Below are 115,343 nucleotides of genomic sequence, written 5' to 3' on the forward strand. Positions count from 1 at the left end.
CATGCAAGACAACCTGTTAATAGGCGCATGGTTCACCCTTATTAGCCTAGTGCGTAGCTTTATCATACGGCGCCTCTTTAATGCACGTTTAGCTAAACCAGCCACCGCAGGGGGACACCATGCGAAAAACTAACGTAATAATAACCGCCAACATGACCCAAGAGCAGGCCCTAGCCTTGGCACTCTTATTAAAGCGCCTAGGCCACAGTGATTTTGAACGGCATGCAGAGCCATGCCACCCAACCCAACTAGAAGACATGAAAAATGCCACCGCCGAAATTAGCTATGGCTTATCGATGATTGGGTTTAACCCACGTTAATAGTAATTAAATATATTGGAGAAAGTTAGATGCATGAAAAAATAGATTTATTGCTTGGAGTAATAGTTATCTCGGCTATAGCTGTAGGAGGTTTTACGCTGATACTAATTACACGGATGTGGTTTTGGGTAGCTGTTATCGCCATCACATTAATAACTAACACGTAATTAGACCAGATTGGAGAAAGTTAAAATGAACAATAAAGAGCACGCAAAAGAGTATCTAACCAAGCGCAATTATGAAATGGAAATACTCCATGATGATGGCGTTAATCGCACTCTAAAATTCATGCACGAAAAGAGTCACAACGGTTACTTTATGATTACTACATGGCCCGGTCATTTGGCTATCAGTGGCGATATGGGTACATACGTTTTTTCACGCATTAACGACATGATTGATTTCTTCAGCGGCGATGGTGTTAATCCCGGTTACTGGGCAGAAAAAGTAATGGCGGAGTCAAAATTCGGTGATGGTGTTTCTGCTTTTGAGGCTGATTATTTTATTACTGAAACTAAAAAATACCTAACTGAATACTTCACGGATGCAGGAACTTTAGATGAAGAGAGCGAGGAGTATTTCGATCAGCTCGATATGATTGGTGACGAATACGAGGCCATTGCTTGGGTTCGTGGCATTGATCTTGACGGGCTAGAGCCTTCGGATATATGGGTACGTGACCAATACACGTTCCACTATCTATTTGCTTGTTACGCCATCAACTTCGCTTGCAATGCCTATCTAAGCGGCAAAGAAGAAAAGGCGGCGTAAGTCGCAGTTAGACCAGATACCGGAGTTTTAAAAATGTCACAAACTGAATACACAAAAGCCAATGCAAAAAACGGCATCTCGGGGCAAAAGATACTGGATGCTGGGTTGAATGTTTTTGGCTTGCAACTAGTGCTGGAGTCATTTACTGAAATAGCAGGCAAGGACACCACGCCCCTAGAGTTCACTTATCTGGGCGTAAAGGTGAAGCTTCAGATTGATGAGTAACGCGTAATTAGACCACTAAAACAACATAGGTGATAAAAATGGATAACCTAATTGAAGCTTTGCAAATATTTATGAAGTACAAGAATGTTAAGTGGCCAACAAACTGTAGCCACGATGTACTTGCGATAATGGACGTTGAACAATCAGAAGTTTCAAAAGCGGACACTAAGCGGCTAGATGAGCTTGATTTCTTTTGGAGCGAAGAGTACGACTGCTTTATTTCATTTCATTACGGCAGCGCTTAACTTTTCAACTAGACCATAAAGCCGTGTTAGCGGCAGGGAATTTAAATGTTCAGTGGCGATGAGATTACCACCATAAGAAAATCAATTATTGACGGCGTTAATGCCGCAAAAAATAGCGGAATTGATGTTGATTATCCAGAATCATTTACAGCTGAGAGTGAAAATAATGGAAAGAAAATAACCGTAAAGTACCCACTTTTTGATAGTTCTCGACCGCTTGAGGTGGACGCACCACCATTGCGCAATGGGTGAAGCTCTAACAACGACCATATGACGCTGAAACCCTGCACCGCTCAGCAGCGCATAGCGCAAATGTCAATCAAAAACAAACAACTCAAACACCTCACACCGCAGCTCAGCAGCGAGCTGCTCAATCAAATCAAATCGGGGGCCTTGTAGCCCCCTTTCTATATTGCTTATCGTTTCCACGGTGCAATGTACACGCTCGGCTAACTCATCCTGTGTTATCGACCGTTGCGCCCTGTAAAACGCAACATTCTTACCAAACTTATGTTTTAAATTCATGGTGGCAATAATTAATGTGTTGGTGTATGGCATTGCATTTTAATAACTTGCGGCTATATTCAACACGGAGTAAAACTTCGGGATTGGTGTTTTTTTATCCACACACATTAACCGGCAAATAATAAGCCAAATATGCGGTACGGGAGAAGGAGTCGATTGGCCGTTTTCGTTGTAATGGAGGCCAAGCAGGCTATGTACGAAATGGAAATATCAGAAGAACAATTAAACGCTATCAAACTAGCAAAGCTTACCATAGTAAAATCACCAAGTGGCAAGGCGCTATTAATGCCCTGTAATAGCTTGGCTAAAACGCTACTGATTGATGAGCTATCCACGATTAAAGACTCGTTGCGATTGCTGCAACTGAGTTTATGCGGTCACTCAGGCGACCCCATAACATTAGAGGCCGAGCCCCAGCAAGGCATTGCAAACCTAATAGATGATTTAATTATGAAGCTAGAAAAAAGCCGCAAATTAATAGCGGCTTAGTTGGCAGGCACCGACAGGAAGCGATTGAATAATTGCATCCTGTCTTTTTCACACATATTTTGCAGCAACTCAAAAACAGCACCATCGCTGGCTTGTTTGGCAGGGTTAATAGAGTGCGAAAACGATTGCGTAATCACAAACGTATGCCCGCAAAAAACATCACTACAGGCACAGTATAGGTTAGTCACCTGCTCACTCAGCAGCTTAGTTGACCTTACCCGCGCTTTCGCCCCACACAAACACTTAACCGCCATAGCTACCCCCGTTGCCAAGGTGTAATTTTAGCACTTATAAGTGCGCTTTTAAACTTTGCCGGGCCTTACGGGCTAATAAAGCCGGGCTCTTTAAACTGTATGGGGTTACCGGTAAACAACTTATTTAAGCACTTAAAGGGCAACTGCCTGGGCACCACCTCGTTTTCGTAGTCCACCCGCATAATTTTTTCTATATCACCAAAACCCACCGTATTTTCGGGCATAATACCCGCCAAGGCTGGCTGTATACGGTGCATACTAATAACATCGTTACGGCTAATATTTTTAATGCGCTCAAATTCATCTTTGGTGGCTATATCGCCTACCGGCAAAATTTGCACATCGTCTTTTTTGCCGCCGGGTAAGTTCACAAACAGGTTTTTAAAGTTACCCACCCCTTTGCTTTCTTGTATTTTGTGTTGCAGGGTTTTGGCGTCTTCATCTTCTAGCGCCGCACCACAATAAAACACAAAGCCACTATGGCTGCCGTTTTCATAATAGCGCCGCCTAAACAGGGTGGCGCTCTCGTTTAGCAATGCCGACTGTATGCCACCCATATAATCGGGCACCCCGTAAATTTGTTGCCTAACGCAATAGCGCTTGCAGTGCACCACCTCGCCTTTTTTAAATGCTGTGTAGGTTCGGTCGGGCTTAATCATGCAATACGTATTGGGGGCTATCATGCGCCGCATATTTAAGCCTGGCAGCGTGGTTAACCGCAGCAGCTTGCCCAGCCTATTGGTGTAGGCCTGCAAATAAAACTGCCCAAACATGCCATATTCTATGGCGGCTTTTTCCATTTCTTCTAAGGGAAAAATATCGTTATCCTCATAAAAACGGATAATAGAGTTTTTCTTAATGGCCAATGCCGAGCCATGGTGGGCATTAACTGATTCAAGCTTAGCCAAGCCAACCAACGACACCGGCGGCGTGTAATACACATCGTTATTATCTTTAAACACCCCTAAATAATCCGTAATATTCGTTGCCAGCACCGATTCTGGGTCACCAAAGCTAAAGGCCATGCTCTTTTTTTTGCTAGTGCTAGTGCTTGGCGCCTTGAAATTTTGCATATTACGGTGCAGGTTATCTTTGCGGCTCATTGGGCATCCTTAAACGTGGTGTTAGCCAACCCTACTTTTACGTTGCGGGCCAGATAAAGGTTCATTGTGTATTGCGTGCATAATCGACCAGGCCACATCGGCATGGCCTAAATCGGCGGTTCTATCGGCGGCATAGGTTATTTGGTCACTGTTAGTCACAATTTGCCGTATTTGCATAAATGATTGTGGTATCGATTGTTCGCCAGCATCCCATGCAATGCGGCCACCCTCTATAACGTCTTGCGCTTTTAGCACCAATTGCGTTTTAGTGTTCATGCCATAATGTATGGGCGTGGCGCGTGGGTAGTAACGTTTAACCATTTCAAACACACCACCACCGGGGCCGGTAACATCTATGCCCATGTATTGAATATTGTAGCGCTGGGTGATTTCTTTAATGCGGCTAGCTTGGCTGGCATAGCTGCCCATTAAATTAAACCATTCCAACACCCTAAATTTGCCACCGGCATCAAGGGGTGGTGCCACCACACAAAATATTGATTTATCGCCTTTTCTTGCAGGGTCATAGCCCGCCCACACCGGGGTATTATCAAACGGCCTAGCCAGTGCTTTATTAAAGTCCTTCCACTTTTCGTAACTATCAACACCACAGGCCAACAGCTTATCAAGGGTAAATACGCCATCGCCTTCGCGCCTAAATTCGCACATAAACAAATTGCGAAACACCGCATCGGGGCGCTCATTGCGCAGCTGCGCTATATCGAATAAATCACAGCCTTTGGCCTCAGCATCTACCACCGTTACCATGTTACGCCAGATACCATCAGCGCATAGCAGGCCATCTTTTAAGGTTTCGTGATCTAGCGGTATTTCTATTTTCTTTTTGCGTTTGCGGGCTTTGTTAAACCACTCACCCGTCCATAAGGGGTAAGCGCTGTGGCTTTCCATTGATGGCGTACTAAAATACGTGGTGCGCCATTTCTTTTGTGATGCTATGCCGCTAGCCACTTCGTTAACCTTGGCAAAGCTTTGCATCCAAAACACTTCATCTACATACAAGTGGCCGTGGTAGCCCTGGGCAGTGCGCGCATTGGTGCTCAAAAAGCGCAGCTCAGCGCCATTACTCAGCACAATCACATCGCCTTTTAGCTCTATATCAAAATAGTCTTTAGCAAAACCAATAATATAAGCCTTAAATATATTGGCTTGATCTTTAGAGGCCGATAAAAATATTTGGTTATCGCCCGTTAGCACCGCATCTTCGAAGGCTTCCCACGCAAAATAAAACGTAGCGCCTATTTGCCGGCTTTTTAAAATAAACCGCATACGGTATGACTTAGCGTCATGCCAGGTGTTCTGGTATTCATAAAACAGCTCTTTGCGTATAGTCGCTAGCTGCTCTGCCGTAATCCCCGACACATCGTTTTTAACTTTCTTGCTACGCTCTTTTTTATTCTTGCCGCCACCGCCGCCATCATTACCAGCCGCCATGCCTTTTTTTAGCTGTATGGCCTTGGCTTTCTTTTGCTCTATGCCCGCCAGCTTATCGAGCTGGTTTATTAGCCTATCCATTTCAGCTAGCTGGTCGGGCTTTTTATTGTCGCGCTCAGCCAACAAGCAAATGCGGCGGCTAATAGCCTGCTCTACCGTTTCATGGGTTAGCAGCAAATCCCACTGATGCTTAACAATCCAATAACGCACGATGCGTTCATTGTTTAGTTCTAGGGTTTCTCTAATTTCTTTAACGGAATGCTTTTTTAAATAAAGCATTTTAGCCGTTTCTATCGTTTCTTTGGGGTATCTCGATGCCATGCCGCGCAGTTTATAGCGTTTTGTTAGCCCATTATTGCTAAGTCAGTTTTGCAAAGTTTGTTATACAGCAATGCAAAATAACGCAAACCGTAACACTTTGAATGCGGCATTTTTTGCGCTTAAAGTGGGGCCTCTTGAAAGCACAGCGATTAACAGCAACCACCACCACTAAGGCAATTTAATGGCACGCGAATTAAAAACAGGTTGGTTAAAAATAGCCACTAGCGGTTCGGTAGTTTATGGCAAGTCTGATGGCCGTGTAATTCAAAAAGATTGGCTATTGCAAATGGCCGAAAACTACAACACCAACGTGCATACCGCACAGTTATGGTTTGAACACACGCGCTTTTATGGCTCAGCCGGTAAAGTGTTAGCGTTAAAAATTGAAGATGCTGTAGAGGATCAGCTAGCCGGTGAAATCCACCTGTTTGCCATACTCGCCCCCAACGATGCATTAATTCAAAATAACAAACAGGGTTATTACACCTTTTGCTCTATAGAGGTAGGCGAAGATTACCTGGGTAAAGGCAGTTATTTTTTACAAGGCGTAGGCGTAACCGATGAGCCAGCCAGCGCGGGCGTTTCAGAGTTAAAATTCAGCAAGCAAGACACCCCACCCAGCTACACCGCCCAATCCATAGAGTTTAACGCCAGCCAAATCGAAGACGAACGCAATTTTTTAAATCGTCTATTGCCCAACAAAAAACACCCAACATCTTTTAACGAAACCAGCGAGAGCGAACCCGCCATGAACGAAAAGCAATTTCAAGCGTTTAACCAATCGATAGAAAACCAAACAGCGGCAATAACAGCACTCGCCGAGTCATTCAAAGCCAAGCCTGCATCCGAAGGCGAAACACCCGCAGCAGCAGCAGAGCCCAGCAGCGAGTTTACCGCCCTGCAAGAAACCATTACCGCGCAATCAGCGGCACTTGAAAAGCTAACAGCCCAATTTTCTAAATTGCTTGAAGAACAGCCAGGCACAGAATTAGAAGAAACAGCCGGCGGTGATGCTGCCGGCCGTACATTCAAAAAAACCCTGTAGTTACGCTAAAGCCACAGTAAATTTTAACAAAATCCGATTAGCAACAGAGAGAGCAAAACCATGCTACGCAAAACCGCTTTAGCCTTTTCTATTATGGCTGCCAACATTGCCGAAACCTACGAAGTCGATGACGTAAGCAAAAAGTTTTCGGCAACACCCTCTATCGCCCAAGAGCTAGTAGATGCTATTACCCTAGAAGATGGCTTCTTAAAATTAATCAACGTAGTGCCTGTTGATGAATTGCAAGGCGAAAAAGTCATGGGCAGCGCCAACGGCATAGTGCCCAAGCGCACCAATACCGCAGTAGGTGACCGCCTAACAACCGACATTTTAAACCTAGGCAGCAAAACCTTTCAGTTATACAAAAGCGAATTCGATGTGCACATTAAATACAGCACAATCGATAGCTGGGCAAAGTTCCCCAACCTAGATGAAAAATACGGCAAGTATGTGCGCAAGCAAATTGCCCTAGGCCGCATCATGGTGGGCTGGCACGGCACTAGCGCAGCAACCGTTACCGACCCTAGTACCTACACCATGGGTGAAGATGTTAACAAAGGCTGGTTTCAAATATTGCGCGACTATAACAGCGGCGCACAAATTCTGGACGAAGGTGCAACAACAAGCCAAATTCGCATAGGCACCGGCGGCGACTACGTTAATCTTGATGCAGCCGTACACGACTGCAAACAAATGCTAAACATCATTCACCGCGATGCTAGCGACCTAGTAGCCATCATCGGCACCGACTTACTCGCCGAAGATAAAACCCAGCTTTACATAAGCCAAGGCCAAACACCTACCGAAAAAGAGCGCATAGAAAACACAGCGGTAACACGCACCTATGCAGGCTTGCCAGCCATCAAACCGCCTTCGCACTTCCCTGCACGCGGCATCATGGTTACCTCGTTAGATAACCTATCAATCTATTACCAAAGCAGCTCAGTGCGCCGCAAAATTGAAGATAATTCAAAACGCGATCGCATAGAAGACTTTAACTCGCTTAACGAAGGTTACGTTATCGAAGACGAAGAGAAAGCAGCAGCCTTTGAGTTTGAAAACGTTAAGTTATACAACGGCACCGCCTGGGTATAAAACACCATTGCCCCGCTACGGCGGGGATTTTTTAGACCTATTCAAATAAATCGCTGTCTTAATCCCCAGCCAGTGGTTTATCTAAATAAGTTTGGCCAACAAAACGAGCATAAAACCATGAGCATTGCACAGCGCAGGCAACAACAAAAATTAGCAACGGCTAAAAAATCAGCCGAAAAAGTAACAGCCGATAATGCCCAGCAAAAACAAGAGCGGGTAGCCAAGCGTGGCCCCTTGCCCGGTAGCACCAGCATGGCCGTGCAACGCCAACAAAAAAAGCTAGCCGCACTCGCCAAGCAACAACAAAGCGAAGCCACCACCGCCGATCAAAACGCCTTAGCAGAAGCCCTAAAGGCCGGTAACTTCACCACCGATGCGCCCGCAAACTACGACACCGCACTAGCCCAGCTAGAAAAGCACCGCAGCCAACTAGAAGGCCTAGTAAGCGTAAAAGATAAAGAAGCTTTTAAAGCCCAAATTATCGGCCACTATATGCCGTTTTTAGAAGGCTACATAGAAAGCGAAGCCCACTACCACAACGAGGTACTAACCACCTTAGCAATATGGGCCATAGACGTAGACGACCTAGCCGTAGGCATGCGCCTAGCCAACTATGCCGTAGAGCAACAGCAACCCAGCCCACGCTTTATTCGAAGTGAGTTTGCCCAATTTATTACCGAGCAAGTCACCGACTGGGCACAACGCCAATTTAAAGCCGGTGCCAGTGCGGCCCCCTACTTTGATGCGCTAATAGAAAACATCGAAACAAACACATGGCTGGTTGAATTCCCCATAGCCCTTAGCAAAATGTATAAGCAAGCCGCCTTGTTTGCCGAGCAAGAGGGCGACCTAGCCACCGCCGTTGCCTTTTTTGAAAAGTGCATAGCCGCAAACCCCGAAAAGCACGGTGTAAAAACAAAATACCAAGTCGCGTTAACCGAATTAGCCAAGCTAAACCAGTCCAACCCCCAACAGCCTGAACAGGGCGAAGTGCAGTAATTTTTTTTACCGCAACTCAAACTGTTTCAGTGCTGTTTTTAACAAGGGCTTTACATGTACACAGGCAAAAGCGATGACTACCTAGCCACCCAAATAGAAAACGATGGGTTTTACCCCTCGTTTACCCTGGGCGACTTTCAACGCGACTACAAAATGCCTAGCGAGTTTGCCCAAGAAACCGTAACCCAACACCTAATACTCGCCATGGTAGAGGTAAACAACAGCCTAAGCGCACAAAAAGCCGAGTGGCAAGGCCAAGGCAGCGCCACCTTAGAGGCAGTGGTATCGCCCACTATAAATAACGAACGCGTAAACGTGTTTTATTACCGCCGCGCCGTATTTGCCAAAGCCAAATACTTACTATTTGGCCAGCTTATTAGCTATAGCCAGCGCGATACGGCCGAGCACTACGGCAAACAAAGCGAAGAAGTGCGCGACGAATTTTTAGCCGAAAGTAACAGCGCCATTAAAGCCCTACAAGGCCGCCGTGGCCGCATTTACGTGGCGGCCCTGTAATGGCTGGCGAAAAACTTATGGCATTGCAAACCTACTTGCTTGAAAGCGGTTTATTTGCCGACCATGAAATAGAAAGCCACATGGAAAACAGCCGGCTTTACGCAGGTAAAAAAAACCTAGGGCTAGGCTACGAAATAGGCCGCGTGGAATACACCGCCATTTTTAACATAGAGCCATGCACCCAACCGCCTAGCGTGTTACTGGCCCTAATCGCCAGCTGGTTAATAGAGTTTGATAACGAGCGGTTTAAACAAGGCTTAGCAGAACCCAGCTTCGATATAGACGCGCTTAGCCACACCACCGCCGACATAGAAATAGAAGTGCAGTTTAGCGAAACCATACAAATGGTAGAGCAAAACAACGGGCCTATAAGCCACCTAGGTAAAACCTATGCCTGCGAAACCGTGCCCATAGAAGTATTTAGCCAAGTAGCGGTAGGCCACGACACCGGCCAAGCCGTTGATTTACCGGTAACCACATGAGCATAACGCTAACCGGCACCAAGCAACTAACCAGGCAAATACGCGCCTTGCGCACCACGCCTAGTGAGCGCAAAAAAGCCAACCGGCAAATGGCAAAAAAAGGCGCGGCGTATTCAAAAAAACGCATACGCAGCCAGCGTGATTTAAGCGGCTCGCCATGGGCCAGCCGCAAAGCCAAAAGCCGCCGCAAAATGCTGCGGGGTTTAAGCCGAACCATGGTGGCCTTTGGTGACGAAAAGAAAGGCACCATCGGTTACAAAAATGCATTAACCGGGCAAATAGCCAGGGCGCACCAAGAGGGCATAAACGAAACCCTAACCGCCGAAAAAGCACAACGCATTAACGGCACGCCCAATTACGATGGCCCCGCCACCACCAAACAGGCAAAAGCACTCAGGGCCGAGGGTTACAAAATACGGCGCACCGGTAGCAAGGGCTACAAAAAGGCCACCATAAAATGGATAAAGCAAAATATAAAGCTGGGGCAAGCGGGTTTGATCTTGCGCATCATGCGCGATGAAAAATCAAAAAGCAGTTGGGCAATACCCCTGCCCGAACGTAGCTTTCTTGGGGTAACCCCCAGCGAGCGCGAACAAATGATGGATTTTATTTTTAACAACACATTGCACAACGTAAAAGGGTAACCACCATGCTAGGTCAAGTCTCTGTTTCAAACGGTAATTTAAACCAAGGCGATGCACCGGGCATTGAAAAAAAGGTGCTTTTTATTGGTGTTGGCGATATTAGCCTTAACAGCACTATTTCAGTGAATGCCCAAACCGATCTTGATGTGGTGTTAGGTGGCAACGATTCAGCCATCAAAACCCAAGTGCTAGCCGCCCAACAAAACGGTGGCGACTTATGGCAAGCATGGGCGCGGCCCATTGATGGCGCCGACGATTGGCAAGACGAAGCCGACCTAGCCATGCAAACCATTTCACCCGAAATGATAGCCGTGTGCACACCCATTACCGCTAGCACCGACCTAGAAGCCGCCCACACCTATGCCGAAGGCTTACGCACCAGCCTAGGCCGCCGTGTGGCGGTAGTGATGGCAACCGCCGGTATCGACTTTGTAAACCAAGCGTGGCCCGATTACGAAACCACACAAGCCGCACTCACCAACGGTGTAGCGGCCAACCGCGTAGCCGCCGTGCCCTTAACCCATGGCAACAACCTAGGCGTATTAATGGGCCGCTTATGCCGTGCCGATGTTAGCGTTAGCGATTCCCCCATGCGCACCGCCACGGGTGCCAACATAGGCCTAGGCGCCACACCGGTAGATAAAAACGATGTGCCCTACAGCAACGCAACGGCAGCAACACTAGATGCTAACCGCCTAACCGTGGTGCAAACCTACCCCGACTTACCCGGCACCTACTGGGGCGACTGCAACCTGCTAGAAGTACCCGGCGGCGACTATTCCGTTATTGAATACCTACGCCCCGTTGATAAAGCCTGCCGCGCTGTGCGCCTTATCGAAATTGGCATGGTGGCAAACCGCGCTATTAATTCAACACCTATTAGCCAAGCCAGCACCAAAAACAAACTAATGAAGCCGCTACGCAGCATGGCTAAATCCAGCGTGTTTAATTCCGATGTATTACCCGGCGAAATAGAACCCCCTAGCGACAATGCCGTGCAACTGGTGTGGAAAAGCAAAACCGAATTAGAAACCTACATCAGCATTAAACCCTACGATGCACCTAAAACCATTACCACCGTAGTGTATTTAGATTTAAGCAACCCGTCATAACAGCACAACCGTTACCTTTTTAGGAGCACAGCAACATGGCTTTATCTGGACAACAAGTAGACGTACAACTAGGCGACTTACGGGTGCGCTTTGAAAACATATCACTCACCATTGACGATGGCCGCAGCGGCGCAAAATCAAACGGTGTGCCTAATGGTGTATTGGGTGGTGCGTATTCCGCTAGTGGCGAAATAGAAGTAGACACCGCTAATTTCAGCCTAATTATTGAAGCGGCACGTTCGTCGGGCTCTTTCGTAGCCATGCCGCCCTTTGATGCAGTCTTTAATGCCGAAGGTGGCGACAACGAAAAGCTAAACATAGAAGCCTTTGGCTGCCTACTAAAAGCCAGCGACATATTAAACGCCGCTAGCGAAGGTGGCGAAAAGCTAAAGCATAAATTCCCCTTTGAAGTAACCGACCCCGATTTTGTACGCATTAACGGTGTGCCTTACCTCAACAGCGAATTAACCGACGGCCTTATTTAAGCATGGCCGACGAAGCCGACAAAGCCGCCGATTTGCATGCCGCGCTTAACGACTCAGCCGTGCAAAACATTTTGGCGCAAACGTCATTTAACCAACCTAGCCACAGCCTGTGTATAGATTGCGACGATGACATACCCGATCAGCGCCGCGCCTATGGTGGCATTACGCGCTGCGTCGATTGCCAAAGCATATTTGACGAAATAGGCAGCCCATGAACCTGCAGTTTGCCAACATTAAACAAGCCGTTATCAACAAGGGTTATGCGTTTTTTGAGAATGGCGATTACAACCTAAATATTATTGGGGTGCGCGCCAGCGATGTGCAATCTAATTTATTTAACGATGTGATCTGTGTGCTGTTTTACGTTAACGGCCTGCCCCATCGCTATGCATTCCAAGCCACCACCGACCCCGGCGTTTACTGGCGCCAAAACCCGCTTAACGTACGCGGCACCGCCATAGTAATGCCCAACCAATACCGTGGCCTATGGCAGCTGGGCTTGCACCAGGGTAAATACCAAGCCCTAGTGCAACGCAAGCCTATTACCGTTTACCGCGATGCCAACACCAACACCAGCTTAGAAATGGCGGGGCAAGTAGAAACCGGCTTCTTTGGCATCAATGCCCACATGGCTAGCGCCACCACCACTAGCCAACAGGTAAACAAATGGAGTGCAGGGTGCCAAGTGCTGGCCAACCCCGACGACTTTAGCCTGCTAATGGCCCTATGCAACAAAGCCGAGAGTTTATACGGCAACAACTTTACCTACACACTCATAGAAGAAGGCGACCTTTAACATGCTAAAAAAACTGGCCAGCATTGCCACCGGCGGTTTGGGTAGCCTTTTTTTTGATGTGGCTAAAACCTACTTCCCGCCCGACATGAGCGAGCAACAACAGCAAACCCTAAAGCTGGCTTTTGAAAAAGCCGAAGCCGAAAAAGCCCGTGCCATGGATAGCGCCATAGTAGAGGCCGAACAAGCCTTAACCGAACGCATAACCCAGCTAGAGGGCAGCGCCAGCGATCTTTTGCGCATACCCCTACTAGGCACCCTAATTATATTTTTGCGTGGCTGCCAGCGCCCGTTATGGGGTTTTGCCACCTTGTATTTAGACTTTAAATGGTTTTCGCAATGGGATTTAGACGAGCAACAACAAACAGCACTTATTGTTATTAACGTGCTAGTGCTGGGCTTTTTGTTTGGCGAGCGGGCCATTAAAAATGTAATGCCCCTAATCAATGATTTCATTAAAAAACGCGATGCCTAAGGGAAAGCACAACATGGAGCAATCTAATTCAATTTTGCATTACATTAGCTTGTTTTTTGCAGTTTTATTTAGCATCAGCATTAGCGAACTGGCCATGCTGGTTAGCATATTTGTGGGCTTAGTCACCGCAGGCGTTAACTGGTACTACAAACACAAAAACACCAAACTCGCAGAAGCGCGTTTAGAACTAGAGAGAATAAACCATGAGCAAAAATAACAATCAAAACGGCACCGAAACCATCACCCTAGAGCTTAGCAACGGAAAAGAGTTAGCGTTTCACCTAACGCCCGAAAAATACACCAAATACATTGATGCGATGCAGCCGCACAACAAAGTAAACCCCGCCATTAATTTTTTAATGAGCGTGGTAGACGAAGACCACAAAGAGTATTTGCGCGACCTGGTTAAAAACCCCGCCACCGCCATAGCCATAACCGGTGAAGTAATCGAGGACTACGGCAACGATGTGGTGGTGTCAGCAAAAAAGAAATCGAGTGGATCACCCAGCGAGAAAAACAAATAGGCAGCAACGGCTTAACCGAGCTTGATTGCTTACTCGATAAATGGCTGCCCACAAAAGAGAGCAGCCCCGAAAACAAAGCCCGCGCCCTGTTTTTAGAAAACCGCTACTGGCGCAACATGGAAAACGCCGTAGCCAACGGCATAGGCAAAGCGTTTAAAAAGTAAACCCACTACAACAACAGGTGATATATGAAAGTTACAAAAGTAAAACTACAAGCCTGCCTAATGGCAGTGCTGTTATTAACGGCAGGGCTAATGGCACAAGCCAGCCTAGCCCTGCCCCAGCCTAGCGCCTTAACGCATGGCGTTTTTGTTAACCAAACCATTCAAGTGGTTAACGATGCAAAGCATACCCACGCAGCCAACGTTGCTACGTTCGAAGTAACCAGCCACCTAAGCGCTTTGCAAAAAGTAGATGCCGCACACGGCCTCGTTGCGGCGTTCATGGGCAGCGAGCCTATCAAGCCCTCCGGTAGTGTCACCGCACAGGGCAACAGCCACAGCGCGGCCACTATCGCCTTACAGCGTGTTGCCATCGCCGCTAATGGTAAGCCATTGGGTGATAGTAACGATAAAAACGGCTTTGTTTTTAGCGCTAATAAGGGGCTTAGTTATAGTGAAAGCCTCTTTAATGTTTCACGAAATTTGCCAGCGCATTTATTCAAATCAAAGGGGGATGCGCTGATGGTGTTCGCCTTACCAGCAGCAGCACCAGCCCACCACAAACGTGGCTATGGCTAATCGGCAGGCAGTTAAACACAACGGTTAATACTGGGTAAACATTTTATTTTTTAGCCCTAAAACAGGCTCTATTTATGTCCTCTAAGCTAGAAAAATTATTTTTTCACGTTGCGCTAATTGATGGCACTAGCAAAGGCGTGGATAAAATAACGGCCAAAATAGATGGGCTGCAACAGCGCGCCAAAAAAGGCATGCAAGGCATTGCCATAGGCGCGGCAGGTTTGGCGGCCACGGGCTATGGCCTTAGCCGCTTATTGCAGCCCAGTAAAGAAATGAACCAAGCCCTGGGCGAAACTGCCAGCCTTTTCGATGGCGATGCCAGCGCAGCCATGGCCAAACTTTCAAAAACAGCCGTGGCGCATTCTATGGAATATGGCACCAGCGCCACCGAGTTTGTAAAAGCCAGCTACGACATACAAAGCGCTATTGCCGGGTTAACCGGTGACGAGCTTAGCCAGTTCACCAAAAATAGTGCCGTGCTGGCCAAGGCTACCAAGGCCGATGCAGGCACCATTACTAATTATATGGGCACCATGTTTGGCATATTTAAAAACCAAGCCGTTGCCATGGGTAAAAACAATTGGGCCGAAGTGCTAACCGGGCAAACCGCCAGCGCCGTACAAATGTTTAAAACCACTGGTGGCGAAATGAGTGCCGCGTTTACCAGCGTGGGGGCCGAGGCCACCAGCAGCGGCATAGCTATGAATGAGCAAATGGCCATACTAGGCACCCTGCAGGCCACCATGAGTGGCAGCGAAGCCGGCACTAAATACAAAGCATTTTTGGGTGGTGTAGGTAAAGCCCAAAAAATGCTAGGGCTACAACTACAAGATAGCCAAGGCAAAATGCTGCCCATGGTAGAAATTTTAAGCCGCATTAAAGGCAAGTTTGGCGACATAGATACCGTAGCCAAAAGCGACCTACTCGCCAAAGCCTTTGGCACTAAAGAGGCCACCGGCGTTATTAAATTATTAATGGCCGATACCGATGGCTTAGCCAACAGCATACAAAAACTGGGCAACGTTACCGGCATGGATAAAGCCACCCAAATGGCCAAAGCCAACGTAAACGTGTGGGATCAGCTCAGCAGCACCGGCACCGGCATGGCTATAGTGTTAGGACAAGTGATGCAGCCTGCCCTAACCCCCTTATTAGCCATGGTTATTCGCATGGGTAAAGCCACCCTAGCATGGAGCCAAGAACACCCCACCCTAACCAAATACTTAGGCCTAGCCACCCTAGCCCTGTTTGGCCTAGTCGCCATAGCCTCTACCTTTGCGCTAGTGGGCGGCATTGCCACCATGGCTACCGTTGGTTGGGGCACGGCCACTTTAGCCACCAGCGTAATATTTGGCACCTTGGGCAAGGTGATGGCCTTTGCCAAAGCACAAACCATTGCCTTTGGTGTAGCCGCCTTAATTGCCGGTGCGCCTATTTGGCTAATTGTGGCGGCAGTAACCGCCGTAATCGCCGCCGTAGCCGCGTTAATTTATTACTGGGACGATTTAAAAACCAGCCTTATGGATAGCAAAGCCTTTAAAGCCGTGGCCGGTTTTTTTGGTTTTGCTAGCAGTGGTGATGCCCCCAACATGCCCACCCTTAACAGCGGCAGCAGCGACCCCAACGCCGGTGGCGGTAACAACACCCTGCACAATATTAGCAGCGCCGTTAGCAACAACCAGCGCAGCATTAACGTTGAAAAAATCGAAATGAATGGCAGCAGTAAAGGCGGCCAAGACATAGCCGACGAACTCGCCATGGTGGCTGGCTAATGAGCACCTACAGCGATTTATTAATTATTGACGACGACATAAGCCACGACGATGGCGGCTTAGCCGTGCTAGTGCTAGATGCCGATTGCATCGCCCAAGATATAAAACACATGATTCGCGAAAGCGGTTTGCTAGTGCAAATGGTTGGCCAACGCGATGCCCTAAACGTGCAAAGCCTAATGCGTGAAATAGAGCACCGCGCCGAAGGCGACACCCGCCTACAACCCGGCACCGCCACCATGCAAAGGCTAAGCAATAGCCACTTTATTTTTACCGCCGACACCGTAGCGTTTGGCACCATAGAGGTAAGCTTGTAATGGCCGATTTTGAAGCCCTAGTAAAAAGCGCTGGCATACCCACTAGCCACAGCGAGCTAAAAACAAAACTCGCTACCGAAGCCGCCAGCGCGCAATACGAAAGCCTAGGCATTAACAACAACAGCGAGCAATCCCCGTTTTGGCGTGTGGTAGAGGCATTAATTACCGTGCCCACCCTGTGGTTAATAAAAAGTTTAATCACCACCTTACTGCCCAACCTCTACGTTAAAACCGCCGTAGATGAAAGCCTAGACGATTTAGCCTGGGGCTACGACCTTACCCGCAAGCTGGCCACCAAAACCCAAGGCAGCCTGCAATTTAGCCGCGTGGATAGCAGCGGCACGCTAACCATAGAAGTGGGCAGCATTATAAAAACCAACCCCATTAACGGCACCGTTTACCAAGTAGAGCTAACCGAAAGTTGTGTATTTGCCGATGGCGAAAGCGTTAAAACCGCCACCGTAATAGCCACCCAAGCCGGTGCCGGCCACAACTTAGCCGCCGGTTATTTTAACGCCCTATTAGCGCCTATTAGCGGGGTAAGCGTTACCAACCTAAGCGAGTGGATAAGCAGCGCCGGTGCAGATACCGAAAGCAACGACCAATTGCGCCTACGCTGCCAAAACCAATTTAGCGCCCTTAACCAATACCACACCAATGCGGTGTACACATCGCTAATCACCAGCTTTGCAGGCATAGGCGTTAACAATGTGTTTTTTGATGCCAACGCCCCACGCGGCCCCGGCAGTGCCGATGCTTATTTGTTATTAGATAGCGGCGAGCCCGATGCCCCCCTATTAGCAGCGGTGCAGGCCCACATTATGGACGATGGCAACCACGGCCACGGAGACGACATGCAAGTAAAAGCCATGCCCGCCTTGCTGCAAACCTTAACCGCCACACTGTGGTTTAACAGCCACGTAAGCAGCGAAGAAACCACCCAAATAACCACCGATGCAGAGCAATTTATACGCTGTGCGTTTCGCGAAAACACCAACTACAACGCCAGCCAAACTATGCCGCATTCGCTGTTTAGTTTTTCAAAACTAGGTGCCGAATTGCACGCGCAATTTAGCGGCCTAGCATCCGTTGATTTTAGTTTAAGCGACATTAGCAGCGGCCTAGAAGTGCCGCGGCTAAGCACCTTAACCATGGTTACCCCATGATTAGCTTACGCCTACCCACATGGCTAAGCCGTGGTGAAATAGTAAAAATTAAACAACTGGCCCAGCGCTGGTGGCAGTTAGTGGAGGGCTGGCTTTTTTGGATAGCCAGCCAAAACGATGCCGACACCTGCAAGCTAGAAGTGCTGAATTTATTAGCCTACCAACGCGGCATTAGCCGCTTTGCCAGCGAGCCCGAATGGCTATACCGCAAGCGCGTAAAATTTGCCAAAGCCAACAGCGAAGACGCGGGCAGCGTAGTAGGCCTAAAGCGAATTTTTGTGCGCTTAGGCGTGGGCTATGTAGAAGTAAACGAACGCGACCCCAGCAAAGATTGGGACGTAATCACGCTAGTTATGACCGATGCACAACTGGCCAGCAACACCACGCTTTTACAATTAATGGTCGACATGTACGGGCGCACTTGCCGCCGTTATGAATTTGAAACCATCACAACCATTGCGCTGCAAATGCGCAGCATAGAACTACACGGCGATTACTATTACGACCGTGCCACACTGTAGAGGTTATTTTAATGGGTGCCATAGTAAACACAGGGCAAGCCTACATCGCAGCACAAGCCGCCAGCGCACAGCCCGTTGTTATTAGCGGTTTTGTGCTGGCCTACATTAGCGGGCTAAACCCCGCCGACCCCGTTAATTTAAACGAAGCCATGCCCGCTGCAGGCGACATAGTGTATGAGGCGGCGGTAACCCAGCAAGGCTATATCAACGGCAATAGCGTGGTGTATAGCCTGTTAATGGGCTCTAGTGTTGGCGACTTCGATTTTAACTGGATAGGCCTAAAAGCCGACGACGACAATTTATTTGCCGTTGCCTACGCGCCCACCATTGAAAAACGCAAAACCACCACCGGCCTAACCGGCAATAATATTAGCCGCAACTTTGCCATAGAATTTGCCGACGCCCAAAGCGCAACCAACATCACCATAGAGGCCAGCACCTGGCAAATAGATTTTACCGGCCGCCTTAACGACACCAACGAACTCACCCGCCAACACAGCGATAACATTTACGGCAACCAAGCCTTTTACGGCGATGGCTGGCAAGTGCATTACACCGGCGGTGTTCACAAAATAAAAGCGGGCGTAGGTTATGTGGGCGGCATACGCATTAGCAACGCCAGCGAGCAAACCATTACCGCCAGCCCTGCACCAACCAAAGTGTGGCTAGATGTGTACACCGATGGCGACCTAAGCGGCATAACTAACCATGCCGATATAGTGATTAATAACAGCACCCAAAGTAATTATGTGGATGGCCTAGGCAACCAACATTTTTTAGTAAAAATTGCCGAGGTGGCCAGCGGCGGGGCGGTAACCGATACCCGCGCCATTATTGATAGCAGCAATTTGTTAGCCTTTATCAACAAACGCTTAACCGATGTGGATTTGGACATAGGCACCCGTTTGTTATTCCCCCAGGCCACCGTGCCTACCGGCTGGGTAATTATTACCACCCATAACAATGTGGCACTAAAAGTGGTGAACACTGGCGGGGGTAGCGTGGCGGGCACCAATAGTTTTAGCAGCGTGTTTAATACCTCGTTTGAATCCAGCGAAAGCGGCGAACATAACCACAGCGCCACGGTTAACAACAGAACACTAGGCACATCACAAATACCCTCGCATTGGCATTACAGTTTTAGAAACGTGAACAGCTCCGCGGGGTTAACTAGCTCAAATTACCCCGCAACCGATAGAACCTACGGCAACGACTCTAACTACGACATGCAAGGTTCAAACAGCACACCCAACGTGGGCCGCACTGGCTCTACCGGTAGCGGTAGTGCGCATAACCATACCGCGTCCATAGGCAATGGTGGCAAGCACACACACGTTAATAATTTTAATCTAAAACACCTATGCACACTGCTAGGCGAGAGGGTAGGCGCATGAGCGATTCATTTTGTGATCGTTTAAGTTATCACGATAAAAAAGACCGTTTTATAGCCGTGGCCTGTAAAAAACATGCCTGCGACCGCTACCAAATGATTGAAGGCCGCAACCCACAAACCGGCGAAACAATCGCCCACTGGGATTGCGCGTACAACTGGACAAACATGTTACTGGTCGAAAACTCACAGCGGCAATTAGAAACCGCCGCCGCCGTAACCGAACTTAAAAACGAAACCGTGGGCGGGCAAGTAGAAATTGTAAAATTTTTAACTGGCCCCGCCAACATGCAGCTAGGGCATAAGTAAATGAAACTAACCATTGTGGTAAGCGACAGCCTTGTAGAAATAAACGGTGTAGCACACCAAATTGATTTAACCCCGTTTGATTTAAGCGGCGTTATTGCCGTGCAATACAATGGCAATAGCGGTGAAGTTGAATACGACGATAGAAACGAAAACATTAGCAGCTACGCCGCCTACCAGCCCATCATTAACGCCTTTAATGCCCACATTGCCAGCCTAGTAGAGCCCGAACCCAGCAACGAACAACGGCGCACAACTAAGCTACAACAATTAAATGCAGCCTACCAAACGGCCATGCAAATAATTAAAAGCGACTACACCCAAGTAGAAATAGATGGCTGGCCACGGCAAGTACTAGAGGCCGAAAAATACCGCAGCATGGCCGCACAAAACCCCAACGCCCTGCCCAGCAGCAACGACCTTGTAAACTTCCCCGTGCTGGGCGGCCTAGCAACAGCCAACGACGAACCCCTACTGGCCTTTGTAGTAGGCGTAGAAAATAAAGTAAAAGCCTACGACCTAATTTACGGCGCCATTACCGGCACCATGCAGGCGCTAAAAAAACAAATACTGGCTGTTGATATTAACGATATTAATTACGCCATAAAACTAGCGGCAATTGATGAGCAAGCGGTGAATAATTATGGGTAATGCTATTAGAACAACCCCCAAAACCATGGCAACACAGCACAGGGCTAAATCACAATGGCTATAATCTACCCCGGCCCACATCCGCAGGAAATACAGAGTGCTACAGCGCCGTTTAGAACTGTTGCTGGTGTTGTGCCCTCTGTGCCATTTTTTGAAATGTTAAGAAATTTTGACTCAGGCACAAGTGGTACAGACATACAAAACAATTATATAGGCGATGCGTTTACGTTTGTAAACTCGGCTGGGATTGCTGAGTATGACCAAACGCATGTACAGAGTGGAGTGAATGCAGTAAAACTAAACTCAATTACTTCAAACATAAACTTTGGCGGTAATTTCGATCATCCAGATGTAAGCACAGTAGGGCATAGGATTTGGGTAGATTTTTATATGTACGTCCCGGCGGGTTTTGATTTCACTACAAATACGGGCAGCTTAAAGTTTTTACGGTTTAGATCAAAAGATTTGGATGGCACACAAAGAGGCGCTTTAGATTTACAAATCAAGCCGCTAGGTAGTGCGACACAATTCAGAATGATGCGCGAGTGGCAAGAAGCCCTTGGCGGCCCTGTTCCCGTGGGAGGTTGGGAGTATTTCGGCGCGTCTGATGTTATTCAGACAGACGTATTTCAGCGTTATTCATGTGAAATTGTTCTTGACCACAATTTACAAGCTGATGGCGGTAGTAGCAGGGTTAAATTCTGGATTGATGGAAACTTAATTGTCGAGTCGTACTTGTGGAACACATTACTGAATCCTGATGCCAGTATTTTTGACTTCCTGTTATTTACATACTGGAATGGGGGCGCGCCCGCAAACCAAAGCTTGTGGGTTGATGATATGAAGATAGCGTCGGGTGAAGTTTCATCTGCGCCTGCATGGTTTGGCGGGAGCGTAGTATAATGGCTTTTACCGTTGGATATACAACAGGGACTTACTCGCTTGGCGTAGCATCGTTCACTACAGCCCAACGCCAATACATGACACACGGCGTATGGAAGCACACAGGCGTATCGGGTGATGTGGTAAACACCGCCAAGTTCTATGGGAGAGGCAGTACCGCGTCCGTGGGCGCACTTGAAATAGGCGTGATTGACTTAACGGATGGCAATGCGTTACTTGGCTCAGTTATCGTTTATCCAAACTCAGTTACTGAGGCGTGGTATTCAGAAGCCTTTTCATCGCCTGTGTCGCTTGTTGCGGGTAATGATTACGCAGTGGGCTGGCGAATTGTAGCAGCCTGCCGAATAGGCACTCAATACGATCCCGGGGAGTCAACAGTAGGTGCTCTTGACGGAACATCTGCACTACAAAATCCCTTTGTTGCCACAGGCGATTCGGCAGGCAATGTACATGGCGTGGTTTTAGAGGGTGATTCAGCCATCGCAGCCCCAACCCTAGACGGCCCACCAGCAGTAACATCTGGCAGCACCTTCCAGCACACAGGCACGCTACTAGATACCGCTAGCACAGCAGGTATACGTTTAGCCGGTGGCACCCCAAGCCTATCATTAGCACTAGGCACACAAACAGCAACAACGCTAGATCAGGTTGCAGATACAGGCACGCCTACCAGTGGTAGCCCTGTGCTGAGTTTGCCGTTTGTTGCCGACACTCTCGCAGCAGGTGCAACACCATGGGTAACTGAATCGTGGGTAAGCGATGGTACTAATACAGCTACAAATACTACAGCGTTAAGCGCGCCTGCTGGTTATCTAACTACGCAGTTTATGATAGCCACTGCTGATGTTTCTGACGGCTCAGTGTTAGCGCCCAGCATCGTGCCAACACTCGAAGACAACATGCAGATCACCTACCCGCAAACTGTTGGTACTACAACGATCAGCATAGACTCGACGGGTGTTATTGAGTTGAGCGAAAATAAGGCGGTAACGTTTGAGGCTACGTTCTACACGCCTTCTGATGGTATGCGCCATTTTGTAGCCTTTGACGTGACAGCGTACGCGACTGCGCCTGTTATGCCTGCCGACACCAGCGTAAACATAGCAGAGGATGCCACAGCAGTCGGAACATTCGCAGCAACCGCAGGAACCGAGCCAATCGTTTACACGTTAACCGGCACGGATGCAGACTATTTTAATATCGACGCTGAAACCGCCGAGGTAACGTTTAAGGTTGCACCCGATTACGAAACAAAAAACAGCTTCAACACAGGTGTAACCGCAACCAATGCAGCCGCCACACAGGCAACACAAAATATAACTATCGCTATAATTAGTGCAGCGCCCGTTATTGAAGGTGTGGCAAGTCACAGTGTTAATGAAGGCGCCGGCTGGGCTGCTGATTTTTCAGTTACTAAATTAAAAAGTGGCGGTTTAGTATTAACCGGCAACGATGCCAACCTATTCACGCTAGCATATCAAGGCAATGATGTATGGAGGGTAACTTTACCTGCACAAAACTTCACTAACCCGGCAGATGCAAACAGCGACAATGTATATGATTTCACTATTATTGCTGATAACAATATCAATCAACCCACGCAAGCCTACATCACCGTAACGGTAACGGAAATTCCTTTTTCTAGCTTAGCCCCCACCATTATTGGTGACTATATATTTACCATTACCGAGGGCGAAGTTTTTAGCAAAAACTTTACCATCTTTAATTTAGAGGGCGAGGCAGCAACGTTAACCGGTGCCGATGCTGCGCTATTCACCATCGCAAATACCATCGGTGAAGTTTGGCAGTTAAGCTTGTTAGCTAAAAGCTATACCGCCCCAATAGATGCCAACGGCGACAACATTTACGATGTAACCATAGTGGCCAATAACGGGGTAAACACCCCTGTTAACACCAACGTTTCAGTGCAGGTTAACGACAAAACCTTTATAAAACCCACCCTAACCTTAGTGGGTGATGAGGTCATTGTATTAGCACAAAACACCGCCTACGAAGATGCAGGCGCACTGGCCAACGATAGCCAAGAGGGCGACATTAGCGGCAGCATTACCACCAGCTCATCGGTAGACACTAGCGACCCCGGCGCTTACCTCGTTAAATACAATGTCACCAACTCGCGCAACATTGCCGCCCTGCAAGCCACCCGCGTAGTGGTGGTGTTAAGCAACGACCACATGCCCGATGGTGTATTGACACTGGGCAACGATAAGGTGTGGAATAAACGCATTTGGATTTACCAATAATGCTGCAACTTAATAATGTTAAATTCCCCACCCGCGACTTTGCCCTGCGCTGCAGTTTTTCGCTAGAAAGCGAAGACCTAGGCGGTTTTAGTAGTGCCACCGATTCATCGCACCAAGGGGTTAAGCCCGTTATGGTGCGGGTTTCTTTTTTGGTGCCATTTAGCGATGCCAAAGTGCTAAGCGACATCGTAAAAATGGCACAAGCCAAAGACGAAGATGGCGATTTAGTGGTGTATGACATCACCAACAAAACAGCCAATGCCTTTGGCATGCGCAAAGCTATTTTTGATGGTGAATTTGCCTGCCCAGAAGATAACCAACGCCAAGTGTGGCCAGTGTCGTTTTTATTAAAACAAAAAGTATCCTATGCCGAGCGCGTAGAGAGCCGGCAACAAACCGAAACCACCGAAGCCAGTGGCCAAGGTTTTGAGCAAGTAAGGGCGGCGGTTATGTCGCAACTGCCATGAAGCTACACAAAACCATCACCGTCGATGGCCAGCCCCTAAAGCTGGTAAACGACACCGTGCGCCTATCACTAAAAACCCCAGGCACCGCCAACTTTGTGGTGCAAGCCAGCACGCCACTGCAAGGCATTGTGCAATTTAACCAAGGCTACAGCCCTAAAAACCTAGCACCCTATTTCACCGGCTTTATCGAAACCAGCAACCGGGTAGACAAAAACCAACAGCGTATTTTTTGCCGAGAATTACCCGCCGTGCTGGCCTACCCAATTAAAATGGCCTTGCGCAATGTATCGCTAAGCGATGTGCTAGCCGTTATCACTAAAAAAACAGGGTTAAACTTTACCCTAAACCACAGCAGTAATAAGTTACTGCCTTTTTTTTACGCCATGGGCAGCGGCTACCACAACATGGAAAACCTAGGGCTGGCCTTTGGCATTGAGCAATACCTATGGCAGCAACAACCCGATGGCAATATTTATGTGGGCAGCCTAGCCAACGCACCCTTTAATAAAACCATCGCCATACCCGACAATTATTTTACCAACCACGGTGTGGCCAACCGCGCCAAAATGGCCTTAATAGAAAAAACCCGCCCAGGGCTAAACCTAGAAGGCCGTGGAATCATTACCACTGTTGAAAGTAGCGGCCAACACATGCTGCTAAGCTGGAATAAAAACCCATGGATGTAGCCGTTAAACGTATTATTAACCGCCAATACCCCGAACTGGCCGGCAACTATCACCACAGCCATTGGGGCAAAGTTATCGCCGTGGCCGAAAGCCGCAGCACCAGCCAATTTAGTGATGAAGCCCAGCCCGCATACACCGTTGATGTGCAGCTACTCGATATTAATTTAAAACCCGTAGCCGACATGCCCAACCTAACCCATGTGCCCGTTACCCTACCCGCCGCCGGTAATGAGCGCGGCTTTTTTGGTTTACCCACCGCAGGCGCCATAGTCGAAATAGCCTTTGCTTACGCATCACCACTGCACCCCTTTGTGCGCTCAGTATTACCCCACGGCCTAACCCTGCCCAGCGTAGAAACCAACGAGGTAAAATGGCAACAATCCGCACAAGTAACCCAACGCGCCGACACCGATGGCAACTGGGAGCGCATCACCAACCAAGCCGTGCGCGACATCGCCACAAAACACTACGCCGGTGACGACACCACCAACATCTACCAACTAATAGCAGACCTAATGGCCGTAGTTAGCGACCTAGCAAACCACGCCGCCACCCACGGCCACACCGGCGTACTAGCAGGCACAGCAAACAGCGGACCACCCGTAACCGCCGCCGACTTTGTTACCGATGCCCTAAGCGCCGACAATCTAAAAACCACCCTCGACCCACTGGTTGAATAAACAACACCCTTTCGGCTACTATGTATTTAACATAACGCCTAAAGGGATTTTTCAACATGTTCAAGCAGCTACTAGCCGCCCTGTTACTATTCGCAATTATCGCCCCCGCCCAAGCACTAAAGCCTAACGATATCCGAACCACCTTGGCATCGTTAGGCACTGAAACCATAGAGCTCACCAAAGAGCTAGTAACCCAGTACCAGCAATCCGAGCGCACCGGCAACCACTCAGCGTTTAATAAATGGCGCAATCAACACTGGGTGCCAAAATTAGAAAATACCGAGCAAAAGTACCAAAGCTATTACAATAACAACCGCCCCGAATTGTTTTCCTACTCTTCCGTGTTCAATTCACTGCGCAGCCTAGAGCTAGCCAGCCTCGACCTAGTATGGAAAGCCAACCCAGACACCCCAACTAACTACCCAAGCTTCCGCACCAAAGTACACGCAATCGCCCGGCAGCTGGGCGATGCACTAACCCAGCTAGAAAAAGAAACCGCCACAAAAAACACCACCGCCCCCCCTCAATAAAATTCCCCAGCCCCCAAAAAAAATTACCTGCCGCGCACTCCACTCCCCCCTTCGGGTTTTCGGCACTTTTTTGGACGCGGAAATCCACCGGCGACGATAATGCAGCCCACACGGCTTAAATGCTGGGCTTCTCAGCAATTAGCGCTTTTCGCGAATGGAAAGGAACGGACAAACGGAAAAATGAAAGAGGGGCGCTAATACTTGGCTCTACTAATACCCAGCCCTTTAAACATAAAGGCCTAGTAAATTTTCCTTAGCGAAAAAAATCAAAAGGTGGTTTTTTAAAAAAACCATAGCCGACGATTAAAAAAGCAAATCACAATGGATATTGCAGTTTTTTATAAAAGTGGTGGAAAGAAAGTGGAAAGTTACAAAAAAGGCCACCCGAAGGCAGCCTTTTAAGCAATGTAAGTAACTGATTTACTTACTAATAATGGTGGGCCGTGCTGGATTCGAACCAGCGACCAATTGGTTAAAAGCCAACTGCTCTACCAACTGAGCTAACGGCCCCAGAAAGTGGCGCTATAATAGTGTTTTGATGATAAAAAACAAGCCTTTTATAGAGTTTTTTTACTTTTCCTTCGTTTTCGTACTAGTTCTGCTTACTTTTAAATCAGTCTGTTTATTTTTCTATCAATTCATGTAGCGTGTGGGGTCCGTTACACCTAGGCGCTCAAAACCTTCTCTGCGCAAATGGCAGCTATCACAGTGACCGCAGGCCTCACCTAGGTCGTTAGACTGGTAGCAGGATACGGTCAGTCCGTAATCAACAGCCAGCGCCAAACCTTTGCTAATGATGTCTGATTTGCTGAGACTCATCAGTGGCGTGCGTATCGTCAGCCTTTGCCCTTCTACCCCTGCCTTAGTAGCCAAGTTGGCCAGAGTTTCAAAGGCAGCGATGTATTCTGGGCGGCAATCAGGGTAGCCAGAGTAATCTACCGCATTCACCCCTATAAAAATATCGTGGCACTGTAACACCTCGGCCCAACCCAAGGCTATGGATAAAAACACCGTGTTGCGGGCCGGTACATAGGTGACGGGTATACCTTCACCGCCACACTCGGGCATAGCGATAGAGGTATCGGTTAAGGCCGAGCCGCCTATGCTACTTAAATCCATCTTAATTACTTTATGCTCTACCGCACCCATTTGCTGCGATAGCTGCTCTGAGGCCACTAGCTCCGCCTGAGTGCGTTGGCCATAATCAAAGGCCAGGGTATAGCAGGCATAGTCTTCGGCCCTAGCCATGGCTAATACGGTGGCTGAGTCCAAGCCGCCGGAGACGAGTATTACTGCTCTTTTTCCTGCGCTGTCTTTTGTATCTAAACCTGTCATGCCTTAGTGCCCTGCTGCGTCATCCCATAAAAGTTTGTGTAGTTGCAGTTGAAACCGTACTGGTAAATTGTCTTCAACTATCCAGTTGGCCAGCGCTGTGGCCTCTATTTCGCCAAAACTGGGCGAGAATAAAACATCGTCCACCTTACTAAGCAACTGATATTCGTCGATTTTAAATCTAGCCCAGTCGTAATCTTCGCGATTACAAATAACAAATTTAACCTGATCGTGACGATTGAGGCGCTGTATGTTCTGGTAATCATTGCGCCCTACCTCTTGTGAGCCCGGTGTTTTTAAATCCACCACTTTCACCACTCTGTCGTCTACGCCCTCGGTGCTTATAGAGCCGCTGGTTTCCAGCGAGACTTCATAGCCCTGATCGCACAAGGCCTTGAGCAGCGGCCAACAGTTTTTTTGTGCTAGGGGCTCGCCGCCCGTTACGGTGACATAGCGCGGCTTGTAGCTGGCCACCTCGGCCAAGATACGCGCTTGTGTCCACTTCTCACCACCGTGAAAGGCATAGGCGGTATCACAGTAGCCACAACGCAGAGGGCAGCCGGTAAGGCGTACAAATACGGTAGCTAGGCCTGCGGTGCGGGTTTCACCCTGCAGTGAATAGAAGATTTCAGTAAGACGTAGGTCAGTCATGGGCTCGATTCTGTTGCTAAACACTGTGCAGCTAGCCCTATACGGCCGGACAATTAACACAGTAGAAATTTGAGGCCGTTACACGCGGCGGCTAAAAATGCGCGCATAATAACGAACAACCGCAGCTGTCGCCAGCTGCGGTTCAAAAAATAGTCTGCTTAGCTGCAACAATTAGAACCTGTCGCGAAGAAAATCTCTGGCTTTATCGGCTGCCGAGTTCACACCCTTGCCGTATTGGGCCACCACCTTTTCTAACCATAGCCGTGATTTCTCTTTGTTGTCTTTCAAGAAATACACAGTACCCAGCTTATACATGGCATCCGCTTCTTTAGGATGCCTGGGGTAAAGCTCTAGCAACTGGGTGAAAGATTGCCTAGAGGCTTCTAGATCAGCGGGTTTAACCACTAGATAAAGCTCACCCAGCCAGTAATAGGCATTGGGGGCATATTTACCATCGGGGAAATCCAGCAAAAAACTATGGAATGCGGTAATCGCCTGAGTATACTGGCGCTTAGGCACCAAGCTGTAGGCAACATCGTAAGCATCCTTCTCGCCTACACCGGCGGGCTTGTCATTTAACGCCGTTACCGTTGCTGTGCTATTAGCTTGTTCAGGCGCTGCGTTGTCATTAGCAATTAGGCTACCCAAACGCTTATCGACATCGATATAGCGCTCCGTGGACTGCTGCTTAAAACGCTCCAGCTGATGACCTTGCTCTTCCACCATGCCGCGCAGCATACGCATTTCTTCTTGCAGCAGTTGCAGCTGGTAAAACAACTCACCCTGCGATTGCGCATTGCCCATCTGTGGCTGCGCAGACGTAGCCGCAACAGGCACTGCTTGATGGCTGATAGAGGCATCGATCACTGGCACCTGCGCAAACGCAGATGACATAAACAGAAAAGCCGCGCTGCTAAGCAGCACGGCTTTGGAGGGGGCATGCTTTGGCATACTAACCTTCCCTATACTATTACTTAAGTTCTACGCGACGGTTTTTAGCATAAGAAGCAGCATCGCTACCACTCGCTAATGGACGCTCTTCACCGTAGCTAATTACTTCTATACGGTAACGCTCAACACCGTTAACAATCAGGTAGTTAGCAATGGCGTTAGCACGACGCTCACCTAATGCCATGTTGTAATCGCGAGTACCGCGCTCATCAGCGTGACCTTCTAGACGAAGCTTGCTGTTGCCACCTTTTAAGAAAGCAGCCTGTGCATCTAAATTAGCACGGGTATCAGCAGATAAGGTTGCTTGGTCAAACTCAAAGTAGAAAACGGTTTTTAGGTTCGCCATGGCGTCAGCTTTCGCTTTTGCTTCGGCAGCGGCTTTCGCTTTTGCAGCAGCATCAGCAGCTTGTTGTTCAGCGGCGGCTTTAGCGGCAGCAGCGGCAGCAGCAGCTTGGTCACTATCATCCGTCTGGTTAGACGCACAACCAACCATCAAAGCGCATGAGAAAAAGGCTATCAATAATTTTTTTGTATTCATTTTTCATCCTAGGTCGTGAGCAGTTATTAAATTTCTTGAGGTTTAGACAGTAACAAACCTTGTACAGCTAAGAGCCAACTGCCATAAATCCTTTATCGCAGGCTATACTGCCAGCCCCCTACAGATTACGCAACGTCAGCATGCATAGTTTATCGGTTAATATGTCGCTGAGCTATAAAAATAGCTGTAGTTTTGCGAGCTAACAAGCATTTTTAACTTATTCTGTTAAAAAGGGTGACCATGCTGGCTCTCTGACATCGCCAAAGCGTGAAGGCAAGTGGAACTTAACACCACCATCCACAGACACCGCTGATAATATACCTTTGCCGCGATGCTGTGTCGCATACAACAACATGGTGCCGTTAGGGGCAATACTGGGCGATTCGTCCAAAGCAGTCTCTGTTAGAATCTCTATATCACCACGTTCAATATCCATCAGCGCTATATGAAAATCCCCCTCGCCTTGATGCACCATAATAATGCCCCTACCGTCGGGTAGCACTCTGGCACGGGCGTTGTATTGCCCTTCAAAAGTCAGCCGCTCTTCATAACCACTAGCCAGAGTCACCTGATAAATTTGTGGCTTGCCTCCGCGATCAGAGGTATATAGCAAAGACCTACCATCGGGCAGCCAAGAGGGTTCAGTATCAATCGCATAGTGACGAGTAACCCGGGTTAATTGGCGACTAGCTATATCCATTACATAAATATCAGGGCTGCCATCTTTGGACAACACCATGGCCAGCTGACTACCATCGGGCGACCAGCTGGGGGAGCCGTTAATACCGGTAAAATTAGTCAGCTGGGTACGCTGTTTAGTGTCAAAGTCGTAGATATAAATTGCTGAGCGCGATGTTTCAAACGAGACATAAGCAATACGGCGGCCATCGGGCGCCCAAGTGGGGGTTAGCAGCGGTTGATCTTGCTCTACCAATACTTGTTCCCGCGCACCATCTATATCGGATAGTAACAACCTATAGGTAAACTCATCGGCGCTGCGCCGCTCGGAAGAGACATAAAGCAGCTTGGTGCTGAACGCCCCGCGTATACCCGTTAACTGCTGATAGACCTTATCGCTAATATGGTGCGCCAAACTCCGCAAGGCAGTTTTGGCCACGGTTTTTGACATCGTTAAAATGGACTTTTGGCCATAGACATCAAACAGCTCTATCTCCGCACGCACTAGCCCCAACTCCTCGCTAAGACGGCCCACCACGATATAATCGCTATTGGCCCGTCGCCAGTCGCTAAAATGCACTTCGCTAGCGCTATGGGGATGATCCAACATATCGCTGCGCGGCATAGGCGCAAACTGGCCACTGCGGTGTAAATCCGACTCAACAATAGTGGCCACATCCTCCGCTAAAGCACTGGCTCCCTGCCAACTAAACGGCACTACTGCTATAGGCGTAGGATTGTCGCGCCCCTGAGTAATTTCTATGGTTAACTCTGCTTGCACAGTTGCGCTAAGCGTTAATAGAACTGTTATTGCTAATAAAAATACACGCTTCACCGGCGTAAATCCTCTGGGTTAAATATCATACGAAAGCGACGGAATGTGTCTTGGAATACTCTGGGGGGCAATTGCTGCAATTCGGGAAATTGTTTGGCCCGTTTTACCGCAGCGACTGCCGAACGGTCGAAGGCCGCGTTGCCGCTGCCTTTAACCACACTGACATTAATCACTTCGCCAGTGGGCACTAAGTCTAAAACCAACTCTACCTTCATGCCATTACGAGCACTGGCGGGACGACTCCAGTTGCGCTCTATGGCCTGAGTAATCAAGGCGATATGACTATTGGCCAGCTCAGCATCACTGAGCTCTTGTTGATTTTCTCGCGCATCACTAATGGCATCGGTGATGTCGGCCACCACATTCTGTAAAAGCTTGTCTTTTTCGGCCTGCAAGCGACGCTGCTCAGCTAACTGCTGTTGCTCTTGGGCTAGCTTGTTGGGATCTACGATGTCTTTGTTCAGCACCTTGGGCGGCTCTTTCGGTTGCGCCTCTATAATAGGTTTGATCGCTTTTTTAGGCGGCGGCGCCTGTTTTACCTTGGGCTTAGGTTTGGCCTTGGGTTTTTCCAAGGTTACCAGTTTAGCCTCAACATATTTTGGGGTTTGTCGCTTGATAATGGTGCGCTCACCCGACCAATCTATTAATAGCGCGGCCACGATGAAACCGTGCATTAGCAGGGTTATGATTATGGGCAGGGTCAATGATTTCAACATGACAGGCTATGGACTCTCTGTCACTAGGCCTACCGACGGCGCGCCTGCCGCCTGCAATACCGTCATTAGCGTTACCACATCACCATAGGGTACAGCTTGGTCCCCCCACACCAACACCACGGTAGCGGGCTTGCGGCGCAAAATTTTGCTGACCTTATCCTGTATCACCCCTAGCGAAGCTGACTTTTCCTGATCACCACCCAAATTGATGTAATAGCTGCCATCGGCTTTTACCGACACAATAAGCGGCTCGTTATCTTGTTTACCCACTGGCAGCGCAGCCGCTTTCGGTAGCTCGACTTTAACCCCCTGCATCAACATGGGCGCGGTCACCATAAAGATAATCAGCAGCACCAACATCACGTCAATATAGGGCACTACATTGATCTCAGACATGGGCTTGCGGCGTTTATGTCGTCTAGACATGGAGGTTACCTTTTGGCCGCAGAGCTGTGAATTTGACGATGTAATATGCTAAAAAATTCGTCGGAAAAGGTTTCGTATTTATTCATTAGCGCATCGAAGCGGGCAGAAAAACGGTTATAACCGACCACTGCTGGTATGGCGGCAAATAGGCCCATGGCGGTAGCTACTAAGGCCTCAGATATACCCGGCGCTACCGTAGCCAGCGTGGCCTGATGCATCATCGCCAAGCCTTGGAAGGCACCCATAATACCCCATACCGTGCCAAACAAACCGACATAGGGGCTGGTGGAACCTACAGTGGCAAGAAAGGCCAAGTGCTTTTCCATTTGCTCTTCTTCTCGGGATAGCGCTACTCGCATAGCGCGTTGCGCGCCTTCCATAAGCGCCTCTGACTCTATGCTGCCCTGCTGACGCAGGCGGGTGAACTCTTTAAAACCGGCACGAAAGATATTTTCCATGCCCACGGTTGCATTGCCCTCTTCGGCGCTGGCCGAGCCTTTGCGAAACAACTGACTCAAATCGATACCCGACCAAAATTGCTGCTCAAATACCCGCATAGCCTTATCGGTGGCACGAAAATAAAACATGCGCTGCACTATCATAAACCAGGAAATTACCGAGGCTATAAATAGAATCAGCATCACCAGCTGCACGGTAATGCTGGCGTTAAGAATTAAATCGATGACAGAGAGTTCTTCAGCCACGGTCGCTCCATTTATTGTTAGCGTTGATGGGGTTGTGGCGGCTAGTTTAACCGCACTGAGGATAACTTATAAGCCCGACAGCGTCGCATTTATGGTTTTAATTTGTCAGCCTTTTCATCGCTATAAAGCTATCACTAAAAGGTTATCGATATAAAGTTATAGTTGCAAAGCCTCGCGCATAGCCTTGGGGATGCGCTTGGGTTTCATACCCTGCTGACTTACGCAGACGATTTTGACTGCGCCGCGACAGAGCAGTTCACTGCCTCGATAAATTAATTGCTCTAGGGTGAGCTGGCAGGCGCCAGCGGCTACCACGGTGGCAGTGACCGTTAACTCATCATCCAGTGCCGCGGGCCTAAGATACTCACTGTTAACACTTTGCACCACAAACATTAGCTCAGCATTAAAAATATAGTTTTTGCCAAAACCTAGGCTGCGCAAATACTCGGTGCGAGCGCGCTCCATAAACTTAAGGTAATTGACGTAGTAGACTATGCCGCCCGCATCGGTATCTTCTATATAAACGCGTAGGGGCCAGGAGAAGTTGTTATTCATAGGGGTAAAAACGCCTGCTGGTTTCAGTAAGCTGCTTCATTAATTAAGGTCAGCGTTATTAGTTATCAGTAACAGTTTTTGAGATTAACTTTCGGGAGCAGCCTTCTGGATCAACCTTCTGGATAATCATAGCCAAAATGACTATAAACTTTGCGGGTAGCCATACGGCCGCGATTACTGCGCACTAAATAGCCCTGCTGGATTAAATAGGGCTCTATTACATCCTCTATAGTGCCACGCTCTTCGCTAATTACAGCGGCGAGGTTATCTAGGCCTACAGGCCCACCCTCAAATTTTTCTATCAACGCCAAGAGTAGGCGTCGATCTAGCTGATCCAAGCCCTGCTCATCGACATTGAGCATATTCAGCGCCCTGTCGGCCATGGCCTCATCTACCTCACCACTGCCCTTAACTTCGGCATAATCACGCACCCGACGCAATAAGCGATTGGCGATACGGGGCGTGCCGCGCGAGCGCTTAGCCACCTCAAGAGCACCCGCCTCACTCATGGTTACCCCTAAATGCTGGGCCGAACGTTGCACAATATGGGTGAGGTCTTTGACGGAATAAAACTCTAGGCGCTGCACTATGCCAAAACGATCACGCAGCGGTGAGGTTAACAGGCCGGCGCGGGTGGTAGCGCCCACCAAGGTAAAAGGCGGCAACTCTAGCTTGATAGAGCGCGCTGCAGGGCCCTCACCTATCATAATATCCAGCTGGTAATCTTCCATAGCTGGGTATAACACTTCTTCTATATGCGGGCTGAGCCTGTGTATCTCATCTATAAACAACACATCGCCAGGCTCTAGGTTGGTCATTAATGCCGCTAAATCACCGGCTTTTTCTAATACCGGGCCAGAAGTGGTTTTTAAGGACACGCCCATTTCATTGGCTAAGATATGGGCCAGAGTGGTTTTGCCTAAACCCGGCGGGCCAAATATCAAGGTGTGATCCAAGGGTTCTTTACGCATAGTGGCGGCCCGCACAAAGATTTCCATTTGCTCGCGCACCACCGGCTGACCACAGTAATCGGCCAGTGTTTTAGGGCGTATCGCCCTATCGATAATTTCTTCGTTAGGTTCTTCGGTGGCGGCTATTAGCCTGTCGATTTCTATCATAAGGACTTATTCATAATTACTTATATAGTTACTTATATAGCGGCTTATTAAGAGCGGCTTATTTTTTTACCATATTCTTTAAGGCCGCACGTATTAGGCTTTCACTGCTTTGCGCCTCACCATCGTTAACGGCGGATATGGCCTTGCTAGCTTCTTGCGGTTTATAACCCAGTGAGATTAACGCACTCTCGGCTTCGCTGACAAAATCTGGCCCGGCTGCGGCCGCCATTAACGGCAAACCACTAGCGCTGGCAATATGCCAATCTTTAAGGCGGTCGCGCATTTCTACCAACAGGCGCTCGGCGGTTTTTTTGCCCACCCCCGGCAGCCTTACCAAGGACGCGATGTCATTATCGTGCACACAGCGTACAAAGTCGTCGGTTTCCATGCCCGATAATAAGGTAAGCGCCAGCTTGGGGCCAACACCACTGACTTTAATCAGGGTTTTAAACAGCGCTCGCTCGCGCAGCTCGACAAAGCCATACAATAGCTGCGCATCTTCACGCACCACCATATGTATATGTAAGGTCACCGCCTGACCTATAGCAGGTAATTGATAAATAGTGCTCATGGGGGCCTGTATCTCATAGCCTAGCCCCTGCACATCCACTAATAACAGCGGCGCTTGTTTCTCTAATAAGATTCCGTGTATACGGCCTATCATGCAACTACTCTCACTATCGTATACGGCCACGGCGCATGCGAGTGGCGCCAGCCATATTAATTAAACTCGCTTGGGTGTGGGCATGGCAGATAGCCGCAGCTAAAGCATCGGCGGCATCTTCTTGGGGTAGCCCTGGCAACTTGAGTAACATCTTTACCATATGCTGCACCTGTTCTTTTTTTGCCGCACCGGTGCCGACTACCGCCTGCTTAATTTGCAGGGCTGAATACTCACTAGCCTCTAGGCCCGCCGTCATGCAGGCCACTATGGCGGCACCCCGCGCCTGCCCTAGTTTAAGGGCAGCACCGGCATTTTTCGCCATAAACACCTGCTCTATCGCCGCTTGCTGCGGGCAATAGGTTACGATTAATTCGTTAATACTTTCAAAAATAACTTTTAAACGCTCGGGCAGCTCGGTATCGGGCAGGCGTATTACGCCACTGGTGATGTAATCATGTTGATTACCCACCACATTAATAATGCCAAAACCGGTTTTTCGTGAACCGGGGTCTATACCAAGTATGATTGCCATAAGCCTTTAGCTATTGTTATTAGCCCCTGATTTTGCTGGCTAGCTTAGCGAACATCTGTATGGATTAACAGTACTTACTTGTTTTTATTGTCACTACAACCCGTCGCATAAGTTGCCCTTTATCGGAAGCAGACGCTATGCTTCAATTTACTAGGGCTATGAAAGATAGTCCCGACTACCTTATTTACCGAGAACCTTACAGCCAACTATGAAATTATTTCTATTCAGCTTTAGCCTGTTTCTTGTCACCCTGCAGCAATGCTTGGCCGAACAGTCGCAAACTATCACCCTCTATGCCTATCACAATGCACCGCCCTTTGTAATCAATGCCGCCGCCGATAAAGGCCTGAATTATGATTTTTTAAAAGCGCTGCAAAGCCATGCGCCCAGTAATATACACTTTCAGTATCAATATATAGAGCGGCCCCAGCTAAACCAACGTTTGATCGCCGGCCTACCCACTATTGCACTATGGGCCAACCCCGTTTGGTTTAACGATAGCGAACAGAAAAAGTACCTGTGGTCTCGCCCCTTATTTAGCGATAAAGACGTAGTAGTCGCAAAAAAACAAAGTATCCTGCAATATTACAGCCCCAGCGATCTTAGCGGTTTAACAATAGGCGTTCGCAAAGGCTATTACTACGCAGGGGTTAGTGAATTAATGTCCAGCGAGGAGATAATCCGTAAGGATGCCGCTAGCGATAAGGGTAATATTGAACAGCTGATGCGCGGCGATGTTGATGCCATTATCATTTCAAAATCTAGTTTTTTTTATTATGCCAAATTGCTTAAGGTCATTAGCGCCACCGCCATAGTAGGCCAGCCCCATAGTAGCTATAAAAGACATCTGCTCATTAGCCACCACTATCAAGCACAGGAGCAGGCTATTAACGACGCATTGCTAAAGCTATCAAAAGATGAAAACTGGCGTTTTCGCCTAACCATTTATGGCCTGCAAGAATTATGGGGCTCTGGGGCACCAGCGCTAAGCCTGCCGCCCTCATTAACGCCCTAGTTTAATGAAACCTTGCTGCGGGCTTTAGTATCTGCCACGCCAAGCGCCGCTGCCAATCACCTTCGCACTGCTGCGTGCAGGCCTCTTCACTATCAAAAACAACTTGCTTGACCACCGCCGGCAACGTAACCCCTATTTTTAATAATGCCGCCTGAATCAAACTGCGCATGGCTGCACTATCGGCTTGCGCTTGCCTATGCGCCTCCGTATCGAAAACACAAGTCACCATTAAACTACCCGGAAAGCGCGCATAGTCGGCCTGATGAGTTAGCCACTGAAAACCCAACACCTGTTTTAGCAAAGATTCGCACACCTCGGTTAGCGCCAGGGTGATGGCGTGGTCCAGCTTCTTCTGGGTTTTACTCTTGGGATTGGCCATTAATTACTCTCTTAAACTACACACACAAAAGCCGCAGCACTTAAAAATGCAGCGGTTTACTTCCTCGCTTAAACCGTTTTCAAACTCTACTCCAGCTCAGCCAAAACCTCATCAGGGATATCGGCATTGGTGTAGACGTTTTGAACATCGTCTAAATCTTCCAGCATATCCACCAATGCCATAATTTTTTCGGCACCGTCTTTATCCAGCGGCACTGTAGTCGCAGGCAACATAGTAATTTCGGCATAACCAGGGTTTAAACCTGCAGCACTCATAGCCTCTTTAACCGCTATAAAATCTTCAAAAGCAGTACTCACATCGATAGAACCATCATCATTGGCCTGCACATCTTCAGCACCTGCCTCTAAGGCGATTTCCATAATTTGATCTTCATCGCCCTGCTCAAAACTAATTTGGCCGCAGCGCGTAAACAAGTAGGCTACTGAGCCGTCGGTACCTAAGTTACCGCCGCGCTTAGTAAAGGCATGTCTCACTTCTGCCACGGTGCGATTGCGATTATCGCTTAGGCACTCCACGTACACTGCCACACCACCAACGCCATAACCTTCATAGGTTATCGCTTCGTAGTTATCTTCATCATTGGTGCCAGCGCCACGGGCCACTGCTTTATCTACCGTGTCGCGCTTCATATTGGCGGCCAGGGCTTTATCAATCACCGCGCGCAGGCCGGGGTTGTCTTCAGGGTTGGGGCCGCCGGCTTTGGCAGCCACGACTATCTCACGAATAATTTTTGTAAATACCTTGCCGCGTTTGGCATCTTGCGCCGCTTTACGGTGTTTGATATTGGCCCATTTACTGTGACCTGCCATGAATATTTCTCCGGTTTTATTTGCTCTTTTCTAGACAAAAAAAGGGGGCAGAACCCAAGCTCTGCCCCCGCAAGCCCATAGCGTACTATTACGCCTTTGGCTTTTCGCGCAAACGTATATGCAATTCGCGCAATTGTTTTACATCCGCCGTGCTGGGCGCATCGGTCATCACACAGGCTGCACTTTGGGTTTTGGGGAAGGCGATAACATCGCGTATAGATTTGGCGCCAGTCATTAACATGACTAGGCGATCTAAACCGAAAGCCAAACCACCATGTGGTGGGCAACCGTATTTTAAGGCATCTAATAGGAAACCGAATTTCGCTTGCTGCTCGTCAGCCTCTATACCCAAGATGCGGAATACCGCTGTTTGCATAGTGGACTGGTGTATACGCACCGAACCACCGCCTAACTCGGTGCCGTTTAACACCATGTCGTAGGCTTTCGATAAAGCGGCACCGGGGTTAGCCTCTAACTCTTCAGGAGTGCAAGAAGGTGCCGTGAAAGGATGATGTAGTGACGTCCAGTTTTTACCATCGCTGGTTTTTTCAAACATGGGGAAATCAACCACCCATAGCGGTGCCCATTCGCCCTCTATAAGGCCTAAGTCTTCACCCACTTTAACCCGCAGAGCACCCAGCGCTTCGTTAACGACTTTCGTTTTGTCAGCACCGAAGAAAACGATATCACCATCCGCCACGGCTAACCTATCCATCATCTGCAAGACGATGTCGTCGGGCATGAACTTTAAGATAGGCGACTGCAAACCTTCTATGCCGGCAGCTTTATCATTCACTTTCACCCAGGCCAAACCTTTGGCGCCGTAAATGCTAACGAATTTAGTGTACTCGTCGATTTGCTTGCGGCTGATTTGTGCACCGCCCGTTACTTTAAGCGCAGCAACACGACCTTCGGGGTCGTTGGCCGGGCCATTGAATACTTTAAAATCGACCTGCTGCATTAAGTCGTTAACATCAACCAACTCTAAAGGAATACGCAGATCAGGCTTATCACTACCAAAACGCTCCATAGCTTCGGCATAGGCCATACGAGGGAACTCACCTAAATCAACACCTTTCACCTCTTTAAACAGCTCACGTATCATCTGCTCGGTGATGGCCATAATTTCTTGGTCATCCATAAACGAGGTTTCTAAATCGATTTGGGTAAATTCAGGCTGGCGATCGGCACGTAAATCTTCATCGCGGAAACACTTGGCGATTTGATAATAGCGATCCATGCCCGCCACCATCAACAACTGTTTAAACAGCTGTGGCGACTGCGGTAAGGCAAAAAATTGACCTTCGTGGGTACGGCTAGGCACCAAGTAATCGCGCGCACCCTCGGGGGTAGCCTTAGTTAAGATAGGCGTTTCTATATCTAAAAAGCCGTTGGCATCTAAGAAGCTGCGCAAGCTAGAGGTAATACGTGAACGCAGTTTTAGTTTCTCCAGCATTTCTGGTCTGCGCAAATCAATGTAGCGGTATTTTAAGCGTACATCTTCACCTACTGAAATATGTTCATCTAGCTGAAACGGTGGCGTGGCAGCGGCGTTAAAAATCTCTAGCTCTTTACCTAATACTTCGATAGCACCGGTGGCCATATTGGCGTTAACGGTGCTTTCGGCGCGGGCGCGTACACGGCCTTTCACTTGAATGACATATTCACCACGCACGCTATCAGCACGCTTGAAATGCTCTTCAGTATCGGGGTCAAAGACCACCTGCACGATGCCTTCGCGATCACGCAAATCTAAAAAGATTACACCACCATGGTCACGACGGCGATCTACCCATCCGTTTAGAGTTACTTCTTGATCAATATGGTCGGCGTTTAAAATGCCGCAATAATGGCTGCGCATGGTTTGATAATCCTGTAAGTGAAATTCTGTTCTATTGCGTTTGCTTATCTATTAACTAGCCGTACCAGAACTGGTAGCACTGGCACTAGTGGTACTGGTTTTGCTGCCAGCTTCAGAGCTGCCTGCAATGTTTTTCTTGCTACCGGTTTTAAAGTCGGTCTCATACCAGCCGCTGCCTTTTAGGCGAAAACCCGCTGCTGATATTTGCTTTTTCAAATCGGCTTTATTGCAGCTGGGGCAATCCACCAAAGGCTGGTCGCTGATTTTCTGCAAAGCCTCTAATGTGTGCTCGCACGATGTACACTGATACTCATAAATTGGCATATGAAAGGTCTCTACCACAACAATCTGTTCAGAAAGTAAACTAAAGCAATAAATTAAAGCGCGAGATTATACCCTAAAACTAAGCCCACAGTGAAAGGCTATCCCACCGCTAGGGGGCTGAAACGAGAAAAACTGCTGCTAGGAAGGCTTATTGCTCGGTCACTACCGCTACCACCACGCCTACCACACTATCACTACGGCTTTTTAAGACCTAACTGACATGCTACATTGCCTTGCAACTTATCACTAACCGTTAGCCAGGTAGCAATCCATGACCCAACAGTTTGCCAGCGATAATATCTCAGGCATTTGCCCCCAAGCCATGCAAACGATGGTCTCAGCCAATTCAGGCCATGTCAGCTCCTACGGCGAAGATCGCTATACCGCCGAAGCCTGTGAGCAATTTAGAACCTTGTTCGACACGGATTGTGATGTTTACTTTGTCTTTAATGGCACCGCAGCCAACGCTTTGGCGCTAGCCAGCTTGTGCCAAAGCTACCACAGTATTATTTGTCATCAATCCGCCCATGTGGAAACCGATGAATGCGGCGCACCGGAGTTTTTTACCCACGGCGCCAAGCTACTGCAGGCTCAAGGCGAGCTAGGTAAGCTCAATCCGCAGGGCATTGAAGCCCTAGTCCACAAACGCCAAGATATACATTACCCTAAGCCGAAGGTGGTTAGCCTCACCCAAACCACCGAATGCAGCACGATCTATAGCCCCGAGCAATTACACGCTATTCAACAAGTCGCCGCCAAACATCAGCTATACACCCATATGGATGGCGCCCGTTTTGCCAATGCCGTGGCCTCGTTGGACGTAGCGCCCGCCGACATCACTTGGCGCGCAGGTGTTGATGTGCTGTGTTTTGGCGGCTCGAAAAACGGCTTAGCTATAGGCGAGGCGGTGATATTTTTTAATAAGCAACTCTCTGAGGAGTTTGCCTACCGCTGCAAGCAGGCAGGGCAACTAGCCTCCAAAATGCGCTTTATGTCCTCGCAATGGCAGGGCCTATTGACTAACGATGTGTGGCTACACAATGCCAAGCACGCCAATGCTATGGCCGCCCGCTTGGCTCAAGGATTGGCCAACATAGAGCAGTTAGAAATATTGTTCCCAGTAGAAGCCAATGGCGTTTTTGTGCAAATGCCCAGCGCCGTTAAGCAAGCTATGCACAGCAAGGGCTGGCAGTTTTATGATTTTATAGGTGCGGGATCACGGTTGATGTGCTCTTGGGATACCCAGCCAGAAACCGTTGATGCCTTTTTGGCCGACCTACAGCAGCTCAGCCGCTAACCACACTTAGGCACGTATGCGGCTAAGTGATTGTTTGGCAAAAAAACTATGGTCGCCATGGCTATGATCCAGTGAGGACAATTCTGAGGCCCGCGCCGAAGCGCTAAAATGCTCAAGAAAATAACTGACCTCGGGTAAGTCATAGGCCGCCAATCGCGCCTGTAAATCCTGGTAGGTGTGCTGATACTCTTGATTGCCGTTATCCAGCTCGGCCTTAGCTTTTAGCAATGCCGACAGACTATCCGCCGCCTTCAGGTATTTGCGCTCCAACCAGTTGCTGGCCTGCTCCTGTATATAATCCGCCATGGCGTCCTGTATCTCTTCGGGCAACATGGCCAGTAACGCCTGCTCGGCATCCTGCTCTATCACCCGGTAGGCCTGCTGTATTTCCTTAGAGTAATACTTAACTGGGGTGGGCAAATCGCCGGTAATAGACTCGGCGCAATCGTGGTATATCGCCAAGGTCGCCAAGCGCTCAGGGTTAAGTTCGCCGTTAAAAACGCTGCGGTTAATCACCCCCAGCAAGTGGGCTATCACCCCCACCTCCCAGCTGTGTTCCATCACATTCTCAGGCAAGGTATTGCGCTTTAAACTCCAGCGCTGTATCCAACGTAAACGTCCGATGGTTGATAAAAATAAACTCATAGTGGCTATCCTCTTGTCATCAATTGACCTAGACTGCACCACTATATGTCGTCAACAGCGACCTGTAAATATACACAGCTTTTAATGTGTCGCCTTTTCAGGCATACCTATCAACAATCCGGGGAGTTAACACCGTGCCTACATCATGGCCCTGCCGCTGGGACTTATTATTACGCTACCGGCTAATAGAAATTATTGCACTGTGGGAGGGTCGGCTCACCACCAAGCATTTATGCAATAGCTTTGGCATAGGCCGCCAGCAAGCCTCTAAGGATATAAACCAATACCTGCGTGACATAGCCCCTGACAACTTACACTATGACAGCAGCCTGAAAGGCTACAAACCCTCGCCGCAGTTTCAGCCCAAGCTAACCAGCGGCAGTGCCGATGAATACCTGCATATATTGTCGCGCAACCAAGACATTAGCCACAGCTTTGAAGGCCTGGATTTACAGTTGGCCAACACCGAGCTTATGCCCACCCCCAAACGCAGTATCAAACCACAGCTACTACGTCCCATCGTGCAGGCCGCCCGCGACGGTAAACGCCTGGAAATAGGCTATATCTCGCTCAGCAACCCCATTGTGGAGGAACGTATTATTGAGCCACACACCTTGGTGTTTACCGGCCTGCGCTGGCATGTGCGCGCCTATTGCGAAAAAAATCGCGATTTTAGGGATTTTGTGCTCAGCCGCTTTCGTGGCCAACCGGAACTGTTAGATAAGGCCTTAGTCACCGCCCAGCAAGATCAGCATTGGCAGCAGCCGGTATCTATAGTGCTAAAGCCTGACCCCAGATTAAGCCCAGAGCAACGCAAAATTATTGCCGAGGATTACGGTATGAAACGCGGCGCCCTGCGCATTAATACCCGCGCGGCACTGGTGGAATACAGCTTACAAGCGCTCAATATAGATCCGCGTAAAATAGAACCCAAGCCAGAAGCCCAGCAAATTATTATCAGCAACCTCAAAGAGCTAGAGCCCTGGCTATTCTGAATAGCAGAAAAAACACTTTGTAATCAATAGATTAGGCATAAAAAAAGCGCAACCTTAATAGGCTGCGCTTTTTTTGAACGAGAACAAACTTAAGACGTGGCGAATTCTTTCAGTTTTTTCAGAGGACGAACCTTAACCGCAATGCTGGCAGGCTTGGCTTTGAACATTTGCTCTTCGCCAGTAAAAGGGTTGATACCTTTACGTGCTTTTTTGGCGGGCTTTTTCACAGTAGTCACTTTCATAAGACCGGGGATAGTGAACTCACCTAAGCCGCGTTTTTTGATGCTGCGTTCAACCAATAGCTCTAGCTCTTCAAAAACAGCAGCGACTTGCTTACGGCTTAGCTCGGCATTTTCAGCGATATCATTAAAAATTTGACTCTTGGTCATTTTTTCAGTGATGGCTGTAGTTTTACGTTTTGGTGCAACTACCTTTTTGGCAGGCGCTTTTTTCACAGCAGCTTTTTTTGCTACTGGTTTTTTAGCGGCGGCTTTCTTCTTAGGTGCAGCTTTCTTTTTAGCAATAGCCATGACAATCAACCCTTTTTATTTGTGTTCGGTTTATAAGCTTTAATTAATAGCCGCAATATACGGTTAAACAGTTAACACAGTGTGCATTTAAACCTATATACATAGCGTCTGGGGGTTTTATAGATCAGTTAAACCTACAATACAAGGGTTTTTTAGCGATAAGCCGGCAATAAGTAGCAAATACCCGTGGTTTTTTTACTCTGCGATAAATTCTACAGCTAATCCTGATAATTCAGCTGTTAAGCCAGTAATACGCGCAGCCAAGTCTTGTTCACCATAAGGCAGCGCACTAGTAAAACCCCAAACCGGGTTCGGCCAAGCAATATCCGCTTTAAAACGGGCAATATGATGTATATGTAACTGCGGTACCATATTGCCCAGCGCCGCCACATTCATTTTATCGGCATTAAAATAGCGCATTAAACAGGCGCTGAGTTCGCTGGATTCTTGTAACAATTGCTGCTGATCTTGGCCAGACAACTGAAATATTTCACTTATACCCTCACGCCTAGGCACCAAAATCAGCCAAGGGTAATGATTATCACGGTTTAATAACACGCGACACAAAGGAAAATCACCTAGCCATACACAATCTTTTGCCAATTGAGGATGCAATTCAAACATAGTTCTCTCTTTTATTGAGCGCAGGGGCTATACGCTGTTGGGCTACACCCGTAAAATAACGCTTTTTATCTTATAGCTTTCACAAGGCAGTATACACAATGCGCGCTAGCCAGTTCCTTATCGCCACCGTTAAAGAAACTCCATCCGATGCGGTGGTTATCAGCCACCAGCTTATGCTGCGTGCGGGCATGATACGCCGCTTATCCTCAGGCTTGTATACCTGGCTGCCCATGGGCCTGCGGGTATTACGCAAAGTTGAAGCGATAGTGCGCGAAGAGATGAACCGCGTTGGCGCGCAAGAAGTGTTAATGCCAGTGGTACAACCTGCCGAGCTGTGGCAGGAATCTGGCCGTTGGCAGGAATATGGCCCAGAACTGTGCCGCTTAAATGACCGCCACAACAATGCCTTTTGCCTAGGCCCTACTCACGAAGAAGTGATCACGGACTTAGTGCGCAATGAATTGAAAAGCTACAAGCAACTGCCCGCTAACTTTTATCAAATACAAACCAAGTTTCGCGATGAGATACGTCCTCGCTTTGGCGTCATGCGCTCGCGCGAATTCATTATGAAAGACGCCTACTCCTTTCACGATAGCCCCGAGTCTTTGCAGCAAACCTACGACGCCATGTACCAAGCCTACAACCGTATCTTTAGCCGTTTTGGCTTAAATTTTCGCCCAGTGATTGCCGATAACGGCTCTATAGGCGGCAGCGGCTCGCACGAGTTTCATGTGTTGGCCGACTCCGGTGAGGACGACATCGCCTTTAGTGATGGCAGCGATTTCGCCGCCAATATTGAGATGGCCGAAGCATTGGCCCCTACCGGTGAGCGCCCTGCCGCTAGCCAAAACCTTGAGAAAGTGGCCACACCGGGCCAGCACAGCATAGAAGACGTGAGCAAAGGTCTAAACATCGCGCCCGCGCAAATTGCCAAAACTTTAATTGTTATGGGTGAGGCCGAAGCAGGCGAAGAAGCACCTTTAGTTGCGCTAATAGTCCGCGGCGACCACGAGCTAAACGAGTTAAAAGCCGCCAAGCTGGCCGGCGTAGCCTCACCGATACTGTTTGCCAGCGACGAGCAAGTGAAACTAGCCACCGGTTCTGCCCCCGGCTCGGTAGGCCCCATAGGCTTAACCATAAACATGATTATCGATCGCTCTGCCGTGCACTTGGCAGACTTTGTGTGCGGTGCTAACGAAGAAGGCTACCACTACACGGGTGTCAACTGGGATATAGATTGCGCCATTAGCGGCAACGAAAAAGTCAGCATTGCCGATATACGCAACATCGTCAGCGGCGACCCCAGCCCCTGCGGTACTGGTAGCGTACAAATTAAACGCGGCATAGAAGTGGGCCACATCTTCCAATTAGGCGACAAATACTCCACCGCCCTTAATGCTACCGTGCTTAATAAAGAAGGCCGCGAGCAAGTGATGACTATGGGATGCTACGGCATAGGCATTACCCGCGTAGTAGCCGCCGCTATAGAGCAAAACTACGACGACAACGGTATTATTTGGCCCGAGGCCATTGCCCCCTTCCAAATAGCCATTATCGGCATGAACATGAAAAAGTCGGAGCAGGTGCGTGAGCAAGCTGAAACGCTATATCAGCAACTTAGCGATTTGGGCTATGAGGTAATATTGGATGACCGCGACGAACGACCTGGGGTGAAGTTTGCCGATATGGAGCTGATGGGCATACCCCATCGCTTAGTGATAGGGGATAGAGGTTTAAAAGAAGGCACTATAGAGTACAAAGGTCGCCGCGACAGCGATAACCAACATATTGCCATCGCCGATATTATAGCCTTTGTTAACAACACGCTTAACAAATCCTAAGCCGCTGATGCGTAATTTTATTATTGCCAGCATATTACTGTGGCCCTTGGCGTTAGCGCCTATGGCCACAGCCAATACGCCGCCAGGCAATAGCGCCGAGCAGGCAGAGTTGCGCGATTTTTTAAAAAAAACCATTAGCTCCGCTGACAGTTTTGACGACCGTTTTCATGCCGAAGTATGGCTGGTGGACATGTCGGGGCGCTTGGCGCGCTTTATTAAAAAACCCAAGCAGCGCTTAAAACTGCTGCGTGCTATACACCGCGAAGCTACCAAAGCCGAACTCAAGCCCGATTTAGTGCTGGCGCTGATAGAGGTAGAGAGTCGCTTTAACGAATTTGCTATCTCTAGCGCAGGCGCACAGGGCTTAATGCAAGTAATGCCTTTTTGGAAAAACGAAATTGGCCGCCCCGAAGATAACCTCACCAATATCGACACCAACCTCAGCTATGGTTGTCGTATTTTGCAGTTTTACCTTAAAAAAGAACAAGGCAATTGGATGAATGCCCTAGCCCGCTACAACGGCAGCTACGGCAAGTATTGGTATCCCGAGCGGGTAATGAACGCCTGGCGTAAGCGCTGGTTTGTTCGCGAGACTTAAGAACCCCGCTGTTAACGCCCTAATCTTAACTGCCTGCCAACATAAACTTAATCAGGCCAGCCACTAAACTTATCGCCACCAAGGCCACAATGATTTTTGATAATGCTTGCTGTTGCTCTGGCGCTAACACCTTGCCGTGCTTTTCGGTCAGTTTCACCACCACAAATAAAGCCACAAACAAACAGGCCAATATACTCAGTAAGGTACCCATAAACATTCCTTTTATTTAGCCGATGCGGCTCTTTGTGCCAATAATTCCCTAGCCTGCGCATACCAAACCGAGGGGTTGTCGATCTCTCCATCATCTCTCAAGGGCGGATAGTCCAATTGATTGGCCAAACAAAAATCCCGCACCTTGGGATGACCCCACTCAAAAAACAATCTGTCATAACTGGCCTGGTCAATTCTTTGCTGCTCGTATAAGCCAGCCTGCTGACGCTGGTGACGCGCCTCGGTTAAAATAATACCCGCAGCTACCGACACATTAAACGACTCCACCATACCCACCATAGGCACCGTAACATGGATATCGGCATAGGCTTCGCCCTGCTCACTAATCCCTACCCGCTCGGCCCCTAACATTAGGGCCGTGGGCTTGGTGTAATCCACTTCGTGAAAATCTAGCGCGGTAGCCGATAAATGCGCCGCTACAATTTGATAGCCCTGTGCTTTTAACAGCTCTACCGGCGGCGTCAACTCGCGATAGCGATGTACCTCTACCCAACTATGGCTGCCCATAGAGGTGCCTAGGAATTTTTTATAATCACTATCACCTATCACGCAGTGCACATCACTAATACCCACCGCATCGGCAGTACGAATAATGGCCGATAGGTTTCTGCCCTTGTGCACATCGTCGGTTATCAGGGTTAAATCAGGCTGGCGGCGCGCCAAAACCTGATGCAGGCGCTGGATTCTTGCTGGAGTCATAAAAGCTATCGTTGTTGTGGCTAAATAATGGTGTAATTGTGGTGTAGTTATGGCAAAAAAACCTATAATAGCAAAACTGCTATGGTTGCACTAAACATCCTGTACCATGTCCTATAACTCTGCCGGTTAGCGCTGGTTCATAGCGGCAGCACATAGCCCTTGCTTGACATTTTAGGCCAGCACAAGCGCTATCACTACTCGGTTATTGCACTAAACTCAACAGAACATACTCAGCGTCAAGCACGGATAACATGGCAATATGAGCAAAACAACATCCTTCGCAAAGCTGCTATCAGCGTCATCGCTATTCATGCTATGCCTGCTACCCATAGCCGCCCTAGGCAGTCGCTGGCAGCTATGGCCTTATACCTTAGGATTAGCTTTATTTGCCCTAGCCTTACTGGTCGGCTTAGCTATACAAGTAATCTGCGCGCTATGGCTAATACAAAAGCCAGCGCAGCCCGTTGTCAAACCGTTACGTTTAGCCGTTTTACTTGCACTACCCGCACTTATTATTAGCGCAGCATTAATGCGCGAAAACATCAGCGGAATTACCCTGCATGACATCAGCACCAATACCGCCCAAGCGCCTCAGTATCACAAAGCCCTGCAGCTGCGCGGCGAGCATGCGAATAGCGTAAAGTACACCGCCGACAAAGCACAAGCGCAGTCACAACTATATCCACACATCAAACCTATTATTACCCTGCTCAATCGCCAACAAAATTTTCAACTAGCGTTAGCTACGGCCCAATATTTAGGCTGGGATATACACCACCAAAATAGGCAAGCCGGGATTATTGAAGCGGTAGATACCAGCTTTTGGTTTGGTTTTAAAGATGACATTATTATTCAAGCGCAGGACCAACGAGTCGATATACGCTCTACTTCCAGAGTGGGCGAAAGCGACCTAGGCGCCAATGCCAAGCGCATCAGCCAGTTTATTGCGCATTTCCAAACATTGCTGAGTGTTTCACCTACAATAAAAGCTACGCCGCAGTAACTGACTCTCACTATCTATGAATTAAGTGGATGCACCCCATAATGCTGTTCAACAAGACGCTTATTTACCAACTATTATGCCTGTCCCTCAATTTCCTTATCATTGCATCCCCGCAACTTTATGCCCTAGAAGTTAACGACCGTAATAGCAGCTATAATTTAACTAAAGATACCTATTGGCTAGAAGATAAAAGCCAGTTAATGACCATTTCTGACATACTCAAACCTCAGGCGCTGGACCGTTTTCAACGCAACCAAAAAAAATCATTTAACCTCGGCTATAAAGATTCTCATATATGGCTACAGCTCAAACTCAAACGCGGGCCGCAACAAGCACTGAATAAAAATTGGTTTTTAAGCATAGATAACCCCTTACTCGATCACATCGATATTTATCATTACGAGAATCAGTCTCTGCTCAAAAAAACAACACTAGGCGACCAATACCCCTTTGCCAAACGCCTTATCAAGCAACGTACATTTATCTACCCTATACGCTTTAGCGATGCCCCTATAGAGCTATACATTAAGGTCGCGAGCAGCAGCGCCTTAGACATTCCCTTATATCTACACGATGACATCAATTTAACCGAGCAATACAGCGAGAAAAGCACGTACTACGGCATCTACTTCGGAATCATTTTATTCACGTTACTGTATTGCCTATTTAATTTTATTAGCACGCGTAAACCTTTTGTTTTTTATGCACTAATGTATATCGCTGCCGTTGGTTTTATGCAGGCCACTGTCAACGGCTATTCCTTTCAATATCTATGGCCAGCCTTACCGGCTTTAAACCAAGCCATTATTTTGACTTTATTTAATTTGTGCTGCCTCTTTGCATTATTATTGAGCAGACATTTCCTATCATTTACACAGAAAAGCTACGGCCTAGAAATTCTATTTAATGGCAGCATAGCGCTAGCTATAATTTTATCCTTACTCAGCCCTTTTATGGATTATCAGTCAGCCAACGAAGCTGGTTTAATATTGATTGTAATCAGTTGCCTGGTTATTTTCTTTTCTACAGTTAATAGCATTAATCGCGGTGATAAAACCAGCCGACTGTTTTTATTATCATGGCTATGTATCGCCCCTAGCATTATTAGCTATAGCTTAATCACGGCCCAATATGTCAACTTGGGGGCATTAACGGAAACAGCCATTTTGGCAGGGTCAGCGCTACAAGCTATATTATTGGCACTTGCTATCAACAATAGAATCAATGAGAAACTACAACGTAATTACAGTAATAAAGCGGCTGAACACAGCCAACTGCAGCAGCAATTTAATGAATTAGAGCAGGCGGCAGCCTACAGCAAAAGAGAAAGCCTACTCAAAGATAGTTTTTTAGCGACCATCAGCCACGAACTACGCAACCCAATTAATGGTATAGAAGGAGCCCTGTCCCTAATAGATAGGAAAACCTTAAACAAACAGCAATGCCACTATATTAATGCAGCCAATAACTCGGCACAAAACCTGACTACGCTAATCAATTCCATTGTTCATTTTTCTGAAATACAGGCGGGTACGGCAAGAGCTAAAAAAGAAAGCTTTGAATTAAGGCCTACCTTTAATCGCCTCGCCGAATCATTCCGACATCGCTGTAATATAAAAAACATCCGTTTTCATTGGCATATTGATAAAAATGTGCCCAATTATATTATCAGCGATTGCGATCAACTGAGTTTAGTACTGTCTCAGCTCGTCGATAACGCCATTAAATATACCGACCAAGGCGTAGTTACCGTCACTCTGTCTACAGCAAATCAGCAGCTCTATTTTTCAGTCAACGATAGCGGTAGCGGCATACACCCCAGCAAACTTACAGCCATGCAAAAAGAATTGCAGCGCAGTGATAGTGAGTATTTACGACACCATCATGACCTAGGTATAGGTCTATCCATATGCCACCGTGTTTGCTTGTTACTTAACGCTCAACTGCATATAGAATCTACTGTCGGCCAAGGATCGCTGTTTACCTTTGCTATATCCTTACAGGTACCCAGCATAGAGCTGCAGCAGGATTACAATTCTGACAACAACAATAAAGAAAAAATAGTCCTTATCGCCGAAGACAATCCCGTTAATCAAATGGTCTTAAAAGGCATGTTAGAAAAGTTAGACTGCATCGTGTTAAGTGCTAATAATGGCCAACAGGCATTGGACATACTACAACTGCAACCTGTCGACATTATTTTAATGGATTGCCAAATGCCGGTTATGGATGGTTTTGCAGCCACTCAAAAGATTCGGCTATCGAGTAGTGCTTATAGCAACATCCCTATCATCGCGGTCACCGCCAATGCCATGGCTGGCGACAATGAGCAGTGCATAGCCCAAGGTATGAACGATTATATTAAAAAACCTATTAACCGTGATTTATTAGCACAAAAAATTCACTACTGGTTGCGAGAAACAAACTAACCGGCAACTGGACGTAGTGATACTGGCCTTATAACAACGATAGTTGTAAAACAGTATCGCTAACGCTAACCTTAATCGGGACTGCTTTAACGGACGTAACCTCACCGAATGAATTCTCAGTATATAAATCCCCTACTGGCGGCCACAGTGAACGTGCTTACCACTATGGCCATGGTAGAAGTGACTATAGGTAAACCTTGCCTTAAAGATGGGCCCGATAGCCTAGGTGACATTACCAGCGTCATTGATTTAAAGGGCGACAATCATCACGGTTCACTGGCCATTAGCTTTACTAAAGAGGCCATACTCAACATCGCCGAAAATATGCTGGGCGAAAGTTTTAGCGAAGTCGACGAGACGATTGCCGATGTGGTTGGTGAGATCACCAATATGATTACCGGTAATGCCAAGCAGCTGTATTCTGAAACCGGTCTGGAATTTGACTTAGCCACGCCTACCACCAACATAGGTAAAAATATACCCGTGGCACATACTGTTACTGGCGCAACCCTTTTAATCCCCTTCGAAACCAAGGCCGGTGCTTTTTACATAGAGGTCTGTTTTAATTAGCGCCATCACCCCTAAGCTGCGGCCCAAACCTCTATTATGACCCTAGCCTCTCACCCCGTTCACTGGCATATTTTAGGCGCTGGCGCGATAGGCTCACTCTGGTCTGCCCGCTGGCATCAACAGGGAGTCAACACGACTGCTATTTGCCGGCAGCTCAATTCCGAAGCGCTGTCACTAGACTTTTTTGCTGCGGATGCACACTTTAGTTTTCAAACACCACGGCTCATCGCCACCGAGCTACAACCCCCCATACATCACCTGCTCATTACCACCAAGGCCCAGCAATGCCTAGCAGCCTTTGCTAGCGTGGCGCCACTGCTCAGCGAGCAGGCCGTGATCATCGTGTTGCAAAATGGCATGGCGGTAAAATCGCTTACGCCGCAAAGGCAGCAGCGACTCTATGCCGCCACCACTACCGATGGTGCTCACTTTAGCGACCCCCACACCCTGCGTCATGTCGGTCAGGGGGAGACCCACATAGGCCCTATAAATACCGCTGCAGAGCAGTACCCAGCAGCGCAGCTACTAACACTATTACCGCGTTCTCTGCGCATACATTTCAGCCTAGATATAGAACAACAGCTATGGCGCAAATTAGCCATTAACTGCGCGATTAATGCCTTGGGGGTTAAATATCAATGCCGCAATGGTGAGCTGATTAGCCGTGAACCCATACGGCAGGAATTAATCGACCTATGCCGTGAGATTACTACGGTCGCTAAGGCTCAAGGCCTGGGGCCATGGTTTGATACGCTGTATGAAGAGGTTGCTGCCGTAGCGGCTCTCACGGGTGATAATATTAACTCCACCTTACAAGATATTAAGCGAGGCAAAGCCACCGAAATTTCGGCTTTAAATGGTTATTTATGTGATGTGGCTAAAAAGCTAAACATAGCGACCCCACTAAACCAGGCGCTCGTCCAGTTGGTGCTGGCTAAAGCTGGCCAATCTTAGCGCCGGCCTTATAGCAAGCCGTAGGTATTTAACACTTCAGCCAGCTTGTCGCGATTTATCGGTTTATTGATAAAATCTAATGCCCCAGCCTTAATGGCCCTCGCTTTGGCCTCAGGTTGTATATCTGCCGAGATAACAATAATCATAGACTTCAGGCCCTCGGATTTAATGCCCGCTAACACCCCGTAGCCGTCCAGCTCAGGCATAGTGAGGTCGAGAAACAACATCTCCCCCTTACCCGCTCGTATGGCTTCTAGCCCCTCTATTCCATTGCAGGCAAAACTGACCTCCACATCCCAATCAGGTGGCAGTGACCTAGCCACCTGATTTCTGGCCATATTAGAGTCATCACAGATTAATACAGGAATACTCACTTATCACACCCCTTGGTAAGTGCTACTCCTTAGCGGTGACTACAGCAACAACGACATCTTGTATTTTACCGCCGTCGGTATTCCAGCGGTCCAAAATAGAAGCTAATTGTTGCGCTTGTTCAAATAACGACTGTAACTCTTCGGGCGTCTCTTTTTCACCGGCATGAAACTTTACCTGCCTAAGCTCTTGAGCCAGAAGGTGCTGCCCCTGCTCCATACGCTTTTGCTCCAAACGCCAGCGTATGCTGTGCACCATCGTGCGGTAAAAAATCAGCTTGGTATACAAAGACACGGTATCAAAGTTATGTATATCACCAAAGGGCTTAAAGTCAGTGGCGAACAGGGTGGCGGTTTTGCCATTATTGTCAGCAGCTACAGTTGCTTTGCGCTCATGATCACAGAGCAGAGCCAAATCGCCAAACAACTCGCCCGGCGTAATATGGTTTAAAGGCTGCTCTTGCTGGGGTGAATTTAAATACACCGACAGACCCCCTTTAATCAAAAAATACAGCCACGAGCCCCTGTCACCCCTGCGCATAATGGTTTCGCCCGAGTCCAGCTCCACTATGCAGGAAAAGTCCATCAACACAGCCAGCTGTTGCTCATCTTCGCGCTGTAGTTGGTTAAAGAAAGGGATTCTGCGTAGCAAAGAGGCAATATCTTCAGCTTTAAATTCACTTAAATCTTTAATTTTCATTCGTTAATTTTTATAAGTAAGGCGTTAAATTTCAAAATGTCTCCACAAGATAGACTGAATCAAGACATAAACAAAGCCAGCATACAGGCTATAGTAAGCGCTGGCCGTAAACTGGCCGACCATATTACCCAATATACGCAATAAACGAAGATAAAAACCGGAGAAAACGGCCCCCAGCCACGGTAAATAGCACAAAATACTGGCAACACCCCCTTTACATTAGCTACTACTGCGCTACATTAAGTCTGTAATCGAAATGGAATAAAAATCGCTTAGTGCTCAAAGATTCTATTATATGTGCGGTATAACAATCTAATTACACAAACAGCAACCAGCACTGGTTCTGTAGTAGAGAATGCCTTAGAATAAAATTTGACCGTATACGCTATACCAGTTTGACTTATTGAACTGAACTACAATAAAAACGGCTAAAAGCCAGAAAACACTTAAAACAATGAATAAACTATTTTCACTTTTAACAGTATGTTTAGCGCTCACGTTTACCGCCAGCAACAGCTATGCGCAAGACAGCGTTTTTGATGAGCTAACCTTGAATGGCCTAGCCGCCTTTCAAAAACTACGTAAAGAGTATTACATAGGGGCATTGTATCTAGAACGTAACAGCCAATCCCCTGAAGACATACTAGCCATGTCAGGTAATAAGCGTATGGATATACGCATAGTTGACGACAACTGGTCACCTAGGCGCTTTGCCAAAGAGTGGACGGGCGCCATATTGTTAAATAATGAATCGCCTAACTTAGAAAAACTAACCACCCAAATTCAGGCATTCACCCAAATTCCACGCAATGATCTTATTACCGGCGATCACCTAACCATCGATATGGCTGAAGGCCGCCACACCACTATTTACCTCAATGGTCACCGCGTATTTAGAACAGTTAACAACGATTTTTTCTACGCCCTGCTCAACACATGGATAGGCTCTAAGCCTCCCTCCACCGAATTTAGGCAAAATATAGTCAAACTACCTCGCGACGAAGACGGTGTTACGCTACTGACCCGCTATGAAAACCTCAACTACAGCGATAAGCGCAAGCGCCAAATTATGGGCTGGTCTAAATCCGAGCAAAACACCGGCTCGGCTAGCAGCTCAGGCGCCTTTGGCCCTCCCGGCATTAACGGTGCTGTCAGCGCCAGCGTCAGTGTTAACACCGAGCAAGCAGCTGCCCAAAAAGCTGCCGCCGCAAAAAAAGCCGCTGAAGAAAAAGTCGCCGCCGACGCGCTGGCCAAAGCCAGAGCCGCCAAAGAAGTTGCCGAAGCCAAAGCCGCCGCCTCTGCTGCCGCGCTAGCTAAAGCCCGAGCCGAACAAGCCCGCCAAGAAGCAATGAATGAATACCAGTCGGCAATGTATCAAATTATTTCAAAAAACGTGAAATACCCTAAACGTTCGCAGCAACGCGGCGAACGTGGCAGAGCGGTAGTCGCCGTGGAGTTAGATCGTGAAGGTAAAATACTCAAGCTCTCACTGAAAGAGCCCACCCAGTTCTCGCGCTTAAACAGTGCCGCCGAGAAAGCCTTTAAAGTATCCGAGCCCTTCCCCCCCATACCTCAAGACTTAACCGGTAATAGCTTCGAATTTCTGTTCCCTATTAACTTCTAGTCATAAAAAAAGCGGGGTTACCCGCTTTTTTTATGACTGTTTAATGATTACCGAAGCAATATTCCCTAGTTAGAGCTTACTAATGCGCTGACGCTGCTCATCACTTAACAGTTTCAACAAAGGCTCTAACTCATCCAGTAAGTAATCCATTTGCGTCATCACGTCTTTTTCACCACCCTGCAGGATTTCACTTAAGGCTTCATCGATAGATACCGCAGCAGCGTCCGACCGACGATTTTTCTTACGGTACTGAGCTAAATCTATATGATGTACTTGCCCCAAACCCCGCTTGGCCGCACGTCTTTGCGCATCGCTAGCACAACTAATAATAACACTAGGGTCAGCGTGTAAGCCCTCTGCCACTATGCAGGCCCCTACCGATACGGTAATAGGTAAGGCTTTACCCTGTAGTGTGGCTTTAAAATTATTCACCGCTAAACAGATACGATGCGCTATTAATAGTGAACCATCGGGGTCGGCCCCAGGTAACGACACATAAAAACTCGATAAGCCGGTACGAGCGACAGTATCTTCTTTCCGCACCGCACCCACGACAACTTTAGCTATGCGCTTAATAATCGTTTCGGCACCGCTACGGCCTATGCGCACAAATAGCGCTTTGAAGGCATCAACTTCTATATTGAGCACGGTCAGCTCATGGTTGTGGCGAGTGCTAAAAGATACGTCTTTATCGAGTTGTTTTTCAAAACCACGAAAGTTTAATAAGTCGGTTAATGGGTCGATAATAGAGGTTTCCACCAGCGACTGAGTGGTCTCTTGGTAGCGCACATGAGCCTGGGCCCTAGCATTAATATCCGCCGCATCAAAAGGTTTGGTTAAGAAGTCAGTAGCGCCTAATTCATAAGCTTTATTCTTGGCATCTTGACTGTTGTCGGCCCCAGTCACCACAATAAGCGGTAATTGTCGGATGCGCTCGTCGGCAGAGGTTCTCACTATATTCAGCAGTTCAAAACCATCTAGCTCAGGCATAACCAAGTCGGTAAACACCACCTGTATATGCTCATCGTGCTGTATCAGCTCCCAAGCTTCTTGACCATTTTCAGCCAGTTGCAAATCGAAACTTTCAGAGAACATTTTTAAGGCGGCAGCGCGAATCAACTTAGAGTCGTCTACAAACAAAATTTTAGGTTTGGCCATTTGGCTGCTAAGCGGCCTGGCTTCAAAAACTGTAGGCATAATTTACATCGTTATTATTTTAGATAGGCTAACTATAGCCAATATCCTCAGTTATTCACTATAAGTCACTGAAAATATTGCTTATTTTTTCTTTTTATTGCTGATAATCCACAAACTCTATGGTATTTCTGCCCTGATCTTTGGCTGTATAAACACCTTCATCGGCGCATTTCACTAAGCACTCACCGACCTGCGAGGCTGCTTCACCTGCTGCATCGGGCTGCCAGCAACTCACGCCTATAGACAGAGTCAGCGTTAATGCCTGGCCCTCATCATTACGTATAGCTAACTGGCTGACTTGCACGCGTATACGCTCGGCAATATCCATAGCGCGTTCAGGGCTGCAGTTAGGCAAGAGCAGGGCAAATTCCTCCCCCCCATAGCGGCAAACATGATCGGTTTTACGCAGCATCTGGTTGATATGTTGGGCAACAATTTTTAGTGCACGGTCTCCAGTTTGATGACCGTGACTATCGTTAATCCGCTTAAAGTGGTCCAAGTCTATGAACAGCAGGCTGAGTAACTCTTGGTTACGCGAGGCTCTAGAAACCTCTTCTGCTAGAGCCTGATTAAAAGCTCGTCGATTTTTCACCTGGGTCAACATGTCATACATGCTTAAGCGGCGTAAGCGCTCTCTATTAACCACATTCTCAAAACACACCGCCACCACGGAGGCTAGGTGATTAATAAAATCGGTGGATTTATCCAGTCCAAAACGCTTATGCCCTCTAGCCCCCATATGCAAACTACCCACCAACACGCCTTGGCGCACCAAGGGCAGCATAGCTGCCGAGCGGAGAGACAGGCCTTGAAAAATAGCAGGGCTACGTGATTGACTCAGAGGCACCAGCTGCACGCAAGGCCTAGCAGCATAGAGTTGCTTTAATGGCTCACTGCGCGCCACCAACTGTAAATTAGGATAGTCATCGGGATTATCGATATGCTCTGCCACCGTCTGTTCGGGGTCGTATAGCCATAGCTCTATCGCATCTAACTGAAAATAGGCCAGACTGTCGTCCAGTAACAGCGCCAGTAGTTCATTAAAGCCTACCGCATCCAGCAGCTTCAGCTCGAAGCGCTGGTAACGTTTGAGGATTTGTTCATTCTGGCTAGCTTTTTGTAGCAGTGTATTAACTGCAGAGTCCACAGTTGACGAACGGCTGCCGCGAGCGCTGTCAGCCAGTGTCGCACCCGCTCCCACCACCCTTTTCTTCACCCGTTCAAAAGTCACCCAGCCACCTCAATAAAATAAGCCCGCTCAACATTTTAGGCGGTATAGGCCTCTAATATAGTTAACAAGGGCATTGTATCGCTATGTTGTTTTTTTATGTCCAGTAATAGCTCATCTTGTGAACCAAAACGCTTTTTATCATAACCTGCCACGGCCAACTTGGGAGAACCGCTCGCGCGTACCTCAACAGGCTGTACCGTGTGCTGGCTAACCGCGGCTGCGAGTGGTTGCGTCACTAGCGTATGCTCAGCCATAGCTAAAGGTTGCGAGGCATCCTCTTTAGACTTCAACTCGCCCCAGGGCTTGAGTTTGGCGTATATCTCTCTAAGCTGACAATCCTCGCGGTTAGGGCTTAAAATCAACTGTTCTATATAGTCAGCACCATCTATGGGGCTGTCCTGATAGGCTTTAAAATAGGCCTGCACACTCGCGCGCAACATACGCGCTATGGCATCTTTATCGGCAGTGCCTTTTTCTATAGCTAACAATACCCGGCTCTGTAATTCGGCCACATAGTCGTTTTCTTGCTTGCGCTCTTTGCTAACAGGCTGTGTCGCTGGGTTGTTAGCCGCCATTTGCTGTTTGGCTTGCTCAGATTGCCTAAACTGGCGGTACCAATAGGCACTAAAAGACTTGCCTATTGGCAAGCTGTCGCTGTCTTTAGTTAAGGTTTGCGCTAAGCGTATAAAGCTTTGCGAAGACGGGTCGGTATCGGGGAACATCGCCACAGGGTTTTGCAAGGTGACCGCCGCTCGCACACTCTCATCACGAGGTAGATAGCCTAAATACTGTAGCTCTACGCCTATATACTTTTCTACCGCGGCAGCAAATCGACCAAATATACTTCGGCCCTCATTACTGCCTTCACACATATTCACTACCACCCGAAATAAAATACAGCCTTGGCGGCGTTTTAATAGTTTAATCAGTGAAAATGCATCGGTGAGCGAGGTAGGTTCAGGGGTAATAACCACCAACGAGTACTGAGCAGCGGCAATAAAATCCAAACTGGCGTCAGCTATACCGGCGGCGTTATCAATTAATAAATAATCAAAATCATGTTCTATGCGCGCCAGCTCGCGGGTTAAACGCAATTGCTGGCGTGGATGCAGAGTAGCGCACTCACTAATACCATTGGCACCGGGGATAATCTTTAGATTATGAGGCGCGGTAACCATCACATCTTCTATTGCTTTTGCACCGTATAATACGTGCTCCAAGCTGTACTGTGGCTGCACACCCAAGAGTATATTGACATTGGCCAAGCCGGTATCGGCATCCAACAGGCAAACCCGAAAACCTTGTTTAGCCAAGGTTATACCTAAATTGACCGCTATACTGGATTTACCCACGCCCCCCTTACCGCTGCAAATAGCAATAACGCGAGGTATCGTGGGCCGCGGCGAAGCTTGGTGAGTCACTGATTGCACGGAGCAGATCATTCCATTAGCGAGTTGTTATTAGCAAGTTTTTGACACTTTTTTATAAAACTGTGACGTAACGCATAGTATCAAACTGTAAGAAAAAAGCGATACCTGCAACTAATAGCGGTAATATTCACATTTTATAGCTAACATACTCTTACGCCCTTATCATTAGCCTGTATTTTGACCACTCGTATGGTATCTGCTAGATCGGTTAGCTATACTCACCTATAACAGTTTTACTTAACTGCGATAAAGGTAAATGCACTACACGCTGGCAAGCACAGCCAAACATAAAAACAATAATGCATGAGCAAAGCCCATTGAGTACGCCTAAAACCATAAATCAACTGCCCAGCCTACCTCAAGTTTTAATAAAAATTCTTGATGCCATTCATGGTGAAGCAGCGGACTTTCAACAGCTGGCCGATATCATCAGGCAAGACCCCGCTGTGGCCAGTAAACTGATTCAAGTAGCCAGCTCCAGCTACTATGGCCGCTCACAAAACTGCTCAACTATAGAACGCGCCCTAATGCTACTGGGCACCGACACCGTTAAAACCATTATTATCACCACCGCCATTAAACATTTTTTCAACCATTTCAGCCAACAGCACACCCAGTTTTTAAAACAATTTTGGCGCCGCTCACTGATTACCGCCAACTTCGCTCAGGCTCTAGCCACCCTCACCCGTTACAGTGCCCCCGAAGAAGCCTATCTCTGCGGCCTGCTCACCGATGTGGGGCAATTAATTTTACTCACCGAGTTCAACGAAGATTATTTGCAGGTGGTGAATTTAAGCCCGCCAGACTACAGGCTATTGGAAGAAGAGCAAAAGCACTTCCACTACAACCATTGTAATGTTGCCGCCGACCTTATCGATAGCTGGAACATATCAACCTTTATGGGTGATGCCGTGCGCTACCACCATGAAGAGCTGGAACAAATACAAGACGCACAACACCTAGTTAAAATTATTTATTTATCCAGTCTGCTAGGCAACAGCAGCGACATTAACGACAACTCCCTAACCGCCAGCCATGAATTATTCGGCCTTAACGAAGCGCTCACCCGTGAAATACACGGTCGTATTTTAAGCGATGTCGAGAATATGGCCGGCAGTTTAAATATAGATCTTAGCGAACAGCTACATACAGAGCAGCAAGCTCACCAAGACCTCGCTAAGCGCTTAGGTGAATTAAGCGAGTTATCGCAACTCAACCAAACGCTATGGCAGGTACAAAGCCATGAAGCCTTAGAGCAAACCATAGGCAGGGCACTGTTACTCACCTTTGGCATTCAACAATGCGTGCTATTAGAATATCAAACAGAGCAAAACCGGCTGGTAGGTCTTAATGATGGTGAGTCATCACCTGCCTTTAACATAGCGGTACAAGCTGGCCGCAGCCTTAGCAGCGAGGCCTTATTAAACCAGTCCATACAACACAGCGTAACCAGCACAGCAAAACTATCGGTCATAGACAAGCAATTAATCAGGCTCTGCTTGGCTGAACACATACTGTGCCTACCGTTAATACATGGCGAACAGACCTTGGGCGTATTAGTGTTGGGGATAAACCCAAAACAACTACCGGCACTACAACAACGCTTTGGACAATTACTATCGCTGGGACAAGAGATTGCTGCCAGCCTGCACAGACTAAACGCCACCAACGCGACCATTAACGATGACACCCAACAGCAAAAATTACAGAACAACATTCTTGAAGTCATACATGAGGCCAGCAACCCACTCAGTATTATCCGTAATTACCTAGAGTTGCTGCGCGTTGATTTAGGCAGTCAACACAGCGCCAATAATAACCTCAACCTTATCAAAGACGAAATCGATAGAGTCGGAAAAATATTGCTGCGCTTAAAAGACCCCAGCGACAACAACGACGACAGCATTACTGACATCAATAAAATCATTAGCGATACAGCGCAAATTTTTATTAACTCCAGCTGCGTCTCAAAACAAATCGATTTAAAACTGCATTTAGACCAGACCCTGCAACCCGCCAAGGTGAATAGCGCCTACCTAAAACAAATACTGACTAACCTTATTAAAAACGCTTGCGAAGCGCTGAGTAGCGGACAACAAATCACCCTGCGCAGTAACGCCAATGTCGACAGCAATGGCCGTTCTTATATAAGCATCATTATTAGCGACAACGGTCCGGGCATCCCTACGGAGGTGAAAGAACAACTTTTCTTACCTCAGCAATCTACTAAAGGAAGTAAGCACTCAGGCCTAGGCCTAAGCATCGTTAAAAAACTGGTTGATGAAATGGACGGCATTATTAGCTGCCGCTCACAACAGCCTGCCACAGATTCGGAGAGCAGCGGAACGGAGTTCCACCTTTTACTCCCTAAATAGCATCATGAACACGGCTTGTACATGATGATAATAAAAGCAAAAAATATGGCCAACACCGAACATTACAAAAATAGCGACGCCAGGATATTATTAACTGACGACGACCCCAGCATGCTGGCAAGCCTTAAAGCACTATTGGAACTTTATGCCTTTAATGTCGATACCGCATTGGGTGGACAGCAAGGTATAGATAAATTATCTAGCCAAGAATATGACGTGCTATTACTAGACCTGAAAATGCCCGATATCAACGGCCATGATGTCATGGCCTTTATGGCTAAGCAAAAAATAGACACCACTATTATTGTGGTCAGCGGCGAAACGTCTTTAAGTGATATTAGCAAGGCACTACGCCACGGCGCCTATGATTATCTTAAAAAACCCTATGCACCCGAAGAACTAACCGCCACCGTTAGTAATGCGGTCAGGAAAAAACTGTTAGAAAAGTCGCACCACAATATACAAACCAAACTCAATCAATCCGAAAAGCTACACCGCTTTATTGTTAATAACTCTCCCGATATTATTTTTGTGTTAGACAATCAAGGCAAGGTGAGCTTCATCAATTCACAAATAGAATCAATTTTAGGTTTCTCCAGAAAAAACCTGCTAGGAAAACCTATCACCAATATCATTGAAGATAGTGACGAACGCGTAGAATATTTTTTTGAACGAGCACTGGCACCACATAAAACCCCACAAAGCACCGAAGTTACCCTTAAAAACTTTAACAACGATCACAAGCGTCATTTTGAAATCACCATTTGGTCGATTAGCGACAGCAACAAACGCATACCTTCGCAAAACAATCACTTTCACGCCTATGGCACTGCCCGCGACATTACTGAGCGCAAAGAGGCTGAAGCCTTTATAAACTTTCAGGCGTATCACGACCTACTAACTAGGTTGCCCAATCGCTCACTATTTAAAGATCGCTTAAGCACAGCTATTAGTCAGGCCGAGCGCAACAAAAGCCGTTTAGCCGTCATGTTTATAGATCTAGATCGCTTTAAAGTTATCAACGACTCACTGGGCCACACCATGGGCGACCGGCTATTACAAGCGGTTAGCCAAAGGCTGCAAGAACATATACGTAAAAGTGACACCCTGTCGCGTTTTGGCGGCGATGAATTCACCCTATTGCTACCCGAAATTGCCGATGACCAAGCAGCCACACAAGTGGCCGACAAAATTTTAGAATCTATTAAGCAACCTTTTATGCTAGGCGGCCACGATATTTATGTAGGCGCCAGTATAGGAATAGCGACCTATCCCGAAGCCGGCACCAATATGGACGCCCTGATAAAAAACTCCGACATAGCTATGTACCAGGTTAAAAACACGGGTAAAGACGGTGTTAAGATTTTTAACCCCGACATGAACGACAATCCCACCCAGCGGCTGATGCTAGAGCAAGACATTAGACGCGCTATAGAGTTGGATGAATTTGATATTTGCTATCAGCCGCAAGTCGATACACTCACCGAAACCGTCTGCGGTGTTGAAGCCTTAATCCGCTGGAACCACCCCACACTAGGTAGATTATCACCCATAGAATTTATCCCCATCGCTGAAGAAAGCCGCCTGATTATAGAGATAGACAAATACACCTTGCGTAAGGCCTGCCGTGAAACCCGCCACTACCATCATCAAGGTATGCCCAATTTACGGCTGGCAGTTAACCTCTCCCCGATAATGATAGAGCGTGATGATTTTACCGAAACCGTGCTAAGCATACTCAAAGAGGAGGGCTTCCCCGCCCACTTACTAGAGCTTGAAATTACCGAAAATGTTTTAATGGGGGATAGAAAAGACATCGTAGATAAACTGTTATTACTGTCGTCAAAAGGTATTAACCTCGCCCTAGATGACTTCGGCACCGGCTACTCCTCGCTCAGCTACCTACAAAAGTACCCATTGAAAACCTTAAAAATCGATCGCAGCTTTATTCACAACATCAAAAACAGTGAAGACGAAGCCTGTATAGTCAACGCCATTATCTCTATGGCGCAAGGTTTACGCATGTCTATTATTGCCGAAGGAGTGGAAAACAAAGAGCAATTAGAGTATCTGAGAGCACTGGGCTGCGACATCGTACAAGGCTTTTTCTTTGGCGCCGCTACCAGCCTAGAGCAAGTCGCGACTCTGTTTCAGCAATGTGAACATCTATACAGCGTACAAACTGCCGAGCTGGGGGCATAAACACATAAACACATAAACAGAGTAGGGCTAATAACTTCTATGATAGCCCGCATACTGCTAGAATTGCCCGCTCATTATTATCAACGCCAGTAAGCCTTAGCTATGTTAATTGATCAATACTATCGTCAAGAACAACAACAAATCAGCTTCACCCGCCAACAAGCCAGTGACTTTGCCAAAAACATTGCCGACGATTTTAACCCTCTGCACGATGCCGATGCCAAACGCTTCTGCGTACCTGGCGATTTATTGTTCTCTTTAGTGTTAGCTAAATATGGCGTTAGCCAACATATGCAGTTTACCTTTTCCGGCATGGTAAACGATGGCGTAGAACTACAGCTACCTACCGCCAGCTCACAACTTAGCCTTAAAGACAGCGTCGGCAAAGAGTATATGAACATAGAGCAAACCGGCGACAACAGCAGCAACCCGCAGCTTATCGATACCCTGACTCAGCGTTATGTCGCCTTTTCCGGACACACCTTCCCCCATATTTTGCAGCCCTTGTTACAAGAGCAAAATGTCATGATCAACCCTGACAGGCCCATGGTTATCTATGAAAGCATGCTAATAGAGCTAGAACGCCTAGATGTAAGCGATATAGAATTAGCGCTAAATATGCAACAAACCCGGCTAGAAACCAATGGCAAACGCGGTAAAATATGTTTAGCTTTCACACTATTATCTGACGGCATAGAAATAGGTCGCGGTGAAAAGCGCATGCTGCTTAGCGGCCTCAAGCCCTACGATCAGCAAGCGGTAGATAACCTCATCAACAACTATAATGCAGGGAAATCCCGCCACAAAGGCTAAGCATTTACTAGTATATACAACGTATTCAAAAGTATCGTCTATAATTCTAGAACCTATAATCTAGGGCCTATAATTAAGCATAAAGGTCGCAGCTATAGCCTATAAAAATTGGAATTTTATTATTTAATGAATACGCACATAGACGCCTTACCTAAAGAACGCATCATAGCAAAAACCCGCCGTGCCATTAGTAAGTGGTCCCACAGCCATCTGACCCGCTATGTTGAGCAATTGGCCGAAAAGTTTTTTACCCTCGCCGACAAATCCGACAATAATGAAAGCCAGACCCGCTATTTCCAAGTACGGGATGAGATTATTAATAAGCAGGCCCTTATAGAGCAGCGCTTTAGCCAACATCTGCTAGACGCTTTTCAAAACTATCAAAACATACGCCCCACCAACAGCGACTTCAATCTTAGCCAGCAGCAAGAAGATCAAACCCTCAGCCTAGTTGATAACGACGAACTGGAAGAAGCGCTGGCCATAAAAACCATGGCACTAAAAGCCAGTAACGACTGTTCAGCGGGAATCTACGCTCTCAACCAACGCCTGGCCGCCTTACGTGGTGGCAGTAAAATGAGCGACTATGACAACCCCATAGCCCCCGGCGTTTTTGCCGAAGCCTTACAAGCAGCAGTAACAGGCTTACTACTAGACAATCAATCACGGCTCATCGTTTACAAAATGTTTGACAGCTTGTTTATGCGCAAACTGGACTCACTGTACAAGCTCTTAAACCAACACTTTGAAGCGCGCGGCTTACTACCCCATTTAAATTACGAAACTCATAAGTCACCCTCAGAGTTATTACCCGAAGAACTTAAAAATTTAGAGAATGAGCCCTCCCTCAATCATCAAATTGATCTTTTTAAATCTATCCAACAGTTACAGCAATTACTGCCTATACCCAGCATACCTGCGGGCCAAGCCATTACCGTAGATCAACTCATACACAGCATACAGGCCTTGCAACACAATGCCGCTGGCGAGTTAAGCCATATAGAAAGCCCACAGCAACTGCAAGCAGGCCTCCCCCTACAGCTACGGCAGCAAGCTGAGCAGGATGCGAAAAAAACCGCAGAGATAGATACCCATGTTATAGAAATTGTAGGCTTGCTTTTTGAGTACATGCTCAACGATGAAAAATTACCTGACTCGGTAAAAACCTTATTGAGCTATCTGCATACCCCTTTCTTAAAAGTAGCGGTTATCGATAAAGCGTTTTTTAACCACCCACAACACCCCGCTAGGCAGTTACTCAACAACTTGGTTGCCTCGGGAGAGCGCTGGGTAGAGCCCAATAACAAACACAAAAGCGAAGTTTTTCAACAAATCAAAAACGTGGTTGAACGCATACTAAACGACTTTGACAACGACATACGCTTATTTTCGGAGCTGGCCTTTGAGTTTAATCGTCACATACGCCAACACGCGCGCCGCATACACCTCACCGAAGAACGAGCCATGCAAGCCGCCAAAGGCGAAAACAAACTGAAAGAAATACGGCTAAAAGTCGACGCATTTATTAAGAAAAAAATAGGCCAAGTCAAATTACCCGATTTTGTCAGCACGCTGTTATTTGAGCCTTGGTCCAACTATATGGCTTTTAATCTATTGCGCTTTGGTTCGCGCAGCGGCCAGTGGCAGCATGCCGCCACTATGGTGGATGATATTTTATGGTTTGTACAAATTATCCAATACTCCACGCAACCGAAAAAAAACCTGCGCTTTAACGAATTATTAGAATCGCTACCCTCTGCCCTGCAACAAGGTTTTGACACCGTAGGCTATGACGCCAGCCAGGGGCAGCAGATTATCAACCAACTAATGCATTTGCATGAACAACATGCTAAAACCCACAGCCAGTCTGCAACGAAAACGACAGAAACCGCCAAACAGCCTGAAATCATCAGCGCCCATATCGATGAAATGGATATCAATCTAGCCATAGAGGAAGAAACCAAGGGCGACGATATTGTTCAACAACTTAAGCAAACCGAGTTTGGCACCTGGTTTATTTTCGACGCCAAGAGTAAACAAGCGCAACAGGTTAAACTGGCTTGGTCCAACACTACCACCCTGCACTTTATGTTTGTAAACCGCATGGGGCAACAAGTAGCGATTAAAAGCGGGCAAGAACTAGCCCAAGCTATACGGACAGGTGATATCAAAATATTAAGCAAAGAAGACGAAAAGCCCTTCTTTGAAAAAGCACTTGAACGTATCCTCAAACAGATACAACATAAACAAAAATAACAGCGATCAAGCGAGTCAACCATGACCAGAAAACAAGAGCGTGTAGAATTAAACCAAAGCATCACCGTAAGCGACATTATCAATGGTGGTTTATTTGGCGAGCTTATCAACGTCACCACCGAAGGCTTAATGGTCATGACGGATAAGAACATACCCACCCATGCCATTTATCAGCTCTCGCTGACCTTACCCACCCCCATTTTAGGCAGTAACAGCATAGAGGTAGGTGCCGACTGCCTGTGGTGCAAGGCCGAAGAAAACTTCAATCGCCACTGGGCCGGGTTGCATATTATCGACGCGTCAGAGCAAGCCATGGCACAATTAGCGCAGCTGATAGATCACTACAAAAAATAGTCACTATTCATCGTATTACCCCCGCAATAGCTTACCCTAGCCACTTTTTCGGCTATAATTCCGCCCCCATGAATTAGCCACAGCCCAAAAGGCATGGCGATTTATTACTCAACATCTACATAGATCACATTGAGGGTAATCCATTGCGTCTCAGCCAAGCCGCCCCCGAACAGCTGCGCGAGCTAGAAAAAAGTCTAAGCGAGCAGTACCTAACCTTTCAAACCGCCGGATTAAATTTAGATTTAACCCGCGGCAAGCCCAGTGCCGAGCAACTCAGCCTCTCTAACACACTGGACGGCATACTCAACGGTAATTACAGCGATGGCAGCGGCACCGACTTGCGCAACTACGGTGGCCTAGACGGCTTACCCGAAGCCAAGCAACTGTTTGCCGACATGCTAGGCGTTCAGGCACAAGACATACTTGTGGGCGGCAACGGCAGCCTGCCTATGATGTACTTCAGCCTGCAAACCGCCCTCAGCCAAGGTTTAGCCGGTAAAGACAGCGCCTGGAGCTTACAGGGCCCCGTTAAATTCTTAGCCCCCGTGCCTGGCTACGACAGGCACTTCACCGCCAGCCAACACTTAGGCATAGAGCTTATTCCCGTAGCCATGAATGAGTACGGCCCAGATATGGATCAGGTAGAAGCCCTAGTTAAATCTGACCCCAGCATTAAGGGCATCTGGTGTGTGCCGCGCTTCTCCAACCCTACCGGCATCGTTTATAGCGATGACGTCGTCAACCGCATGGCTAAGCTAGGCCATATCGCCGGCGATCACTTCCGCATATTTTGGGATAACGCCTATGCGGTACATGTACTCGATGATCAAGCGCCAGTGCTGGCCAATCTCTATGAGGCATGCAAAAGCGCAGGCACAGAAGACAGCGTACTCATATTCGGCTCTACCTCAAAAATCACCTTTGCCGGTGCCGGCGTAGGTTTTATGGCTGCTTCAACCAGCAACCTTAGCGCACTAAAAGACGCCCTAGGCTACAGCACCATAGGACCCGATAAGGTTAACCAATACCGTCACGTGAAGTTTCTAAAAGATCAGGCCACTCTGACCGAGCACATGAAAAAGCACGCCGCCATTATGAAGCCTCGTTTCGATGCTGTGTTGCAGCAGCTTAAATCTGAATTAGGCGATGACGACATTGCCAGCTGGACAGAGCCGCAAGGGGGTTACTTTATTTCTGTAGACACGCGCCCAGGCCTGGCCAAACAAGTAATACAGCTGGCAGCGGAAGCCGGGGTTAAGCTCACCCCCGCCGGCGCTCCCTTCCCCTACGGTAAGGATCCGCAGGATAGCAATATCCGTATTGCCCCCTCCTTCCCCAGCATAGAGGACCTAAAACAGGCCACCGCGGTGTTTATCACCTGTTTAAAACTGGCCACTGTCAGGCAGGCACTAGCCAGCTAAGCAAAGGCTGGATAGCCTAACGAAGATAAAGCTCTCACCTAGCTGAGGGCTTTTTTTTGTCTGAGAAATCTCTAGTTGAAAAAAGAGGTACTAGTGCCGAGGGCTGAGCCAGATGCCGCCGCTACATGGTCTGGCCCCTACTGGGTACCCGCGTCCGCTACTGAGCCTTAAAGCGCTACGCTGTCTCATCCGCTACCGCGGCCAGCCCTTTTATATTTCGCGACAGCACCCGACTCAGCCCTCTGGCATCGAGTGAATGCCAATTTTGCAGTTAAGAAAACTGTACTCTAATGCCACGCGATAGACAGGTAATGGCACAAGGTTATTGCGTAATAGTAAAGATGAGCGCTGAGTGAGCGACTGAGACCGGCTGCCTTCCCCGCAGGGGAGGCGGGAGTGAAGGTAGCCCGCCCCCTGCAGGACAGCGCCGCCATCATGGAGCAATGACCTTGTGCCATTGCCGAGTTTAAAAACTCTAGTCTTGCCAAGGGACAAGCGTACTGTTTTTGGGTTTTTATTGCGGGAGAGGCTCAATAGAGTGGTTTACTAACACGATGGCTGAGCCGGGCGCCGCCGCTACATGGTCTGGCCCCTCCGGGGTTCCCGCGTCCGCTACTGTGCCTTAAGGCGCTGTGCTGTCTCATTCGCTACCGCGGCCAGCCCTTTTATATTTCGCGACAGCACCCGACTCAGCCCTCTAGCATCGTGCTAGTTGATAGGCAGGTAATGGCACAAGGTTATTGCGTAATAGTAAAGATGAGCGCTGAGTGAACGACTGAGACCCGCTGTTTTCCCCGCAGGGGAGGCGGACTCAGGTGTGAGTGAAGGCCGCCATCATGGAGCAATGAGCTTGTGCCAGTACCGGATTAAAAAACCTCTAATCACACCGAAAAATAAGCTCATAGCTTTGATGGTTTTAACTAAATAATGACGATTTAATCAGTAGAATCTGGCGTTTTAATGACGGGCCTGGCCATAGAGGGAAACTTAGACACATTACTGGCCGTACCACCAGATTCAACAATTTTGCCCACCCCTTCCTTCTCTACCTCGTCTATACGCACTATAGAGTGCATGGGGATATACGACCTAGCCACACCATTAAACTCGAGTTTCAGCTTCTCTTCAGCGGGATCGACTATCATTTGGCTGCGCTCGCCAAACACAAATTCTTCTACCTCTATAAAGCCATACATCTCACTCTGATAGATGGCTTTGGCGTATAGCTCATAGATTTTGTCTTGATTATAAAAAATAACTTTATAAATGGGGTTTGTTGCCATGTTTAAACCTAATATTAAAAACTGTACTGCATGGGGTTGACACTTTCGGCGCGCATATTACCACAAGCACTGGCTAGGCCACTACACTATATAAGCCGCCACAGATTAGCCAGCAGACAACGATTAACCGCCAACGACTCAACTCACCCACCGCGATTGCTCACCACAGGCCATAATTTATGGGTCTCTTTATGACACCATTTATGGGCTATATAGCCTTTTTAACGCTTACCCCACGGTATAATTTTGCGGTATAATCGCCGCCCTTTTGAACACTACAGTTTACCAAAGCGTCTAAAACTTTCTCGTAAACAGGTTTATAGCAACATGTCAGACAATATCATTATCAGCACTAACGATAGCAGCCTAGCTCAATCCCCACTCAGCAACAGCGATGGCCGGCCTAAAAAGCTATTTATTAAAACCCACGGCTGCCAAATGAATGAGTACGACTCCTCACGCATAGAGGATTTGTTAGGCAGCAGCCACGGCGTAGAAACCACGGATAACCCCGAAGAAGCTGATATATTACTGCTCAACACCTGTTCCATACGCGAAAAAGCCCAAGAGAAGGTGTTCCACCAACTGGGCCGCTGGAAAAAACTCAAAGACAAAAACCCCAACCTCGTCATAGGCGTGGGCGGCTGTGTCGCCAGCCAAGAAGGTTCGGCGATTAGTGATAGAGCCCCTTTTGTCGACCTTATCTTTGGCCCGCAAACCTTACACCGTGTGCCTACTATGATAGAGGCCAAAAAACACAACGGCCCGGTAGTGGTAGACGTTACCTTCCCTGAAATCGAAAAATTCGATAATTTACCCGAGCCTACCGTAGACGGCCCCTCGGCGTTTGTGTCGATTATGGAAGGCTGTTCCAAATACTGCACCTTCTGCGTAGTGCCCTATACCCGTGGCGAAGAAGTGAGTCGCCCCTTTGATGATGTTATCGCCGAAATTGCCGGCCTAGCCGACAAAGGCGTGCGCGATGTTAATCTGCTAGGCCAAAACGTAAATGCCTACCGCGGCCTTAACCACCTAGATGAAGTGGTAGACTTTGCCGAGCTAGTCACCTTTGTCGCCCGCATACCCGGCATAGAGCGCATACGCTACACCACCTCACACCCGGTAGAATTTAGCGACGCGCTAATCGAAGCCTACGCGCAAGTGCCCGAGCTGGTCAGCCACTTACACCTACCGGTACAAAGCGGTTCAGATAAAATTTTGGCGGCCATGAAACGCGGCCATACCCGCGCTGAATATATCAGTAAAATCAACCGATTAAAGGCCATACGCCCCGATATAAGCCTGTCTTCGGACTTTATCATAGGCTTCCCTGGCGAAACCGATCAAGACTTCCAAGACACCATGGATTTAATCCACGAAGTGGGTTTTGACCTCTCCTATAGCTTTATTTACAGCGCTAGGCCAGGCACCCCCGCTTCAGAGCTGAAAGACGATACCCCAGCTCAGGTGCACAAGCAGCGCCTGCAAATACTGCAAGATCGCATCAACCAACAAACCCAACAAATTAGCCGCCGCATGGTGGATAATATTGAGCGCATATTGGTGACCGGCGTTTCCAGAAAAGACCCGGGCGAACTACAGGGCCGCACCGAAAACAACCGCGTGGTTAACTTTGGCGCCAGTGACCACAGTATCATAGGCGATTTTGCTGACGTACTGATCACCGAAGCGCTACCCAACTCCCTGCGCGGTATATTGCAATAAACCCCCTTATGCCCCTATACACAGCATTCTACAAGGCGTTAAAAAAGCGGTTTAATTCGCCGCTTTTTAGGTATATGCTGCCAATATGTTGGTTGCCGCAACTTGCGGCTTATAAGTAAACATTTGAACAAAAACCCTTCTTACAAAAAGGCTCTTACTCTAGAGCCTAATGACGCCCGGCATTTAGCCAATCTCTGCGGCCAGTTAAATGAGCACCTACGCCAGATTGAACAGCGCCTGGCGGTGATCATACATAGTCGTGGCAATCACTTTACCATCGCCGGCCGGCAGGCCGATGTCGACGTCAGCGCCGACCTCATCGAGCAACTCTACCGCGAGGCCCGTAACGGCACCGAATTGACTCCACAAACCCTACACCTTAATTTGCAGCAGGCCGGCATAGACGACCTAGTGCAGCAGCAACTACTCAATCCAGAACTAAATAAAGAACTCAAGAAAGAGGATAGCCACGCCGTCGTGAACAGCCCTATAGAATCAACCAAAGACAACAGTGTCGAGCCCTTCACCCTCATACACACCAAAAAGCTCAGCATTAAACCCCGCGGCGGCAACCAGCAAGGCTATGTGCGCGCCATACTCAACCACGACATTAACTTTGGTATAGGCCCGGCCGGTACCGGCAAAACCTATTTAGCGGTAGCCTGTGCCGTACAGGCCCTGCTCAACGATGATGTGCAGCGCATATTACTGGTGCGGCCGGCAGTAGAAGCCGGTGAAAAACTGGGATTTTTGCCCGGCGACCTCGCCCAAAAAATCGACCCTTATTTGCGCCCCCTATACGACGCCCTCTACGAAATGCTGGGCGACGAAACCGTTAGCAAACTGGTAGAGCGCAACGTCATAGAAATCGCCCCGCTGGCCTATATGCGCGGCCGCACCCTTAACGACGCCTATATTATTTTGGATGAAAGCCAAAACACCACCAAGGAACAAATGAAAATGTTTCTTACCCGCATAGGCTTTGGCTCTACCGCGGTCATTACCGGTGACGCCACCCAGATAGACTTACCGCGCGGCACCCAATCGGGGCTTATCCACGTAATGAAGGTGCTGGAAAATATAGAGGGGATTAGTTTTACCTATTTTGAATCCAAGGATGTAGTCAGACACCCCTTGGTTGCGCGCATAGTAGATGCCTACGCCGCGCAAGAAAGCCAAGAACAGTCTATTAAAGACCAAGCCCGCAGCGGCCAAAACAGCTAATGCAAGCCCTAGACCTAGACCTGCAAATAGCCGATAGCCTTGCGGCCGACGCTGCGACCCTACCCACTAGCGACAATTTTGAGCTATGGGTGGCCGCCGCGCTAGCCGGCCGTAAAAGCGAGGCCGAACTCACCGTGCGCTTAGTCGACGAGCAGGAGATACGCGAGCTCAACGCCACCTATAGGCACCAAGACAAAGCCACTAACGTTTTATCGTTTCCGGCCGACTTACCCGAACATATAGACATACCCTTGCTGGGCGATATTATTATCTGCCCGGCAGTGGTCGCTGCCGAAGCCCAGCAGCAACAAAAAACCTTAACCGCCCACTGGGCGCATATGGTGATACACGGCACCCTACATTTGCTAGGCTATGACCATATAGAAGAGCAACAAGCTGTCGCTATGGAAGCGATAGAAATACAACTACTTGCCCAGCTGGATTACCCCAACCCTTATCAATGCCCGCATTGAAAAGGCTAGGCTAGCCACTACGGTATTCATTATTAACTTACAGGAAAACAACAAAACGCCATGAGCGAAGATCGATCTAGCAACGAGCCAGAAGAAAAATCCTGGCTCGAAAAAATTGCCAATGCCTTTTCATCGGAACCCAACAGCCGTGAGGAATTACTTGAAATTCTCAAGGTTGCGGAACAAAACAAAGTCATAGACAGCGATGTCGTCAGCATTATCGACGGCGCCCTGAAAGTAGCGGATAAACAGGTACGCGAAATCATGGTACCGCGCTCACAAATGATCGTGGTTAAGGCTGAGCAATCGCTAAAAGAAACCTTGCCCAAAATGATTAAAAGCTCGCACTCGCGCTTTCCCGTTATCGGCGAAAACGTGGATGAGATATTGGGTATTTTACTGGCAAAAGATTTACTGCCACAGGTTATAGAAAACGATAACGACAACTTCGATATCACCTCACTGCTGCGCGCCGCCACCGTAGTGCCTGAAAGCAAGCGCTTAAATGTGCTGTTGCGCGAGTTTAGGGAAAATCGTAACCACATGGCCATAGTCATAGATGAATATGGCGGCGTCGCCGGCCTAGTCACTATAGAGGATGTGTTGGAAGAGATAGTCGGCGAGATCGAAGATGAAACCGATGTCGAGGCCGACGAGTATATTAAAAAACTAGCCGATAACGACTTTATCGTCAAAGCCCTCATCCCTATAGAAGACTTTAACGAGCACTTTAACAGCGACTTTAGCGATGAAGAGTTCGACACTATAGGCGGCATTATTCTGCGTAAGTTTGGCCACCTACCCAGACGTAATGAAATCACCCACCTCAATGGCTTTGAGTTTAAAATACTCAGTGCCGACAGCAGACAGGTGCATTTATTACGCATGGCTATCATAGGCGAAAGCGAACAAGCCTAATCACCTAATAATATCTAACAATACCTAACAAACAATCGTTGCTTACTATGCCCTACACCACACGCACTCAAGGCTGGCTAGGTCACCTAGCCGCCTTGCTAGCAGGCGGCCTCATCACCCTGTCATTAGCGCCTTTTAATTACTGGCCACTGGGCATAGTCAGCGCCGCGTTATTTGTATTTTTATTCCAACGGCTCACACCGAAACAGGCCGCCTGGCGCGGTTGGTGGTTTGGCTTTGGCCTGTTTGCCAGCGGTGCCTCTTGGGTGTATGTGAGCATACATGAATTTGGCTATGCCCCTGTGCCACTGGCTGTGTTTATCACTTTTTTATTCACCGGCGGCCTGGCACTCACTTGGTTGATATTCGCCTATCTCTATGTACGCTTTATACGGCCACTACCGCTGGGCAACAGCTTGGGCTATGCCGCCGTGTTTGTTTTGTGTGAATGGTTTCGCAGCTGGTTTTTAACGGGTTTCCCCTGGCTGTATCTGGGCTACGGTTATATAGACACACCACTCGCTGGCTGGGCACCTGTCACCGGAGTCTACGGTATTAGCTTTATTGTCACCCTTACCGGTGCCGCTATTGCCAACGCCCTAATGCAAAAAAACTACCGCCAACCTCTACTAATCGTCAGCGCCCTGCTATGGCTGGGCGGCTATGGCCTGCAGCAAGTCGCTTGGGTAAGCCCCGCCGATAAACCACCACTCAAAATCGCCATGGTGCAGGCCAATATTTCGCAGGCCGTGAAATGGGACCGCGACCAATACTGGCCCACCCTCAATCTCTACAACCGCATGAGCCAGCCGCTGTGGTCACAAGTCGACATAGTCATCTGGCCCGAAGCCGCCGTGCCTGGCATGTACCACAATGCCCAATCCTTTTTAGAGCATATGGCAGAGCAAGCTAATCAACACGGCAGCAGCTTGATTACCGGCATCCCCAGCTCAGCAACCATAGACGGCCAACGCCACAGCTATAACAGCATCGTTGCCTTAGGCAATGGCGAAGGCCTGTATAACAAACAACGGCTAGTGCCCTTTGGTGAATACATCCCCTTAGAGGGCCTACTGCGCGGCCTAATACAGTTTTTTAATTTACCCATGTCAGCCTTTAGCGCCGGCGATAGCCAGCAACAACCGCTGCAAGCCGCAGGCATTAGCCTAACACCACTCATTTGCTATGAGGTGGTGTATAGCGAACTGGTTAGCCACAGCGCCGGCCAAACCGATATGCTGCTAACCATTAGCAACGATGCCTGGTTTGGCGACTCCATAGGCCCACTACAACATCTAGAAATGGCCCAGATGCGCGCCCTGGAAACCGGCCGCTACCTCATCCGTAGCACCGGCAGCGGCATTAGCGCCATAGTCAATGAGCGCGGCCACATCACCGTACAGGGGCCACAATTTAAAAAAGCTGTGATACACGGCGAAGCGCAAGTCATGCAAGGGGTCACGCCTTTTGCCCGCAGCGGCTCTTGGCCCATCATCAGCCTGTGTTTAGGCCTCATCGCTAGCCTGTATTTACTAGCCCGGCAGCGGCGCTAAAGCCGAGTTTAGGCATAGCAATACATGCGCCGCCGGCTAATAGCTGCTAGAATGCGCCGCTTATTTTTAATCATTTTCAGCGATATTTATGTGCAGCACAGCCACTAGGCTGGCACTGCCCGCTAAGGCCAAACATGCAAGAACAGTATTCCCCCAAAGAGATAGAGCAACAGGCACAGCAGTACTGGGCCAGCAACAAAAGCTTTGAAGTAGACGTCGATACCAATAAAGACAAATACTACTGCCTGGCTATGTTCCCCTACCCCAGCGGCAGGCTACACATGGGCCATGTGCGCAACTACACCATTGCCGATGTCATCTCACGCTACCAACGCATGTTGGGCAAAAACGTTTTACAGCCCATGGGCTGGGATGCCTTTGGCCTGCCCGCCGAAAACGCTGCCGCCAAAAACAACACCGCCCCCGCCAAGTGGACCGATGAAAACATCGCCTATATGCGCGATCAGCTCAAGCAATTAGGTTTCGCCTACGATTGGACCCGCGAAATGGCCACCTGCAAGCCCGATTACTATCGCTGGGAGCAATGGTTCTTCACTCGCCTGTACGAAAAAGGTTTAGTGTACAAAAAAACCTCAGCCGTCAACTGGTGCCCCGTCGATGAAACCGTACTCGCTAACGAGCAAGTAATAGACGGTTGCTGCTGGCGCTGTGATACCCAGGTGGTAAAAAAAGAAATTCCCCAGTGGTTTATTAAAATCACCGAATACGCCGACCAATTGTTAGAAGATCTAGACCAGCTAGACGGTTGGCCCGAGCAAGTTAAAACTATGCAGCGCAACTGGATAGGCCGCTCGGAAGGGGTAGAAATGACTTTCGCCCTAGAAAGTGATGTCGCCGATATAAAAAGTTTTGAGGTATACACCACCCGCCCCGACACCTTAATGGGCGCAACCTATGTGAGCCTAGCGGCTGAGCACCCCATCAGCTTGGCACTAGCCAAAAACAACGCCGAATTAGCCGCCTTTGTGCAAGAGTGTAAAGTTAGCTCAGTGGCCGAAGCCGACATGGCCACCATGGATAAAAAAGGGGTGTACACCGGCATCAATGCCCTACACCCCATTACCGGTGAGCTAGTACCGGTTTGGGTAGCCAACTATGTATTAATGGATTACGGCTCAGGTGCAGTCATGGCCGTACCCGCCCACGACGAGCGCGACTTTGCCTTTGCCAATAAATACGACTTAGCGATTACTCAAGTCATCGCCAGCAACAAAAAAGACGACTCGGCTTTTGATAGCAGCGTGTGGACCGATTGGTATGCCCGCAAAGGCAATACCACCACCATCAACTCCGGTGAGTTTGATGGCCTAGACTTTGAAGCCGCCTTTGACGCCATCGCCGACAAGTTAGTGGCCCTTAAAAAAGGCAAGCGCACCACCAACTATCGCCTGCGCGATTGGGGTGTATCACGCCAGCGCTACTGGGGATCACCTATCCCCATGTTTAATTTACCCGAGGGCGGTGAAATTCCAATACCGGCCGATCGCCTACCCGCACTACTACCTACCGATGTAGTAATGGATGGCGTCAACTCTCCCCTCAAGAGCGATCCCGAATGGTGTAAAGATACTCTTGATGGCACCCCGGACGGCAAACCGGTAGAACGCGAAACTGATACCTTCGATACCTTTATGGAATCCTCTTGGTATTACGCACGCTTCACCAACCCCAATTACGAAGACGGCATGATAGACAGCGACGCCGCCAACTACTGGCTGCCAGTCGATCAATACGTAGGCGGTATAGAGCACGCAATTTTGCATTTGCTATACGCGCGCTTCTTCCACAAACTCATGCGCGACGAAGGCCTAGTGAATTGCGACGAGCCCTTTGACCGTTTGTTATGCCAGGGCATGGTGTTAAAAGACGGCACCAAAATGTCTAAGTCCAAAGGCAATACCGTAGACCCGCAGCAAATGATAGAGCAATACGGTGCCGATACCGTGCGCCTGTTTATTATGTTTGCAGCACCGCCAGAGCAATCACTGGAGTGGTCGGACTCAGCGGTAGGTGGCTCATCGAAATACCTCAACCGTTTATGGAAAATTATCCACAAGCACAGCGACAGCGGTGCAATCCCCGCATTAGACAAAAAGAACTTAAGCAGCGCACAACAAGACCTACGCCGCAAAACTCACGAGACCATAGCCAAAGTCAGCGACGACTGCGATAGACGTCTAACCTTTAACACGGCAATAGCTGCGATTATGGAACTCACCAACGACTTAAATAAGTTTCAAGATCGTGACGGCCAAGGTTTAGCCGTAGAGCGCGAAGCCATAGAAGCCATCGTGTTATTACTGTCGCCTATAGTGCCTCACATTTGCCACACCTTATGGCAAAACTTAGGCCACAGCACAGCGGTTATTGATGCACCTTGGCCTAAGGTCGATGAGAAAGCGTTGGTGCGTAGCAGCATAGAAATGGTGGTACAGATCAACGGTAAGGTACGCGCTAAAATTGAAGTAGCCGCCGACGCCAGCCAAGAAGCGGTATTAGCGTTGGCTATGGCCGATGAGCGGGTACAAACATTTCTTGAAGGCAAAGAAATTAAAATGCAAAAAGTCATACCCGGTAAACTGGTTACCATCGCTGTTAAATAATAAGCCCACAGGGAAACCTTATGCTGAAAACCACTAAACCTTATGCTGCATTCGCAATTGTATTATTCCTTAGCGCCTGTGGTTTTCAGTTGCGCGGCAACCTAGAGCTGCCCGCCGGCGCCGAACCTATTAGCATACGCTCGGCCAATAGTTATTCGCCCTTAAGCATCGCCCTAAGAAACAGCCTTAGCAGCCAACAGGTTGAAGTCGCCGATGATGCCCAGCTTGCCAGCGAGCAAGTGATTAACGCCGAAACCCTTAGCGACCAAGGCCGCTATATAGCTAAGCAAGAACAAACCCAAGGCTTTCAAATCCATATACTCACGCAGCAGCGCGAACGCCGGGTATTAAGCTTGGGCGCAGGTGCCAGCGTGGCGGAGTATCAATTAATAGAAACGGTTATCTTTGATCTGCGTAACCCCATAGGCCAAACCGTTATGGGGCCTATTACGCTTAGCGAATACAAGGCGCTGCCCAATGACCCCAACAAGGTCATTAGCAGCACCGAAGAAACCGAGCTAATACAGCAAGAAATGCTGTTGGCGCTGGCGCAAAAAATTGCTAGGCAGATTAGCCGTTTTGACTTTGCCCGCGAATTAAATAAGCTCGCTAAAAAAACCACACCCAAGCCTGCGACTAACAGCCAGCCTTAACTATGAAAATCAAAGCCGAGCAATTAGCCCAACAATTAAAAAAACAACTATTGCCCGTCTATTTACTACACGGCGATGAGCCACTGTTAATTCAGGAATGCGCTGACCATGTTCGCCGTGCCTGTAAAGCCCAAGGCTTTGGTGACCGCGACATTATTCACGTAGAAAATAATTTTACCGGCGAAGAGTTATATGCTAGTAACCAATCTATTTCCTTATTTGCCGACCGAAAAATTATTGAACTGCGCATGCCCACCGGCAAGCCCGGCACAGCAGGCTCAAAAGCGCTAGTCGATTACGTTGCCAACCCCAGCCCCGATAATGTTTTACTGATTATTTGCGGAAAAATTGAATCCGCCAGCCAGCGCAGTAAATGGTTTAAAACCGTAGAAGCCGCTGGCGCCTCAGTACAACTATGGCCTATTAATGCCCGCGACCTGCCACGCTGGATAGAACAACGCCTGCGCGCACTAGGCATGCAAGCCAATCCCGACGCCATAGAGCTATTAGCCGATAGAGTAGAGGGCAATTTACTGGCCGCCTCGCAAGAGATACACAAACTGCAACTTTATGCCGAGCAGGAAACCATCACCGTAGAGACGGTTATGGCCGCGGTAGCCGACAGCGCCCGTTATAATATTTTTGGTTTGATTGATAGCTGCCTAGAAGGCGACACCCTCAGCGCCTTAAAAATGCTGCAAGGTTTAAAGTCTGAAGGTAATCAAGTGTTCGCCATACTGCCACTATTTACCCGCGAGCTACGCAACCTTTACGCCTGCGCACAGCAAATAGGTGATGGCCACGGCATAGACAGAGTATTACAAAACCAACGTATCTGGGATAGCCGCAAGCGCATTACCAAAATAGCCCTGCAAAAACTGTCCCTGTCTCGTATAACCAGACTGATACAGCTGGCCAACGATATAGACCAATCGGCCAAAGGCATGAGCAAAGCCAATAGCTGGGATTTATTAGAACAGCTGATCACACTGATGACCGGAAGAGAGCTGGCGATAGCGCTCTAACAAGCTGTAAGCTGTAAGCTGTAAGCTGTAAGCTGTAAGCTGTAAAAAGCTTAACGTTATACCTAAACCTCGCAAGCCTTTTCTTTTCTCTTGCAGCTTGCAACTTATTTTTTAGCTCACTTTTCATTCTTTTCTGTTATCCACAATATCTGTGGATAAGTCTGTGCAGAGTCCAGTGATAAAGCTGGCGAAGGTACCAGCTATAGGCCCTTCAGCATTATGATTAAAAATGAACCCGTGTAAATAAACGCTTATTTTATAGGCTTATTTGTGTTTTTTACGCTTAAAAATCGCGCTACCAAGCGGGTTCTCAAATAGACATCGGCCAAAATTAATACACCCCCTATAACAATATTCAGGGTAATCCTTTCATCTAAAAATAACCCCGCCCCTAGCTAAGCTAACACCACAATCACCTATTGCTACTCCCCATCGTGCTCGCCCATTAAAAAACGACTAATGCGTTTAAAAGCGCGCCGATCTTGTAGATAAAATAAATGGCCGCCGCTAAATAATTGCAAATGTGACTGCGGGATTTGCTGATGCATGGCGTGTAAATTAGCCACAGGCGCTATGCCATCAAAGCGGCCGCCGCAAATTAATACTGGCATATTTAACTGTGGTAAACGTTGGTAGGTATCATGGCCTATTCTGGCTGCTAGTTGGCGCTGCCTACCTATTTCATGGTTAGGCTCTTTTTCGCCTATTGCTTTAGTGGCTAACTGATAATCGATTAAGCGCTGAAAAGTATCGGTATGGCTGAGCTGCCATGACAGGTCACGGCGAGTATCACTTAGCTCTAAGAAACGTTTAGCTCGCTCATAGGGTGGCAGAGCATCTAGGCTATGCATAGCAAAAGAGCCGCCGCCCTCACCGCCACTTGAAGTACAAGCCAACACCAAACGCTGCACCCGCTGTGGATAGCTCAGCGCAAAGTGTTGCGCCACCATGCCGCCAAAAGAAACACCCATCACCGAGCAGGACGACCACTCTAACGCCACTAATAATGCCGCTATATCATCGGCATAATCTTGCAAGCTGTAAGGATAATCAGGCTTGCCACTTTGCCCTAGGCCGCGCTGATCAAAAGCCAGAATAGTAAAGTGCTCAGCTAAAACCGAATCAAAAATATTAGGCTTGTTGCGCAAATCTGCGCCAGTGCCATTAATATAAAGCAACTTAGGACCGCTGCCTTTTATCTGGTAATAAAGGGATATATCACGTACGGAAATAAAAGGCATAGTTTAAATAATACAGTTGCTTAATGTTGAGAAAGTTTAGCTCGCACCACCGGTGTCAATCCAGTTAAACCCCAGCGCTGCCCTTCCAGTAAGGCATCCTCAATTGGTTGACCGTGCAGCTTAGCGGCTATCACCGCCATTAAGCCACCCACCCTATTGCCGCTAGCGCAATGCAATAAGCTGGCTTCGCCATCGAGTTGCGACAATAAATCCGCTAACTTTTCCGCATTCTCTACAGTAATATCGGCGGCCCCGGCAACCGGAATAGAGTGATATTGCATTCCCAAAGCAAGAACTGCGGCCTTCTCATCCCAAGTTATTTCATCGCTGGGGCGTAGATTAACAATATGCTTAATGCCCGCCCGCTGTAACAGCTGCAGTTCGTCCTGGCTGGGCTGACCGCTGCTAAATACCTGCGCATCGGGCTGGCGAATATTGCTAATCGAAGAACTGGTAATTAACGGTGCATTAAGTACAGGGACTGTATCGCTGCTATAAACAGTTAGGCTCAACGTCGCGAGTAACAAACATAATAGTGTTTTCATATATTTCATGTAAAAACTCCTTGAGATGGTGTTTAACTTATCATCCTATTTAACAGGTCATAAGAGTAACCACCATTCAACACCTTATTTATAGATCAAACAATGCTTTCTTTACCCAATAATAAAAAAGCCCGCACGAGGCGGGCTTTGATTTTAATAGGCTAAAATAACACGCTATTACTCCGTTACTTGCGCCTTAAATACTGCTACTACCCGGCGATTAGTTTTGCGGCCCTCGACAGAGGCATTGTCGGCTACTGGCTTATCTTCACCATAACCTACTGCGCTTAGACGATTGGCGGCTATACCAAACTGGCTAATCAATACATCACGTACCGATTCAGCACGACTCTGTGATAAACGCTGGTTAAAAGCGGCACCACCACTGCTATCGGTGTGGCCTTCAATAACCGCGGTTACCGATGCGTATTTACGCATAAAGGCCGCTGCTTTTTCGACTTCAGGCATAAAGTTGTTGGTCAGTTGTGCCGAGCTGCTGGCAAAAGAAACCTTTAAGGCTATGGTTTCAGTGCGAGTCAATTTTTCGGCACAGCCTTTAGCATCAACTTTAGCGCCTGCAGCCGTATTAGGGCATTGATCCTTAGAGTTAACCACCCCATCTCTATCAGAATCTAGCTCACAACCGTTGCTGCCTACCGCTACACCCATAGGGCTATTAGGGCATTGATCTTGGCTGTCGATAACGCCATCTTTATCGGCATCGACTACAGTCGCTTTTGCAGCCATTGGCTTAGCAGCAGCTTTACCTAGGGCATAGCTTAAGCCAACGGTTAACAAACCGTCGTTTTCACTATGGTCCAAGGCGTGAACCAGACGGTAGTCAATTTTTGTAGACCAGCGGTCACTAAAAGCATAGCGAAAACCGGGGCCAAAAGTCGCTGTAGTTTCATCATTTTTATCTGATAAGTCGTAGTCATACTCTTGGTGGCCCAAACCTAAAGCCAAGTAAGGTGAAAACTTTTTATTACCTAAGGCATTTAAGTAATACATCCCCTCCAACAGTAAATGCTTCATGTCAGCATCATTGCCCGGAGCGCCTTCGCTATCCATGGAACCCTGCAGGTATTTTAATTCAGTACCCCACGACTCGTTATATTGATACTCCAGACCCAGGCCATAGACTACATCTTCATTTAGCTTTCTTTCGTTATCGGGCTTTTGGTGACCTACCATAGGGTTGATATACCACTGGCCGCTATGGTCGTCAGCAAGAGCAATATTGCCTATAGACAGGGCAATAGCTGTAACTAATGTTGTTTTCATCATAATAAACTCCAAATTTTATTGATAAGCTTTACTATTAGCTTACTTCTTTGTGTAAGTGCACATCCATTTGTGGATAAGGTATACCTATACCCTCTTCATCAAATCGCAACTTAATTTTTTCAGTGATATCAAACTTCGTTGGCCAGTAATCAGCTGAGTTAACCCAGGGGCGTACTACAAAGTTAACCGAAGATTCACCTAACTCAGATACTGCAATGGTCACCGCAGGCTCAGCTAACACCCGCTCATCCGCGTCCACAATTTCATTAAGTACTTCTTTAGCTCTACGGATATCGGCATCATAGGATATACCTACAATTAAATCGATACGCCTAGTAGCCTCTGTGGAGAAATTGGTAATAGGCCCGCCCATAATACGCGAATTTGGCACTGTAATGATTTTATTATCACCCGTTTTTAAAATAGTGCTAAAAATACTGATGTTTTTTACCGACCCCATAACGCCACCGGCATCGATGAAATCGCCCAGTTTAATGGGGCGAAACAATATAATAAGTACACCTGAGGCAAAATTTGCCAGCGAGCCCTGCAAGGCCAAACCCACAGCTAAACCTGCCGCACCAACAATGGCGACAAATGATGCCGTTTGTATGCCTATTTGCCCTAGCGCAGCAATCACCACAAAAGCTAGCAGCAGGCCATTGATTAAATTAGCAGCAAAAATACTAATGGTGCTATCCACACCACTTTTTACCATTGAGCCTTTCACGGCGCTTGCAATGTATTTAGCGATGATTTTACCGACTATAAATATAACAACAGCCAACGCTAGCTTTACGCCATACTCCATAACCACAGGCATATAATCGTCTATATATTTTTGTATTTCCATAATTGTATCCTCGAGTTATTTATATTAATACCACAGCACATCAAACCTCTCTAGCAGCACCGCTCTGGCCGTAACAATAGTCTGGCTATTCTACGACCAACCTCCCCACCAAAACAACACAGTAGCAGACTATTCTACAGGTTTAAAATAGGGTTAAGTCAAAGCTAAGTCATTTAAAAAATTAAATAAAATAAATATTACGCCGATAGTAGTAACAACAACAAAAACACCTAAAAATGCCGCAGGCACGGCCTGCGCCATAAGGATGATGAAATGGACTTCAATGCGGAGTTACAACGTTGCCTATTACCCCTAGGTGAGGCCTATTCCCTACCCGCTCACACCTATACAGACGAATCATTTTTTTACTGGGAAAAACGCTCCAGCTTTGAAGAGCAATGGTTTTGCCTAGGACTGGCTAAAGAGATACCTAATTGCGGCGATTATGTTTTAAAAGATATTTATGATCATAAACTTATTCTACTGCGTGATGAACAACAGCAGCTGAGAGCCTATAGCCGTATTTGCCGCCACCGCGCCATGGACATGGCTGCCTGCCCCACGCTGGCTAAAAAAAACAGCAAGTCCGATATCTCCGCAGACAAGGGTAATATCGAGAAGATAACCTGCCCCTTCCATCGCTGGTCTTACGAGATTAACAACGGTCAACTAAACCATACCCCTCATGCTCAGCTTAGCACTCAACACAAAAAATCCAGCTTGCCAGAGTATAGGCTACATGAGTGGCAGGGCTTTGTTTTTATTAATATCAATGGTCAAGCCGGTGCATTCTCCACGCAACTACAAGCTCTGGAGAAACAATTATCACAAGCCGATATTAGCCGCTACGCCATACACCAGAGCAGCGCAAAAACCAGCAACCAAGGTAATTGGAAATTGGCCATGGAAATTGCCATGGAATCCTATCATCACATAGGCGCACATTTTAATAGCTTTCAAAAAATATCTCGCGCCAGTAGCACCTATGTAGATCATGGTAACCAGCGTTATGCGGCACTAATCAACCCCTACTGCAAAAACATTGACCGCAGTCATGGGCCGATTAAGCTAGATTTATTTCCCCCCTCTAGCATAGAGCAGCACTATCAAGGCTTTGTTTACTACGCACTATTCCCCAACCTGCTTATAGGCACTATGGGTGGTTTTTTCGACATTAATATTATTTACCCTACGGACAAAGATAGCCATAGGGTTGAAGCCTTCCTACTAGTCCCTGAAGGCGAAGACGACAACCCAGACATAGACACGATTTTTCAACAATTTAACATTATCGAACAAGAAGACCAGGCACTAATGCAGGCGTGGATAAAAGGCCTAACATCCGCGCAAGCACCACAGGGCCCGCTAACAAAACTGGAAAAAGCCAACTGGTTATTTTACCAATATCTACTCTCCAGCTTAGTGGTCAATAAAAACACTAATAGCCGCATGCAGGAGGCCTAAGAGCATGCGCTTTGCCCTCTACAAAAAAGAACTCTTTAAACTACTGCAACTAGCCATACCCATGGCTGTAGCTGAAGCCGCCGCTATAGGCATGGCCTTTACCGATGCGCTATTTTCCGCCCACGCTAGCCTAGATGACTTAGCAGGGGTCTCTTTAGGTGCTGCTTTTTGGAGCCCCTTAATCGTCTTTAATTTTGGCGCCTTAATTATTATTGCCACCTACGCAGCTAGGCATATAGGTGGCCAGCAAACCAAACAACTAGACAAAATTTTACAAAACGGCTTATATCTAGCCGCTTGTTGGGGTTTATTACTGAGTCTAGTTATTTTTTCTGCACATTACCTAGTGCCCTATTTTTCATTAACCCCAAAAGCACAACAGGTAGCCAGTGCTTATATAACATGGCTGGCACCCGCCATGTTTTTTTGGGCCTTATTCACCAGCTTAACCTTATTTTCTGAAGGTATTGCTAAGCCCAACTTAGCAATGATTATTGCTGTTATAGGGTTAGGATTTAACGCCTTAGCCAATTATTTCCTGGTCTTTGGATTTTGGATCATCCCCGCGCAAGGCGGTGTGGGTTGTGCCTATGCCACCTTACTAACATCTATAGTCATGCTGAGCTGTTTTTTACTATTAATTAAACACCCCAGCTTTAGCCCTTACAAGTTATTGCGATGTCGCCAGCGTTTTAACTACCACGAAATAAAATCGCTAATGCTAAAAGGCCTGCCCGTAGGCATAGGCGCCATGTCGGAAAATCTTATCTTTGTGTCAGTAGCATTAATATTGGCCACAAATAGCACAGAAGCGGTGGCCGCCAATCAAATGGCAAGAACCTTATATGAAGTAATTTTTGTTTTAATATTTTCACTATCACAGGCCATTACCATACGCACCGCTACCGCTATAGGCGCAAACAACCGGCAACAAATTCAACTATCGATAACCACAGGTATCTACAGCACTTTAACCATAGCGCTAGTTCTAGCGCTCAGTTTATACGCAGGCTCAGAATTTATTATAAGTATTTTTACCCAAGACAGCGCCACCACCGCTATTGCTCACAGCATTATGATAGCCAGTGCGTTCTTACTACTACCGGATAGTTTTCAGTATGTGATGCTGGCCATTATGCGTGCCTACCATGACATAAAAGTCCCCTATCTTTTATTTACTGGCTGCGGCTGGCTGATAGGTTTACCACTGGGTTTAAGCTTTTGTTACGGATATTATTTAACCCCTAGCCCCATGGGGCCTGTGGGCTTATGGTATGGCATATTAATAGGGCTTGCTGTAGCCAGCTTCACGCTGTGGCTACGCTTTAAACTACATACACAAAACATGGCTGGACCAAGCGAGCACATACAGGAAAAAACATCTGAGCTTATGGTGTGAACGCTCAGCCTTAAATTTTTATATATAAATAACCCTGCTGCTGCTGCAGTAGCAACAATTCTCTTACCCCTCCGTCTTCCAACAGCCCCACCCCCTTAATAAGACTATCCTTTGGCAGACTATTTTTTAATATTGAATTATTACAACCACCGACAGCTACACCTCTACTCATTAAATTTTTAATCTGTCTATTATAAGAGCTGCTATTAATCAACTTTAAAATAGCGGAGCCATGCACCACCACTTTAATATCGGCATCAGGGTCTGTTTGCAGTAGTTCATCGACACTTGCTAGCAACATACCCATCTTTTCCCTTTCATTAATATGATAAACCACTTTAAACGGTTCAGCGAAAGCAGTGTTAGCCATTAAAACTAGCAACAGATATAAAACCACTCGTTTCATATTCCTCCCTCATCCTTAGGTTGTTCCATAGAAAAACTATTGCAACTGCTATTCAGTGTAGCGTTTATCTATAATTTTGCGCCTGCCGTTATGTAGCTATATAGCTTATGGCTAAGGATTGGGATGTAAGAAGAGGGTTTAAGGAATAAACTCAGGGAATAATAACGGCCAAGCCCGCTCGGGCCCCACCAACAGGCTTAAACCATTGATTACCGGCGGCCGGCAAGGTTGAGCATCAAGCTCTGCTGCTAGCGCATACAGCGGTGGCGACAAATACACGACTACATCACAGTGCAAGCGCCCCTCTGACTCATGACGCATAAAAATAGCTCTATCGTTAGGGCCGTCGGCAGCTTTATAGTCTGCTATAAACAAATCTTCGATTTCAGCAAGATCAGGATTAGCTAACAACGGGTCACCTAGGTTTTTAGAAACCAGCTGTTCATAGCTTGCTAAGCCTTTATACGTTGGAAGATGTAAGTTTGGGTACTTAGCAGTACTCTTATTCAGCATTAACAGAGAATAAGCCTAAATATTTAGGTATTAACCGTCATGGCTGGCCTGCGTTTACCCTCTACAACCGCTAAACACAGTCGCCAAAAACATTCAGGCTCTATTTACAGGTTCCCAGCAACTCATTAAAGCTTATCACCTAAGCCTGAGGGCAATATAAACTTACTGGCCATCTTGAGCAGGGGCAGTCTCGTCGCTTTCCCAAACCTGCCACCATTTTTTGCGATTTTGGCGCGCTTCCTTACCTTTTTCAGAACCTTTATCCGCTTCTTTTTGAACCTGCTCGGCTTTATCGCTCATGTTTTTATTTTTTTCTTTGTGCTTGGCTTTTTTTTCATCCATGTTGTCGTCCATATCATCGACCTTGTCTTCTGCGTCGTCCTTATCTTTCATGGCCTTTTCTTTGGCTTTTTTGGCTTTCTTATCTTGTTTACGCTTTTCTTTTTTAAGCTTGTCTTTTTTCTCGTCCATCTCGTCTTCTAGTTCATCGGCATCATCACCTTTGGCTTGCATAGCCGCTTTATGGGTTTCTTTCTGCTCGGCGGTGGGTTTGCCTTTGCCTGCCCATTCGGGTTTGTCGGCAAAAGCAGGGAAGGTAATTAAAAGACTTAACACGCTTATTAGTAATGTTATTTTCATCATAGTTTCTCTTTTATGTTTGTTAGCGTTAAAGAACATCCATTCACGACGACCAGCAAATGATGCACTAGCAACAGTGTAGCAAAGCTTATGCTTAAATCACGCCTATGGATTCTAAACGCGCCATAACCATCTCAATAGCCTCCGCCATTTCATGCTGTGAGGTATCTATACGCATTTCTGGATTTTCTGGTTCTTGATAAGGGTCATCTATGCCGGTAAAGCCTTTAACCTTGCCTGCTCTAGCCATGGCATATAAACCCTTGCGGTCACGACCTTCACACACCTCTATGGGAGTGGATACATGTATCTCTATAAAGGTACCTACACCTGCAATCAGGTTACGCACGCTACGCCGCCCTGCTAGGTAAGGCGCGATGGGGGCGCATATAGCCACACCACCATTTCGGGTAATTTCACTAGCAACATACCCTATGCGCTGTATATTCAGCTCACGGTGTTCCTTAGAAAAGCTTAATTCACTAGAGAGGTTTTTACGCACCACATCACCATCTAGCAAGGTGACATGACGGCCACCGCGTTCGCGCAAACGTACCATTAAGCCATTGGCCAAGGTAGATTTACCTGAGCCAGACAGGCCGGTAAAAAACACGGTAAAACCCTGTTTGGAGCGAGGCGGCATGGTGTGCTGTAATTCTTCTACTATTTCAGGAAAAGCAAACCAGTCAGGCACGTCATCACCACGCTTCAATATTTCACGCAGCTCGGATCCCGAAATATAAAGACCTTCTTCACCCGGCAATAACTGCCCCTGTTCACAAAATTCCTCACGCCCTTGCGCATAGAGCAAAAAAGGCGCGGGCAACACTTTGATGTTCAACTCATCTTGAAAAGACAACACCAATTGTTGTGAAGCTTCGGGGGCATAAAACGCGCAGCCTTCATCATTTAAACCAGGGCCGGAGTGATCGTGGCCTACCACAAAATGACTAAAGCCGTAATTTTGTCGAATAATGGCCTGCCATAAGGCCTCTCTAGGGCCTGCCATACGCATACCCAAGGGCACTAAGCTTAATTGTGCGGAACTTGCGGGATAGCGCTTTAACACTTTTTCGTAGCAACGCACCCGGCAGTAATGATCAAGGTCACCGGGTTTGGTCATGCCCACGGCAGTATGGATAACAAAATTGGCGTTGTTTTCGGCCATTAGGCGCTTAGTCATAATGACGTGGGCGCGGTGCATGGGGTTGCGGGTTTGCAGAGCAATAACATTGTTCCAGCCCCAGCTGGCAAATTTTGCACGTAGGGAGGCGGGGCTGTCACGGTATTGTTTAAAGTCGTAATACAGTGGTGGTGTCACCCCCACTAAACGGCCACCTAGATAGTAGCCACCAGCTTCGGCATTGAGATAATGCACTCCAGGGTGACAGTCTTTGCTGCTGCCAAAAACAGCCTCAGCTTCGCGGGCTTTATCAGGCCGCCAGCAATCACTAACCGTCATATTGGCAATTACCACCCCCTCGGCGTCGCGCAGAGTAATGGTTTGGCCGCTAGCGATTTGCTCGGCAAAACTGGCTGAAACATCTAAGGTGATGGGCATGGGCCATAGCGTGCCATCGGCCAGACGCATATTGTCTAGTACCGTGTTGTAATCGGCCTCGCCCATAAAACCCTCTAAAGGCGAGAAGGCACCATTAAGTAATAACTCTATATCGCACATTTGGCGCTTCGTTAAATCCCAAGACAGGTTGTGTTTAGCCTGTTCTTTGGCGGCCGCTAAAGCGTCATCCTGGACGTAAAGATCGATTAATTGATCACCGTGAGCCCGGCCTGCTGATATAACTTCACTCATATATTACCCTTCTTCTTAGAGTGGCCAATTCTACGGATTTTAAAATTAAATGCAGCCACCACAGCGATAAAAACTTTCCCTCACTTTCCCCCCTATAGCCAAAACGCTTAGAAGCGATTATATTAAACCCTCAAAATAAGCTTTTACTTACGAAAAATAGAATAGCCGGAGCCTTCCATGACAATCCTCAACCCAAGCCATCTCAAACAGTTGGGGCTAACTGCCCTAAGCTGTGCCCTAGCCGCTTGTTCACCCGGTACCCCGCCGGCCACACAGCTAGCTGCGGATTTAGTGTTAAGCAACGCCAAAGTCTATACCGTCGATGAGCAACAGCCCTGGGCTGAAGCCGTAGCCGTAAAAGACGGCAAAATCGTTTTTGTAGGCAGCAATCAAGACGCCAAGCAATGGCTAGGCGATGATACCCAACAGCAGGATTTGGCCGGCAAAATGTTACTGCCCGGATTCATAGACTCCCATGCCCACCCTGCCGCCGGTGGCGCTTTTGTACGCAGCCTATCGCTAGATACCTATGCCAACCCCGAAGACTGGGTTAAAGCTGTAGCGGGTTACGCCGCAGCCAATCCTGAATCCCCAATCCTCTTTGGCTATGGATTTTTAGCTAGCGCCTTTGGCCCCGAAGGCCCCACTGCCGCTTTATTAGATCAGGCTGTTGCTGACAAACCCGTCTTTATTATGGATGAAGGTTTTCACGGTGGCTGGGCTAACACCAAGGCCATGCAGCTATTAGGCATTAATAAAGATACCCCCGATATCATGCCCGGCTTTAGCTATTACAAACGTGACGCACAGGGCAGCCCCACCGGCTACTTCCTAGAAGACGCTGCTACCGCAGCCATGGATAAACTAGATGTTATTAATGCTGATAGCGTTGCCCTAGGTACTGCAGATGTATTCGACATAATGAACAGCTACGGGATTACCGCCGTGTTTGACGCTGGTGCGTTAAGTGTAGGTGATATCCAAATTGACATGTTGGACAAACTCTATGAACAAGGTGACTTCACCGTGCGCATGGTGGGCTCACACGCCGCCATGACACCCGAAGGCTACGATACGGCAATAGCGCAAGTACTAGAAAAAAGAAAAAACACCAAACGCCCCCTGTATCACATCAACACCTTAAAAATTATGGACGATGGCACCATAGAAGGTCGCACTGCTGGTATGTTTGAGGACTACCAAGGCGAGCCGGGCAATAAAGGTACCCATGTATTTACTCAAGCACAAATGGACCACATGGTCACCGAAGCCACCGCCAATAATGTGGATGTGCACATACACTCTCTAGGCGAGCGCGCTATCGCCGATGCTTTAAACGCCATCGAAGTCGCCAAAAAAGCTTACCCCAACAGCACTAGCCGCCACGCTATTTGCCATGTGCAAGTGATACGCGATCAAGAAATCAAACGCTTCGCCGAGCTAGGCGTCACCGTACAAAGCACCCCGCTGTGGGCCTCTTATGATGACTTCGGTGAGCAATTTGTTAGCAAGGACCAGTTTAACCGCTATTTCCGTTTTAACAGCTTCAAACAAGCGGGCATAAAAATGGCCTTCGGCAGCGACTACCCCGCTACCGGTGCGGGCACCTTAGGCATGTCGCCGCTATTTAATATGGAGATAGGCCACACTCGCCAAAGCGCTGGCGAACCCAACGCCAAGGTACAGCCCAATATTAAAGAGCGCTTAGACCTAGCCACACTGATACGCGGCTACACTATAGAAGGAGCTTACCAAATGCATATGGAAGATAGCATTGGCTCCATTACCGTAGGTAAGTTCGCGGACTTTGTGGTGCTAGAAGATAATATTTTTGAGGTAGCTACGCACGAAATACATAAGATCAAGGTTGCTCAAACTTACTTAGGCGGAAAAGTGGTTTATCCGGCCGCGAAATAAATCGAAATAACCTGTACTACCATAAACATGCAGCATTTTGGCTGCATGTTTATTTTTACCACCAAAAAATATTTACCCCCCCCCCTAGACTTACGGCCTCATTCGCGTCGCAAAAGTTAATCATCAGTGGACTAGCCGAGCTACTCTATCTATATTGATTAAAAAATTCTTAGTTTGAATACGCAGCGACATAATTAAAACACATGCCTCATTACAGCCATCCCATTTCTAACACCCTATTTAATAAACTTCCGGGGGCCGCCTACCGCTGTAAAAACCAACAGCCGCGTAGCATGATAGAAGTTACCGACGGCATCAAAAACCTTACCGGTTACAGCGTAGCTGATTTTATTCAAGATCAACTGCCCCTAAATAACTTAATCCACCCCGACGACCAGCAACCCTGTTGGAATGAAATTCAAACAAAGCTTAGCCAGAAAGCTGAATACGATATTGAGTATCGCATCATCAATAAATCGGGAGAGACACATTATGTCTGGGAGCATGGTGTAGGGGTATACGATAATGGCCAGCTCACCGAACTAGTAGGCTTTATTAGTGATTTAACCCCAAAAACCAAACAACTAGAAAAAACCAAACAACATCAACAGCTTTTATTATCACTAGCCAGTAGCAAGCATTTAGCCTTAGGCGAACTCATACCATTTAATCAATTGCTTGCTGAGCAATCAGCACTAACCCTTAATGTTGATAGGGTTAGCTTATGGCTATTCAACCAGCAACAAGATGCCATAGACTTAATTAATCTGTACGAAAAAAGCAGCCGTAGCCACTCCAGCAATATAAGCTTAGCTGAAGCCGATTATCCCGAATACTTTAAGGCCGTACGCGTAGGCCGCGCGATGGACATTAGCGACATAACTGAAGACCAACGCACCCAAGAGTTTATCCCTGCCTACGCGCCCAAAACTGGGGTCACCGCCATGTTAGATGTCAGTATACGCCTAGCGGGTGAAGTCATAGGGGTGATCTGCTACGAAATGGTAGGCCATGCTAGGCGCTGGGCCATAGAAGATATAGCCCACGCCAGTGAACTCGCCGACCTAACGGCCCAGCTTATCGCCAATAAAAAACACATAGAAGTAGAAAGTAAAATTATCGAAGCCAATGCCGCCAGCAAAGCCAAAAGCCAACTACTAGCCACCATTAGCCATGAAATACGCACCCCCATGAATGGTGTACTAGGCATGGTAGAGCTGCTCTACGCCACGCCACTAACCCCTCAACAGCAATCTTATTTAGACACCATACGTGATTCCGGCGGGCTATTGCTCACCATTATTAACGATGTTTTAGACTATTCAAAACTCAATGCCGGCAAACTACAGCTCATCACCAGCCCCACAGCTATTCATGAGTTATTTAGTAGTGTGATTTGGCTATTGCAGCAAACTCATCACAAAAAAATCGAGATTATTCTAAAAAAAGAGCAGGGATTACCCGAGCATCTCATGCTAGATAATCACCGGCTTAAACAAGTGCTGATGAACTTAATCGCCAATGCCCTCAAGTTTACCGAGCAAGGTAGCATTACCGTTAGCTACGGCGCGCTAGATCAACAGCAGTGGTTTTTTAGCGTGACCGATACCGGTATAGGTATAGACCCCAAGACTATCCCCCTACTGTTTGAGCCCTTTGAGCAAACCCTCAGCCGCGGTAATATCACTGAAGGCACCGGGTTAGGTTTACCCATATGCAAAAATATTGTCGACTTAATGCAGGGCAGCATAAAGGCCAGCAGTGCCTTGGGCAAAGGTACTAAAGTCTTAGTTACTCTGCCTATGCACCCGGCTCCCCAACCAAGCATACCAGCTGACAACAAGGGCATTTTATCGACCAGCCTACACTCAAACCAGCAGCACAACGCACCGCTCTTGAACGTCTTAGTTGCCGAAGACAACCCCACCAACCGCTTGGTTATACAGGGTTTGCTAACACAGTGTGGTATTAGCCCCGATTTATGCGCTAATGGTTTAGAAGCGTTAGAAAAATTTCAGCACAATAAAGGCCGCTACGACCTAATATTGATGGATTGTGATATGCCGGTAATGGATGGTTTCACCGCCAGCCGCAAAATCAGGCAGCTGAGCTATGCCAGCAGCCATTTACAGATTGCGGCGTTAACCGCTCATGCCCTAAGCGAGTTTAGGCAACAAGCCTATGAGGCAGGCATGAATCACTACCTCACCAAGCCACTTAAACTGAGTGATTTAAAAAACTTACTGCTAAACTTAGAACGCCTTCCCAAAGCCACTAGCCCTATTGCCTAGCTAGGCGGCATTACCGATAATACCCCCTATTCACAGCGCTATATAAGGTTGCCGCATGGCCTCACTACAAGATCAATTACTGAAAGCTGGCGTAGTCGACGCCAAAAAAGCCAAAAAACTCAAGCAGGAACAGCGCAAGCAAGCCAAGCAACAACCCAAGGGGAACGCACCGCAGGATGAGACTAAGCAACTGGCACAACAAGCTCTGGCCGCAAAAGCTGCAAAAGCAAAAGCGCTAAACAAGCAACAACAACAGCAGGCTGAGCAAAAAGCGATACAGGCACAAATTATTCAATTGATTAATAACCACCGTATCGCAACGGCGGATGGCGACATTGCCTATCAATTTACCGATGGTAAGAAAATTAAAAAAACCTATATCACACCCTTACTGCAAACCCAGCTCAGTAAAGGTTTAATTGCTATCGCTAAACTCGGCGATAAGTACCACTTAGTGCCTGCCGTGGTTGCCGATAAAATCAAACAACGCGATGCCTCTGTGATAGTGCTAATCAATCACAAACAAGAAACCATAGACGAAGACGATCCCTACGCCGATTACCAAATACCCGATGATTTAATGTGGTAACCATTAGCCGTAAATCTCACCACTAGAAAAGATGCTTATAATTCATACGCTTATCTAAAATTAGTCTATGCTCAAACTATTAATCAATAGCAGGAGCAAGTATGAAAGCGTCAGACCTAATGGTGAAATGCCTAGAAGAAGAAGGCATAGAATATATTTTTGGTGTGCCCGGCGAAGAAAACGCCGACTTTATGATGTCGCTGGAGCACTCCGAGCAAATACGATTCATCCTCACCCGCCACGAACAAGGCGCGGCCTTTATGGCCGAAATCTACGGCCGCCTTACCGGCAACCCCGCTGGCTGTTTAGGTACCTTAGGCCCAGGGGCAACCAACTTAATCACCGGTGTCGCCGACTCGAATATGGATAGGGCGCCTATGCTGGTATTAACTGGCCAAGCGGCCTCCACCCGCCTGCATAAAGAATCCCATCAAGTCATGGATGTGGTGCATATGTTTGAGCCTGTCACCAAATGGGCTACCACTATTTGGCACCCCGAAAACATCCCCGAGATTATGCGTAAAGCGGTACGCCTAGCGCGCACTGAAAAGCCCGGCGCAGTCCATATAGAATTACCCGAAGACATAGCCAAGCTACCCTGCGATAAAACGCCATTACCGGTGCAAAAATATCGCCGCCCAGTGCCTGCCGATAAAATCATGGACCAGGCTTTTGCTCGTATTAAGCAGGCCAAAAACCCTATTATTATTGCCGGCAATGGCTGTATACGCCGCCGCGCCAGCAAGCAATTACGACTGCTGTGTGAAAAAACCCAAATCGGTGTACTCAGCACTTTTATGGCTAAAGGCTCAGTCGATATGGACGCGCCCTACTGCCTATACACCATAGGCCTAGGCGCTAAAGACATACCGGCCTGCGCCATAGACGCGGCTGACTTAGTGATCACTCTGGGCTATGACATGGTGGAATACCATCCTAAGCTGTGGAATAACGACCGCGCCAAAGACATCGTACACATAGATTTTTTACCCGCTGAAATTGATGAAAACTATCAACCGCAAATTGAAGTAGTCGGTGATTTAGCCCATGCCCTGTGGATGCTAAATGAGCGCATCGATGCCGAAGGCTACAGCTTTGACACCACTAGGCAGCAGGCGGTACGCCGTGACATGACCGATGATTTAAATCATTACGCCGACGACATTACTGAGGGCATTATTAAACCCCAAAAAGCCCTGTGCGATGTTAGAGCGGTAATGGGCCCTCACGATATTTTGCTATCGGATGTAGGCGCGCACAAAATGTGGATAGCGCGGCACTACCAATGCCACGAACCCAACACCTGCTTAATCCCCAACGGTTTTTGCTCTATGGGCTTTGCCCTACCCGGTGCCATAGCGGCCAGCTTGGTACATCCCGACCGCAATATTTTAGCCATAGCTGGCGATGGTGGCTTTCTGATGAACGTGCAAGAAATGGAAACCGCCTATAGGCTTAACTGCAATATGACAGTCATGGTTTGGGAAGATGGCGGCTACGGTTTAATTGCCTGGAAACAAACCAACGAATTTAACAAACACACCGATCTATCCTTTACCAATCCCAATTGGCTACAACTGGCCTCTGCCTTTAACTGGCACGGCCACCGCGTAGAGAATAGCGTCGACTTAAAAGCAACATTGGCAAAAGCCCTCGCGGAAAAAGGCCCCAGTTTGGTGGTTATCCCCATAGATTACCGTGAAAATATGGCCTTAACCGAACGCCTAGGGGAAATGAGCTGCCCTATATAAAAACAGACTAATAACAAAAATAAAACACGCACGATGCTGAGGTTAAAGTTTTTAACTCCGCAATAGCACAAGGTCATTGCTCCATGATGGCGGCCCTCCGGGCTGCCTTCACTCTCGACTGAGCCCGGCCCCCTGCGGGGAAAGCGGCCGGTCTCAGTCGCTCCCTCAGCGCTCATCTTTAATATTCCGCAATAACCTTGCGCCATTACCTGTATATCGTAGTGACATCACACTGCATATTTCTTAGCGAAAAAATTAAACACGCGTGATGCTAGAGGGGTGAGCCGGGTGCTGTCGCGAAATATCAAAGGGCTGGCCGCGGTAGCGGATGAGACAGCGCAGCGCTTTAAGGCTCAGTAGCGGACACGGGAACCCCGGAGGGGCCAGACCATGTAGCGGCGGCACTCGGCTCAGCCCTCGATACTAGTAAAGCATTGTGTTGGCCCAAATTGTTGCCAGTCGTAAAATCCGAAAACACAATGCTTATCTTGCTGGTCTGGCTAAGGTTTTTTAACCCGGCAATGGCCCAAGGTCATTGCTGCATGATGGCGGCCCTCCGGGCTGCCTTCACTCTCGACTGAGCCCGGCCCCCTGCGGGGAAAGCTGCCGGTCTCAGTCGCGCCCTCAGCGCTCATCTTTGATATTCCGCAATAACCTTGCGCCATTACCTGTATATCGTAGTGACATCACACTGCATATTTCTTAGCGAAAAAATTAAACACGCACGATGCTAGAGGGGTGAGTCGGGTGCTGTCGCGAAGTATCAAAGGGCTGGCCGCGGGAGTGGATGAGACAGCGCAGCGCTTTAAGGCTCAGTAGCGGACGCGGAAACCCCGGAGGGGCAGACCATGTAGCGGCGGCATCCGGCTCAGCCCTCGGTTTAAAGCGCCGTAAGCTCAAATGGATATTTCTCACAGGCAATAAAAAAGCCCTTACCTAGGTAAGAGCTTTTTCACTGTTAAACTAGCGACCTTCACACGATCGCTATTACGCAATATGAATCAACTAATATCGAACCAAGTGGATTTCAATTCACTGTAATCATCAAAGGCGTGCAAAGACTTATCACGGCCATTACCTGACTGTTTAAAACCACCAAAGGGCACGGTAATATCACCGCCAAAATAATTATTCACCCATACTGAGCCCGCTTCTATTTCAGCGGCCACTCTATGGGCGCGGCCCAAGTTATTAGTCCAAATACCGCAAGCTAAGCCATAAATAGAATCGTTGGCTATGGCCACCGCATCGGCTTCGTCTTTAAAGGGGATAGCCACTAACACAGGCCCAAACACTTCTTCTTGGGCGACTTGCATTTGGTTATTCACGCCTTTAAAAATAGTCGGTTCGTAGTAGTAACCGCCCGCAACCACTTGTGCAGCTTTACCGCCACACACTAACTCAGCACCTTCTTTGCGAGCGACATCCACATAATACTCAACCGTGTCGAATTGTTTTTTATCAATTAACGCGCCCATTACCGTGCTGGGGTCTAAGGGATTACCGGGCATGTGCGCTTTGGCTGCTTCTGCCACCTTAGCCACAAACTCATCGATAATCGACTCTTCTACCAATAAGCGTGAACCGGCGGTGCAGGTTTCACCTTGGTTATAGAAGATAGCCATCGCAGCCATTTTAGCGGCTTTATCTAAATCGGCATCGGCAAACACGATATTGGGTGACTTGCCGCCCAACTCTAAGAACGTACGTTTCAAGTTAGACTTAGCTGAATACTCCATCAATAACTTGCCCACTGGCGTAGAGCCGGTAAAGGTTTGGCCGTCTATATCCATGTGCATGGCTAACGCCTCACCCAAGCTGCCACCAGGCCCAGGTAATACCTGTAACACGCCATCGGGTAGACCTGCTTCTTTGGCCAAGCCTGCTATGCGTAACGCTGTTAAAGGGGTATTAGAGGCGGGTTTTAAAATCACCGAATTACCGACTGCTAACGCTGGGCCTAACTTCCAAGCCGTGGTCGCTAAGGGAAAGTTCCAAGGGACTATGGCCACGACTACACCTAAGGGCATACGCGTAACCAAACCCAGCTCACCAGGGCCGGTAGGGGCAATTTCGTCGTAGACTTTATCCACGGCTTCGCCATTCCAGCGCAGGGTGTTAATAGCGCTAGCTGAGTCTACGTAGAGGGTATCGGAAATAGGTTTGCCGCAATCTAGGCTTTCTAACAGCGCCAGATCTTGTTGATGCGTTTCTAATAAGTTAGCCCAACGTACGATGACTTTTTTGCGCTCTGCCGGTGCTAGCTTAGACCACACCCCCGAGCGATAGGCCTGACGTGCACCCTTAACTGCAATCTCGGCATCTTCAGGGCCGCAGCAGGCTATGTCTGCTAATTTCTGGCCATTGGCCGGATTAATATTGACGGTGGTTTTACCTGATAGTGCATTAACGTATTCACCGTTAATAAAGGCACGACCTTCAATTGTGAGTTCAGCTGCGCGCTGTTGCCAATCCGCTAGGGTTAAATCACTCATAAGCTTACCTATTTATTATTGAATAAATTTATTATTAACAAGTGTTGTGTCTGTGCTGCTAGGGGCATGCTACTAGGGCTGTGCTAGCTGCCACTAACGGGTCAAACTAGCACAGCCCCTCAGCGGGGACAACACCTACAATACGGTATTCAATAGTAGGAAAAACTCTGTTTACGCTTGTTTAAACAGGCTGTCATCTACCTGTTTGTCGGCGTGGTAAGAAGACCTCACCATAGGGCCACTGGCCACACTCTTAAAGCCTAATTGCTTGGCAATTTCACCAAACTCATCAAACTCTTCGGGGGTAACATAGCGCTCTACTGCTAAGTGATCTTTACTAGGCTGTAAATACTGGCCCATGGTAATCATGTCTACATTATGAGCGCGCATATCTTTCATCACTTGGATCAGTTCTTCGCGGCTTTCACCCAAACCTAACATCAGGCCAGATTTGGTCAGCACATCGGGGCAGCGCACTTTGAAATTTTTCAGCAGGTCCAGCGACCACTGATAATCGGAGCCAGGGCGTATTTTTTTATACAGGCTGGGCACCGACTCTAGGTTGTGGTTAAACACATCGGGAGCATCTTTGGCCAATATATCTAGTGCGATATCCATGCGCCCGCGAAAATCGGGCACTAATGCCTCAAAGCGTATACCGGGGCAGGCAGCGCGGGTTTCACGTATACAGTCGGCAAAATGCTGAGCACCACCATCGCGCAAATCATCACGGTCTACCGAAGTCACGACTACGTATTTAAGCTGTAAATCACCTATGGCGGCGGCAAGCTCTTTAGGCTCGTTTTCGTCCAAGGCATTGGGGCGGCCGTGGGCGACATCGCAAAAGGGGCAACGACGGGTGCAGATTTCACCCATAATCATAAAGGTGGCAGTACCGCCGCTAAAGCATTCGCCCAAATTGGGGCACATAGCCTCTTCGCACACGGAGGCCAGCTTATGTTTGCGCAATAAATTTTTAATACGGGTGACTTCTTTACCCACCGGCATTTTAGCCCGTATCCAGTCGGGCTTTTTGAGCGTCACTTCAGTAGGTATGACTTTAATCGGGATGCGCGCCATCTTATCGGCACCGCGTAATTTTTCACCCTGCACTACTTTTTTCGGCGCTGCCTTTTGAGCACTGGCCGTTGTATTTGTTTGATTTTGTTCAGACACGTTGCAACCACTAAGTTAAGAGTATGTAAGTAAGAGTAAGGGAGCGCTGTTATCGCTCTAGATGATTTGGCTGGCATTATACCCAAGATCAGCCATTAATACGCCCAATAACTGTTCAGCTATAGGCTCTACGACTAGGGGCTGGTTGAGCTCCTGGGCCATATTCGTCACTGCCATACCCGCATAACCACAGGGGTTAATACGAGCAAAGGGCTGCATATCCATATCTATATTGAGGCTAAGGCCATGAAAACTGCGGCCCTTGCTCACCCGCAGGCCTAGTTGCGCGATCTTGGCGCCCGAGGCTACATACACACCGGGGGCATCGGTTCTAGGGTTGGCGACTATACCCTGCTGGGCTAGCACGGTGACTAGCCCCTGCTCGATCACCGTGACTAATTGCCTAACACCTATACCCAAGCGCTTAATGTCGATTAACAAATAGGCGACTAACTGCCCGGGGCCGTGATAAGTCACCTGGCCGCCTCTATCAACCTGCACTACCGGTATGTCTCCGGGGGCTAAGATATGCTCGGCCTTGCCGGCCTGACCTTGGGTAAATACCGGCTGATGTTGTAACAACCAAATCTCATCAGCTGTTTCTGGCCCTCGCTGCTGGGTAAAGTCCTTCATGGCCTGCCACACCGGTACGTAATCCACTATACCCAAATGCTTGACGACCAAAGGCTGGCTGGGGGCTACCGCGGAGGCCATTTACAAAACCATTTTAACGCGGCCCGATGCCTTTAATTCGACAAATATAGCCTCTATCTGTGTCACACCGGTGGCAGTAATGGTAATGGTCACCGACTGAAAACTGCCTTTGCCGCTGGTTTTTACTTTCACCGTGTCACGCTCTAGCTCGGCGTGTTTAGCCATAGACTCCAGCACAAAGTGCTCAAAATCTTCTGCCGCGTCACCCAACACCTTAATCGGGTATTGGCAGGGGAATTCTATCTTCGGCCGTTGATCTTCGGGTATATCCGACATATCCATGCTTATAGTACTACCCTAGAAAATTAATAACTGTTTAAAAAACAACACAATACCTGCCCACAGGCGCTTGAATAGGCCGCCTTCGTCTACCGACGCTAAAGCCACTAAAGGCTCTTGCAGCAGGGTTTCACCCGCTAAACTCACCACCAACTCACCATAGACTTTACCCTTGGTAACCGGGGCCTTAATAGTTTCATCAATATTGAGTACCGCTTTTATCTTATCCTGCTGGCCGCTGGGGATAGTCAGGTGGATATCGCGACTCACGCCTAAGCTTAGGCTGTCGCTGTTCCCAGCCCAGACTTTGCTATCGGCCAGTACGGCTCCGGCATCGTAAAGTTTATGGGTTTCAAAATAACGGAAACCGTAAGATAGCAGTTTTTGCGTTTCTCGCTCTCTCGCCGACTCGCTGCTAGCGCCCATCACTACCGTGATCAAACGCATATCATTGCGCTTGGCTGAGGTCACTAGGCAATAACCTGCCTCACTAGTGTGGCCGGTTTTTAAACCATCCACGCTGGGGTCTTTAAACAATAAACGGTTACGATTGGTGGTGCGTATATTGTTGTAGGTGTAGTCATGCTGGCTGTACAGGGCGTAGGATTCTGGGAATTTTAAAATGGACTGGGCCAATGTCGCCAAGTCACGGGCCGTGGTGTAGTGCTCGGGATCTGGCAGGCCATGGGCATTAACAAAGTGGGTGTTCTCCATGCCTAATATTCGCGCATGCTGGTTCATCACATCAGCAAAAGCTGCTTCGCTGCCGGCCAAGTGTTCCGCCACGGCGACACTGGCATCGTTACCCGATGAAATCACTATACCCTTATGTAACTCACTTAAGGATACTTGCTTGCCCACTTCTATCCACATGAGCGAGGAACCGGCAAATACTGGGTTTTGTGCCCAGGCACGCTGACTGATTAACACCTGATCATCATTATTAACATTGGGATTATTTTTTAAATCGTACGACAGCACATAGCTGGTCATCAGCTTGGTTAAGCTGGCTGGCGGTAAACGCTCATCGGCGTTGTTTTCTACGATCACCTTGCCACTGTTAGCGTCTATTAACAAATAACCTGAAGCGGCAATCTGCGGCGGTGCGGGGATAATAGCTGGCCCGGCCATACTGAGGCTGGCTAAAGTAACAAGGCAAAAAAGAAACGCAATATATCTCATAATAATATGTATAAACCCACTAGGAATGGTGAGGTGAATGGAGTAACAGGATGGTAACGGAAGTCAGCGTGTTGCGCTACTCGCTAATCAATCTGGGTGTAGCCAGCTGCTTGCTGCGCAGCTCGCTATCTAGCTGCTCCACCCTTGCATAATCTACAAAAGGGCCCAGTAGCACACGATAAAAGCCGGGGATTTCACTGGTGATAACACTGGCCACCTCGCCGGTTTCTCGGGTTAAGGTATCGCGAAAATTCTGTGCTGAAGTCAGGCTTTTAAAGGAGCCTGCCTGTAAATAATAGCGCTTGCTCGCTGACTCGCCAGACAGGCTCATAGGATCTATAGCCTCTACCCGCAACCTAGCCGTGCCCTTATGGGCATAACCCAGCTTAATCGCTGCAGCGTAAGACAAGTCGATAATTCTGTCGCCGTGAAAGGGGCCTCTATCGTTAACCCGAACAATAATCTGTTTACCGTTTTCTACATTGGTGACTTTAGCAAAGCAGGGTATAGGTAAAGTTTTATGGGCTGCAGTGGCTTCATAAAGGCTATACACCTCGCCATTAGCCGTGTTTCTGCCGTGAAACTTGGTGCCATACCAAGAGCCTATACCTTCCTCCACATAACCTTTTACGCCAGGCAGCAGATGATAGGTTTTACCCAACACCTTGTAAGGGCTGCGATTACCAGCGGTGGTAATCGGTTCGCGCTTAGGCACAGCATCGCTGACCTGCTCGGAGCTTAACAGTATGGGGGGTGCGCTGTCTTTAGCCTCAAACACCGTACAAGCCGATAGCATGATCGCCATCACCACAATAAAAAAACGTTTCATGTTCACGATTACTTAATACTTTCACTGAGTTGAAATACGGCCATCGCATACAATGCGCTGTGGTTGTAACGGGTAATCACATAAAAGTTTTTAAAACCTATCCAAGCCTCATCACCCTGCTCGCCCTGTAAAATCATCGCCGTAGCTAGGCTATTAGCGGCCACGTTAAAATCAGCCTGGTAACCGCCCGTTGCTAAATCCTGCAAACTCAGTGTGGGCTTTAATGCCTGATTGGCTAACTCGCGATTAGTTTTATCATTGATGCGGGCCGTCACTGTCACCGCCTCGCCCGCTCGCCAACCATGCTTGTTAAAATAATTGGCAACACTACCTATGGCATCGATAGGGTTATTAATAATATCGGCAACGTCATCGCCATCAAAATCCACCGCGTAATGGCGGTAGCTGCTGGAAATAAATTGGCCAAAGCCCATGGCACCAGCATAGGAACCCATTAACTCTTCAGCTTTAAAGCCCTGCTCTTTAACCAGTAATAAATATTGCTCTAGTTCAGAGGTAAAAAACGTACTGCGAGGCGGGTAATCAAAAGCTAGGGTGGCCAAGGCGTCCAATACTCGGTGCTTACCTTTATGATGGCCGTAACGGGTTTCTACCCCGATGATGGCGGCGATAATATTCGCGGGCACACCAAACTGTTGCTCAGCTCTAGCTAGGGGTACTTTGTACTCTTGCAAAAACTCACGACCTTGCGCAATGCGACTCTCATCTAAAAAAATCTTGCGGTAGTCTTTCCAGGTCAACACTTTTTCAGCTGGTCGCGAGATCGCATCCAAAATAGATTGTTTGCGCTCTGCCTTGGATAACAGATCATTGACATAGGCTTTATCAAAACCGTGCTCACTAACCATACGCTGCACAAAAACCTGCGCCTGTTCATGGTTTTTATAATTAGCCTGCAAACTCGCGCTAAGGCATAAAACCATGGCCGATATAGCTATTTTAACAACGGTTTTTTTGCGCATTTTTTTACCCACGGAGTACACCTACACTAAGAGCTTACTGTCACTATCGTGGCGTCAGCATAACACAGCAACACTGCGCCGATAGGAACTGGTTTAAACTTTTACTAACATTTTATTGATCGATAATTCTTTTTTCTGTACTGATGGCCATTAACAAACCAAAGCCCACCATCAAGCTCACTACCGAGGTGCCTCCTTGGCTAACCAAAGGCAAAGGCACCCCCACCACTGGCAACAAACCCGACACCATGCCCATATTTACAAACACATAAACAAAAAAAGTCAGGGTAATACTGCCCGCTAATAAACGGCCAAAACAGTGCTGTGCTTTATATCCTATCCACAAGCCGCGGCCAATAATCAGCAAATATAGGCCTATTAATATCAACACGCCTTTTAAGCCTAATTCTTCTGCAAGCACAGCAATAATAAAATCGGTGTGACTTTCCGGTAAAAAATCCAATTGTGACTGAGTGCCATTCAACCAACCCTTGCCATCAAAGCCGCCCGAACCTATCGCGGTTTTGGATTGAATAATATTCCAACCCGCCCCTAATTTGTCGCTTTCGGGATTTAACATAGTGAGTATGCGCTGCTTTTGATAGTCGTGTAATACAAAATGCCACATCGGATACGCAGCCATCACTAATAATCCTAGAGCACTGGCTATATAGGACCAACGTATACCCGCGAAAAACAACACGAATAAACCCGAGGTGGCAATTAAGATAGAGGTCCCCAAGTCTGGCTGTTTTGCGATTAACAAGGTAGGCACGACAACAATGATTAAGCTAATCAGTACATGACGCAAACTGGGCGGCAATACCCGCTTAGAAAAATACCAAGCCGCTGCCATAGGTAGCACCACTTTCATTAATTCGGCGGGCTGAAAACGAAGGCCGCCCAAGCTTAACCAACGCTGCGCACCTTTTGCGCCCACACCAAAAAACGGGACTAAAATTAGCAAAATCACACAGGCCACATAGGCCGCTGGCGCCAGCCGCTTGATACGCTCCACATCAAACTGGGCAATAATAAACATCACCGCATAGGCCAGCATAAAAAAGCGCCCCTGCTTGTATATCACACTCATATCTTGGCCGCTGGCACTGTATAAAACAAACAGTCCAGCCGCTGTTAACACTAACAATAACAGCAGTAGGGTGGGGTCTATATGTAGGCGCTGCCAAATGCTGTTGCGACGTACCAGCTCGGAGCCAGCGCCAGGCATTTGTCGCACAAAATCGCTATGACTCATTAGCCACCTCTATTTTCACCGTATCGCTGGACGCGTTATTGAGCATGCCCTGATCAATTAACCAGGCATCAAAAACTTTTCTCACCACAGCGGCGGCAAGACTACTTTTCTCACCATTCTCTATAATCACGGCCACCACAATTTTGGGCTTATCAACGGGCGCGAAGCCTACAAATAAGGCATGATCGCGCTGCCGTCGTAAAATTTGATCCGCGTCATATTCCTCACCCTGCGCTATACCGATTACCTGCGAGGTACCGGTTTTACCCGCCATACTAAAACGGGCGCCGCGACGTATGCTGTGGCCTGAACCGCGTATGTTGTCAATCACCTGGGCCATCGCCTGCACCACCGACTGCCAGTGCTGAGGCTCAACGTCTATATAAGGTTTCTCTTCAGCGGCCTGTAACTGATCACCCTGCTGGCGCAGTAGCCGCGGCACAAAGTTTTGGCCACGATTGGCCACAGCGCTAAATGCCGAGGCCAATTGCAAGGGTGTTACCAACATGTACCCTTGACCTATACCTACGTTTAAAGTTTCACCGGGGAACCAAGGCAGCCGTTTCATTTGCCGCTTCCAGGTTCTTGAGGGCAATAAACCTTCGCGCTCATTGGTGTTATCGACCTCCACCTTACTGCCTAAACCAAAGGGCTGAGCAAAATCATGGATGCGATCTATACCCAACCGATAGGACAAATCCCAAAAATAGGTATCGCAGGACTCCGTAATCGCCTGCTCCAACTGCACATACTCACCGTGGCCACGCTTACGCGTTTTCCAGGTCCAGTCGCGGTATAAGCGATCATCATTGGGCAGTTGGTACCAACCGGGATCGCGTACTTTTGTGCTGGGGGTAATCACCTTGTAGTGCAAGCCTGCCAAACCAAAGATAGGTTTAATAGTAGAGCCCGGAGGGTACTGCCCTTGCAGAGCGCGGTTAAATAAGGGCAGATCTAAGGAGTCACGCAATTGCCCATAATCGTTGTTGCTAATGCCGTTAACAAATAAATTGGGATCAAAACTGGGGGTACTTACCATCGCGAGAATACCGCCATTGCGCGGGTCTATAGCGACAACGGCACCGCGTTCACCCGCTAAGGCATCGTGAGCCACTTGTTGCACATGGGCATCTAGGTGCAGGTAAATATCGACACCGGGCTCAGGGTCTTGTCGCTCTAACACTCTGAGCACCCGGCCACGGGCATTGGTTTCTACGTTTTGGTAGCCCACCTTGCCATGCAGCAACTCCTCGTAGTATTTCTCTAAGCCAATTTTGCCTATATATTGGCTGCCACTGTAATTCACCTCATCAATCACCGCCTGCTCGCGCTCATTAATACGCCCTACATAACCCAATACATGGGCAAAGTATTCGCCTTGCGGGTAATAACGGCTCAGCCTCGCATCCACATCCACACCCGGTAGACGATAGCGATTGACCGCTATGGCGGCAATTTCCTGCTCGTTAAGCTGCGTTTTTAAGGTTATGGCTTGATAAGCCCGGCGGCGAGCCAACAACTGCTGAAACTTCTCTATGTGCTCGTCGTTAAGCTCGATGATGGATTGCAGCGTGGTTAAGGTTTCAGCTAAATCACCTACCTGCTCTTTCACTACGGTAAGTTCGTAGCTGGGGATGTTTTCAGCCAGTAGCACGCCATTGCGATCGTAGATTAGCCCACGCTTAGGAGGGATGGCTTGCAACTGTACCCGGTTGCGGTCGGACTGGGTGCGATAGATATCGTGATCCAGCACCTGCAAGGAAAAATAACGCCCGGCCAGCAGCAACAACATCGCCGCCACTGCCAATAACACCACCACCAACCTAGCGGCATAGATACGCTTCTCGGTGTACGGATCTTTGATGCTAACGCGTGGTGACATGCACTACAGCCAAGTTGTTATTGTTATGTTCATTGACGGAGTAAACCAAGCTATCGATGATAAGGGTGGTTACCATTGATAGTCCACGCCCTATAAAGTTGCTCGGCTAATAATATACGTACCAAGGGGTGAGGCATAGTGAGGGCCGATAAAGACCATTTTTTTTGCGCTAAGGCTAGGCACTCCGGCGCCAAACCATCGGGCCCACCTATTAATAAGCTGATGTTGCTACCGCTTTGCTGCCAGTCGCTAAGCTCGGCGGCCAGCTGTTCGGTGCTCCAGGCCTTACCCAGCACGTCCAACGCCACCACGGTATCACCCTTACCTATGGCCGCCAGCATATGCTGGCCTTCGCTGTGTATGGCGCGCTGTATATCGGCGCCTTTACCGCGCTTACCCAAAGGCAGCTCTTTAAACTCTAGCTTGAGCTCAGGGGGCAGGCGCTTTTGGTATTCATGTACACCCTGCGCTACCCAGCTGGGCATTTTGGTGCCTACGGCAATAATCCGTAAACGCATTAAGCCGGCACAGACCAGAGTTTTTCCAGTTCATAAAAGTTGCGCGCTTCTTCTAACATCACGTGTACTACTACGTCGCCAAAATCGACAAGTACCCAGTCAGAACCACTATTGCCTTCTACGCTTAGCGCTTGTAGGCCTTGTTTTTTCAGCTCGAGGTAAACATTATCGGCCAACGATTTTACGTGGCGACTCGAGCTGCCGGTACACACCAGCATATAGTCAGTAACGTTGGTTAGGCCTTGCACATCCAAGCTGACGATGTCTTTGCCCTTAAGGTCATCCAAGGCTTCAAAGGCGGCGTCTTTAATGGTTTCGGCAGTAAACTTCATGGTTGTTCTTTCCTGTTGTGGGTATAAGCAGCATGGCGAATAAGTTCACTCGCTGCGGTACAGCTGATGCTGCTCTATATAGTCTAAAACGGTATCCGGTAAGTACTGACTTACCGGCTGGCCCTGGCTCAGCGCCTGCCGTATGGCGGTAGCTGATATAGGGTAAGGGGTGAGCGTTTGCAGTAACACCCGCCCTGAAGCTTGTTGCAATAATTGTGACGGTGACGCCACCTTGTGCCGCGCTAACAGCTCTGCCACAGGCCCTTGCGTCACTAGGCTAGCCTCTGGCCTGGCCATCACAATAATGTGGGCATAGTCCAGCAGCTCCTGCCAACGATGCCAGCTATCCAAGTGGTTAAAGGCATCCACGCCCATTAGCCAACACAACACCACCTGCTCACCGTATTCGCGGCGCAGCGCTATAAGCGTGTCGATGGTATAGGATAGTTGATCGCGTTGTAGCTCACGATCATCAACACTAAGCCCGTCCAAGCCCGCTATAGCCAGCTCTACCATGGCCAAGCGCTGCTGGCTACTCACCCCGGGGCTGGCCCTGTGTGGCGGCCTATGACAGGGGATAAATTTCAACTCATCGGCCGCCAACACCTCCTTTAGCTCTTGCGCCGAACGCAGGTGGCCAAGGTGTATGGGGTCGAAAGTACCGCCCAATAAAGCAATCACAGCTTGTGGATTAGTCAAAACAGACGGCTCGCTAGGCATTATTGACGTATATGGCCATCACCAAATACGACATACTTTTGCGAGGTTAGGCCCTCTAAACCCACTGGCCCACGGGCGTGAATTTTATCGGTAGAAATGCCTATTTCAGCACCCAAACCGTATTCAAAGCCATCGGCAAAACGAGTAGAGGCATTAATCATCACCGAGCTGGAATCCACTTCACGCATAAAACGGCGGCCACTGCTGTAGTCTTCGCTAATAATAGAATCGGTATGGTGTGAGCCATAATGATTTATATGCGCTATCGCCTCATCTAAACTAGCGACTATTTTGATGGCCAATATAGGCGCTAGGTATTCGCTACTCCAATCTTGCTCAGTGGCAACTAAAGCTTCGGGTAATATAGCGCGTGTTTTTTCGCAGCCGCGCAACTCCACTTCTTTCTGCTGGTAGCCCTGCGACAGCAACGGCAATATTTGCTCGGCTACGGCCGCGTGTACCAATAACGTTTCCATGGTATTGCAGGTGCCGTAGCGGTGCGTTTTGGAATTAAGGGCGATATTGTAAGCCTTGTCTAAATCGGCAGCCTTATCGATGTAAACATGGCAGATACCGTCTAAATGCTTGATCACCGCAACCTTGGCATCGCGCGCTACGCGCTCAATTAAACCTTTGCCACCACGGGGCACTATCACATCCACATATTCGGCCATGGTAATTAGCTCGCCTACAGCCGCCCGGTCGGTGGTGCTAACAACTTGCACCGCGGTTTCAGGTAAACCGGCCTCGACTAAGCCCTGCTTAATACAGTTAGCGATGGCTTGGTTAGATTCTATTGCTTCAGAACCACCGCGCAGAATGGTGGCGTTGCCCGATTTAATACAGAGGCTGGCCGCTTCTACTGTTACATTGGGGCGCGACTCGTAAATAATACCTATCACACCTAAAGGCACCCGCATTTTGCCTACTTGTATGCCGGATGGGCGATAGCTAACCTCGCTCATCTCGCCTATGGGGTCACGTAACGAGGCCACCTGCTGTAGGCCTTCTATCATGTCGTCTATACGCTCAGAGCTAAGCTCTAGCCTGTCTAGTAAGGCGGCATCTAAATTATTGCTGCGACCATTTTCCATATCAATAGCATTGGCGGCTAACAGGCTATCGCGAGCATTAGCCAGCGCTTTGGCGGTGGCCAGCAAAGCGGTATTTTTTAGTCCGGTATCGGCGGCGGCCATCACGCGTGATGCTGCTCGCGCCTGCTGGCCTAACTCAACCATGTATGACTTTACGTCCATTGCTAACTCAACCTATGGTGTTATCCGGCTATTACTAGCCCAACTCAAAATTTGAGCGCCATTATACCTGATGAGCTAGAGGAAATAATCACTATATTGCAATGAGCAGGGCTGCTTGCGGCAATCATTCCATGCCAGCCAACAAATCCATTAAGCCTTCTAAGCGGGTGAGTGAATCTGAGGTTAACAACGAGTATTTAACTGACTCATCTATCGGTAGCAGCTGCGCCAGCACACAGCTTAGGCTCTCAACATCGTTAAGGTCGCTATCTATCTCCAAACTGGCTATATGCGGATGCTCTATTAATTGCGCCAATAGGTTTTTTAATTCAGCACTGTGCTGGGGTATAGGTATGATGGGCTCTGGCTCTATCCATGTGACCTCGGCCCGCCAGAGTTGATTTACCCGCTGCTCGGCCCGCTGTATACGGAATTTTTTTTGGCCCTCTATAACCACGACTAACAGACCATTATCTAGCGCATGCCAATCCACTATCTGCGCATAAGTGCCCACATCGGCCAGCTTAGTACCTTGCTGCTGGCTGGCCACACTGACCTCAGAACCCTGACGCAACCAAGTCACCCCAAAGCCACTATTGGTTTTGAGGCTATCCTTTACCAACTCTAAATAACGAGGCTCGAATATTTGTAAGGGCATGCGCCCCCGTGGGAATAACACCGCTTTTAACGGGAATAATGGAATATTCTCCATAAACTGCCCCGATTACTGGGTTTAAGACTGCGTCGCTAACTCTAATACTGCTATTAAGTGTAATGCCTGTTCGCGGTTATCACCACATACGCTGGCATCGGCCTGAAACTGGTCACAGAGCGCGGGGCGCTGTGACTGGCCAAACAGCTTACAGAGATTATTTTCATCCAACTGTATACAGCGCACGCCGGCGGGTTTGCCCTGAGGCATACCGGGTATAGGTGTGTTGATAGAGGGGGCTATGCAACAGGCGCCACAACCTAAGCGACACTCCATTATCCCTCCCCCATCACGACTAGCGCATTCACGGTTTTTGTTCGGCTTCCGCGCCCAAGGGCTTAAAGGTGATAATCAGCTGCGGCAATAGTAATAGCGCGCCCATTAAGGCAGCAAACATGGCCGAGGCCGTTAGCAAGCCAAAATAAATACTGGGTTTAAAGTTAGACAAGGCCAATATTGAAAAACCTAACACTATAGTCACCGAGGTGTAATACATGGCTTGGCCAGTAGACGCATGACAGCGATACATGGTGGCCATATAGTTGCGATCTTTGGCAAACTCATCTTTAAAACGGTGTACATAATGGATGGTGTCATCCACCCCTATACCGATGGTAATGGCAGCGATAGTCACCGTCATAATATCCAGCGGTATACCAATAAGGCCCATGCCGCCTAGAACTAAGCTAGCCGCTAATAAGTTGGGGGCTATGGCCAGCAGCGCCATAGTCATAGAGCGAAACAACACCACAAACATCAGCATAATACCCAAAAACACCGCACCCAGAGTGAGTATTTGCGAGCGAAACAAGCTTTGCAGCATATTGTTATACAGCACCAGCATGCCACTTAGGCGCACCTTATCCTCGGCAAAACCCAGTTCGTTAACGAGGTGCGACTTTATCTCTTTCATTAATTCATCGCGCTGCAAACTGCGACTGGTTTCTTTTACCCGTATGCTGATTCTAGCTTGGTCTATCTCTTCACTTAGATAAGGGGTAATGAGTAAATTTTGTACATCCTCGGGTAATTTTTGCTGGATTAATGCCAGCTGTATATCATCGTAACCGGGTGCCAATAGCTCTAGCATTTTACCGGTGGTCGCTAATGACATGACCTTGCCGGTTTCAGGCAGGCCATCAATATAATCATGCGCCTGCTCTATGCGCGCCAAACCTGCGCGGGTAAACCAAGTGCTGGCACTCTCGGCAGCAGCACTGTCGCCGCCAAAACCGACATCATCGGCAAAAAAATCATCTTCAAAGCTCTCCTCAAAGCCATCATCACTTAAGGCCTCGGCTTGATCTTGTGAACTAGCATCTTCAGTGCCGGCAAATATAGGCCCACTATCCTCCGCATCAATAATAATCTCTAGCGGAATAGTGCCGCCCAATTGCTCATCAATAATCTCCATGCCCTGATAAATTTCAGTGGATTTTTTAAAGTAATCGATAAAACGATTTTCCACTTTTAATTGGCTTACCCCCCAAGCACTTAAGCCTGCCAAGAGCATTGAGGCTAGTAATACTTTGGCTTTATGATGCTCGGTTATTTTGGCAAACCACAAGGTCAAGCCTGCATCGTGAGTGTCTTCATCAGTTTTAGCCTTGCTTAATACCGGTTTTTTCATTAACAGCATAATCGCCGGTAGTAACACAAAAGAGAGTATCAAGGCGGTGCTCACCCCCACTGTCATCATCCAACCAAAATCGATCACAGGCCGTATGCCACTAACTACTAGCGAAGCAAAGGCCACGTTGGTCGTGAGTGTGGTATACAAACAGGGCCTAGCCATAAACTGGGTAGTTTTTGCGACTAACTGCTGCTGGCTGTCATCGGGATAGGCATGCAGCAGCTCACGGTAGCGAACAATTAAATGTATGGTGATGGATAGAGTAATAATTAATAGCAGGGCTACAAAATTGGATGAGATCACCGTCATGCGCCAATCCAGCCAGGTAATCAACCCCAACATAAACACCACTGTGGCGAAACAGGTCGCCAAAGGCACGATTACCCAACCAGGGCGTTTAAAAATAACCGCCATAATAAAAATAATAAACAACATAATGCCGCTGCCAAAGACCACCAAGTCGCTTTTGACAAAGGCAATCATGTCTACGGCTATCATAGGTACGCCGCCTAAAAATAATTGCGCATTTCCCCTATAGCGATCCAGCACTGCCCGCACGTTAGCCACCATTTGCGCCTGCTGGTCATTAAAAATAACTGCGTAGTCTCTAAACGTTTGCTCTGCTTGCTCTAATTGCAGCTGTTGTGCTTCTGTAAAGCCCGGCTTGTAAGAGAGCACGCGCAGATCATCCCGCGCATTAAGCAGGGTAAAATAACGCTCATCGCGCTCTATATTGACTTGCAGGGCTGTGGTTTTGCTATCCTGACTGGTTAATAGATTTTTATAAATAGGGCTAGTGGTAAGCTCTTTACGGGCTAACTCTCTATCTAACTCTGGCATGCGCAGGTTCATGATGCCTTGACCGTTGGCAATACCCTCTAAGGTGGCCGGCGGACTTTGCAATAGCGGCACATCTAAAATGCTAACCACGGAGGTAATCTTGGCCAGATTCGCTAAATCCTTTTGCAGTGCATCCAATTGCGCCAATACCGCATCGGATAATAAATCCTGCTCGGGCGTATAGGTGACGACTAAATAGTCATCGGCACCATAGCGTTTATTAACTTCCCGAAAAAACTCTAAATCTTTATCACCTTCTAATACCAGCGAGTCGGCTGAGGCATCCAATTTAAAATTGGGTATGTGGCTGCAAAACCACAGCAGCACCGCCAAGGTAACTAACAGTGTGACTAAAGGCCGCTGTAGTATTAGCCGTTGATAAACCGAAAATAGACGCTGTTGCATGCCTGTCACTATCCTTAAAAAACCATAGAAGTTATTTTATTGCTGTAAAGCGCTGACTAATTTTTGATGTATGCCAGCAAAGCCACCATTGCTCATAATCACAATTTGCTCACCAGGCTGCACGCTATTAACGACCTCAGTAATAATATGATCTATATTTTGATTCACGCTGGCCCTACCCTGACTGGCTGCTACTACCGACTCAAGGCTCCAGTCTAAGCCCGGAGGCTGATACCAAATAACACGGTCGGCCTGCTGGGTGGCATTGGCTAATTTGGCTAAATGCGCACCCATACGCATAGTATTTGAGCGTGGCTCTATGATGGCGGTGATTTTTTGCTGGCCCACCTTGGCGCGCAATCCCGCTAAAGTCGTAGCAATTGCGGTGGGGTGATGCGCAAAGTCATCGTAAACGGCAATCCCGTTAACCTCGGCTAATAATTCCATACGCCGTTTCACACCCTGAAACCGGCTAAGCGCTTGCGCGGCTATGTCGGGGCTAACGCCTACATGCCTAGCAGCCGCCATCGCCGATAAAGCGTTGGCAACATTATGTTGGCCGCTGTGCGCCCAATTAACAGTCGCCGCCAATTCGTTATCCAACAGCACATTAAACACGCTGCCGTCAGGCTGTTGCAGTGAAGCCGACCAACCTTTATCTAAAGCCTTACCCGTCGAGGTCGCTGAGGTATAGACCCGCTCTGACCATAGACCCTGCTTTAATACCGCTTCCAAGCTCTCGGTATGCGCCGGCAGTATCACCTGGCCATTACTGGCTATGGTGCGGATGAGATGATGAAATTGTTTTTGTATAGCGGCTAGGTCATCGAAGATATCGGCGTGATCAAACTCTAAATTGTTCAGCACCGCCGTGCGCGGCCGGTAATGAATAAATTTAGAACGCTTATCAAAAAAGGCACAGTCGTATTCATCAGCCTCTATAACAAAAAAAGGCGACTCCCCTAAACGCGCCGACACGCCAAAATCAGCAGGTACGCCACCAATTAAATACCCGGGGCTCATCTTGGCGTAGTCTAAAATCCACGCCAGCATACTGGCGGTACTGGTTTTGCCATGGGTTCCGGCACAGGCCAACACCCAACGATCTTGTAATAAATGTTCGGATAACCACTGCGGGCCAGACGTGTATTTAAGCCCCTGCGCCAGCATGTATTC

At 48.1% G+C, this 115,343-nt stretch carries 121 protein-coding genes and 1 tRNA gene (2 of these 122 running past the window's edge); 65 read left to right on the forward strand and 57 right to left on the reverse strand.

All coding sequences use genetic code 11. The features are described 5' to 3' along the window. The 6 genes from B067_RS22365 to B067_RS0113575 all read left to right on the forward strand — a co-directional run. Positions 1-133, forward strand: partial view of a DUF7220 family protein gene (locus tag B067_RS22365; protein ID WP_019530625.1) — the 3' portion only. It extends 113 nt beyond the left edge of the window; the window shows 133 of its 246 coding nt (coding positions 114-246); its start codon lies off the left edge, out of view; it ends in the stop codon at positions 131-133. Continuing rightward, positions 120-320: a DUF7706 family protein gene (locus B067_RS21865; RefSeq protein ID WP_156820845.1), complete on the forward strand. Its 201-nt coding sequence runs from the start codon at positions 120-122 to the stop codon at positions 318-320. The genes B067_RS22365 and B067_RS21865 overlap by 14 nt, the downstream gene beginning before the upstream one ends. Positions 321-512: 192 nt before the next feature. Beyond that, positions 513-1,091 carry a hypothetical protein gene (locus B067_RS21360; RefSeq protein WP_019530627.1) on the forward strand — a complete coding sequence of 193 codons (579 nt, stop codon included), beginning with the start codon at positions 513-515 and terminating at the stop codon, positions 1,089-1,091. Positions 1,092-1,124: 33 nt separating this feature from the next. Further along, complete coding sequence (locus tag B067_RS0113565; protein ID WP_019530628.1) at positions 1,125-1,316, forward strand: hypothetical protein; 192 nt, start codon at positions 1,125-1,127, stop codon at positions 1,314-1,316. A 38-nt stretch (positions 1,317-1,354) separates the two neighbouring features. After that, positions 1,355-1,561 carry a hypothetical protein gene (locus B067_RS0113570; protein WP_019530629.1) on the forward strand — a complete coding sequence of 69 codons (207 nt, stop codon included), beginning with the start codon at positions 1,355-1,357 and terminating at the stop codon, positions 1,559-1,561. A gap of 45 nt (positions 1,562-1,606) precedes the next feature. Then, the gene (locus tag B067_RS0113575; protein ID WP_019530630.1) at positions 1,607-1,813 is read left to right on the forward strand and encodes a hypothetical protein; all 207 of its coding nucleotides are present in this window, start codon (positions 1,607-1,609) and stop codon (positions 1,811-1,813) included. Positions 1,814-1,876: 63 nt separating this feature from the next. On the opposite strand, the gene B067_RS0113580 is transcribed toward B067_RS0113575, so the two are convergent. Continuing rightward, on the reverse strand, positions 1,877-2,119 hold the full coding sequence (locus B067_RS0113580; protein ID WP_019530631.1) for a helix-turn-helix domain-containing protein: 243 nt from the start codon (positions 2,117-2,119) through the stop codon (positions 1,877-1,879). Between the two features lie 123 nt (positions 2,120-2,242). Here B067_RS0113580 and B067_RS0113585 point away from each other — a divergent pair, with 123 nt between their 5' ends. Then, complete coding sequence (locus tag B067_RS0113585) at positions 2,243-2,575, forward strand: hypothetical protein (RefSeq protein ID WP_156820846.1); 333 nt, start codon at positions 2,243-2,245, stop codon at positions 2,573-2,575. Here B067_RS0113585 and B067_RS22265 read toward each other — a convergent pair. From B067_RS22265 to B067_RS0113600, 3 genes are all read right to left on the reverse strand, one after another. After that, positions 2,572-2,829: an Ogr/Delta-like zinc finger protein gene (locus B067_RS22265; RefSeq protein WP_019530633.1), complete on the reverse strand. Its 258-nt coding sequence runs from the start codon at positions 2,827-2,829 to the stop codon at positions 2,572-2,574. The genes B067_RS0113585 and B067_RS22265 overlap by 4 nt on opposite strands. 65 nt (positions 2,830-2,894) lie before the next feature. Next, positions 2,895-3,932 (reverse strand): phage portal protein, encoded by a 1,038-nt coding sequence (locus B067_RS0113595; protein WP_019530634.1) that lies wholly within the window; start codon positions 3,930-3,932, stop codon positions 2,895-2,897. 21 nt (positions 3,933-3,953) lie between these two features. Continuing rightward, positions 3,954-5,705 (reverse strand): terminase large subunit domain-containing protein, encoded by a 1,752-nt coding sequence (locus tag B067_RS0113600; protein WP_019530635.1) that lies wholly within the window; start codon positions 5,703-5,705, stop codon positions 3,954-3,956. 181 nt (positions 5,706-5,886) lie between these two features. On the opposite strand from B067_RS0113600, the gene B067_RS21365 reads away from it, so the two are divergent. The 28 genes from B067_RS21365 (at position 5,887) to B067_RS0113735 (ending at position 26,268) form a co-directional block, all read left to right on the forward strand. After that, positions 5,887-6,750, forward strand: coding sequence for a GPO family capsid scaffolding protein (locus tag B067_RS21365; protein WP_019530636.1), 864 nt, complete (start codon positions 5,887-5,889; stop codon positions 6,748-6,750). Positions 6,751-6,810: 60 nt separating this feature from the next. After that, the gene (locus tag B067_RS0113610; protein ID WP_019530637.1) at positions 6,811-7,845 is read left to right on the forward strand and encodes a phage major capsid protein, P2 family; all 1,035 of its coding nucleotides are present in this window, start codon (positions 6,811-6,813) and stop codon (positions 7,843-7,845) included. A 117-nt stretch (positions 7,846-7,962) separates the two neighbouring features. Next, positions 7,963-8,844, forward strand: coding sequence for a phage terminase small subunit (gene gpM / locus B067_RS21370; protein ID WP_156820847.1), 882 nt, complete (start codon positions 7,963-7,965; stop codon positions 8,842-8,844). Between the two features lie 54 nt (positions 8,845-8,898). Next, complete coding sequence (locus tag B067_RS0113620) at positions 8,899-9,360, forward strand: head completion/stabilization protein (RefSeq protein WP_019530639.1); 462 nt, start codon at positions 8,899-8,901, stop codon at positions 9,358-9,360. A 17-nt stretch (positions 9,361-9,377) separates the two neighbouring features. Beyond that, positions 9,378-9,842: a phage tail protein gene (locus tag B067_RS0113625; protein ID WP_169335578.1), complete on the forward strand. Its 465-nt coding sequence runs from the start codon at positions 9,378-9,380 to the stop codon at positions 9,840-9,842. Beyond that, positions 9,839-10,486 carry a phage virion morphogenesis protein gene (locus B067_RS0113630; RefSeq protein WP_019530641.1) on the forward strand — a complete coding sequence of 216 codons (648 nt, stop codon included), beginning with the start codon at positions 9,839-9,841 and terminating at the stop codon, positions 10,484-10,486. The genes B067_RS0113625 and B067_RS0113630 overlap by 4 nt, the downstream gene beginning before the upstream one ends. A 5-nt stretch (positions 10,487-10,491) precedes the next feature. Then, complete coding sequence (locus tag B067_RS0113635) at positions 10,492-11,598, forward strand: DUF2586 domain-containing protein (protein WP_019530642.1); 1,107 nt, start codon at positions 10,492-10,494, stop codon at positions 11,596-11,598. A 35-nt stretch (positions 11,599-11,633) separates the two neighbouring features. Then, positions 11,634-12,083 carry a phage protein gene (locus B067_RS0113640; RefSeq protein WP_019530643.1) on the forward strand — a complete coding sequence of 150 codons (450 nt, stop codon included), beginning with the start codon at positions 11,634-11,636 and terminating at the stop codon, positions 12,081-12,083. Positions 12,084-12,085: 2 nt separating this feature from the next. After that, positions 12,086-12,298 carry a TraR/DksA C4-type zinc finger protein gene (locus tag B067_RS0113645; RefSeq protein WP_019530644.1) on the forward strand — a complete coding sequence of 71 codons (213 nt, stop codon included), beginning with the start codon at positions 12,086-12,088 and terminating at the stop codon, positions 12,296-12,298. After that, positions 12,295-12,879: a hypothetical protein gene (locus tag B067_RS0113650; RefSeq protein ID WP_019530645.1), complete on the forward strand. Its 585-nt coding sequence runs from the start codon at positions 12,295-12,297 to the stop codon at positions 12,877-12,879. Before B067_RS0113645 ends, B067_RS0113650 begins: the two co-directional genes overlap by 4 nt. Position 12,880: 1 nt before the next feature. Continuing rightward, on the forward strand, positions 12,881-13,351 hold the full coding sequence (locus tag B067_RS0113655) for a hypothetical protein (RefSeq protein ID WP_019530646.1): 471 nt from the start codon (positions 12,881-12,883) through the stop codon (positions 13,349-13,351). Positions 13,352-13,364: 13 nt separating this feature from the next. Further along, positions 13,365-13,568 (forward strand): HP1 family phage holin, encoded by a 204-nt coding sequence (locus B067_RS20530; protein ID WP_019530647.1) that lies wholly within the window; start codon positions 13,365-13,367, stop codon positions 13,566-13,568. After that, positions 13,555-13,875 (forward strand): putative phage tail assembly chaperone, encoded by a 321-nt coding sequence (locus B067_RS0113665; RefSeq protein WP_019530648.1) that lies wholly within the window; start codon positions 13,555-13,557, stop codon positions 13,873-13,875. Before B067_RS20530 ends, B067_RS0113665 begins: the two co-directional genes overlap by 14 nt. A gap of 44 nt (positions 13,876-13,919) precedes the next feature. Beyond that, on the forward strand, positions 13,920-14,039 hold the full coding sequence (locus B067_RS22370) for a DUF6890 family protein (RefSeq protein ID WP_420806533.1): 120 nt from the start codon (positions 13,920-13,922) through the stop codon (positions 14,037-14,039). A gap of 24 nt (positions 14,040-14,063) precedes the next feature. Further along, positions 14,064-14,615, forward strand: a complete 552-nt coding sequence (locus B067_RS0113670; protein WP_019530649.1) for a hypothetical protein — start codon at positions 14,064-14,066, stop codon at positions 14,613-14,615. A gap of 74 nt (positions 14,616-14,689) precedes the next feature. Next, complete coding sequence (locus tag B067_RS0113675; protein WP_019530650.1) at positions 14,690-16,387, forward strand: phage tail tape measure protein; 1,698 nt, start codon at positions 14,690-14,692, stop codon at positions 16,385-16,387. Beyond that, the gene (locus B067_RS0113680) at positions 16,387-16,704 is read left to right on the forward strand and encodes a DUF2590 family protein (RefSeq protein ID WP_019530651.1); all 318 of its coding nucleotides are present in this window, start codon (positions 16,387-16,389) and stop codon (positions 16,702-16,704) included. Before B067_RS0113675 ends, B067_RS0113680 begins: the two co-directional genes overlap by 1 nt. Continuing rightward, the gene (locus B067_RS0113685) at positions 16,704-17,870 is read left to right on the forward strand and encodes a baseplate J/gp47 family protein (RefSeq protein WP_019530652.1); all 1,167 of its coding nucleotides are present in this window, start codon (positions 16,704-16,706) and stop codon (positions 17,868-17,870) included. Before B067_RS0113680 ends, B067_RS0113685 begins: the two co-directional genes overlap by 1 nt. Next, positions 17,867-18,391, forward strand: coding sequence for a phage tail protein (locus tag B067_RS0113690; protein ID WP_019530653.1), 525 nt, complete (start codon positions 17,867-17,869; stop codon positions 18,389-18,391). The genes B067_RS0113685 and B067_RS0113690 overlap by 4 nt, the downstream gene beginning before the upstream one ends. 11 nt (positions 18,392-18,402) lie before the next feature. Then, complete coding sequence (locus B067_RS21375) at positions 18,403-19,785, forward strand: phage tail-collar fiber domain-containing protein (protein WP_019530654.1); 1,383 nt, start codon at positions 18,403-18,405, stop codon at positions 19,783-19,785. Beyond that, entirely contained in the window at positions 19,782-20,090 is a 309-nt protein-coding gene (locus B067_RS20540; protein WP_019530655.1) for a hypothetical protein, read from the forward strand. The genes B067_RS21375 and B067_RS20540 overlap by 4 nt, the downstream gene beginning before the upstream one ends. Continuing rightward, positions 20,091-20,738, forward strand: coding sequence for a hypothetical protein (locus B067_RS0113705; protein ID WP_019530656.1), 648 nt, complete (start codon positions 20,091-20,093; stop codon positions 20,736-20,738). A gap of 54 nt (positions 20,739-20,792) precedes the next feature. Then, a complete protein-coding gene (locus B067_RS0113710) occupies positions 20,793-21,641 on the forward strand; it encodes a hypothetical protein (RefSeq protein WP_019530657.1) in 849 nt (282 codons plus the stop codon). A gap of 77 nt (positions 21,642-21,718) precedes the next feature. Then, complete coding sequence (locus B067_RS0113715; RefSeq protein WP_019530658.1) at positions 21,719-23,905, forward strand: immunoglobulin-like domain-containing protein; 2,187 nt, start codon at positions 21,719-21,721, stop codon at positions 23,903-23,905. Then, positions 23,905-24,372 (forward strand): baseplate complex protein, encoded by a 468-nt coding sequence (locus B067_RS20545; RefSeq protein WP_019530659.1) that lies wholly within the window; start codon positions 23,905-23,907, stop codon positions 24,370-24,372. The genes B067_RS0113715 and B067_RS20545 overlap by 1 nt, the downstream gene beginning before the upstream one ends. After that, the gene (locus tag B067_RS0113725) at positions 24,369-25,058 is read left to right on the forward strand and encodes a hypothetical protein (RefSeq protein WP_019530660.1); all 690 of its coding nucleotides are present in this window, start codon (positions 24,369-24,371) and stop codon (positions 25,056-25,058) included. Before B067_RS20545 ends, B067_RS0113725 begins: the two co-directional genes overlap by 4 nt. Then, a complete protein-coding gene (locus B067_RS20550; protein WP_019530661.1) occupies positions 25,049-25,738 on the forward strand; it encodes a hypothetical protein in 690 nt (229 codons plus the stop codon). The genes B067_RS0113725 and B067_RS20550 overlap by 10 nt, the downstream gene beginning before the upstream one ends. A 56-nt stretch (positions 25,739-25,794) precedes the next feature. Next, entirely contained in the window at positions 25,795-26,268 is a 474-nt protein-coding gene (locus tag B067_RS0113735) for a hypothetical protein (protein WP_019530662.1), read from the forward strand. A gap of 434 nt (positions 26,269-26,702) precedes the next feature. Here the strand turns inward: B067_RS0113735 and B067_RS0113745 are convergent. From B067_RS0113745 to ruvC, 13 genes are all read right to left on the reverse strand, one after another. After that, positions 26,703-26,778: transfer RNA gene (locus B067_RS0113745), tRNA-Lys, on the reverse strand. 123 nt (positions 26,779-26,901) lie between these two features. After that, positions 26,902-27,603 (reverse strand): 7-cyano-7-deazaguanine synthase QueC, encoded by a 702-nt coding sequence (gene queC / locus B067_RS0113750; RefSeq protein WP_019530663.1) that lies wholly within the window; start codon positions 27,601-27,603, stop codon positions 26,902-26,904. 3 nt (positions 27,604-27,606) lie between these two features. Continuing rightward, positions 27,607-28,251 (reverse strand): 7-carboxy-7-deazaguanine synthase QueE, encoded by a 645-nt coding sequence (gene queE, locus B067_RS0113755; protein WP_019530664.1) that lies wholly within the window; start codon positions 28,249-28,251, stop codon positions 27,607-27,609. A 171-nt stretch (positions 28,252-28,422) separates the two neighbouring features. Further along, positions 28,423-29,202, reverse strand: a complete 780-nt coding sequence (gene ybgF / locus B067_RS0113765) for a tol-pal system protein YbgF (RefSeq protein WP_019530666.1) — start codon at positions 29,200-29,202, stop codon at positions 28,423-28,425. 19 nt (positions 29,203-29,221) lie between these two features. Further along, the gene (gene pal, locus B067_RS0113770; protein WP_035802264.1) at positions 29,222-29,740 is read right to left on the reverse strand and encodes a peptidoglycan-associated lipoprotein Pal; all 519 of its coding nucleotides are present in this window, start codon (positions 29,738-29,740) and stop codon (positions 29,222-29,224) included. A gap of 217 nt (positions 29,741-29,957) precedes the next feature. After that, positions 29,958-31,253 carry a Tol-Pal system beta propeller repeat protein TolB gene (gene tolB / locus B067_RS0113775; RefSeq protein ID WP_019530668.1) on the reverse strand — a complete coding sequence of 432 codons (1,296 nt, stop codon included), beginning with the start codon at positions 31,251-31,253 and terminating at the stop codon, positions 29,958-29,960. After that, a complete protein-coding gene (locus B067_RS21380) occupies positions 31,250-31,969 on the reverse strand; it encodes an energy transducer TonB (RefSeq protein WP_019530669.1) in 720 nt (239 codons plus the stop codon). The genes tolB and B067_RS21380 overlap by 4 nt, the downstream gene beginning before the upstream one ends. Positions 31,970-31,975: 6 nt before the next feature. Further along, positions 31,976-32,395: a protein TolR gene (gene tolR, locus B067_RS0113785; protein WP_035802267.1), complete on the reverse strand. Its 420-nt coding sequence runs from the start codon at positions 32,393-32,395 to the stop codon at positions 31,976-31,978. Between the two features lie 5 nt (positions 32,396-32,400). Beyond that, on the reverse strand, positions 32,401-33,099 hold the full coding sequence (tolQ, locus tag B067_RS0113790; RefSeq protein WP_019530671.1) for a protein TolQ: 699 nt from the start codon (positions 33,097-33,099) through the stop codon (positions 32,401-32,403). A gap of 156 nt (positions 33,100-33,255) precedes the next feature. Next, positions 33,256-33,654: a tol-pal system-associated acyl-CoA thioesterase gene (ybgC, locus tag B067_RS0113795; RefSeq protein ID WP_019530672.1), complete on the reverse strand. Its 399-nt coding sequence runs from the start codon at positions 33,652-33,654 to the stop codon at positions 33,256-33,258. A 110-nt stretch (positions 33,655-33,764) separates the two neighbouring features. After that, complete coding sequence (gene ruvB, locus B067_RS0113800; RefSeq protein WP_019530673.1) at positions 33,765-34,772, reverse strand: Holliday junction branch migration DNA helicase RuvB; 1,008 nt, start codon at positions 34,770-34,772, stop codon at positions 33,765-33,767. A 58-nt stretch (positions 34,773-34,830) separates the two neighbouring features. Then, positions 34,831-35,436 carry a Holliday junction branch migration protein RuvA gene (gene ruvA, locus B067_RS0113805; protein ID WP_019530674.1) on the reverse strand — a complete coding sequence of 202 codons (606 nt, stop codon included), beginning with the start codon at positions 35,434-35,436 and terminating at the stop codon, positions 34,831-34,833. A 13-nt stretch (positions 35,437-35,449) separates the two neighbouring features. Next, positions 35,450-35,968, reverse strand: coding sequence for a crossover junction endodeoxyribonuclease RuvC (ruvC, locus tag B067_RS0113810; protein WP_019530675.1), 519 nt, complete (start codon positions 35,966-35,968; stop codon positions 35,450-35,452). A gap of 208 nt (positions 35,969-36,176) precedes the next feature. On the opposite strand from ruvC, the gene B067_RS0113815 reads away from it, so the two are divergent. Continuing rightward, on the forward strand, positions 36,177-36,983 hold the full coding sequence (locus tag B067_RS0113815; protein ID WP_019530676.1) for a substrate-binding periplasmic protein: 807 nt from the start codon (positions 36,177-36,179) through the stop codon (positions 36,981-36,983). Position 36,984: 1 nt separating this feature from the next. Here the strand turns inward: B067_RS0113815 and B067_RS0113820 are convergent, their stop codons facing one another. The 4 genes from B067_RS0113820 to B067_RS0113835 form a co-directional block, all read right to left on the reverse strand. Continuing rightward, entirely contained in the window at positions 36,985-37,362 is a 378-nt protein-coding gene (locus tag B067_RS0113820) for a hypothetical protein (protein ID WP_019530677.1), read from the reverse strand. A gap of 86 nt (positions 37,363-37,448) precedes the next feature. Continuing rightward, a complete protein-coding gene (locus tag B067_RS0113825; protein ID WP_019530678.1) occupies positions 37,449-38,192 on the reverse strand; it encodes a YebC/PmpR family DNA-binding transcriptional regulator in 744 nt (247 codons plus the stop codon). 88 nt (positions 38,193-38,280) lie between these two features. Beyond that, complete coding sequence (gene aspS, locus B067_RS0113830; RefSeq protein WP_019530679.1) at positions 38,281-40,053, reverse strand: aspartate--tRNA ligase; 1,773 nt, start codon at positions 40,051-40,053, stop codon at positions 38,281-38,283. Between the two features lie 51 nt (positions 40,054-40,104). After that, entirely contained in the window at positions 40,105-40,377 is a 273-nt protein-coding gene (locus B067_RS0113835) for an FmdB family zinc ribbon protein (protein ID WP_019530680.1), read from the reverse strand. 271 nt (positions 40,378-40,648) lie between these two features. Between B067_RS0113835 and B067_RS0113840 the strand changes: the two genes are divergently transcribed. After that, entirely contained in the window at positions 40,649-41,674 is a 1,026-nt protein-coding gene (locus B067_RS0113840) for a threonine aldolase family protein (RefSeq protein WP_019530681.1), read from the forward strand. A 6-nt stretch (positions 41,675-41,680) separates the two neighbouring features. On the opposite strand, the gene yfbR is transcribed toward B067_RS0113840, so the two are convergent. Next, complete coding sequence (yfbR, locus tag B067_RS0113845; RefSeq protein WP_019530682.1) at positions 41,681-42,319, reverse strand: 5'-deoxynucleotidase; 639 nt, start codon at positions 42,317-42,319, stop codon at positions 41,681-41,683. 134 nt (positions 42,320-42,453) lie between these two features. On the opposite strand from yfbR, the gene B067_RS0113850 reads away from it, so the two are divergent. After that, the gene (locus B067_RS0113850) at positions 42,454-43,314 is read left to right on the forward strand and encodes a WYL domain-containing protein (protein ID WP_019530683.1); all 861 of its coding nucleotides are present in this window, start codon (positions 42,454-42,456) and stop codon (positions 43,312-43,314) included. Positions 43,315-43,403: 89 nt separating this feature from the next. Here the strand turns inward: B067_RS0113850 and B067_RS0113855 are convergent, their stop codons facing one another. Both B067_RS0113855 and B067_RS0113860 read right to left on the reverse strand, forming a co-directional pair. Further along, positions 43,404-43,844, reverse strand: coding sequence for an HU family DNA-binding protein (locus B067_RS0113855; RefSeq protein ID WP_019530684.1), 441 nt, complete (start codon positions 43,842-43,844; stop codon positions 43,404-43,406). A 195-nt stretch (positions 43,845-44,039) separates the two neighbouring features. Then, positions 44,040-44,468, reverse strand: coding sequence for an HIT domain-containing protein (locus B067_RS0113860; protein WP_019530685.1), 429 nt, complete (start codon positions 44,466-44,468; stop codon positions 44,040-44,042). A gap of 98 nt (positions 44,469-44,566) precedes the next feature. Between B067_RS0113860 and B067_RS0113865 the strand changes: the two genes are divergently transcribed. Both B067_RS0113865 and B067_RS0113870 read left to right on the forward strand, forming a co-directional pair. Then, on the forward strand, positions 44,567-46,309 hold the full coding sequence (locus tag B067_RS0113865; RefSeq protein ID WP_019530686.1) for a proline--tRNA ligase: 1,743 nt from the start codon (positions 44,567-44,569) through the stop codon (positions 46,307-46,309). A 7-nt stretch (positions 46,310-46,316) separates the two neighbouring features. Next, positions 46,317-46,907: a lytic transglycosylase domain-containing protein gene (locus tag B067_RS0113870; RefSeq protein WP_019530687.1), complete on the forward strand. Its 591-nt coding sequence runs from the start codon at positions 46,317-46,319 to the stop codon at positions 46,905-46,907. Positions 46,908-46,932: 25 nt separating this feature from the next. Here B067_RS0113870 and B067_RS0113875 read toward each other — a convergent pair whose 3' ends face one another. Both B067_RS0113875 and trmH read right to left on the reverse strand, forming a co-directional pair. Next, positions 46,933-47,118 carry a hypothetical protein gene (locus B067_RS0113875; protein ID WP_156820848.1) on the reverse strand — a complete coding sequence of 62 codons (186 nt, stop codon included), beginning with the start codon at positions 47,116-47,118 and terminating at the stop codon, positions 46,933-46,935. An 11-nt stretch (positions 47,119-47,129) separates the two neighbouring features. Continuing rightward, positions 47,130-47,837: a tRNA (guanosine(18)-2'-O)-methyltransferase TrmH gene (gene trmH / locus B067_RS0113880; RefSeq protein WP_019530689.1), complete on the reverse strand. Its 708-nt coding sequence runs from the start codon at positions 47,835-47,837 to the stop codon at positions 47,130-47,132. 259 nt (positions 47,838-48,096) lie between these two features. Between trmH and B067_RS20560 the strand changes: the two genes are divergently transcribed. The 4 genes from B067_RS20560 to B067_RS0113900 all read left to right on the forward strand — a co-directional run bounded on the left by B067_RS20560 (position 48,097) and on the right by B067_RS0113900 (position 52,793). Then, positions 48,097-48,840, forward strand: a complete 744-nt coding sequence (locus tag B067_RS20560; RefSeq protein WP_083921428.1) for a DUF1499 domain-containing protein — start codon at positions 48,097-48,099, stop codon at positions 48,838-48,840. A gap of 41 nt (positions 48,841-48,881) precedes the next feature. After that, on the forward strand, positions 48,882-51,269 hold the full coding sequence (locus B067_RS0113890; RefSeq protein ID WP_169335579.1) for a 7TM-DISM domain-containing protein: 2,388 nt from the start codon (positions 48,882-48,884) through the stop codon (positions 51,267-51,269). A gap of 108 nt (positions 51,270-51,377) precedes the next feature. Beyond that, positions 51,378-51,839, forward strand: a complete 462-nt coding sequence (locus B067_RS0113895; protein ID WP_019530692.1) for a chemotaxis protein CheX — start codon at positions 51,378-51,380, stop codon at positions 51,837-51,839. A gap of 36 nt (positions 51,840-51,875) precedes the next feature. Continuing rightward, entirely contained in the window at positions 51,876-52,793 is a 918-nt protein-coding gene (locus B067_RS0113900; protein ID WP_019530693.1) for a ketopantoate reductase family protein, read from the forward strand. Between the two features lie 8 nt (positions 52,794-52,801). On the opposite strand, the gene B067_RS0113905 is transcribed toward B067_RS0113900, so the two are convergent. Continuing rightward, positions 52,802-53,167, reverse strand: a complete 366-nt coding sequence (locus B067_RS0113905) for a response regulator (RefSeq protein ID WP_026244656.1) — start codon at positions 53,165-53,167, stop codon at positions 52,802-52,804. 22 nt (positions 53,168-53,189) lie between these two features. After that, positions 53,190-53,864: a cyclic nucleotide-binding domain-containing protein gene (locus tag B067_RS0113910; protein WP_019530695.1), complete on the reverse strand. Its 675-nt coding sequence runs from the start codon at positions 53,862-53,864 to the stop codon at positions 53,190-53,192. A 454-nt stretch (positions 53,865-54,318) separates the two neighbouring features. On the opposite strand from B067_RS0113910, the gene B067_RS0113920 reads away from it, so the two are divergent. Beyond that, positions 54,319-55,488 (forward strand): TonB family protein, encoded by a 1,170-nt coding sequence (locus B067_RS0113920; RefSeq protein WP_019530697.1) that lies wholly within the window; start codon positions 54,319-54,321, stop codon positions 55,486-55,488. Between the two features lie 69 nt (positions 55,489-55,557). Here B067_RS0113920 and B067_RS0113925 read toward each other — a convergent pair whose 3' ends face one another. From B067_RS0113925 to B067_RS21385, 3 genes are all read right to left on the reverse strand, one after another. Beyond that, positions 55,558-56,685 (reverse strand): GGDEF domain-containing response regulator, encoded by a 1,128-nt coding sequence (locus tag B067_RS0113925; protein WP_019530698.1) that lies wholly within the window; start codon positions 56,683-56,685, stop codon positions 55,558-55,560. 94 nt (positions 56,686-56,779) lie between these two features. Then, positions 56,780-57,916, reverse strand: coding sequence for a sensor domain-containing diguanylate cyclase (locus tag B067_RS0113930; protein WP_156820849.1), 1,137 nt, complete (start codon positions 57,914-57,916; stop codon positions 56,780-56,782). A gap of 35 nt (positions 57,917-57,951) precedes the next feature. Further along, entirely contained in the window at positions 57,952-59,346 is a 1,395-nt protein-coding gene (locus B067_RS21385) for a MinD/ParA family protein (RefSeq protein WP_205619982.1), read from the reverse strand. Between the two features lie 299 nt (positions 59,347-59,645). On the opposite strand from B067_RS21385, the gene B067_RS20570 reads away from it, so the two are divergent. From B067_RS20570 to B067_RS0113965, 6 genes are all read left to right on the forward strand, one after another. Further along, the gene (locus B067_RS20570) at positions 59,646-61,721 is read left to right on the forward strand and encodes an HDOD domain-containing protein (protein WP_019530701.1); all 2,076 of its coding nucleotides are present in this window, start codon (positions 59,646-59,648) and stop codon (positions 61,719-61,721) included. A gap of 21 nt (positions 61,722-61,742) precedes the next feature. Next, positions 61,743-63,923 (forward strand): EAL domain-containing protein, encoded by a 2,181-nt coding sequence (locus B067_RS0113945; protein ID WP_019530702.1) that lies wholly within the window; start codon positions 61,743-61,745, stop codon positions 63,921-63,923. A gap of 102 nt (positions 63,924-64,025) precedes the next feature. Next, a complete protein-coding gene (locus tag B067_RS0113950; RefSeq protein ID WP_019530703.1) occupies positions 64,026-64,736 on the forward strand; it encodes a DUF3581 family protein in 711 nt (236 codons plus the stop codon). Between the two features lie 126 nt (positions 64,737-64,862). Next, the gene (locus B067_RS0113955; RefSeq protein WP_019530704.1) at positions 64,863-66,992 is read left to right on the forward strand and encodes a DUF1631 family protein; all 2,130 of its coding nucleotides are present in this window, start codon (positions 64,863-64,865) and stop codon (positions 66,990-66,992) included. A 21-nt stretch (positions 66,993-67,013) separates the two neighbouring features. Continuing rightward, on the forward strand, positions 67,014-67,346 hold the full coding sequence (locus B067_RS0113960; RefSeq protein ID WP_019530705.1) for a PilZ domain-containing protein: 333 nt from the start codon (positions 67,014-67,016) through the stop codon (positions 67,344-67,346). A gap of 143 nt (positions 67,347-67,489) precedes the next feature. Then, positions 67,490-68,767: an aspartate aminotransferase type Ic gene (locus B067_RS0113965; RefSeq protein ID WP_019530706.1), complete on the forward strand. Its 1,278-nt coding sequence runs from the start codon at positions 67,490-67,492 to the stop codon at positions 68,765-68,767. A gap of 935 nt (positions 68,768-69,702) precedes the next feature. On the opposite strand, the gene B067_RS0113970 is transcribed toward B067_RS0113965, so the two are convergent. Beyond that, on the reverse strand, positions 69,703-70,050 hold the full coding sequence (locus tag B067_RS0113970; RefSeq protein WP_019530707.1) for a DUF1820 family protein: 348 nt from the start codon (positions 70,048-70,050) through the stop codon (positions 69,703-69,705). 327 nt (positions 70,051-70,377) lie between these two features. Here B067_RS0113970 and miaB point away from each other — a divergent pair, with 327 nt between their 5' ends. The 8 genes from miaB to holA all read left to right on the forward strand — a co-directional run bounded on the left by miaB (position 70,378) and on the right by holA (position 80,245). Continuing rightward, positions 70,378-71,775, forward strand: a complete 1,398-nt coding sequence (gene miaB / locus B067_RS0113975; protein WP_019530708.1) for a tRNA (N6-isopentenyl adenosine(37)-C2)-methylthiotransferase MiaB — start codon at positions 70,378-70,380, stop codon at positions 71,773-71,775. Positions 71,776-71,898: 123 nt separating this feature from the next. Further along, positions 71,899-72,999, forward strand: coding sequence for a PhoH family protein (locus B067_RS0113980; protein ID WP_019530709.1), 1,101 nt, complete (start codon positions 71,899-71,901; stop codon positions 72,997-72,999). Then, entirely contained in the window at positions 72,999-73,472 is a 474-nt protein-coding gene (ybeY, locus tag B067_RS0113985) for an rRNA maturation RNase YbeY (RefSeq protein ID WP_019530710.1), read from the forward strand. The genes B067_RS0113980 and ybeY overlap by 1 nt, the downstream gene beginning before the upstream one ends. A gap of 60 nt (positions 73,473-73,532) precedes the next feature. Continuing rightward, a complete protein-coding gene (locus tag B067_RS0113990; RefSeq protein WP_019530711.1) occupies positions 73,533-74,390 on the forward strand; it encodes an HlyC/CorC family transporter in 858 nt (285 codons plus the stop codon). A gap of 47 nt (positions 74,391-74,437) precedes the next feature. Continuing rightward, positions 74,438-75,943: an apolipoprotein N-acyltransferase gene (lnt, locus tag B067_RS0113995; protein WP_019530712.1), complete on the forward strand. Its 1,506-nt coding sequence runs from the start codon at positions 74,438-74,440 to the stop codon at positions 75,941-75,943. Between the two features lie 134 nt (positions 75,944-76,077). After that, a complete protein-coding gene (gene leuS, locus B067_RS0114005; protein WP_019530713.1) occupies positions 76,078-78,567 on the forward strand; it encodes a leucine--tRNA ligase in 2,490 nt (829 codons plus the stop codon). A gap of 20 nt (positions 78,568-78,587) precedes the next feature. Continuing rightward, entirely contained in the window at positions 78,588-79,220 is a 633-nt protein-coding gene (locus B067_RS0114010) for an LPS-assembly lipoprotein LptE (protein WP_019530714.1), read from the forward strand. Positions 79,221-79,222: 2 nt separating this feature from the next. Beyond that, positions 79,223-80,245, forward strand: a complete 1,023-nt coding sequence (holA, locus tag B067_RS0114015) for a DNA polymerase III subunit delta (RefSeq protein WP_019530715.1) — start codon at positions 79,223-79,225, stop codon at positions 80,243-80,245. 422 nt (positions 80,246-80,667) lie between these two features. On the opposite strand, the gene B067_RS0114020 is transcribed toward holA, so the two are convergent. The 4 genes from B067_RS0114020 to B067_RS0114035 form a co-directional block, all read right to left on the reverse strand. Beyond that, positions 80,668-81,486: an alpha/beta fold hydrolase gene (locus tag B067_RS0114020; protein ID WP_019530716.1), complete on the reverse strand. Its 819-nt coding sequence runs from the start codon at positions 81,484-81,486 to the stop codon at positions 80,668-80,670. A 20-nt stretch (positions 81,487-81,506) separates the two neighbouring features. Next, positions 81,507-82,040, reverse strand: a complete 534-nt coding sequence (locus tag B067_RS0114025) for a protein tyrosine phosphatase family protein (protein WP_019530717.1) — start codon at positions 82,038-82,040, stop codon at positions 81,507-81,509. Between the two features lie 168 nt (positions 82,041-82,208). Continuing rightward, positions 82,209-83,318 (reverse strand): OmpA family protein, encoded by a 1,110-nt coding sequence (locus B067_RS0114030; RefSeq protein ID WP_051083856.1) that lies wholly within the window; start codon positions 83,316-83,318, stop codon positions 82,209-82,211. A gap of 34 nt (positions 83,319-83,352) precedes the next feature. Beyond that, positions 83,353-84,171 carry a mechanosensitive ion channel domain-containing protein gene (locus B067_RS0114035; RefSeq protein WP_019530719.1) on the reverse strand — a complete coding sequence of 273 codons (819 nt, stop codon included), beginning with the start codon at positions 84,169-84,171 and terminating at the stop codon, positions 83,353-83,355. A gap of 273 nt (positions 84,172-84,444) precedes the next feature. Between B067_RS0114035 and B067_RS0114045 the strand changes: the two genes are divergently transcribed. Further along, positions 84,445-85,635: an aromatic ring-hydroxylating oxygenase subunit alpha gene (locus tag B067_RS0114045; RefSeq protein ID WP_019530721.1), complete on the forward strand. Its 1,191-nt coding sequence runs from the start codon at positions 84,445-84,447 to the stop codon at positions 85,633-85,635. Between the two features lie 4 nt (positions 85,636-85,639). Beyond that, entirely contained in the window at positions 85,640-87,034 is a 1,395-nt protein-coding gene (locus tag B067_RS0114050) for an MATE family efflux transporter (RefSeq protein ID WP_019530722.1), read from the forward strand. A gap of 10 nt (positions 87,035-87,044) precedes the next feature. Here the strand turns inward: B067_RS0114050 and B067_RS0114055 are convergent, their stop codons facing one another. The 4 genes from B067_RS0114055 to B067_RS0114070 all read right to left on the reverse strand — a co-directional run bounded on the left by B067_RS0114055 (position 87,045) and on the right by B067_RS0114070 (position 90,405). Further along, positions 87,045-87,440 (reverse strand): DsrE family protein, encoded by a 396-nt coding sequence (locus tag B067_RS0114055; protein ID WP_019530723.1) that lies wholly within the window; start codon positions 87,438-87,440, stop codon positions 87,045-87,047. 138 nt (positions 87,441-87,578) lie between these two features. Next, positions 87,579-87,953, reverse strand: coding sequence for a hypothetical protein (locus B067_RS0114060; protein ID WP_019530724.1), 375 nt, complete (start codon positions 87,951-87,953; stop codon positions 87,579-87,581). Between the two features lie 162 nt (positions 87,954-88,115). Further along, positions 88,116-88,595 (reverse strand): hypothetical protein, encoded by a 480-nt coding sequence (locus B067_RS20575; RefSeq protein WP_156820850.1) that lies wholly within the window; start codon positions 88,593-88,595, stop codon positions 88,116-88,118. Between the two features lie 91 nt (positions 88,596-88,686). Continuing rightward, on the reverse strand, positions 88,687-90,405 hold the full coding sequence (locus B067_RS0114070; protein WP_019530726.1) for a bifunctional sulfate adenylyltransferase/adenylylsulfate kinase: 1,719 nt from the start codon (positions 90,403-90,405) through the stop codon (positions 88,687-88,689). A gap of 177 nt (positions 90,406-90,582) precedes the next feature. Here B067_RS0114070 and B067_RS0114075 point away from each other — a divergent pair, with 177 nt between their 5' ends. From B067_RS0114075 to B067_RS0114095, 4 genes are all read left to right on the forward strand, one after another. Beyond that, positions 90,583-92,322 carry an amidohydrolase gene (locus B067_RS0114075; RefSeq protein WP_019530727.1) on the forward strand — a complete coding sequence of 580 codons (1,740 nt, stop codon included), beginning with the start codon at positions 90,583-90,585 and terminating at the stop codon, positions 92,320-92,322. Between the two features lie 293 nt (positions 92,323-92,615). Then, entirely contained in the window at positions 92,616-94,613 is a 1,998-nt protein-coding gene (locus B067_RS21390) for an ATP-binding protein (RefSeq protein WP_169335580.1), read from the forward strand. A 55-nt stretch (positions 94,614-94,668) separates the two neighbouring features. Next, positions 94,669-95,202, forward strand: coding sequence for a DUF2058 domain-containing protein (locus B067_RS0114090; protein WP_019530730.1), 534 nt, complete (start codon positions 94,669-94,671; stop codon positions 95,200-95,202). 101 nt (positions 95,203-95,303) lie between these two features. Beyond that, complete coding sequence (locus tag B067_RS0114095; protein ID WP_019530731.1) at positions 95,304-96,953, forward strand: acetolactate synthase large subunit; 1,650 nt, start codon at positions 95,304-95,306, stop codon at positions 96,951-96,953. Between the two features lie 1,001 nt (positions 96,954-97,954). Here the strand turns inward: B067_RS0114095 and B067_RS0114100 are convergent. The 17 genes from B067_RS0114100 to mpl form a co-directional block, all read right to left on the reverse strand. Further along, on the reverse strand, positions 97,955-99,448 hold the full coding sequence (locus tag B067_RS0114100; protein WP_019530732.1) for an aldehyde dehydrogenase: 1,494 nt from the start codon (positions 99,446-99,448) through the stop codon (positions 97,955-97,957). Positions 99,449-99,619: 171 nt separating this feature from the next. After that, complete coding sequence (gene lipA / locus B067_RS0114105) at positions 99,620-100,624, reverse strand: lipoyl synthase (RefSeq protein WP_019530733.1); 1,005 nt, start codon at positions 100,622-100,624, stop codon at positions 99,620-99,622. Between the two features lie 57 nt (positions 100,625-100,681). After that, a complete protein-coding gene (lipB, locus tag B067_RS0114110; protein WP_019530734.1) occupies positions 100,682-101,338 on the reverse strand; it encodes a lipoyl(octanoyl) transferase LipB in 657 nt (218 codons plus the stop codon). Continuing rightward, complete coding sequence (locus tag B067_RS0114115; RefSeq protein ID WP_026244663.1) at positions 101,339-101,614, reverse strand: HP0495 family protein; 276 nt, start codon at positions 101,612-101,614, stop codon at positions 101,339-101,341. A 21-nt stretch (positions 101,615-101,635) separates the two neighbouring features. Beyond that, positions 101,636-102,799 (reverse strand): D-alanyl-D-alanine carboxypeptidase family protein, encoded by a 1,164-nt coding sequence (locus B067_RS0114120; protein ID WP_035802274.1) that lies wholly within the window; start codon positions 102,797-102,799, stop codon positions 101,636-101,638. A 76-nt stretch (positions 102,800-102,875) separates the two neighbouring features. Next, complete coding sequence (locus B067_RS22270) at positions 102,876-103,628, reverse strand: septal ring lytic transglycosylase RlpA family protein (protein WP_019530737.1); 753 nt, start codon at positions 103,626-103,628, stop codon at positions 102,876-102,878. An 8-nt stretch (positions 103,629-103,636) separates the two neighbouring features. Then, complete coding sequence (gene mltB, locus B067_RS0114130; RefSeq protein WP_019530738.1) at positions 103,637-104,623, reverse strand: lytic murein transglycosylase B; 987 nt, start codon at positions 104,621-104,623, stop codon at positions 103,637-103,639. 100 nt (positions 104,624-104,723) lie between these two features. Continuing rightward, entirely contained in the window at positions 104,724-105,869 is a 1,146-nt protein-coding gene (rodA, locus tag B067_RS0114135) for a rod shape-determining protein RodA (protein ID WP_019530739.1), read from the reverse strand. Then, the gene (mrdA, locus tag B067_RS0114140; RefSeq protein WP_019530740.1) at positions 105,859-107,751 is read right to left on the reverse strand and encodes a penicillin-binding protein 2; all 1,893 of its coding nucleotides are present in this window, start codon (positions 107,749-107,751) and stop codon (positions 105,859-105,861) included. The genes rodA and mrdA overlap by 11 nt, the downstream gene beginning before the upstream one ends. A 50-nt stretch (positions 107,752-107,801) precedes the next feature. Next, positions 107,802-108,269: a 23S rRNA (pseudouridine(1915)-N(3))-methyltransferase RlmH gene (gene rlmH / locus B067_RS0114145; RefSeq protein ID WP_019530741.1), complete on the reverse strand. Its 468-nt coding sequence runs from the start codon at positions 108,267-108,269 to the stop codon at positions 107,802-107,804. Beyond that, a complete protein-coding gene (gene rsfS / locus B067_RS0114150; RefSeq protein ID WP_019530742.1) occupies positions 108,269-108,601 on the reverse strand; it encodes a ribosome silencing factor in 333 nt (110 codons plus the stop codon). The genes rlmH and rsfS overlap by 1 nt, the downstream gene beginning before the upstream one ends. A 45-nt stretch (positions 108,602-108,646) precedes the next feature. Beyond that, positions 108,647-109,300, reverse strand: a complete 654-nt coding sequence (gene nadD, locus B067_RS0114155) for a nicotinate-nucleotide adenylyltransferase (RefSeq protein WP_026244667.1) — start codon at positions 109,298-109,300, stop codon at positions 108,647-108,649. Between the two features lie 20 nt (positions 109,301-109,320). Further along, a complete protein-coding gene (locus B067_RS0114160; RefSeq protein ID WP_020700311.1) occupies positions 109,321-110,577 on the reverse strand; it encodes a glutamate-5-semialdehyde dehydrogenase in 1,257 nt (418 codons plus the stop codon). A 124-nt stretch (positions 110,578-110,701) separates the two neighbouring features. Further along, positions 110,702-111,289, reverse strand: coding sequence for an LON peptidase substrate-binding domain-containing protein (locus B067_RS0114165; protein WP_026244668.1), 588 nt, complete (start codon positions 111,287-111,289; stop codon positions 110,702-110,704). A gap of 21 nt (positions 111,290-111,310) precedes the next feature. Then, complete coding sequence (locus tag B067_RS0114170) at positions 111,311-111,565, reverse strand: YkgJ family cysteine cluster protein (RefSeq protein ID WP_019530746.1); 255 nt, start codon at positions 111,563-111,565, stop codon at positions 111,311-111,313. A 28-nt stretch (positions 111,566-111,593) separates the two neighbouring features. Then, on the reverse strand, positions 111,594-114,167 hold the full coding sequence (locus B067_RS0114175) for an MMPL family transporter (RefSeq protein WP_019530747.1): 2,574 nt from the start codon (positions 114,165-114,167) through the stop codon (positions 111,594-111,596). 36 nt (positions 114,168-114,203) lie between these two features. Continuing rightward, positions 114,204-115,343, reverse strand: the 3' portion of a protein-coding gene (mpl, locus tag B067_RS0114180; protein WP_019530748.1) for a UDP-N-acetylmuramate:L-alanyl-gamma-D-glutamyl-meso-diaminopimelate ligase. It continues 234 nt past the right edge of the window; only the last 1,140 of its 1,374 coding nucleotides appear in the window; the start codon falls outside the window, past its right edge; it ends in the stop codon at positions 114,204-114,206.

Source organism: Dasania marina DSM 21967, assembly GCF_000373485.1.
Taxonomy (GTDB): Bacteria; Pseudomonadota; Gammaproteobacteria; order Pseudomonadales; family Dasaniaceae; genus Dasania; species Dasania marina.

Excerpts from the sequence above, each read along its gene's own strand:
- B067_RS21375 (WP_019530654.1), top strand. The coding sequence starts at position 18,403 with ATGGGTGCCATAGTAAACACAGGGCAAGCCTACATCGCAGCACAAGCC.
- B067_RS0114050 (WP_019530722.1), top strand. The coding sequence starts at position 85,640 with ATGCGCTTTGCCCTCTACAAAAAAGAACTCTTTAAACTACTGCAACTA.
- holA (WP_019530715.1), top strand. The coding sequence starts at position 79,223 with ATGAAAATCAAAGCCGAGCAATTAGCCCAACAATTAAAAAAACAACTA.
- B067_RS0114090 (WP_019530730.1), top strand. The coding sequence starts at position 94,669 with ATGGCCTCACTACAAGATCAATTACTGAAAGCTGGCGTAGTCGACGCC.
- rodA (WP_019530739.1), bottom strand. The coding sequence starts at position 105,869 with ATGAGTCATAGCGATTTTGTGCGACAAATGCCTGGCGCTGGCTCCGAG.
- B067_RS0113835 (WP_019530680.1), bottom strand. The coding sequence starts at position 40,377 with ATGCCAATTTATGAGTATCAGTGTACATCGTGCGAGCACACATTAGAG.
- B067_RS0113725 (WP_019530660.1), top strand. The coding sequence starts at position 24,369 with ATGAAGCTACACAAAACCATCACCGTCGATGGCCAGCCCCTAAAGCTG.
- B067_RS0113990 (WP_019530711.1), top strand. The coding sequence starts at position 73,533 with ATGAGCGAAGATCGATCTAGCAACGAGCCAGAAGAAAAATCCTGGCTC.
- B067_RS0114070 (WP_019530726.1), bottom strand. The coding sequence starts at position 90,405 with ATGAGTGAAGTTATATCAGCAGGCCGGGCTCACGGTGATCAATTAATC.
- B067_RS0113640 (WP_019530643.1), top strand. The coding sequence starts at position 11,634 with ATGGCTTTATCTGGACAACAAGTAGACGTACAACTAGGCGACTTACGG.
- B067_RS0113595 (WP_019530634.1), bottom strand. The coding sequence starts at position 3,932 with ATGAGCCGCAAAGATAACCTGCACCGTAATATGCAAAATTTCAAGGCG.
- B067_RS0113860 (WP_019530685.1), bottom strand. The coding sequence starts at position 44,468 with ATGTTTGAATTGCATCCTCAATTGGCAAAAGATTGTGTATGGCTAGGT.
- B067_RS0113610 (WP_019530637.1), top strand. The coding sequence starts at position 6,811 with ATGCTACGCAAAACCGCTTTAGCCTTTTCTATTATGGCTGCCAACATT.
- B067_RS0114095 (WP_019530731.1), top strand. The coding sequence starts at position 95,304 with ATGAAAGCGTCAGACCTAATGGTGAAATGCCTAGAAGAAGAAGGCATA.
- B067_RS20545 (WP_019530659.1), top strand. The coding sequence starts at position 23,905 with ATGCTGCAACTTAATAATGTTAAATTCCCCACCCGCGACTTTGCCCTG.
- B067_RS0114175 (WP_019530747.1), bottom strand. The coding sequence starts at position 114,167 with ATGCAACAGCGTCTATTTTCGGTTTATCAACGGCTAATACTACAGCGG.
- B067_RS20560 (WP_083921428.1), top strand. The coding sequence starts at position 48,097 with ATGAGCAAAACAACATCCTTCGCAAAGCTGCTATCAGCGTCATCGCTA.
- leuS (WP_019530713.1), top strand. The coding sequence starts at position 76,078 with ATGCAAGAACAGTATTCCCCCAAAGAGATAGAGCAACAGGCACAGCAG.
- B067_RS21390 (WP_169335580.1), top strand. The coding sequence starts at position 92,616 with ATGATAGAAGTTACCGACGGCATCAAAAACCTTACCGGTTACAGCGTA.
- B067_RS0114020 (WP_019530716.1), bottom strand. The coding sequence starts at position 81,486 with ATGCCTTTTATTTCCGTACGTGATATATCCCTTTATTACCAGATAAAA.
- ybgF (WP_019530666.1), bottom strand. The coding sequence starts at position 29,202 with ATGCCAAAGCATGCCCCCTCCAAAGCCGTGCTGCTTAGCAGCGCGGCT.
- B067_RS0114160 (WP_020700311.1), bottom strand. The coding sequence starts at position 110,577 with ATGGACGTAAAGTCATACATGGTTGAGTTAGGCCAGCAGGCGCGAGCA.
- B067_RS0114115 (WP_026244663.1), bottom strand. The coding sequence starts at position 101,614 with ATGTCGGATATACCCGAAGATCAACGGCCGAAGATAGAATTCCCCTGC.
- B067_RS21360 (WP_019530627.1), top strand. The coding sequence starts at position 513 with ATGAACAATAAAGAGCACGCAAAAGAGTATCTAACCAAGCGCAATTAT.
- B067_RS0113620 (WP_019530639.1), top strand. The coding sequence starts at position 8,899 with ATGTACACAGGCAAAAGCGATGACTACCTAGCCACCCAAATAGAAAAC.
- B067_RS22265 (WP_019530633.1), bottom strand. The coding sequence starts at position 2,829 with ATGGCGGTTAAGTGTTTGTGTGGGGCGAAAGCGCGGGTAAGGTCAACT.
- B067_RS20570 (WP_019530701.1), top strand. The coding sequence starts at position 59,646 with ATGCATGAGCAAAGCCCATTGAGTACGCCTAAAACCATAAATCAACTG.
- B067_RS0113865 (WP_019530686.1), top strand. The coding sequence starts at position 44,567 with ATGCGCGCTAGCCAGTTCCTTATCGCCACCGTTAAAGAAACTCCATCC.
- B067_RS0113960 (WP_019530705.1), top strand. The coding sequence starts at position 67,014 with ATGACCAGAAAACAAGAGCGTGTAGAATTAAACCAAAGCATCACCGTA.
- rsfS (WP_019530742.1), bottom strand. The coding sequence starts at position 108,601 with ATGAAGTTTACTGCCGAAACCATTAAAGACGCCGCCTTTGAAGCCTTG.
- B067_RS0113650 (WP_019530645.1), top strand. The coding sequence starts at position 12,295 with ATGAACCTGCAGTTTGCCAACATTAAACAAGCCGTTATCAACAAGGGT.
- B067_RS0113675 (WP_019530650.1), top strand. The coding sequence starts at position 14,690 with ATGTCCTCTAAGCTAGAAAAATTATTTTTTCACGTTGCGCTAATTGAT.
- B067_RS20550 (WP_019530661.1), top strand. The coding sequence starts at position 25,049 with ATGGATGTAGCCGTTAAACGTATTATTAACCGCCAATACCCCGAACTG.
- B067_RS0113870 (WP_019530687.1), top strand. The coding sequence starts at position 46,317 with ATGCGTAATTTTATTATTGCCAGCATATTACTGTGGCCCTTGGCGTTA.
- B067_RS0113680 (WP_019530651.1), top strand. The coding sequence starts at position 16,387 with ATGAGCACCTACAGCGATTTATTAATTATTGACGACGACATAAGCCAC.
- gpM (WP_156820847.1), top strand. The coding sequence starts at position 7,963 with ATGAGCATTGCACAGCGCAGGCAACAACAAAAATTAGCAACGGCTAAA.
- B067_RS0114045 (WP_019530721.1), top strand. The coding sequence starts at position 84,445 with ATGGACTTCAATGCGGAGTTACAACGTTGCCTATTACCCCTAGGTGAG.
- B067_RS0113945 (WP_019530702.1), top strand. The coding sequence starts at position 61,743 with ATGATGATAATAAAAGCAAAAAATATGGCCAACACCGAACATTACAAA.
- B067_RS0114170 (WP_019530746.1), bottom strand. The coding sequence starts at position 111,565 with ATGGAGTGTCGCTTAGGTTGTGGCGCCTGTTGCATAGCCCCCTCTATC.
- B067_RS0113575 (WP_019530630.1), top strand. The coding sequence starts at position 1,607 with ATGTTCAGTGGCGATGAGATTACCACCATAAGAAAATCAATTATTGAC.
- ybeY (WP_019530710.1), top strand. The coding sequence starts at position 72,999 with ATGCAAGCCCTAGACCTAGACCTGCAAATAGCCGATAGCCTTGCGGCC.
- B067_RS0113625 (WP_169335578.1), top strand. The coding sequence starts at position 9,378 with ATGGCATTGCAAACCTACTTGCTTGAAAGCGGTTTATTTGCCGACCAT.
- B067_RS0113970 (WP_019530707.1), bottom strand. The coding sequence starts at position 70,050 with ATGGCAACAAACCCCATTTATAAAGTTATTTTTTATAATCAAGACAAA.
- B067_RS0113685 (WP_019530652.1), top strand. The coding sequence starts at position 16,704 with ATGGCCGATTTTGAAGCCCTAGTAAAAAGCGCTGGCATACCCACTAGC.
- B067_RS0113735 (WP_019530662.1), top strand. The coding sequence starts at position 25,795 with ATGTTCAAGCAGCTACTAGCCGCCCTGTTACTATTCGCAATTATCGCC.
- queC (WP_019530663.1), bottom strand. The coding sequence starts at position 27,603 with ATGACAGGTTTAGATACAAAAGACAGCGCAGGAAAAAGAGCAGTAATA.
- B067_RS22270 (WP_019530737.1), bottom strand. The coding sequence starts at position 103,628 with ATGAAACGTTTTTTTATTGTGGTGATGGCGATCATGCTATCGGCTTGT.
- B067_RS0114060 (WP_019530724.1), bottom strand. The coding sequence starts at position 87,953 with ATGCTGAATAAGAGTACTGCTAAGTACCCAAACTTACATCTTCCAACG.
- B067_RS0114100 (WP_019530732.1), bottom strand. The coding sequence starts at position 99,448 with ATGAGTGATTTAACCCTAGCGGATTGGCAACAGCGCGCAGCTGAACTC.
- B067_RS0113900 (WP_019530693.1), top strand. The coding sequence starts at position 51,876 with ATGACCCTAGCCTCTCACCCCGTTCACTGGCATATTTTAGGCGCTGGC.
- mrdA (WP_019530740.1), bottom strand. The coding sequence starts at position 107,751 with ATGTCACCACGCGTTAGCATCAAAGATCCGTACACCGAGAAGCGTATC.
- B067_RS0113855 (WP_019530684.1), bottom strand. The coding sequence starts at position 43,844 with ATGGCTATTGCTAAAAAGAAAGCTGCACCTAAGAAGAAAGCCGCCGCT.
- B067_RS20530 (WP_019530647.1), top strand. The coding sequence starts at position 13,365 with ATGGAGCAATCTAATTCAATTTTGCATTACATTAGCTTGTTTTTTGCA.
- B067_RS0113715 (WP_019530658.1), top strand. The coding sequence starts at position 21,719 with ATGACACACGGCGTATGGAAGCACACAGGCGTATCGGGTGATGTGGTA.
- B067_RS0113665 (WP_019530648.1), top strand. The coding sequence starts at position 13,555 with ATGAGCAAAAATAACAATCAAAACGGCACCGAAACCATCACCCTAGAG.
- B067_RS0114055 (WP_019530723.1), bottom strand. The coding sequence starts at position 87,440 with ATGAAACGAGTGGTTTTATATCTGTTGCTAGTTTTAATGGCTAACACT.
- B067_RS0113950 (WP_019530703.1), top strand. The coding sequence starts at position 64,026 with ATGTTAATTGATCAATACTATCGTCAAGAACAACAACAAATCAGCTTC.
- B067_RS21365 (WP_019530636.1), top strand. The coding sequence starts at position 5,887 with ATGGCACGCGAATTAAAAACAGGTTGGTTAAAAATAGCCACTAGCGGT.
- B067_RS0114025 (WP_019530717.1), bottom strand. The coding sequence starts at position 82,040 with ATGAAATATATGAAAACACTATTATGTTTGTTACTCGCGACGTTGAGC.
- B067_RS0113710 (WP_019530657.1), top strand. The coding sequence starts at position 20,793 with ATGGCTATAATCTACCCCGGCCCACATCCGCAGGAAATACAGAGTGCT.
- B067_RS0113635 (WP_019530642.1), top strand. The coding sequence starts at position 10,492 with ATGCTAGGTCAAGTCTCTGTTTCAAACGGTAATTTAAACCAAGGCGAT.
- B067_RS21865 (WP_156820845.1), top strand. The coding sequence starts at position 120 with ATGCGAAAAACTAACGTAATAATAACCGCCAACATGACCCAAGAGCAG.
- B067_RS0114035 (WP_019530719.1), bottom strand. The coding sequence starts at position 84,171 with ATGGAAATACAAAAATATATAGACGATTATATGCCTGTGGTTATGGAG.
- B067_RS0113670 (WP_019530649.1), top strand. The coding sequence starts at position 14,064 with ATGAAAGTTACAAAAGTAAAACTACAAGCCTGCCTAATGGCAGTGCTG.
- queE (WP_019530664.1), bottom strand. The coding sequence starts at position 28,251 with ATGACTGACCTACGTCTTACTGAAATCTTCTATTCACTGCAGGGTGAA.
- ruvC (WP_019530675.1), bottom strand. The coding sequence starts at position 35,968 with ATGGCAATCATACTTGGTATAGACCCCGGTTCACGAAAAACCGGTTTT.
- B067_RS0114030 (WP_051083856.1), bottom strand. The coding sequence starts at position 83,318 with ATGATGAAAACAACATTAGTTACAGCTATTGCCCTGTCTATAGGCAAT.
- lnt (WP_019530712.1), top strand. The coding sequence starts at position 74,438 with ATGCCCTACACCACACGCACTCAAGGCTGGCTAGGTCACCTAGCCGCC.
- B067_RS21380 (WP_019530669.1), bottom strand. The coding sequence starts at position 31,969 with ATGTTGAAATCATTGACCCTGCCCATAATCATAACCCTGCTAATGCAC.
- B067_RS20540 (WP_019530655.1), top strand. The coding sequence starts at position 19,782 with ATGAGCGATTCATTTTGTGATCGTTTAAGTTATCACGATAAAAAAGAC.
- B067_RS0113815 (WP_019530676.1), top strand. The coding sequence starts at position 36,177 with ATGAAATTATTTCTATTCAGCTTTAGCCTGTTTCTTGTCACCCTGCAG.
- B067_RS0114120 (WP_035802274.1), bottom strand. The coding sequence starts at position 102,799 with ATGAGATATATTGCGTTTCTTTTTTGCCTTGTTACTTTAGCCAGCCTC.
- B067_RS0113840 (WP_019530681.1), top strand. The coding sequence starts at position 40,649 with ATGACCCAACAGTTTGCCAGCGATAATATCTCAGGCATTTGCCCCCAA.
- trmH (WP_019530689.1), bottom strand. The coding sequence starts at position 47,837 with ATGACTCCAGCAAGAATCCAGCGCCTGCATCAGGTTTTGGCGCGCCGC.
- B067_RS0113875 (WP_156820848.1), bottom strand. The coding sequence starts at position 47,118 with ATGGGTACCTTACTGAGTATATTGGCCTGTTTGTTTGTGGCTTTATTT.
- B067_RS0113895 (WP_019530692.1), top strand. The coding sequence starts at position 51,378 with ATGAATTCTCAGTATATAAATCCCCTACTGGCGGCCACAGTGAACGTG.
- B067_RS0113955 (WP_019530704.1), top strand. The coding sequence starts at position 64,863 with ATGAATACGCACATAGACGCCTTACCTAAAGAACGCATCATAGCAAAA.
- B067_RS0113925 (WP_019530698.1), bottom strand. The coding sequence starts at position 56,685 with ATGCCTACAGTTTTTGAAGCCAGGCCGCTTAGCAGCCAAATGGCCAAA.
- ruvB (WP_019530673.1), bottom strand. The coding sequence starts at position 34,772 with ATGATAGAAATCGACAGGCTAATAGCCGCCACCGAAGAACCTAACGAA.
- aspS (WP_019530679.1), bottom strand. The coding sequence starts at position 40,053 with ATGCGCAGCCATTATTGCGGCATTTTAAACGCCGACCATATTGATCAA.
- B067_RS0114010 (WP_019530714.1), top strand. The coding sequence starts at position 78,588 with ATGCTGAAAACCACTAAACCTTATGCTGCATTCGCAATTGTATTATTC.
- B067_RS20575 (WP_156820850.1), bottom strand. The coding sequence starts at position 88,595 with ATGATGAAAATAACATTACTAATAAGCGTGTTAAGTCTTTTAATTACC.
- B067_RS0113655 (WP_019530646.1), top strand. The coding sequence starts at position 12,881 with ATGCTAAAAAAACTGGCCAGCATTGCCACCGGCGGTTTGGGTAGCCTT.
- B067_RS0113820 (WP_019530677.1), bottom strand. The coding sequence starts at position 37,362 with ATGGCCAATCCCAAGAGTAAAACCCAGAAGAAGCTGGACCACGCCATC.
- lipB (WP_019530734.1), bottom strand. The coding sequence starts at position 101,338 with ATGGCCTCCGCGGTAGCCCCCAGCCAGCCTTTGGTCGTCAAGCATTTG.
- B067_RS0113920 (WP_019530697.1), top strand. The coding sequence starts at position 54,319 with ATGAATAAACTATTTTCACTTTTAACAGTATGTTTAGCGCTCACGTTT.
- B067_RS0113600 (WP_019530635.1), bottom strand. The coding sequence starts at position 5,705 with ATGGCATCGAGATACCCCAAAGAAACGATAGAAACGGCTAAAATGCTT.
- B067_RS0113570 (WP_019530629.1), top strand. The coding sequence starts at position 1,355 with ATGGATAACCTAATTGAAGCTTTGCAAATATTTATGAAGTACAAGAAT.
- yfbR (WP_019530682.1), bottom strand. The coding sequence starts at position 42,319 with ATGAGTTTATTTTTATCAACCATCGGACGTTTACGTTGGATACAGCGC.
- B067_RS0113645 (WP_019530644.1), top strand. The coding sequence starts at position 12,086 with ATGGCCGACGAAGCCGACAAAGCCGCCGATTTGCATGCCGCGCTTAAC.
- B067_RS0113890 (WP_169335579.1), top strand. The coding sequence starts at position 48,882 with ATGCTGTTCAACAAGACGCTTATTTACCAACTATTATGCCTGTCCCTC.
- pal (WP_035802264.1), bottom strand. The coding sequence starts at position 29,740 with ATGAATACAAAAAAATTATTGATAGCCTTTTTCTCATGCGCTTTGATG.
- B067_RS0113580 (WP_019530631.1), bottom strand. The coding sequence starts at position 2,119 with ATGCCATACACCAACACATTAATTATTGCCACCATGAATTTAAAACAT.
- ruvA (WP_019530674.1), bottom strand. The coding sequence starts at position 35,436 with ATGATAGGCCGTATACACGGAATCTTATTAGAGAAACAAGCGCCGCTG.
- B067_RS0114165 (WP_026244668.1), bottom strand. The coding sequence starts at position 111,289 with ATGGAGAATATTCCATTATTCCCGTTAAAAGCGGTGTTATTCCCACGG.
- miaB (WP_019530708.1), top strand. The coding sequence starts at position 70,378 with ATGTCAGACAATATCATTATCAGCACTAACGATAGCAGCCTAGCTCAA.
- B067_RS0113630 (WP_019530641.1), top strand. The coding sequence starts at position 9,839 with ATGAGCATAACGCTAACCGGCACCAAGCAACTAACCAGGCAAATACGC.
- B067_RS0113825 (WP_019530678.1), bottom strand. The coding sequence starts at position 38,192 with ATGGCAGGTCACAGTAAATGGGCCAATATCAAACACCGTAAAGCGGCG.
- ybgC (WP_019530672.1), bottom strand. The coding sequence starts at position 33,654 with ATGAATAACAACTTCTCCTGGCCCCTACGCGTTTATATAGAAGATACC.
- B067_RS0113705 (WP_019530656.1), top strand. The coding sequence starts at position 20,091 with ATGAAACTAACCATTGTGGTAAGCGACAGCCTTGTAGAAATAAACGGT.
- B067_RS0113690 (WP_019530653.1), top strand. The coding sequence starts at position 17,867 with ATGATTAGCTTACGCCTACCCACATGGCTAAGCCGTGGTGAAATAGTA.
- B067_RS0113565 (WP_019530628.1), top strand. The coding sequence starts at position 1,125 with ATGTCACAAACTGAATACACAAAAGCCAATGCAAAAAACGGCATCTCG.
- B067_RS0114075 (WP_019530727.1), top strand. The coding sequence starts at position 90,583 with ATGACAATCCTCAACCCAAGCCATCTCAAACAGTTGGGGCTAACTGCC.
- B067_RS0113910 (WP_019530695.1), bottom strand. The coding sequence starts at position 53,864 with ATGAAAATTAAAGATTTAAGTGAATTTAAAGCTGAAGATATTGCCTCT.
- rlmH (WP_019530741.1), bottom strand. The coding sequence starts at position 108,269 with ATGCGTTTACGGATTATTGCCGTAGGCACCAAAATGCCCAGCTGGGTA.
- tolR (WP_035802267.1), bottom strand. The coding sequence starts at position 32,395 with ATGTCTAGACGACATAAACGCCGCAAGCCCATGTCTGAGATCAATGTA.